108 protein-coding genes, 1 tRNA gene, 1 other RNA gene and 1 pseudogene are annotated in these 112,326 nt (G+C 64.6%); 54 read left to right on the top strand and 57 right to left on the bottom strand.

Annotated features, from left to right (window positions below):
- The first annotated feature begins 79 nt into the window (after positions 1-79).
- Positions 80-298, top strand: coding sequence for a hypothetical protein (locus tag CCR94_RS22655; RefSeq protein ID WP_104510544.1), 219 nt, complete (start codon positions 80-82; stop codon positions 296-298).
- 168 nt (positions 299-466) lie between these two features.
- Positions 467-784, top strand: coding sequence for a hypothetical protein (locus CCR94_RS22650; RefSeq protein ID WP_104510543.1), 318 nt, complete (start codon positions 467-469; stop codon positions 782-784).
- On the opposite strand, the gene CCR94_RS22645 is transcribed toward CCR94_RS22650, so the two are convergent.
- Both CCR94_RS22645 and CCR94_RS24805 read right to left on the bottom strand, forming a co-directional pair.
- On the bottom strand, positions 730-1,356 hold the full coding sequence (locus tag CCR94_RS22645; protein WP_146090160.1) for a hypothetical protein: 627 nt from the start codon (positions 1,354-1,356) through the stop codon (positions 730-732). The two genes, CCR94_RS22650 and CCR94_RS22645, sit on opposite strands and share 55 nt — an antisense overlap.
- Positions 1,353-1,631 carry a hypothetical protein gene (locus CCR94_RS24805; protein ID WP_146090159.1) on the bottom strand — a complete coding sequence of 93 codons (279 nt, stop codon included), beginning with the start codon at positions 1,629-1,631 and terminating at the stop codon, positions 1,353-1,355. The genes CCR94_RS22645 and CCR94_RS24805 overlap by 4 nt, the downstream gene beginning before the upstream one ends.
- Before the next feature lie 55 nt (positions 1,632-1,686).
- Between CCR94_RS24805 and CCR94_RS22640 the strand changes: the two genes are divergently transcribed.
- A complete protein-coding gene (locus tag CCR94_RS22640) occupies positions 1,687-2,811 on the top strand; it encodes a glycosyltransferase family 61 protein (protein ID WP_146090158.1) in 1,125 nt (374 codons plus the stop codon).
- A gap of 52 nt (positions 2,812-2,863) precedes the next feature.
- Positions 2,864-3,676 (top strand): class I SAM-dependent methyltransferase, encoded by an 813-nt coding sequence (locus tag CCR94_RS22635; protein WP_104510540.1) that lies wholly within the window; start codon positions 2,864-2,866, stop codon positions 3,674-3,676.
- Between the two features lie 238 nt (positions 3,677-3,914).
- On the opposite strand, the gene CCR94_RS22630 is transcribed toward CCR94_RS22635, so the two are convergent.
- Positions 3,915-4,439 (bottom strand): dihydrofolate reductase, encoded by a 525-nt coding sequence (locus CCR94_RS22630; RefSeq protein WP_104510539.1) that lies wholly within the window; start codon positions 4,437-4,439, stop codon positions 3,915-3,917.
- A gap of 222 nt (positions 4,440-4,661) precedes the next feature.
- Between CCR94_RS22630 and CCR94_RS24800 the strand changes: the two genes are divergently transcribed.
- Positions 4,662-5,885 carry a cyclin-dependent kinase inhibitor 3 family protein gene (locus tag CCR94_RS24800; RefSeq protein ID WP_146090157.1) on the top strand — a complete coding sequence of 408 codons (1,224 nt, stop codon included), beginning with the start codon at positions 4,662-4,664 and terminating at the stop codon, positions 5,883-5,885.
- A 46-nt stretch (positions 5,886-5,931) separates the two neighbouring features.
- Here the strand turns inward: CCR94_RS24800 and thyA are convergent, their stop codons facing one another.
- A complete protein-coding gene (gene thyA, locus CCR94_RS22620; protein ID WP_104510538.1) occupies positions 5,932-6,828 on the bottom strand; it encodes a thymidylate synthase in 897 nt (298 codons plus the stop codon).
- 33 nt (positions 6,829-6,861) lie between these two features.
- Positions 6,862-7,710 (bottom strand): 3-hydroxyacyl-CoA dehydrogenase NAD-binding domain-containing protein, encoded by an 849-nt coding sequence (locus CCR94_RS22615; protein ID WP_104510537.1) that lies wholly within the window; start codon positions 7,708-7,710, stop codon positions 6,862-6,864.
- A gap of 127 nt (positions 7,711-7,837) precedes the next feature.
- On the opposite strand from CCR94_RS22615, the gene ssrA reads away from it, so the two are divergent.
- From ssrA to CCR94_RS22595, 4 genes are all read left to right on the top strand, one after another.
- Positions 7,838-8,214, top strand: a transfer-messenger RNA (tmRNA) gene (ssrA, locus tag CCR94_RS22610).
- Positions 8,215-8,256: 42 nt separating this feature from the next.
- A complete protein-coding gene (locus tag CCR94_RS22605; protein WP_104510536.1) occupies positions 8,257-8,874 on the top strand; it encodes an SspB family protein in 618 nt (205 codons plus the stop codon).
- 13 nt (positions 8,875-8,887) lie between these two features.
- Positions 8,888-9,085: a DUF4169 family protein gene (locus CCR94_RS22600; protein ID WP_104510535.1), complete on the top strand. Its 198-nt coding sequence runs from the start codon at positions 8,888-8,890 to the stop codon at positions 9,083-9,085.
- A gap of 99 nt (positions 9,086-9,184) precedes the next feature.
- Positions 9,185-9,406 carry a ribbon-helix-helix domain-containing protein gene (locus CCR94_RS22595; protein WP_104510534.1) on the top strand — a complete coding sequence of 74 codons (222 nt, stop codon included), beginning with the start codon at positions 9,185-9,187 and terminating at the stop codon, positions 9,404-9,406.
- A 60-nt stretch (positions 9,407-9,466) separates the two neighbouring features.
- Here CCR94_RS22595 and CCR94_RS22590 read toward each other — a convergent pair whose 3' ends face one another.
- From CCR94_RS22590 to CCR94_RS22575, 4 genes are all read right to left on the bottom strand, one after another.
- Positions 9,467-10,051, bottom strand: a complete 585-nt coding sequence (locus CCR94_RS22590) for a hypothetical protein (RefSeq protein WP_104510533.1) — start codon at positions 10,049-10,051, stop codon at positions 9,467-9,469.
- Positions 10,052-10,056: 5 nt separating this feature from the next.
- Entirely contained in the window at positions 10,057-10,764 is a 708-nt protein-coding gene (locus tag CCR94_RS22585) for an orotate phosphoribosyltransferase (RefSeq protein WP_104510532.1), read from the bottom strand.
- 50 nt (positions 10,765-10,814) lie between these two features.
- Entirely contained in the window at positions 10,815-11,459 is a 645-nt protein-coding gene (locus tag CCR94_RS22580) for a ParA family protein (protein ID WP_104510531.1), read from the bottom strand.
- Positions 11,460-11,618: 159 nt separating this feature from the next.
- Entirely contained in the window at positions 11,619-12,269 is a 651-nt protein-coding gene (locus CCR94_RS22575; protein ID WP_104510530.1) for a ParA family protein, read from the bottom strand.
- Between the two features lie 160 nt (positions 12,270-12,429).
- Here CCR94_RS22575 and CCR94_RS22570 point away from each other — a divergent pair, with 160 nt between their 5' ends.
- The 4 genes from CCR94_RS22570 to CCR94_RS22555 all read left to right on the top strand — a co-directional run bounded on the left by CCR94_RS22570 (position 12,430) and on the right by CCR94_RS22555 (position 15,623).
- The gene (locus tag CCR94_RS22570) at positions 12,430-13,740 is read left to right on the top strand and encodes a replication-associated recombination protein A (RefSeq protein ID WP_104510529.1); all 1,311 of its coding nucleotides are present in this window, start codon (positions 12,430-12,432) and stop codon (positions 13,738-13,740) included.
- A gap of 105 nt (positions 13,741-13,845) precedes the next feature.
- Positions 13,846-13,986 carry a type II toxin-antitoxin system YafQ family toxin gene (locus tag CCR94_RS22565; RefSeq protein ID WP_104510528.1) on the top strand — a complete coding sequence of 47 codons (141 nt, stop codon included), beginning with the start codon at positions 13,846-13,848 and terminating at the stop codon, positions 13,984-13,986.
- A gap of 45 nt (positions 13,987-14,031) precedes the next feature.
- Positions 14,032-14,415, top strand: a complete 384-nt coding sequence (gene crcB / locus CCR94_RS22560; protein WP_104510527.1) for a fluoride efflux transporter CrcB — start codon at positions 14,032-14,034, stop codon at positions 14,413-14,415.
- Between the two features lie 182 nt (positions 14,416-14,597).
- Positions 14,598-15,623 carry an RluA family pseudouridine synthase gene (locus tag CCR94_RS22555; protein ID WP_244594190.1) on the top strand — a complete coding sequence of 342 codons (1,026 nt, stop codon included), beginning with the start codon at positions 14,598-14,600 and terminating at the stop codon, positions 15,621-15,623.
- A 105-nt stretch (positions 15,624-15,728) separates the two neighbouring features.
- Here the strand turns inward: CCR94_RS22555 and CCR94_RS22550 are convergent, their stop codons facing one another.
- From CCR94_RS22550 to ldtR, 3 genes are all read right to left on the bottom strand, one after another.
- Positions 15,729-16,175: a DMT family transporter gene (locus tag CCR94_RS22550; RefSeq protein ID WP_104510526.1), complete on the bottom strand. Its 447-nt coding sequence runs from the start codon at positions 16,173-16,175 to the stop codon at positions 15,729-15,731.
- Positions 16,176-16,380: 205 nt separating this feature from the next.
- Positions 16,381-17,634 carry a L,D-transpeptidase family protein gene (locus CCR94_RS22545; RefSeq protein ID WP_104510611.1) on the bottom strand — a complete coding sequence of 418 codons (1,254 nt, stop codon included), beginning with the start codon at positions 17,632-17,634 and terminating at the stop codon, positions 16,381-16,383.
- 270 nt (positions 17,635-17,904) lie between these two features.
- Positions 17,905-18,417 carry a transcriptional regulator LdtR gene (ldtR, locus tag CCR94_RS22540; RefSeq protein ID WP_104510525.1) on the bottom strand — a complete coding sequence of 171 codons (513 nt, stop codon included), beginning with the start codon at positions 18,415-18,417 and terminating at the stop codon, positions 17,905-17,907.
- Here ldtR and CCR94_RS26435 point away from each other — a divergent pair.
- Entirely contained in the window at positions 18,416-18,550 is a 135-nt protein-coding gene (locus CCR94_RS26435; RefSeq protein ID WP_275112835.1) for a hypothetical protein, read from the top strand. The two genes, ldtR and CCR94_RS26435, sit on opposite strands and share 2 nt — an antisense overlap.
- A gap of 45 nt (positions 18,551-18,595) precedes the next feature.
- Here CCR94_RS26435 and CCR94_RS22535 read toward each other — a convergent pair whose 3' ends face one another.
- On the bottom strand, positions 18,596-19,129 hold the full coding sequence (locus tag CCR94_RS22535; protein WP_184421554.1) for a DUF6163 family protein: 534 nt from the start codon (positions 19,127-19,129) through the stop codon (positions 18,596-18,598).
- Positions 19,130-19,268: 139 nt separating this feature from the next.
- On the opposite strand from CCR94_RS22535, the gene hemB reads away from it, so the two are divergent.
- From hemB to CCR94_RS22515, 4 genes are all read left to right on the top strand, one after another.
- Positions 19,269-20,291 (top strand): porphobilinogen synthase, encoded by a 1,023-nt coding sequence (hemB, locus tag CCR94_RS22530; protein ID WP_104510524.1) that lies wholly within the window; start codon positions 19,269-19,271, stop codon positions 20,289-20,291.
- Positions 20,292-20,394: 103 nt separating this feature from the next.
- A complete protein-coding gene (locus tag CCR94_RS22525; RefSeq protein ID WP_104510523.1) occupies positions 20,395-20,970 on the top strand; it encodes a GNAT family N-acetyltransferase in 576 nt (191 codons plus the stop codon).
- Between the two features lie 126 nt (positions 20,971-21,096).
- A complete protein-coding gene (locus CCR94_RS22520; RefSeq protein ID WP_104510610.1) occupies positions 21,097-21,549 on the top strand; it encodes an RDD family protein in 453 nt (150 codons plus the stop codon).
- Between the two features lie 13 nt (positions 21,550-21,562).
- Positions 21,563-22,354: an arginyltransferase gene (locus CCR94_RS22515; protein ID WP_104510522.1), complete on the top strand. Its 792-nt coding sequence runs from the start codon at positions 21,563-21,565 to the stop codon at positions 22,352-22,354.
- A 108-nt stretch (positions 22,355-22,462) separates the two neighbouring features.
- On the opposite strand, the gene CCR94_RS22510 is transcribed toward CCR94_RS22515, so the two are convergent.
- The 5 genes from CCR94_RS22510 to CCR94_RS22490 all read right to left on the bottom strand — a co-directional run bounded on the left by CCR94_RS22510 (position 22,463) and on the right by CCR94_RS22490 (position 29,344).
- Positions 22,463-23,593, bottom strand: coding sequence for a hybrid sensor histidine kinase/response regulator (locus CCR94_RS22510; RefSeq protein WP_104510521.1), 1,131 nt, complete (start codon positions 23,591-23,593; stop codon positions 22,463-22,465).
- Positions 23,590-24,060: a response regulator gene (locus CCR94_RS22505; protein ID WP_104510520.1), complete on the bottom strand. Its 471-nt coding sequence runs from the start codon at positions 24,058-24,060 to the stop codon at positions 23,590-23,592. The genes CCR94_RS22510 and CCR94_RS22505 overlap by 4 nt, the downstream gene beginning before the upstream one ends.
- Complete coding sequence (locus tag CCR94_RS22500; RefSeq protein ID WP_104510519.1) at positions 24,057-26,402, bottom strand: ATP-binding protein; 2,346 nt, start codon at positions 26,400-26,402, stop codon at positions 24,057-24,059. Before CCR94_RS22500 ends, CCR94_RS22505 begins: the two co-directional genes overlap by 4 nt.
- Positions 26,399-28,708, bottom strand: coding sequence for an ATP-binding protein (locus CCR94_RS22495; RefSeq protein WP_104510518.1), 2,310 nt, complete (start codon positions 28,706-28,708; stop codon positions 26,399-26,401). Before CCR94_RS22495 ends, CCR94_RS22500 begins: the two co-directional genes overlap by 4 nt.
- Before the next feature lie 429 nt (positions 28,709-29,137).
- Positions 29,138-29,344: a hypothetical protein gene (locus CCR94_RS22490; RefSeq protein WP_104510517.1), complete on the bottom strand. Its 207-nt coding sequence runs from the start codon at positions 29,342-29,344 to the stop codon at positions 29,138-29,140.
- A gap of 179 nt (positions 29,345-29,523) precedes the next feature.
- Here CCR94_RS22490 and CCR94_RS22485 point away from each other — a divergent pair, with 179 nt between their 5' ends.
- The 6 genes from CCR94_RS22485 (at position 29,524) to CCR94_RS22460 (ending at position 35,349) form a co-directional block, all read left to right on the top strand.
- Positions 29,524-29,889, top strand: coding sequence for a hypothetical protein (locus CCR94_RS22485; protein WP_104510516.1), 366 nt, complete (start codon positions 29,524-29,526; stop codon positions 29,887-29,889).
- Positions 29,886-31,256, top strand: coding sequence for an ATP-binding protein (locus CCR94_RS22480; RefSeq protein WP_104510515.1), 1,371 nt, complete (start codon positions 29,886-29,888; stop codon positions 31,254-31,256). The genes CCR94_RS22485 and CCR94_RS22480 overlap by 4 nt, the downstream gene beginning before the upstream one ends.
- A gap of 269 nt (positions 31,257-31,525) precedes the next feature.
- Entirely contained in the window at positions 31,526-33,943 is a 2,418-nt protein-coding gene (locus CCR94_RS22475) for a TonB-dependent receptor (protein ID WP_104510514.1), read from the top strand.
- 121 nt (positions 33,944-34,064) lie between these two features.
- Positions 34,065-34,142, top strand: a complete 78-nt coding sequence (gene pqqA / locus CCR94_RS26725) for a pyrroloquinoline quinone precursor peptide PqqA (protein ID WP_104469644.1) — start codon at positions 34,065-34,067, stop codon at positions 34,140-34,142.
- A gap of 98 nt (positions 34,143-34,240) precedes the next feature.
- Positions 34,241-34,804: a tetratricopeptide repeat protein gene (locus tag CCR94_RS22465; RefSeq protein ID WP_206605888.1), complete on the top strand. Its 564-nt coding sequence runs from the start codon at positions 34,241-34,243 to the stop codon at positions 34,802-34,804.
- Positions 34,805-34,812: 8 nt separating this feature from the next.
- Positions 34,813-35,349, top strand: coding sequence for a tetratricopeptide repeat protein (locus CCR94_RS22460; RefSeq protein ID WP_104510513.1), 537 nt, complete (start codon positions 34,813-34,815; stop codon positions 35,347-35,349).
- A gap of 303 nt (positions 35,350-35,652) precedes the next feature.
- Here the strand turns inward: CCR94_RS22460 and CCR94_RS22455 are convergent, their stop codons facing one another.
- Positions 35,653-41,124 carry a GH36-type glycosyl hydrolase domain-containing protein gene (locus tag CCR94_RS22455; protein ID WP_104510512.1) on the bottom strand — a complete coding sequence of 1,824 codons (5,472 nt, stop codon included), beginning with the start codon at positions 41,122-41,124 and terminating at the stop codon, positions 35,653-35,655.
- A 414-nt stretch (positions 41,125-41,538) separates the two neighbouring features.
- On the opposite strand from CCR94_RS22455, the gene CCR94_RS22450 reads away from it, so the two are divergent.
- Together CCR94_RS22450 and CCR94_RS22445 are read left to right on the top strand one after the other, a co-directional pair.
- Positions 41,539-42,288: a sulfite exporter TauE/SafE family protein gene (locus tag CCR94_RS22450; RefSeq protein WP_104510511.1), complete on the top strand. Its 750-nt coding sequence runs from the start codon at positions 41,539-41,541 to the stop codon at positions 42,286-42,288.
- 7 nt (positions 42,289-42,295) lie between these two features.
- Positions 42,296-43,312 carry an NAD(P)H-quinone oxidoreductase gene (locus CCR94_RS22445; RefSeq protein WP_244594184.1) on the top strand — a complete coding sequence of 339 codons (1,017 nt, stop codon included), beginning with the start codon at positions 42,296-42,298 and terminating at the stop codon, positions 43,310-43,312.
- A gap of 13 nt (positions 43,313-43,325) precedes the next feature.
- Here CCR94_RS22445 and CCR94_RS22440 read toward each other — a convergent pair whose 3' ends face one another.
- The 9 genes from CCR94_RS22440 to ilvD form a co-directional block, all read right to left on the bottom strand.
- Positions 43,326-43,598 (bottom strand): hypothetical protein, encoded by a 273-nt coding sequence (locus tag CCR94_RS22440; protein ID WP_104510510.1) that lies wholly within the window; start codon positions 43,596-43,598, stop codon positions 43,326-43,328.
- Positions 43,599-43,760: 162 nt separating this feature from the next.
- Positions 43,761-44,135, bottom strand: a complete 375-nt coding sequence (locus CCR94_RS22435; RefSeq protein ID WP_158254881.1) for a helix-turn-helix domain-containing protein — start codon at positions 44,133-44,135, stop codon at positions 43,761-43,763.
- A 277-nt stretch (positions 44,136-44,412) separates the two neighbouring features.
- Positions 44,413-45,165 (bottom strand): class I SAM-dependent methyltransferase, encoded by a 753-nt coding sequence (locus CCR94_RS22430; protein WP_104510508.1) that lies wholly within the window; start codon positions 45,163-45,165, stop codon positions 44,413-44,415.
- Between the two features lies 1 nt (position 45,166).
- Positions 45,167-45,937, bottom strand: coding sequence for an enoyl-CoA hydratase (locus CCR94_RS22425; protein ID WP_104510507.1), 771 nt, complete (start codon positions 45,935-45,937; stop codon positions 45,167-45,169).
- Between the two features lie 51 nt (positions 45,938-45,988).
- Positions 45,989-46,657 (bottom strand): 3'-5' exonuclease, encoded by a 669-nt coding sequence (locus CCR94_RS22420; RefSeq protein WP_104510506.1) that lies wholly within the window; start codon positions 46,655-46,657, stop codon positions 45,989-45,991.
- Positions 46,658-46,667: 10 nt separating this feature from the next.
- Positions 46,668-48,464 (bottom strand): DUF294 nucleotidyltransferase-like domain-containing protein, encoded by a 1,797-nt coding sequence (locus CCR94_RS22415; RefSeq protein WP_104510505.1) that lies wholly within the window; start codon positions 48,462-48,464, stop codon positions 46,668-46,670.
- Between the two features lie 59 nt (positions 48,465-48,523).
- Complete coding sequence (locus tag CCR94_RS22410) at positions 48,524-50,233, bottom strand: cation acetate symporter (protein WP_104510504.1); 1,710 nt, start codon at positions 50,231-50,233, stop codon at positions 48,524-48,526.
- Entirely contained in the window at positions 50,233-50,547 is a 315-nt protein-coding gene (locus CCR94_RS22405) for a DUF485 domain-containing protein (protein WP_104510503.1), read from the bottom strand. Before CCR94_RS22405 ends, CCR94_RS22410 begins: the two co-directional genes overlap by 1 nt.
- Positions 50,548-50,821: 274 nt before the next feature.
- Positions 50,822-52,663, bottom strand: coding sequence for a dihydroxy-acid dehydratase (ilvD, locus tag CCR94_RS22400; RefSeq protein ID WP_104510502.1), 1,842 nt, complete (start codon positions 52,661-52,663; stop codon positions 50,822-50,824).
- Positions 52,664-52,905: 242 nt separating this feature from the next.
- On the opposite strand from ilvD, the gene CCR94_RS22395 reads away from it, so the two are divergent.
- The 10 genes from CCR94_RS22395 (at position 52,906) to bfr (ending at position 63,335) form a co-directional block, all read left to right on the top strand.
- Positions 52,906-53,229 carry a hypothetical protein gene (locus tag CCR94_RS22395; protein WP_206605887.1) on the top strand — a complete coding sequence of 108 codons (324 nt, stop codon included), beginning with the start codon at positions 52,906-52,908 and terminating at the stop codon, positions 53,227-53,229.
- An 84-nt stretch (positions 53,230-53,313) separates the two neighbouring features.
- Positions 53,314-55,338, top strand: a complete 2,025-nt coding sequence (gene shc / locus CCR94_RS22390) for a squalene--hopene cyclase (protein WP_206605886.1) — start codon at positions 53,314-53,316, stop codon at positions 55,336-55,338.
- 146 nt (positions 55,339-55,484) lie between these two features.
- Complete coding sequence (locus CCR94_RS22385) at positions 55,485-56,291, top strand: hypothetical protein (RefSeq protein WP_146090155.1); 807 nt, start codon at positions 55,485-55,487, stop codon at positions 56,289-56,291.
- Between the two features lie 145 nt (positions 56,292-56,436).
- Positions 56,437-56,922, top strand: a complete 486-nt coding sequence (locus CCR94_RS22380) for an NAD(P)H-dependent oxidoreductase subunit E (protein ID WP_104510498.1) — start codon at positions 56,437-56,439, stop codon at positions 56,920-56,922.
- On the top strand, positions 56,919-58,478 hold the full coding sequence (locus tag CCR94_RS22375; RefSeq protein ID WP_104510497.1) for a formate dehydrogenase beta subunit: 1,560 nt from the start codon (positions 56,919-56,921) through the stop codon (positions 58,476-58,478). Before CCR94_RS22380 ends, CCR94_RS22375 begins: the two co-directional genes overlap by 4 nt.
- Positions 58,479-58,489: 11 nt before the next feature.
- The gene (gene fdhF / locus CCR94_RS22370) at positions 58,490-61,327 is read left to right on the top strand and encodes a formate dehydrogenase subunit alpha (protein WP_104510496.1); all 2,838 of its coding nucleotides are present in this window, start codon (positions 58,490-58,492) and stop codon (positions 61,325-61,327) included.
- A complete protein-coding gene (fdhD, locus tag CCR94_RS22365; protein ID WP_104510495.1) occupies positions 61,314-62,147 on the top strand; it encodes a formate dehydrogenase accessory sulfurtransferase FdhD in 834 nt (277 codons plus the stop codon). The genes fdhF and fdhD overlap by 14 nt, the downstream gene beginning before the upstream one ends.
- Entirely contained in the window at positions 62,144-62,392 is a 249-nt protein-coding gene (locus CCR94_RS22360) for a formate dehydrogenase subunit delta (RefSeq protein WP_104510494.1), read from the top strand. Before fdhD ends, CCR94_RS22360 begins: the two co-directional genes overlap by 4 nt.
- A gap of 141 nt (positions 62,393-62,533) precedes the next feature.
- Complete coding sequence (locus tag CCR94_RS22355) at positions 62,534-62,755, top strand: (2Fe-2S)-binding protein (protein ID WP_104510493.1); 222 nt, start codon at positions 62,534-62,536, stop codon at positions 62,753-62,755.
- Positions 62,756-62,858: 103 nt separating this feature from the next.
- Complete coding sequence (bfr, locus tag CCR94_RS22350) at positions 62,859-63,335, top strand: bacterioferritin (RefSeq protein WP_104510492.1); 477 nt, start codon at positions 62,859-62,861, stop codon at positions 63,333-63,335.
- A 12-nt stretch (positions 63,336-63,347) separates the two neighbouring features.
- Here bfr and CCR94_RS22345 read toward each other — a convergent pair whose 3' ends face one another.
- From CCR94_RS22345 to CCR94_RS22335, 3 genes are read right to left on the bottom strand one after another with little or no spacing between them, the layout of a single operon-like run.
- Positions 63,348-63,950 carry a YceI family protein gene (locus tag CCR94_RS22345; protein ID WP_244594183.1) on the bottom strand — a complete coding sequence of 201 codons (603 nt, stop codon included), beginning with the start codon at positions 63,948-63,950 and terminating at the stop codon, positions 63,348-63,350.
- Positions 63,947-64,522 (bottom strand): cytochrome b, encoded by a 576-nt coding sequence (locus CCR94_RS22340; RefSeq protein ID WP_104510491.1) that lies wholly within the window; start codon positions 64,520-64,522, stop codon positions 63,947-63,949. Before CCR94_RS22340 ends, CCR94_RS22345 begins: the two co-directional genes overlap by 4 nt.
- A 1-nt stretch (position 64,523) precedes the next feature.
- Entirely contained in the window at positions 64,524-65,123 is a 600-nt protein-coding gene (locus tag CCR94_RS22335) for a YceI family protein (protein ID WP_104510490.1), read from the bottom strand.
- Positions 65,124-65,304: 181 nt separating this feature from the next.
- Here CCR94_RS22335 and CCR94_RS22330 point away from each other — a divergent pair, with 181 nt between their 5' ends.
- The 3 genes from CCR94_RS22330 (at position 65,305) to CCR94_RS22320 (ending at position 68,937) form a co-directional block, all read left to right on the top strand.
- Positions 65,305-66,228 carry a LysR family transcriptional regulator gene (locus tag CCR94_RS22330; RefSeq protein ID WP_104510489.1) on the top strand — a complete coding sequence of 308 codons (924 nt, stop codon included), beginning with the start codon at positions 65,305-65,307 and terminating at the stop codon, positions 66,226-66,228.
- Positions 66,229-66,307: 79 nt separating this feature from the next.
- Positions 66,308-67,132, top strand: a complete 825-nt coding sequence (locus CCR94_RS22325) for an FTR1 family iron permease (RefSeq protein ID WP_104510606.1) — start codon at positions 66,308-66,310, stop codon at positions 67,130-67,132.
- Positions 67,133-67,233: 101 nt separating this feature from the next.
- Complete coding sequence (locus CCR94_RS22320) at positions 67,234-68,937, top strand: methyl-accepting chemotaxis protein (protein WP_146090154.1); 1,704 nt, start codon at positions 67,234-67,236, stop codon at positions 68,935-68,937.
- A gap of 4 nt (positions 68,938-68,941) precedes the next feature.
- Here the strand turns inward: CCR94_RS22320 and CCR94_RS22315 are convergent, their stop codons facing one another.
- Both CCR94_RS22315 and CCR94_RS25345 read right to left on the bottom strand, forming a co-directional pair.
- Complete coding sequence (locus CCR94_RS22315; RefSeq protein WP_104510487.1) at positions 68,942-69,349, bottom strand: CoA-binding protein; 408 nt, start codon at positions 69,347-69,349, stop codon at positions 68,942-68,944.
- A gap of 10 nt (positions 69,350-69,359) precedes the next feature.
- Entirely contained in the window at positions 69,360-69,536 is a 177-nt protein-coding gene (locus CCR94_RS25345; protein ID WP_158254880.1) for a hypothetical protein, read from the bottom strand.
- 227 nt (positions 69,537-69,763) lie between these two features.
- Here CCR94_RS25345 and CCR94_RS22305 point away from each other — a divergent pair, with 227 nt between their 5' ends.
- Complete coding sequence (locus tag CCR94_RS22305; protein WP_104510485.1) at positions 69,764-71,578, top strand: ABC transporter ATP-binding protein; 1,815 nt, start codon at positions 69,764-69,766, stop codon at positions 71,576-71,578.
- 73 nt (positions 71,579-71,651) lie between these two features.
- Here CCR94_RS22305 and CCR94_RS24795 read toward each other — a convergent pair whose 3' ends face one another.
- The gene (locus CCR94_RS24795; RefSeq protein ID WP_146090153.1) at positions 71,652-71,951 is read right to left on the bottom strand and encodes a hypothetical protein; all 300 of its coding nucleotides are present in this window, start codon (positions 71,949-71,951) and stop codon (positions 71,652-71,654) included.
- Between the two features lie 99 nt (positions 71,952-72,050).
- On the opposite strand from CCR94_RS24795, the gene CCR94_RS22300 reads away from it, so the two are divergent.
- Positions 72,051-72,124 (top strand) — tRNA-Gly (locus CCR94_RS22300).
- A gap of 233 nt (positions 72,125-72,357) precedes the next feature.
- Here the strand turns inward: CCR94_RS22300 and CCR94_RS22295 are convergent.
- The 8 genes from CCR94_RS22295 to CCR94_RS22265 all read right to left on the bottom strand — a co-directional run bounded on the left by CCR94_RS22295 (position 72,358) and on the right by CCR94_RS22265 (position 80,630).
- Positions 72,358-73,035, bottom strand: a complete 678-nt coding sequence (locus tag CCR94_RS22295) for an acyltransferase (protein ID WP_146090152.1) — start codon at positions 73,033-73,035, stop codon at positions 72,358-72,360.
- Between the two features lie 368 nt (positions 73,036-73,403).
- Positions 73,404-73,538: a hypothetical protein gene (locus CCR94_RS26430; protein WP_275112834.1), complete on the bottom strand. Its 135-nt coding sequence runs from the start codon at positions 73,536-73,538 to the stop codon at positions 73,404-73,406.
- Between the two features lie 162 nt (positions 73,539-73,700).
- Positions 73,701-74,144 (bottom strand): cupin domain-containing protein, encoded by a 444-nt coding sequence (locus CCR94_RS22290; RefSeq protein ID WP_104510483.1) that lies wholly within the window; start codon positions 74,142-74,144, stop codon positions 73,701-73,703.
- Positions 74,141-75,244 (bottom strand): RuBisCO large subunit C-terminal-like domain-containing protein, encoded by a 1,104-nt coding sequence (locus tag CCR94_RS22285; RefSeq protein ID WP_104510482.1) that lies wholly within the window; start codon positions 75,242-75,244, stop codon positions 74,141-74,143. The genes CCR94_RS22290 and CCR94_RS22285 overlap by 4 nt, the downstream gene beginning before the upstream one ends.
- Before the next feature lie 58 nt (positions 75,245-75,302).
- Positions 75,303-76,625, bottom strand: coding sequence for an O-acetylhomoserine aminocarboxypropyltransferase/cysteine synthase family protein (locus CCR94_RS22280; protein WP_104510605.1), 1,323 nt, complete (start codon positions 76,623-76,625; stop codon positions 75,303-75,305).
- Positions 76,626-76,744: 119 nt separating this feature from the next.
- Positions 76,745-78,157 (bottom strand): nitrogenase component 1, encoded by a 1,413-nt coding sequence (locus CCR94_RS22275; RefSeq protein WP_104510481.1) that lies wholly within the window; start codon positions 78,155-78,157, stop codon positions 76,745-76,747.
- Positions 78,158-78,295: 138 nt separating this feature from the next.
- Positions 78,296-79,828, bottom strand: a complete 1,533-nt coding sequence (locus tag CCR94_RS22270) for a nitrogenase component 1 (RefSeq protein WP_104510480.1) — start codon at positions 79,826-79,828, stop codon at positions 78,296-78,298.
- A gap of 253 nt (positions 79,829-80,081) precedes the next feature.
- Positions 80,082-80,630 (bottom strand): TetR/AcrR family transcriptional regulator, encoded by a 549-nt coding sequence (locus CCR94_RS22265; RefSeq protein WP_104510479.1) that lies wholly within the window; start codon positions 80,628-80,630, stop codon positions 80,082-80,084.
- A gap of 165 nt (positions 80,631-80,795) precedes the next feature.
- Between CCR94_RS22265 and CCR94_RS22260 the strand changes: the two genes are divergently transcribed.
- The 3 genes from CCR94_RS22260 (at position 80,796) to CCR94_RS25340 (ending at position 86,083) form a co-directional block, all read left to right on the top strand.
- Entirely contained in the window at positions 80,796-81,950 is a 1,155-nt protein-coding gene (locus CCR94_RS22260; protein WP_104510478.1) for an efflux RND transporter periplasmic adaptor subunit, read from the top strand.
- A 24-nt stretch (positions 81,951-81,974) separates the two neighbouring features.
- Entirely contained in the window at positions 81,975-85,115 is a 3,141-nt protein-coding gene (locus CCR94_RS22255; protein ID WP_104510477.1) for a multidrug efflux RND transporter permease subunit, read from the top strand.
- A 473-nt stretch (positions 85,116-85,588) separates the two neighbouring features.
- A complete protein-coding gene (locus CCR94_RS25340) occupies positions 85,589-86,083 on the top strand; it encodes a Fur family transcriptional regulator (RefSeq protein WP_158254879.1) in 495 nt (164 codons plus the stop codon).
- Positions 86,084-86,089: 6 nt separating this feature from the next.
- On the opposite strand, the gene CCR94_RS22245 is transcribed toward CCR94_RS25340, so the two are convergent.
- Complete coding sequence (locus CCR94_RS22245) at positions 86,090-88,195, bottom strand: TonB-dependent receptor (protein ID WP_244594182.1); 2,106 nt, start codon at positions 88,193-88,195, stop codon at positions 86,090-86,092.
- 280 nt (positions 88,196-88,475) lie between these two features.
- On the opposite strand from CCR94_RS22245, the gene CCR94_RS22240 reads away from it, so the two are divergent.
- The gene (locus CCR94_RS22240) at positions 88,476-89,708 is read left to right on the top strand and encodes a GTP-binding protein (protein WP_104510474.1); all 1,233 of its coding nucleotides are present in this window, start codon (positions 88,476-88,478) and stop codon (positions 89,706-89,708) included.
- 174 nt (positions 89,709-89,882) lie between these two features.
- Here CCR94_RS22240 and CCR94_RS22230 read toward each other — a convergent pair whose 3' ends face one another.
- Positions 89,883-90,857 carry a lytic transglycosylase domain-containing protein gene (locus tag CCR94_RS22230; RefSeq protein ID WP_104510473.1) on the bottom strand — a complete coding sequence of 325 codons (975 nt, stop codon included), beginning with the start codon at positions 90,855-90,857 and terminating at the stop codon, positions 89,883-89,885.
- 40 nt (positions 90,858-90,897) lie between these two features.
- Here CCR94_RS22230 and CCR94_RS25335 point away from each other — a divergent pair, with 40 nt between their 5' ends.
- The 5 genes from CCR94_RS25335 to CCR94_RS25330 all read left to right on the top strand — a co-directional run bounded on the left by CCR94_RS25335 (position 90,898) and on the right by CCR94_RS25330 (position 93,304).
- Entirely contained in the window at positions 90,898-91,209 is a 312-nt protein-coding gene (locus tag CCR94_RS25335) for a hypothetical protein (RefSeq protein ID WP_158254878.1), read from the top strand.
- Complete coding sequence (locus tag CCR94_RS22225) at positions 91,202-92,065, top strand: TonB family protein (RefSeq protein ID WP_158254877.1); 864 nt, start codon at positions 91,202-91,204, stop codon at positions 92,063-92,065. The genes CCR94_RS25335 and CCR94_RS22225 overlap by 8 nt, the downstream gene beginning before the upstream one ends.
- Before the next feature lie 372 nt (positions 92,066-92,437).
- Positions 92,438-92,779: an aminoacyl-tRNA hydrolase gene (pth2, locus tag CCR94_RS22215; RefSeq protein WP_158254876.1), complete on the top strand. Its 342-nt coding sequence runs from the start codon at positions 92,438-92,440 to the stop codon at positions 92,777-92,779.
- A gap of 50 nt (positions 92,780-92,829) precedes the next feature.
- On the top strand, positions 92,830-93,036 hold the full coding sequence (locus CCR94_RS22210) for a hypothetical protein (protein ID WP_104510469.1): 207 nt from the start codon (positions 92,830-92,832) through the stop codon (positions 93,034-93,036).
- A gap of 124 nt (positions 93,037-93,160) precedes the next feature.
- Positions 93,161-93,304, top strand: coding sequence for a hypothetical protein (locus tag CCR94_RS25330; RefSeq protein WP_158254875.1), 144 nt, complete (start codon positions 93,161-93,163; stop codon positions 93,302-93,304).
- A 210-nt stretch (positions 93,305-93,514) separates the two neighbouring features.
- Here the strand turns inward: CCR94_RS25330 and CCR94_RS22205 are convergent, their stop codons facing one another.
- From CCR94_RS22205 to CCR94_RS22190, 4 genes are all read right to left on the bottom strand, one after another.
- On the bottom strand, positions 93,515-93,784 hold the full coding sequence (locus tag CCR94_RS22205; protein WP_104510468.1) for a pyridoxal-phosphate dependent enzyme: 270 nt from the start codon (positions 93,782-93,784) through the stop codon (positions 93,515-93,517).
- 204 nt (positions 93,785-93,988) lie between these two features.
- Positions 93,989-94,276 carry a hypothetical protein gene (locus tag CCR94_RS22200; RefSeq protein ID WP_244594181.1) on the bottom strand — a complete coding sequence of 96 codons (288 nt, stop codon included), beginning with the start codon at positions 94,274-94,276 and terminating at the stop codon, positions 93,989-93,991.
- 124 nt (positions 94,277-94,400) lie between these two features.
- Positions 94,401-94,619, bottom strand: coding sequence for a hypothetical protein (locus tag CCR94_RS22195; RefSeq protein WP_104510467.1), 219 nt, complete (start codon positions 94,617-94,619; stop codon positions 94,401-94,403).
- A gap of 146 nt (positions 94,620-94,765) precedes the next feature.
- Complete coding sequence (locus tag CCR94_RS22190; RefSeq protein ID WP_104510466.1) at positions 94,766-95,782, bottom strand: aldo/keto reductase; 1,017 nt, start codon at positions 95,780-95,782, stop codon at positions 94,766-94,768.
- 150 nt (positions 95,783-95,932) lie between these two features.
- Here CCR94_RS22190 and CCR94_RS22185 point away from each other — a divergent pair, with 150 nt between their 5' ends.
- Positions 95,933-96,829, top strand: a complete 897-nt coding sequence (locus CCR94_RS22185; protein ID WP_104510465.1) for an AraC family transcriptional regulator — start codon at positions 95,933-95,935, stop codon at positions 96,827-96,829.
- Between the two features lie 276 nt (positions 96,830-97,105).
- Positions 97,106-97,462: a glycoside hydrolase family 15 protein gene (locus CCR94_RS22175; protein ID WP_104510463.1), complete on the top strand. Its 357-nt coding sequence runs from the start codon at positions 97,106-97,108 to the stop codon at positions 97,460-97,462.
- Between the two features lie 512 nt (positions 97,463-97,974).
- On the opposite strand, the gene CCR94_RS22165 is transcribed toward CCR94_RS22175, so the two are convergent.
- From CCR94_RS22165 to ahpC, 7 genes are all read right to left on the bottom strand, one after another.
- Positions 97,975-98,595, bottom strand: coding sequence for a histidine phosphatase family protein (locus tag CCR94_RS22165; RefSeq protein WP_104510461.1), 621 nt, complete (start codon positions 98,593-98,595; stop codon positions 97,975-97,977).
- The gene (locus CCR94_RS22160) at positions 98,592-99,617 is read right to left on the bottom strand and encodes a class I fructose-bisphosphate aldolase (RefSeq protein WP_104510460.1); all 1,026 of its coding nucleotides are present in this window, start codon (positions 99,615-99,617) and stop codon (positions 98,592-98,594) included. The genes CCR94_RS22165 and CCR94_RS22160 overlap by 4 nt, the downstream gene beginning before the upstream one ends.
- 22 nt (positions 99,618-99,639) lie before the next feature.
- Positions 99,640-102,057, bottom strand: a complete 2,418-nt coding sequence (locus CCR94_RS22155) for a phosphoketolase family protein (protein ID WP_104510459.1) — start codon at positions 102,055-102,057, stop codon at positions 99,640-99,642.
- Positions 102,058-102,169: 112 nt separating this feature from the next.
- The gene (locus tag CCR94_RS22150) at positions 102,170-103,540 is read right to left on the bottom strand and encodes an O-antigen ligase family protein (RefSeq protein ID WP_104510458.1); all 1,371 of its coding nucleotides are present in this window, start codon (positions 103,538-103,540) and stop codon (positions 102,170-102,172) included.
- A 162-nt stretch (positions 103,541-103,702) separates the two neighbouring features.
- Positions 103,703-104,542: a dimethylarginine dimethylaminohydrolase family protein gene (locus tag CCR94_RS22145; RefSeq protein WP_244594179.1), complete on the bottom strand. Its 840-nt coding sequence runs from the start codon at positions 104,540-104,542 to the stop codon at positions 103,703-103,705.
- Between the two features lie 142 nt (positions 104,543-104,684).
- Positions 104,685-106,256: an alkyl hydroperoxide reductase subunit F gene (ahpF, locus tag CCR94_RS22140; RefSeq protein WP_104510456.1), complete on the bottom strand. Its 1,572-nt coding sequence runs from the start codon at positions 106,254-106,256 to the stop codon at positions 104,685-104,687.
- A gap of 150 nt (positions 106,257-106,406) precedes the next feature.
- A complete protein-coding gene (ahpC, locus tag CCR94_RS22135; RefSeq protein ID WP_104510454.1) occupies positions 106,407-106,970 on the bottom strand; it encodes an alkyl hydroperoxide reductase subunit C in 564 nt (187 codons plus the stop codon).
- Positions 106,971-107,135: 165 nt separating this feature from the next.
- On the opposite strand from ahpC, the gene CCR94_RS22130 reads away from it, so the two are divergent.
- Positions 107,136-108,047: a hydrogen peroxide-inducible genes activator gene (locus CCR94_RS22130; RefSeq protein ID WP_104510451.1), complete on the top strand. Its 912-nt coding sequence runs from the start codon at positions 107,136-107,138 to the stop codon at positions 108,045-108,047.
- A 6-nt stretch (positions 108,048-108,053) separates the two neighbouring features.
- Here CCR94_RS22130 and CCR94_RS22125 read toward each other — a convergent pair whose 3' ends face one another.
- Positions 108,054-108,806 (bottom strand): CDP-diacylglycerol diphosphatase, encoded by a 753-nt coding sequence (locus tag CCR94_RS22125; protein ID WP_104510448.1) that lies wholly within the window; start codon positions 108,804-108,806, stop codon positions 108,054-108,056.
- A gap of 79 nt (positions 108,807-108,885) precedes the next feature.
- On the bottom strand, positions 108,886-111,456 hold the full coding sequence (gene cckA / locus CCR94_RS22120) for a cell cycle histidine kinase CckA (protein ID WP_104510445.1): 2,571 nt from the start codon (positions 111,454-111,456) through the stop codon (positions 108,886-108,888).
- 253 nt (positions 111,457-111,709) lie between these two features.
- Here cckA and CCR94_RS22115 point away from each other — a divergent pair.
- Positions 111,710-112,326, top strand: a pseudogene (locus tag CCR94_RS22115) (hypothetical protein); the annotation flags it as partial.

Genomic DNA, 112,326 nt, shown 5'->3' with positions numbered 1-112,326 from the left:
CTGTAACCTGCCGCGCCTCATGCCGCTGCGGCAGTGTGCCCTCGCCGACCGGAACCGACCCGGCCGATTGGAGGGAAAAATGGAAAAGCATCTCGAACGGGCGTTGATCGAAATCTATTACGCGATGGCCGAATTCGAGCAGGCCAAGGCCGGCGGCCGATGGCCCGAGGCGGAGACCGCCGAAACCCTGTTCGTGTCGCTGCGCCTGTCGCGCTGGGGCTTGGAAACGGCGCTGCGATCCCTACACGAAATCGACGGAGCGGCGGCGCGCCGCCAGAACGGCCACCAGAACGACTGAGGTTTTCGCGGTCGGTAAAATACCGGCGAGTTTCGCGACGCGCCGGTAACAGCCGACTCCATAGCGTAAGATAGCGGACGAAACGTTATGTGCGCGTTTCAAAAAAAAGAACGAACGCAAAAAATCAAGAAGACGATCACGTCTTTTCATGGGTGAGGAAACGCAGCGATGACTTGTGAGCGTCAGATCTCCGAACATCTTGAGCGCGCGCTGGTGGAAACCATGTTCGCGATCGCCGAATTCGACCATATGCGCGCCACCGCGCGGGCGCGCGGCGAAACGACTCCCCAGGATTCGCTTCCCCAGGATTCGCTTCCCCAGGACTCGCTTCCCCAGGACTCGCTTCCCCAGGACTCGCTTGCGGGCATCCTGCTGCTGCTGCGATCGGCGCTGGATTCGGCGCTCACGCTGACGCGAACGCTCGCGCCGGACTACGGTTTGGCGGGGCCTGCCAACGGTTTGGCGGGGCCTGACAGCAACCGGTAAAGCGCGGCGACGCCGGCGCCGGCGACCGCTTCCATGGCAAGGCCGATGTCGCTCTCGCCCAGCCCGAGGACGGCGGAGAGCCAGGCCAGGCCGAGACCGAACAGCGCGCCGAGGCCCGCGAAGGCGAGCGGCGACGCCAGCTCCAGAGCGGCGGCCAGATGCCGCGTCACCCAGAGATTGGCGCTGAAATTGGTGAAATTGACGACAATCGACCAGGCCAGGGCGAAGGGGCCGGCGGCAGAGCCGATCAGGGCGAGGAAATCCTGGCTCATCGGCGCGATGGCGGTCGGCAGGCCCGCAAGCGCCGCATTGTGCGCGCCGATCGAACTCAGGGCCGCCATGACCGCCGTCATGGCGGCGCAGGCGATCAGACCGGCGCGGCGGATCGGGCGAGGCTCGGGCGTGTTTTTCGGGGACGCGCCGGCTGAAACCCGATCCGACGCTATTTCCCGTTCGATCCCGCCAAAAAGGTAGGCGCGCTGCTCCGGCGTCAAAACCAGATCGGGCTTTGGCGCGGGATTGGCGCGGCGCGGCGTGGCGGGGCGGTTGCGGCGTCCGAAAGCTGCGGTCATGGCGCCACATTGCCCGGCATTGGTTGAGAAACCCCTGCCGCCGCGCGCCATTTTTTTTCCCCTACGGCGCCTCTTGAATCCAATGTCTTGTATTTGCTTGCCTCGCGGCGCGGCCTGAAGCAGAACGGTTTCGAACTTGGATCGTCGGCGCGCGGGCTTCTGTCCAGCCGCGCCACAATGCTGAAATTGCCTGCAAATTTGCGAGCAACGCGCGGCGTGACATTGACAATTCGCGCGACACCGCCTAGAAAATTTCGGTAATAACTAGTGTTCACGTCGCCAAGCGCTGCATATTCATGGTCTTGCCGTTTTGTTGAAGAGAAATTGTTCTTGACCGAAGTCGTCGATCACCGTCTGCCGATCAAGGCGCGCCCGGCTGGGGAATTGGGGCGACGCCTCGACGCGCGAGTGGAGATCAGTCCTTACCAAAGGCGGCGCCCTCACATCTTTGGCCCCGTGAAGGACGAAATCCTGAACCAGCGCCGCTGGTACGAGACCATGCCGGAAACCAACACGCCCGAAGGCGGCGTCTATGTTTTCGACAATGCGGTGATCTCCGGCGGGCTGGTGTTTGGCTCCGATTGGAGTCTGGTGCGCGAAAGCCTGATCAACCGTCAGCATGAAGACGCGTTTGTCGGCCTGACGCGCCGCGAAGGCGACGATTTTCTGCTCGAGCCGAGTTATTTCGAGCGCCGGGATCTGACCTTCGAGCGCTGCGCCCTGATCAGCCAGCACTGGGATCCGAACTACGGCCACTGGCTCATCGAAGGGCTGCCGCGCATGGCGCCGCTGCTGGCGGTGACCGCTCTCGACGGGCTCACCCTGCTTTTGACCAACACCTCCGCGCAGATGATGACGGTGTACCGGGATTCGCTGAAATGGTTCGGCGTCAAGCCGGAACAGCTTCGCTTTGTCGGAACCGAAATCATCGGGGCGCGACAGTTGATCTATCCGGCGCCCCTGACCATCCAGCCCTGGATCAAGTCGCCGGGGATCGTCGACACCCTGGAACAGCTCGCGCGGCGCGTCACGGCGAGCTTCGGCGCAACGGGACCGAAGAAAATCCTGATCCGCCGCGCGCCGAAGAGCCGGCGGCAATTGCTCAATCAGGACGAGGTCAGAGCCTTTTTCCTCGCGCGCGGCTATGTGGAGGTCGCGCCCGACGAACTCAGCTTCGATCAGCAGGTCGCCGTGTTCGGCAACGCCACCCATGTCGTCGGCGTGCTCGGCGCGGAATGCGCGAATATCGCGTTCTCGCCGCGCGGCGCGCGCTTCCTGGGCTTCGCGCCCGAAGCCATGCAGGACGACTTCTTCTGGGATCTGGCGTCGCACAAGGACGGCGAATATTTTTGCCTGCATGGGGCGCCCAGCGATCCGGGCGAGGGCATGAACGCCTCCTTCACCGTCGATCCCGGCCTCCTGAAGCAGGCGTTCGCGGCTTTCGAGAGCGCCTGAACCAGGCTTTGCGCGCTTTCCCCTGTTTTCGACTTCGACGAGGTCCGGTGAGATGGCCAATCTCAAGCATTTCAATCTGCTTCCCAACATCGAAGCCGTCAGCGAACGGCACGGCCCCGATACCGCGCGCTACTACGACTGCCTCCAGGGGCAGCCGGTCATCGACGCCTATCTCGATAGCCTTCGCAATGTGATCTACGGCGAGGATTACCTCGACTTTCACAAGAGACGCTGGGATGAAATCCTGCGCTATGTGCGCTATTTCGCCAGCCACAGGCCCCAGCCGAAGATTCTCGAAGTCGGCATGAGCACGCTGCTGCGGCTTTACAAGGATGTCGCGCCCGGCGCGATCGTCCATACCGTGGACCGGCCGGTGGCGCTCGGCGGCCAGAGCGCCGAATCGGCGATGGCCGTGGGCTCCGACCGGCACTTCAACCTCGATCTCAACACCGACGGTTTCGATGTCCTCGCCGGCGAGGAGCGCAAATACGACCTCATCATCATGACCGAGGTGGTCGAGCACATTCTGGCGACGCCGTCCGAGCTCATCGCCGAACTCCTGCCGCATCTGGCCGGGAGCGGCAGGGTCTACCTGACCACGCCCAACGTCCTGCGCCTCGGCAGCCTCATGAAGATGTGCGAGGAAGGCCGGACGGAGCAGAACTTCTTTTCAAAGATCGAGGGCAATAGCTGGGGCCACTGGCATTACCGCGAATACACGATGAATGAACTGGTCGAGGAGGTCCGAAAGACCGGAGCGGTCCCGGACATGATGGCCTTTTCGAACTGCTGGGACAACGATCACGAATTGTTCAGCGAATTGGTCGCCGTGCGCGGCAATCTCGTCGCCATTTTCGGCAAGTAAACGCGGCGGCAAGTAAACGCGGCGGCGGGCAAACGCGGCGGCGGGGTCAGCCGGGCGCGCGATCCTGCATGACGCCGCCATAGGTCGAGAAATCGCCGTAGCGCGAAAAGATCGCAGAAGTCGCCGGCGACGGTCTGGTGATGCGCGATCGGGGCGTCGGCCTGCGGCCCCGATTGAGCCGGGACGGTGACGGATTCACCTGAGCATGAACGCTTGGGAGGCGAAGGGCGCGGCGATGTCAGCGCCGCTCGAAATCGACATATTCGAGGTCGAATTCGTCCCGTTCGCCGCGCGGCGCCGTCTCGCGGCGCAATTCGCGCCATTGCGCCCACTCGACATCGGGAAAGAAGGCGTCGGCCGGCGGTTCGCAATCGACGCGGGTGAGGCGCAGGAAGCGGCCGAGCGGCAGAGCCTGGCGGTAGATTTCGGCGCCGCCGGCCACGATGATTTCGGCGCAGTGCATCCCGGCGGCGAGGTCATTGGCGCGCGCCACGGCGGCGGCGAAATCGCCCGCGACATGCGCGTGATCCGGCGGCTCCGCGCCGAAAAAACCGGGGTCGCGCGTGACGACCACGGTTTCGCGCCCCGGCAGGGGCTTGCCGATCGCCTGAAAAGTCTTGCGCCCCATGATCAGCGGCCGCCCCCAGGTGATGTCCTTGAAGCGCTTGAGGTCGGAGGGCGCCCGCCAGGGAATCGCGTTCCGCAACCCCAGCGCGCCGTTGCGGGCGACCGCCGCGACGATGGTGATCGGCAGGCCGGTCATCCCGCCGCCTTTGCTGTGTTCGACATGAGTTCTCCCCATTTCCCGCCAAGCTAGATCAGGAGACCCCGCGCGGCCAACCGGCGGGGGTCAGAAAAGGCGCTGATTGCACAGCTTCCTTCAGCAAGAGGTGCTTTCGCAGCGAAATGAGGGGGGCGACCCGACGACGCGTGGCGGATGGCGCGGGGTTGCGTTAGGTTCGCCGCGAAAAACCGAGAGACCGCCGTGACGAAACCGAGGACGAGCCAGACCCACCCGCTTGAGATCGCCCAGGTGCGCGCCAGCCCCGCGCATGGGCGGATCGGGATCACCTTCTGTCCCGGCAAGCACGATCGCGCCGCCTATTCCGGGGCCTGGGCGCGCGACCTCGCGACGGATCTCGATGTCATCGCCGCCTCCGGCGCGCGTCTGGTGCTGACGCTGGTCGAACCGGCCGAACTGGTCGCGCTGAAAGTCCCCGACCTCGGCATGGACGTGCTGGCGCGGGGACTGGACTGGCGCCACCTCCCCATCGCCGATTATTCCGTCCCCAATGCCGCATTCGAGCGGCAATGGCGGGCGCATGGCCGCGACATACGCGCGCTGCTGCGCCGGGGCGACGACATTGTCGTGCATTGCAAGGGCGGCCTCGGGCGCGCCGGCATGATCGCCGCGCGGTTGCTGGTGGAATTGGGCGTTGAGCCGGACGCGGCGATCAAGGAGGTCCGCCGCGCCCGCAAAGGTGCGATCGAGACGCCGTCGCAGCTTGCGCTGGTGCGCCAGACCAAGCCGCTCGACGATGTCGAGGACATTGACACGGCGCGCCTGCGAAAGGTCGGGGGCACGCTGGGCAGCAATCCCGGCGGCGTCCATGAGGACGCGGACGGCCGGCGCTTCTATGTCAAAACCCTCGAATCGGCGGCGCATGCGCGCAACGAATTCCTGGCGGCGAAACTCTACCAACTGGCCGGCGCGCCGACGCTGAGCTATTTTCGCTGCCGCGATCCCGCCGAGGTCGCGACCGAATTCGTCGCGCTCGAAAAGAAGACCATCGCCGAATTGAACGCCGACGAGATCCAACAGGCGCGGCGCTGGTTCGGCGTGCATGCCTGGACCGCCAATTGGGACGCCGCCGGCTTCCTCGGCGACAACCAGGGCGTCGCGGACGGGGTGGTGATGACGCTCGACGTCGGCGGGGCGCTGGCGTTTCGCGCCCAGGGCGACCCGAAGGGCAAGGCGTTCGGCTCCAGCGTGGGCGAACTCGACACGCTGCGCTCGGACGAGGACAATCCTCACGCGATCAAACTCTTCGCGGAGATGAGCCCGGCCGAGATCGCCGAATCCATCGCCGTGGTGACGCGCATTCCCGACACCGCGATCCGCAGGGTCGTCGCCGAGACGGGCGGGAGCGCGGCGCTGGCCGAAAAGCTGATCGCGCGCAAGGCCGACATGGCCAAGCGACTGGCTTGAAGCCGGCCAGTCATGCTGTTTCTGAACGATCCGTTCGGAAACCTTATCAGACCGCGACTTCGGCGGCGATATGCGGATGCGGGTCGTAGCCCTCGACCTCGAAATCCTCGATTCGGTAATCGTCGATGTTTTCCGCGCGACGCTTGAGGATCAGTTTCGGAAACGGTCGCGGCGCGCGGGTCAGTTGCAGCCGCGCCTGCTCCAGATGGTTGAGATAGAGATGAACGTCGCCGCCGACCCAGACGAAATCGCCGGGTTCAAGGTCACATTGCTGCGCGATCATGGTTTGCAGCGCCACGGTGGCGATCCAGTTGAACGGACAGCCCAACAGCAGGTCCACCGACCTTTGCAGCAGCATGCAGGACAACCGCCCCTTGCTGACGTGAAACTGATAGACCATGTGGCAGGGCGGCAGCGCCATCCGGTCGATGTCCGCGACATTCCAGGCGTGGAACAGGATGCGGCGGCTCGACGGATTGGTCCGCAGGGCGTCGATGACGCCGGCGATCTGGTCGTGTTCGCGGCCATCCGGCCCCTGCCAGCGCCGCCATTGCTTGCCGTAGACAGGGCCGAGATCGCCCCATTTTTGCGCAAAAGCGTCATCCTCGACCACGCGCCGCTCGAAAACCTCCTGGCTGACGTCCTCGCCGGTCTCCTTGCGGTAGCGGGCGAGCGGCCAGTCCGACCATATCCGGACATTTTGCTTCAACAGCGCCTGGATGTTGGTGTCGCCGGTCAGGAACCACAGCATTTCCTTGACGGCGGTCTTCCAGAACACCCGCTTGGTCGTCAGCAGCGGCGCGCCGGCGCCGAGATCGAACCGCGTCATCGCGCCGAAAATCGACAGCGCGCCGACGCCGGTGCGGTCGATGCGGCGGTCGCCATGCTCCAGCACCTGGTTGAGCAGGTCGAGATACTGGTATTCGGGATGGCGGTTCAGCATGGGCGACTCCGGGCGAAGCCGGGTCAATAACGCTCAATAGCTGAAAAAGCCACGCCCGGTCTTGCGGCCGAGATAGCCGGCGTCGCACATCTGTTTCAGCAGCGGGCTCGGGCGATATTTCGGATCGGCGAAGCCGGCGTGCAAGACTTCCATCACGTCGAGCACGATGTCGAGGCCGATCAGGTCGCCGAGCGCCAGCGGTCCCATCGGATGGGCGGCGCCGAGCTTCATCATCGCATCGACGTCTTCCGGCGTCGCCACGTTTTCGTAAACGCAATTGATCGCCTCGTTGATCATCGGGATCAGCACGCGATTGACGACGAAACCGTAGGAATCGCGGGCGACCTTGGCCTCCTTGCCGAGTTTGGCCACGGTTGCGACCACGGCGGCGTTGACCGCGTCGGTGGTCTGGATGGCGCGGATCACCTCGACCAGTTGCATCATCGCCACCGGATTGAAGAAATGCATGCCGATCACCCGGCCCGGATGGTTCGAGGCGGCGGCGATCCTGGTCAGCGACAGCGACGAGGTGTTGCTGGCGAAAATGGTCCGGGCCGGGCAAATGCGGTCGAGATCTCCGATGATCGCCTTTTTGACCTCGAATTTCTCCACCACCGCCTCGACGATCAGATCGCGGTCGTGAAAATCTTCGAGCGTCAGCGTCGCGGTGATGCGGCCGGCCGCGGCGTCGGCGTCGACTTGCGTCATTTTCTCCTTGGCGACTAGGCGCGACAGGCTGGTTCCGATGGTCGCCAGTCCGCGATCGAGCGCGCCCTGCGAAATGTCGCGCAGCAGCACGCGATAACCGGAGGTTGCGAAGGCCTGGGCGATTCCCGCCCCCATCACGCCGGCGCCGATCACGCCGATCTTTTCGATTTTCATCGCTCGTCCACCCCCGGTTTCCGCCCTGTTTCGGGTGCGGACCCTAGGCATGACGCCGGCTGAATTCAAGACGAATGCACGGGCTCAAGCCCCGCCGACTGCGCAACAGGCGAGGCGCCGCGTTTTTCCCCTTTCGCGGCGCAACCGCCTTCACTATATTCATCTGGCCGTCCTCGGACGGCTATGGCGATAAATGGTCATCGGAATAAGCCTATCGGACCCGGGGGCGGTACCCGGCGCCTCCACCACAATCCATCCCTGCGGGTGGGTCTCCCTTCCAGGGGTTGGATTGTGGCGGGGGCGAAATAGGATAGACGAGGGTGTAAAGGGTGTTCTTTTGCTCGGCATGATACCGCCGTTATCGGGTCAAACCTATAGTTGCCAACGACAACTATGCTCCGGTGGCCGTTGCCGCGTAATGCGGTAATAGTACCGAAATTGAAGTCCTGAAGCTTAGCCGTTTCAGGCGGGGTCCGGAGGCGCCTGGCAACAGAAGCCTCCACTTATTTCTCGGGCGCGACAGGTCCAAGGTCGAACGAAACATCAATGTCCAAAGATTTGATACGCTACGATCTCCAGGTTCAGGACGCGCTGCGCGGCGTGGTGCGAAAAGTGCTGGCCGACGCGGCGCGCGACGGCCTGCCCGGCGAGCATCATTTCTACATCACCTTCCGCACCCATGACCCCGGCGTAAAACTGTCGCAGCGCCTGCGCGAACAATATCCCGAGGAGATGACCATCATCCTCCAGTATCAGTTCTGGGATCTGAAGGTCGATGACCTCGGCTTCGAGGTCGGCCTGCACTTCAAGAACGTGCCGGAGCGCCTGTCGGTGCCCTACGACGCCATCGCCGGCTTCTACGACCCCTCCGTGCAATTCGGCCTGAAGTTCGAGGCGCAGGAGGAAGGCGAAGACGGCGAGGACGGCGAGATCGAGGCGGGGGACGACGAACCGATGATCGATCTCGGTCCGGTCGCCAATCCGCCCCGCCCCAACGTCCGCGAAGCCGAGAAAAAGCCGCGCGGCGCCGGTTCGGAGCCAAAACTCGCCCCAGCCGCGGAAAAATCGACAGCGAAGTCCGACAAGCCGGAGGGATCTGGCGAAACCGGCGGCTCCGAGGGCGCGAAAGTGGTCTCGATCGACGCCTTCCGCAAGAAGCCATGAGCCGCAAAAGGCCATGAGCGAGATCGTCAACCTGCGTCAGGCGCGCAAGCGCCGCGACCGCGCCGAGCGGGACGCGCAGGCCGAGGCGAATCGCTTGCAACACGGGCGGACCAAGGAGGAGAAGACCCTCACCGCCGCCCGACGCGCGCAGGACGCGCGCAAGCTTGAGGCGCACAGGCTGGAGCCGAGTCCGCCCGAACAAGACGATTAAGCGCCTGATGAGTCATTTCAGCCTCGACCAGCTCCCTCGCCCCGCGTCAGCGGGGAGAGGGCGGATGGCGGCGCGCTTCATTGCGGTCGAGGCGAAAGCATGAGCGACGACAAACTGCGCAAGCGCTCGCTGGTCATCGCCGGGCACCGCACCTCGATTTCGCTTGAAGATGATTTCTGGGACGCCCTGCGCGAGATCGCGGGCGCGCGCGGCCTGTCCCTGCCCGCTCTGGTCGCGGAAGTCGATTCAGGCCGCGGCGCCGCCAATCTCTCGTCGGCTCTGCGCGTGGCGATCCTGCGCCACTATCGCGCGTGCGCCTAGAGTCTTTGTTCTTACGCATTTTCTTCACGCGAACCGGCATCCAGTTCGCTTGAAAACGCTCTAGCCGCGCGACACAGAGGCCTTGGCGTAAATCCCGTTGAAATCGCCGCCGCACTGGCCGTTGTCGCGCACCAGCAGCACGTCGCCGCCGCGCGCCATGCGGACACGGCAGCCGGGCGTCGCCGGGTCTTCGGGATCGACGCCCTCGCCAAAGAACAGGCCGATGCCGTCGCGCATGTCCATGTCGCCAGAAAAGGAACCGGCGCCGCGAGCCTCGATCGTCAGGCGACCGTCGTCCCGCCAGTTTATGCCGAGCGACGCCGCGCCGCGCCGCCAGCCGCCGACGAACGAGCCGGTGTCGTTGACGCGCGCGATCTTGTCGAGCGAATCGTTCGGCAACCACCCGGCGCGGCCGCCCTTGAGCGTTTCGGCGCAGACTTGCGCATCGGCGAGCGCGCCGAGCGCCAAAAGCTCGCCGCGCGCGACTGTGGATCTGGACTTGCCGCCGACGAAGGCGACGGCGGAGGCGGCTTTGCCGAAGCGAACGAAAGCCATGTCGGCGAAGGTGACGCCGGCGCAGCCGGCGGCGCGCGCCGGCGTGGCCAAGGATAATGCGACGCCGAGGGGAAAAAGCAGACGCCGCATCGCGCTTACGCCTTCTGGCCGAATTCGGAGACCCCGCCATGCGCGGCCGACCATTGCGCCGGCGCGTGCAGGAATTTCTCGACCTCGTCGAGCGTCGCGTCGGGCAGATAGTGCGTGTCGCGCGCGACCTTCAGCACGTCCCACCAGGTGGTGAGCTGGTGCAGACTGATGCCTTCCTTGGCCAGTTCCGCCCGCGCCTGCGGGAAAATATCGTAGAAGAAGAACACGAAAGTGTGGGCGCAGCTCTGGCCGGCCTCGCGAATCGCATTGCAGAAATTCACCTTTGACGCGCCGTCGGTGGCGAGATCCTCGACGAGAAGGGTGCGGGCGCCGTCCTTCAGTTCGCCCTCGATGCGCGCATTGCGGCCAAAACCTTTCGGCTTCTTGCGCACATATTGCATCGGCAGGCTGAGGCGGTCGGAAATCCAGGCGGCGAAGGGTATGCCCGCCGTCTCGCCGCCGGCGATGATGTCGAGGCTCTCATAGCCGATCTCGCGCTGGATCGTGGTCACTGCGAAATCCAGCAACCGGCTGCGCAGGCGGGGAAAGGCGATCAGCTTGCGCATGTCGGTATAAACCGGGCTCGCCCAGCCCGAGGTGAAAATGAACGGCTTTTCCGCGTTGAACAGCACGGCGCCGACTTCCAGCAGCATTTTGGCGGCTTCTTCGGCGATCATCTGTTTTTCGAGCGCGGCGGGCGACAGGTCGGACATGAGGGGTTCCCTTTTTCCGACCATTAAAACGCAGTTTGCCGGTCCGTCAATCAGGCGGCCAGTTTCCGGGCCTTTCTCCCCAGCCGCTTGCGCACGGACGCCCACAGCGCGCGGATCTCCTCCGCCGCCGCGCCATTGGGATTGACCTCGGTCACGCCCAGGCCGCGCCGCGCCGCCTCCTGGTAATCGACGCGCGAGGCGATCAGCGGCGTCATCAGCACGCCCAGCGCCTCCAGCGTCGCCACGCCCTCCTCGACCCGGGCGTTCTGGCGCGAGGTCGGGCATTGATTGAGCACGAAAGCATAGTCGCGCTGAAGCTGCTTGAGCTTCTTCAGCGTCCTCTCGCCGGCGGCGAGGTCGAAGGCGTTGGGCCGCGCCGGGATGAGGCAGAACTGCGCCGCCTTGATCGCCGCGTCGAACGCGGCGCCGTCGCCGCCGGGCGAATCGATGACCACCAGGGTGACGCCCCGCGCGGCCAGTTCGTCCAGCACCTTTTCCAGTTTCGAGGCGGGCGTCGCCACCACGGGAATATCGTTGGTCTCCCGCGTCCGCGCCCAGCCGCTCAGCGACTGCAACGGGTCGAGATCGATGAGAAACACCCGCTCGCCGGCCTCCCTGGCCGCGACGGCGAGGCAGACCGCCAAAGTGCTCTTTCCAGAACCGCCCTTTTGCGTGACAAACGCGACGCGCCGCATCGTTACCCCCTTGTTTTTTCACGACGCCGACTCGCCGCAACTGCATTTGAATCAGAAACTCCGATTCAAGACCAGTTGCGGAGAGCCAACAATTACAAAAAAACGCAAGAGAGGCGGCTTCTACGCCATTTTATACATGACGTAACGTGAACTTAACTTTCACGCGGCATCGATCTGCTCCAACTCGACACCGTCGAGCCGCGCGCGCGTCGAGCGCCACAATTCGCGCATTTCCGCCGCCGCCGCGCCCGAAGATGCGAATTCGGTGACGCCGAGCGCCCTGCGCGCCGCTTCCTGGTAATCGGCGCGGGCGGCGACCAGCGGCGTCATCAGCACGCCCATCGCCGCCAAGGCGTCAATGCCCTGCTGGATGCGCGGCGACTGGCGCTGCGGCGGACACTGGTTGAGCACGAAGGCGTAGTCGCGTTCGCGGGCTTTGAGCTTTTGCAGCGTGCCGCCGCTGGCGGCGACGTCGAAAATGTTGGGGCGCGCGGGAAGGAGGCACAAATCCGCCACATCCATGGCCTCTTCCGCGACCATTGTGTCGCCGGCCGGGGTGTCCATGACGACGAGGGTGACGCCGAGCGTTTCCAATTCGCCCATGACCGTGTTCAATTCGCCCTGCGCCGCCGCCATCACGAGAATGTCTTGAGACTTGCGCCGATCGCCCCAATTGGAGAGCGATCCCATCGGATCGAGATCGACCAGACAGACGTTTTCCCCGGCCTCGCGCGCCGCGACGGCCAGACAAACGGCGAGCGTGCTTTTACCCGCGCCGCCCTTTTGCGTTACAATGGCGATCTTCCGCATTGAATTCCTCCATCATGAATATTCTATAACGTGGACAAATGCCCAAAACGGAAATTAGCAGACAAAAAGACATTGACATCAGTTTTAGTAAGTTATGCACAAAAACTAAACGACATGACGTAAGTAACGCTACGCAGGTAAACTTAGAGATTTCACGCCCATGAGTGACTTATTCGCCGTAGCTGGATTGGAACAGGACGCCCCCCGCCCGCTCGCGGAACGGCTGCGTCCCCGGCGTTTGAGCGAGGTCGCCGGGCAGGACCATCTGCTGGGCCAGAACGGCGCGCTCACCCGGATGATCGACTCTGGCTCGCTGGGCAGCCTGATTTTCTGGGGGCCGCCGGGTACAGGCAAGACCACCGTGGCGCGATTACTGGCGCATGAGACCAAGTTGCATTTCATGCAGGCGTCCGCGATCTTTTCCGGCGTCGCCGATCTCAAGAAGATCTTTGACGAGGCGCGGGCGCGCCGCAAGATCGGCCAGGGCACGCTGCTGTTCATCGACGAAATCCACCGCTTCAACCGGGCGCAGCAGGATTCCTTCCTGCCGGTGATGGAGGAAGGGACCGTCACCCTGATCGGCGCCACCACGGAAAACCCGTCGTTCGAACTCAACGCCGCGCTGCTGTCGCGCGCCCGCGTGATGACGTTTCGCAGCCTCGATGATTCGGCGATTGAAAAACTGCTCGCCCGCGCCGAGCAGATCGAGGAAAAACCCCTGCCGCTCGATGCTCAGGCGCGCGGCGCGTTGATTCGCATGGCCGACGGCGACGGCCGCGCCGCGCTCACGCTGGCCGAGGAAATCTGGCGCGCGGCGCGCGAAAACGAGGTTTTCGACCCCGAAAAACTTTCCGAAGTGGCGCAGCGCCGCGCGCCGATCTACGACAAGGGCCAGGAAGGTCATTACAATCTGATTTCCGCCCTGCACAAATGCGTGCGCGGCTCCGATCCCGACGCGGCGCTGTATTATCTCGCCCGCATGTTCGACGCTGGCGAAGACCCGCTGTTTCTGGCCCGCCGCGTGGTGCGCATGGCCGTCGAGGACATCGGGCTGGCCGATCCGCAAGCCCTGGTGATCGCCAACGCCGCCAAGGACGCCTACGATTTTCTCGGCAGCCCCGAGGGCGAACTGGCGATCGCGCAGGCCGTGATCTATTGCGCCACCGCACCCAAGAGCAACGCGGCCTATCTCGCCTACAAGGGCGCGATGCGGCTGGCGAAGGCGCACGGTTCGCTGACGCCGCCCAAGGTGATTTTGAACGCGCCGACCAAGCTGATGAAATCGGAGGGCTACGGAACCGGCTACGCCTATGACCACGACGAACCCGACGCCTTTTCGGGCCAGAACTACTGGCCGGAGGTTTTGGGGCGGCAAAAGCTTTACGAGCCGGTGGAGCGCGGTTTTGAACGCGAGATCGGCAAGAGGCTGGATTATTGGGAGAAGCTGCGGCGGGAGCGGGGGGAGAACTGAGCCGATCGCAGCCCAGGGCATCCAGATCGTGAAAACGAGGCGCGGTCGCGTCGCCAAACCTGAAAATCCTTCCGCCGACCTTGAAAGAGCCGGAAACGTCACCCGCTGAAGGGCCAATGGCGGAATTATCGGGAACGCCATGTCCGCGGCGACTTCCTGTTGATTTACGCGATTGACGAAAGCGCCAAGCCGCCGCTCGTCGTCTTTGTTCGCGCAGGGACTCCCGCCGACCTGTTTGACGAATGAACGTCCAAGGGTGACGCCACCGCCCATCCGCGCTAAGGAGAGCGGATGCAGGCCTATCTCATCGTTTTCTTCGGCGCCGGTTTTGGCGGTTGCCTTCGCCATTTCGTCAACCTCGTCGCGGCGCGCACGCTGGGGACGGCGTTTCCATGGGGCACGTTCCTCATTAACATCAGCGGCTCGCTGGTGATGGGTCTCATTGCCGGCTTCCTGACCTTTCGCTCGGGCATGCAAGGCTCGCAGCATCTGCGGCTGTTCCTGCTGACCGGCATTTTGGGCGGCTACACCACCTTCTCAGCCTTTTCGCTCGATTCCGCCCTGCTCTACGAGCGCGGCGACTTGCTCGGCATGGCGCTGTATGTCGGCGGCTCGGTGGCGCTGGCGCTGGTCGGCGTGTTTTCCGGCCTTGCGGTCATGAGGGCCTTGTTATGAAGACGTCTCGTCCCAAATTCTCCGGCCCTTCCGCGCGCAAGCCCAAGCCCATGGACAAGCCGCTGCTGGCGAAAAAACCCAAACCCGCCACAAAACCGGAGCCAGAGAAAAAGCCGGCTCCCGAACCGGTCAAGCTGGCGACGGGGGTGCAAAACCTCGCCGTCACCGAGGATGAGGACGGCATGCGCCTCGACCGCTGGTTCAAGCGGCGCTTTCCGACCTTGGCCCTGTCGCATCTGGCGAAGATCTGCCGCAAGGGCGAGGTGCGGCTCGACGGCAAGCGTGTCGAGACCTCCTCGCGCATCGCCACCGGCCAAACTCTTCGCGTGCCGCCGCTTTCCGTCGATGCGCCCAAGTCGCCGGCGGTGATCAGGCCGGCGCAATCGCAGGCCGACCAGCGCGCCATCAAGGACATGATCCTGCTCGACGACCGCGACCTGATGGTGCTGAACAAACCATTCGGGCTGGCGGTGCAGGGCGGGTCCGGCACCAAGATTCATCTCGACGGCATGCTGGCCTCGCTCGCCAACGAGCGCGGCGACCGCCCGGTGCTGGTGCATCGACTCGACCGCGACACCTCCGGCGTGATCCTGATCGCCAAGACGCGCAAAATGGCCGCCGATCTCGGCGAGATTTTCCGCTCGCGCGCGGCCAAGAAGATTTACTGGGCGCTGGTCGAAGGCGTGCCGCGCCCGGCGCAGGGGCGCATTTCGCTTTATCTCGCCAAAGGCGAAGCGATGGGGGATAATCGTGCGCCAAAGGGCCGGCACGGCATGGAGGAGCGGCGCGACATCGAGAAGATGCGCGTGGCCAAGCATGGCGACGAGGACGCGCAACATTCGCTGACCTATTACGCCATCGTGGACAAGCTGGCGCCGCGCTGCGCCTGGCTGTCGATGAAACCGCTCACCGGGCGCACCCATCAATTGCGCGCCCATGCGGAAAGCATCGGCTGCCCGATCGTCGGCGATCCCAAATATGGCCACAGCGACGAGGACCGCCGCCGCCGCGCCGATCCCAACCGCAACGTTCCCGACGGGGTCGATCAAAAGCTGCATCTGCTGGCGCGGCGGCTGGTGCTGCCGCATCCGCGCGGCGGCGTGCTCGACGTCACCGCGCCGCTGCCGCCGCACATGAAGCGCTCGTGGGAAATGTTCGGGTTCGACGCCGGGCAGTACGATCCGATTCTGGATGCGCCGGAGGAATGACCTTTAGAGCATTTTCAAGCGATGCGGACACCGGTTCGCGTAAAGAAAATGCGTTAAAACAAGAATCTAGAGTATTTTCATGTTTCCACGAAACGTGAAAATACTCTAGCGGCGGATCAGGATCACGCCGCCAAGGACAAGGGCGATTCCGAGCGCCCGCGACACGTCCAGCGGGCGCTGCGTAAGCCCGAGCACGCCGAAATGATCGAACAGCACTGCGGCGATCATCTGGCCGGCGATCAGCAGCGTGATGAATGTGGCGGCGCCGATGCGCGGGACCAGAACGATCGCCAGACCGACATAGATCGCGCCCAACAGGCCGCCGGTCCATCCCCACCACGGCACGCGCGCGGCGAAGCCCGCTTGCGGGATGGGCGCGCGCAGAACAGCCGCCGTCAGGGCGATCGCGACGATACCGACGAGAAAGTTGGCAAAATTCGCCCAGACGGCCGAGTTCAGCCCGGCGCGCAATTGCGCGTTGATCACCTGTTGAAGCGCCGCGCTCACGCCCGCCAGCGCCGCAAGAAGGGAAAAGAGCAGGCTGTTCAACATGGCGGGTTCGTCGGATTTTTCGCCGCGCGACCGGACTTCATCGACGGCGCGGCCGAGATGGACGGTGTTGCAGAGGATGATGACGCGATCTCACCCAACGTTATGCCCGGCGCAAGGCCGGGCATAAAGTCCGCATGTTGGATCCCGGCGACACAACCCGTCCCCGTTTACCGGGAGAGGGAGTGGCGCCGTCAGATGGCCGAAGTCACCGATCGTCCGGCGCGGCGTCGAAGCGGTCGGCCTGCGCCTTGACCGCCGGCGAGGGCTGGAACGAGGCCGCGCGCGCGTCGTTGGGCGAAAAACCGTCGCGCTGGTAAATGTCCTCGCGGAACTGGACCGTGCCCTCCGGCGTGCCCCAGGCCGTGATATAGACCCAGTAAACGTTGACCGGCGGCTCGATCTTCACGTCCACGCGCTCGCCCGAGGCGATGGTGGCGTCGATGCGATCGCGATCCCAGCCCGGCTGGGCCTTCAGCAGCCAGGCGACATAGTCGCGCACGTTCTGCATGCGCATGCAGCCCGAGGAGACGAAGCGGAAATCATCGCCGAACACGCCCTTGGCCGGGGTGTCGTGCATATACACGCCATAGGGATTGTTGATGTTGATGCGCACCACGCCCAGCGAGTTTTCCGTGCTCGGCTCCTCGCGGAAGCGGTAGTTGGTGGCGTCGAGCGAGTGCCAGTTGATCGATTCCGGCGGCACTTCCTGATTGTTCTTGTCGAACACGTGGATCTTGCTGTCGCGCAGGTAATTGGGATCCTGCTGCATCTTCGGGATCAGATCCTTGCGGATGATCGAGGCCGGCACGGTCCAGTAGGGGTTGAAGTCCACGTCGAGCGCGCGGGTCTGCATCACCGGGGACTGGCGGTCGATCTTGCCGACGCCGGCGATGTGGCGGGTGGCCACCGTATCGTTCTCGACCGTCTCGATCAGGGCGGCGGGAATGTTGGCGGTGACGAAGCGGTCGCCGAGATTGGCGGAAAAGCTGCGCAGGCGCACGATATTGGTTTCGAGCTGGCGCAGGCGGTAATCGGCCGGCACGTTCATGGCGTCGAGCGTCGCCTGGTTGACCACGCCGGTCTCGATCAGGCCGTGGCGGGCCTGGAACCGGCGCACGCCGGCCTCGACATAAGAGTCGTAAACGCCCGAATTGGAGGCCGACGCGTCGAGATCGCCGGTGACGATCAGGCGCTTGCGCAACGCCGCCACCGCCGGGCCGCTGGCCCCGAGTTTGAGCCCGGCGCCGCCGGGAACCCGGCCCCAGCCGCCATTGCCGACGATGCGGCGGTAATCCTCGATCGCCTGCTCGCTCGCGGCGAGCGTGCGCGGCGACAGCAACGGCGTGGTGGAGCGCGTCACCGTGAGCCGCGTGTCCGAGTCATAATGCTGCGCCCATTCGGCCTGGCCGTCGGAAGCCCAGGCCAGCCCCGACATCGGCCCGGCCAGAACCAGGGCCATGGCCAATCCCGCGCCGGCGACGCTTTTGCCGGGGGCGCGCGCGAAAAGGAAATTTTGTGGGATCGCGAACAATATCCTAACTCCCTGGCGGGGCCGCGCGGGCCGCCGCTGCTGAATCTGGTGAAACACTCTTCGATTGCCGTTAACAGAGCGCAAATAGCGCGGCGTTTTTAAGGCGACACGGCCCCGCCGGACAAAAAAAGCCGGGCTTGAAAGGCCCGGCCGAGTTCGGAAGTTTCTCGCGACGATATTTTCGAACTTGCCCCGGGTTCAGAGGCGATACTTGATCTGGTCGGTCCAGAAGCGCTCCAGACGGATCAGGGCGTTGTTGATGGTGCGGAACTCGTCGACCGAGACGCCGCCGATCTGCTCCACCGTCACCACATGCTTCTCGTAGAGACTGGCGACGATGTCGCGGATGTCCTTGCCTTCCTTGGTCAGGCTGATGCGCACGGAGCGGCGGTCGACGCGGGAGCGGGCGTGGTGGAGGTAGCCCATCTCGACCAGCTTCTTGACGTTGTAGGAGACGTTCGAGCCGAGGTAATAGCCGCGGGTGCGCAGCTCGCCGGCGGTCAGTTCGGAATCGCCGATGTTGTAGAGCAGCAGCGCCTGGACGGCGTTGATGTCGGAGCGGCCGCGACGGTCGAATTCGTCCTTGATGACGTCGAGCAGGCGGCGGTGCAGGCGCTCGATCAGGGTCAACGACTCCAGATAGATCGGACGAACTTCGGCGCCGCGCTCGGCGCGAACGGCGGAGATTTCCGTCTTGAAAGCGTTGTTCATGAGTGCGGTCCCTTGGTTCGTCGCGCGCCTTGTCGCTAAAGCGCCAGTTGATGAATGCAACATAGCCATGGCCGATGAAAACGAGTTTAAACAACAAACTGAATCGAAAATGAACGCCGATTGCGGCAATTGAAGTGAATCTTTGCTGAATCCGGATTCTGTTTACCTTGAGTATTTCTTAAGCGACTGGGGGCCGTCTTTTGACCTTCCCGAACAGCCAGGCCAGCGCCCGATCGATCAACCGGTCCGGCGCGCCGGTTTCGCCCTCGACCCGGTTGGCGCGCCAAGACAGGAACAGGTAGAGCGCCAGCAGCGCGGCGTCGACGCCCTTGACCAGCCCGCCCCCGCCCGGAAAGAAACCGGGCTTGATCGCGGACACATAAATCTGCGCCATCAGGGTGAGCAGCCAGACCACCCCGCCCCAGGGCGCGACCATCCACAGCCCGACAGCGGCGACGAGGTCGAACACGGCGAAAAAGATCACCGCCGCCGCCATCGCCCCGCTCACATCGAGAAAGGGGTCGGTGGACGACAGCACGCGCCGCCACTGGTCGAGACCCTCGACGATCCACAAGAGCGCCACCACCCGGAAGAACAGGGTGAGCAGAAAGGTCCATCGCGCCTGATCGACGTCCGCGCCAGGCTTGGCGCCCACCTGGATGGCGGCGGCATATTCAAGTTCGTTCGAAGTATTGGGCGCGTAAGTCTTCATACTGCTTTCCCCGCGCGCGTTTTCGTCATGACCTTGGCATCGTTAGTCCATTTGCGCCGGCGCCGCAAAAATTTTCTGAAGCGCCGCCGGAATGTGCTAATTCGTGAGCCGGAAAAGGAACCCGAAAAAGGAATCCGCAATGAACCAGTCGCCCCCTCCCTCCGGTTTCGATCTGTCCCTCAATCTCGTGCGCCGGCCCCGCCGCAATCGCAAGTCCGACTGGGTGCGGCGTCTCGTGCGGGAGAACATCCTGACCGCCGACGACCTGATCTGGCCGATCTTCGTCATCGAGGGCGAGAACCTGCGCACGCCCGTCGCCAGCATGCCCGGCGTCGAGCGTCTGTCGGTGGACCAGACCGTGGTCGCCGCGCGCAAGGCCGTCGAACTCGGCATCCCCGCCATCACGCTGTTTCCCTTCACCGATCCCGACCTCAAGGATCCCAACGGCTCCGAGGCGCTCAACGAGAACAACCTCGTCTGCCGCGCCGTGCGCGCGATGAAGCAGGCGGTTCCCCAACTCGGCGTCATCACCGACGCCGCGCTCGATCCCTACACCAGCCACGGCCACGACGGCCTGATGGAGGGCGAGAAGATCCTCAATGACGAGACCGTCGCCGTGCTGGTCGAGCAGGCGCTCAACCAGGCCCGCGCCGGCGCCGACGTCATCGCGCCCTCCGACATGATGGATGGCCGCGTCGGCGCCATTCGCATGGCGCTCGACCGCGAAGGCTTCCTCGACGTGCAGATCATGGCCTATGCGGCCAAATACGCCTCGGCCTTCTATGGCCCGTTCCGCGACGCCATCGGCACCAAGGCGGCGCTCATCGGCGACAAGCGCACCTACCAGATGGACCCCGCCAATTCCGACGAGGCCCTGCGCGAGGTGGAGATGGACCTTGAGGAGGGCGCCGACATGGTGATGGTCAAGCCCGGCATGCCCTATCTCGACATCATCCGCCGTGTGAAAGAAACTTTTGGCGCCCCTACGTTCGCCTATCAAGTTTCCGGCGAATATGCGATGATAACCGCTGCTGCGCAAAATGGGTGGCTCGACGGCGACAAGGCCATGATGGAAAGCCTGCTGGCTTTCAAGAGGGCGGGCGCCAGCGGCATACTCACCTATTTCGCGCCGCGGGTGGCGGAAATGCTCAAGAAGGGGTGACATAAACCCAAGGGGCGAGACGCAAATAGCGGGCGCGCCCGGCCTTTTCGCCTCCAGGCGGGATTTTGAACTCCCGCCGGAATTTGGAGGAGGAGGAGGGGTCATGAGCGCGCCCAAAGACGCCGGCGCCGGTCGTTCGGATTTCCGGTCAAAATTGTTTCCCAACGGGTACAGCCGCAGCGCGCGGCTGCTGCTGGAGCCTTTGCAGGCGTCCGACGCCTATGGGCTGATCATTCTTACCAATGACCCCCTGGTCGCCCACGGCGCCTCGACGCTGCCGCAACCTTTCACCATGGACGACGCCCGCGAGTTGATCGCCCTGCCCCACCACGACGGCGGCTGTTTCGCCGCGCTGCGCCTTCACGAGGGCGGCGAGATGATCGGCTGCGCCGGCATCGTCGCCCGCGAACCCGAAAAGGGCGACGTTGGCGATCTCGAACTCGGCTTCTGGCTCGGCGCGCCCTATCATGGCCACCGCTATGGCGCCGAGGCCGCGCAAACCATGCTCGAACTGGCGCAAAGGGCGTTTCCGCAGGCGCGGATCGTGGTCGAATGCCCGCGCGTGAACGGCGCCTCCTGGCGCCTGCTGCAACGGCTGGGCTTTGCGCCCGGCGCCGGCCGGGGCAACAGGATGAACGCCGAACTGCTGGCCTGGCGCGCGTCAGCCGAGGTGGATTAGCCGGAAAAGTCTCGCGGTTTGAGACAGCAATGTGAACAGCCCCCCTCCGCCTCTTGCGCGACGGAAGGCGGGGGGCCAGATTAGGCGTATCCAGAGTTGGATTTTGGGGTGATCTGGAATGCCGCCATGACGAACGCGAACGCTCCGACCGCCGTTTACCCGCTTGCCCCGCTGCCGGCCAGCGCGCTCGAAGGCGTGCGCCGCCGCCGCATCGCGGCCTTGGGCCTCGACCTGATCTTCGTGACCGTGCTGTCGGTAGGACTGTGGCTGCTGCTGGGCGTGCTGTCGTTCGGCCTGCTGTGGTTCATCCTGCCGCCGCTGTTTCCCTTCGTCGCCTTTTTCTACAATGGCCTGACCATTTCGAGCTGGCGGCTGGCGACGCCGGGCATGAGGGCGATGGATCTGGAAATGCGGCTGGTCAATGGCGAGCGCGTTCCGTTCCTCTACGCCGCCGTTCACGCCGTGCTGTTCTACCTGTGCTGGACTTTTCCGCCGATCTTCCTGTTTTCGCTGCTTTCCGCCGACAAGCGCTGCCTGCACGACATGCTGGCGGGCGTGATCGTGCTGCGTCGAGTCTGAACGGAGGGCGGACTTGACGAGCGAACCGCGCGATCCCCCGCAATTCTACCTCACCTCGCCGGCGCCCTGCCCCTATCTTCCGGGCAAGGAGGAGCGCAAGGTGTTCACCCATCTCGTCGGGCGCCGCGCCGGGGCGCTCAACGACGCCCTGACCCATTCCGGCTTCCGCCGCTCCCAGACCATCGCCTATCGTCCCGCCTGCGAAAACTGCAAGGCCTGCGTGTCCGTGCGCATCCTCTGCGCGGAATTCTCGCCCAACCGCACCCAGAGGAAGCTGATGGCGCGCAACGCCGACCTCTCCGGCGACATCGGCCCGGCGCGGGCCGATGTCGAGCAGTTCCGGCTGTTTCGCACCTATCTCGATTCCCGTCATTCCGACGGCGGCATGGCCGACATGGCCATGCTCGACTATGGCATGATGGTCGAGGACAGCCATGTCGAAAGCCGCATCGCGCTCTATCGCCTGCCGCCGACAACGAACGGGCTCGACGCGGACCTTGAAACGCCGCCCGACGCGAAGTCTGGATCGCCGCTCGGCGCGGGGCTGGGCCAGCTCGCGGCGTGCTGCCTGACCGACGTGCTGGAGGACGGCCTGTCCATGGTCTATTCCTTCTACGACCCCGCCCTGCCGCGCCGTTCGCTCGGCGCCTACATGATCCTCGACCATATCGAAAAGGCCCGGGCGCTCGGCCTGCCGCACCTCTATCTCGGCTATTGGGTCGAGGGGTCGAGGAAGATGGACTACAAGGCGCAATACCTGCCGCAGGAAAGACTGGGGCCGGGCGGGTGGACGCGGGTGGGGTGAGATTTATCCCTGGCCAGAATCCGCCAAGCCTGTCGGCCAAGCCTGTCTGCCAAGTCTGTCCGCCAAGTCTGTCCGGTCAACGCGGCCCACAGCAAAAGCCCAAGCGCTTCAAAGCGGCACGCGCAAAAACACCGTGGCGCCTTGGCCGCGCGCGGATTCGATCTCAAGCGTGCCATGAACGAGCGCGAGGCGCTCCCTCATCCCGAGCAATCCGAGACGTTTCGCCTTGGCGTGAGACAGTTTCGATGGATCGTTCGCAAGGCCTTGGCCGTCGTCCTCGATGATGCAGATCACTTCGTTGTTCCTGACTTCCAGGATGATCCCGACTTGCCTTGCCCTGGAGTGACGCACGACATTCGTGACGGCTTCCTGCGCAACGCGATAGATTGCGCTCTCGACATCGGGCGGCAAGCGGCGGGCGCCCAGAGCCAGGTGCAGATTGAAGGTCAGCCCGCAATGCTTGCCCCATTCCGCGGCGAGCTGGCCAATCGCGGACTCAAGCCCCAGGTCATCCAGCTCAGCCGGACGGATTTCCCGCGCCAGCCGGTGCAATTCAACGCTCATGTTCCTGGTGACGTCCAACAGCGCGGCCGCGTTCCTGGCCAACGCGCATCCGGCGACCGGGCAGCTCTTGAGCGATCCGAGACCAAGTTGAAGCAAGGTCAGCGATTGGCCGATATTGTCGTGCAATTCGCGGGTGATGCGCCGGCGCTCGGCCTCCTGCTCGGAAACGATGGAGCCCAGGACATTCGACAGTTCGGCTTCGGCGAGGGCGCGCCGCTCGGTTTCAAGCTCGAGTTTGGCGATTAAAGCTCGGGTCTCGGCCAGTCGGCGCTCCATCTCGATGATGTTGCGCGCGTGGCGCGTGGCATAGCGCACCGCGCGATCGAGAATGACCGCATCGAATTCGCCTTTCACCAGATAGTCGTTGGCGCCGATTTCGGTCGCGGCGGCGTCAACCGCGGCGTTGCCATAAGCCGTCAGCAGAATGATGGGCTTCGTCACGCCCTGTTCGCGCGCGGTGCGGATAAGATCAAGTCCGCTGTCTGGACCGAGCTTGAAGTCGATCAGGTAGACATCGTGCTGGTCAAGCTGGAACGCGACGCGCCCTTCCGCCGCACTCGAAGCCCAGTCGAGATGGTAGAGCGGCGTTGATAGTTTCCGCAGCATGCGTTGAAGCGAGTGAAACTCGATCTCCGCGTCGTCGACGAGGAGCGCCTTGATCGTTCCCGCGCTCATGGCGGCAAGCTCTCCACCACCGGCAATGACGCCGTCACCATCCAGAAATGCCACAGCGACGTTATTTTTGCGACGTAGTCCGGGATGTTGGCCGGCTTGACCAGATAGGCGTTGATCCCGATCGAATAGGCCTCCGTGATGTGCTTCCGGCTCTCGGACGTCGACAAGGCGATGACCGGCAGATGACGCAGATTTTCGTCGGCGCGCATGATGCGGATGACCTTGCGTCCATCCAGGCGCGGCATGTTGAGATCGAGCAGAATCAAGGCGGGCGTCGGCGCGGACCCCTCGTCCGCATAGCGTCCGCGACGATTGAGATAGTCGAGCATCTGCTCGCCATCGCTCACGAAACGCAGATCGGCTTCGATTCCGGCGCGCGAAAACACCTCCTCGAGGATCATCTTGTCGAAGTTGTGGTCCTCGGCGACCAGCACGATGGGCGCGGCGTGCTCACGGTACAGGCTCATATCTGGCGATCCCGTCGGTCCGGACTGGGCAACGACAGGGTGAAAGCAAAGGCGGACCCCACGCCGGGCTGGCTTTGCGCCGTGAGGCTTCCCCCGTGTCGCTGCACGATCTTGCGGCAGATCGCCAGTCCCACGCCGGTGCCTTCGTATTCGTCCGGCCCGTGCAGCCGCTGGAACGGCTCGAAGATCTGTTCACGGTATTTTTCATCGAAGCCAATGCCATTGTCCTGAACGACGATCCGCACGCGGGGATGCTGTTCAGCGTTGGCGGGCAAGGACTCGAGCCCCGATTCGGCTTCGAGGCTTGCGCTGATGGCGATCCGCGGAGTTCGTGCGGCGTGGCGGTATTTCACCGCATTGGAAATCAGGTTCTGCAACAACTGGCGGACTTGACCGCCGTCGCACAGCACGACGGGCAGCGGCGCCGCCGTGATGATGGCGCGCGTGTCATCCAACACCGGCTTGAGATCGGCGAGCACGTCGGCCAGCGCCTCGTCCATGGACACCGGCGCAAACGGCCGCGTATCGCGGCCAACGCGCGAATATTCGGCGAGATCGTTGATCAAGGCCCGCAAGCGCCGCGACGACGCCTCGATTCCATCGACCATGGCGCTCAACCGGGCCCTTGCCTCCGGCGACAGCGAATCCTTGAGCAAGCCGGCGAAGGCTTCGATGTGGCGCAAGGGCTCCTTGAGATCGTGGGCCGCGACATAGGCGAAGGATTCCAACTCGTCGTTGCTGCGCGACAACTCGCGGTTGGCCCGCTCGAGCGCATCGGCGTTGCCGAGAATGACGTCAACGACCAGATCGCGGATTTCGACCGCCGCCGCGACCTCGTGGCTCCGCCACGGCTTGGAGCGGCCGCGGACGTCTTCGCGCCAGGCGTCGAACGAAGCCCGCGTCTGAAGCCGTCCGCCATGGGGACCGACCCGGACCGGCTTGTGCGGATCGCCGCCCCAGGTCACGGTCTGGGCCTGCTCCGGACGGAACCACAGCATCAGGGTCGAGGACACCCGGCCGAGCGGAACGGCGAGAACGCCGCTTGCGATATCGGTGTAGCGGGCCGCCTCGGCATAGCGGGTCGAGAAGCTGTCGGTCTCGAACACGTCGCGCGATTCGTTGCGCGCCAGCCACGCCACCAGGTCGAGGATTTGCTTGTCCGACGGCGTCGCGCCGAAGGTCGTGACGCCGTCGAAACCGCAAAGCGCAAACCCCGAAGCGCTCATCAGCGCGAGCATGTCGGCGCCGCTTCGGACCAGCCATTGCTTGAGATCGCGCTCATCGCCGAGTTCATGCAGCATCCGGTTCTGCATGGCGCGAACCTGGACGCTGTGGCGCACGATCTCGGCCTCGTCGGCGACGGTGATCTGCCAGGTCAGGATCTGCGCGATCAATTCGCAGGCCTGCCGGACCTCGAAAGGAACGAAACGCGGCAGGGTGTTGTGGCAGGAGATCATGCCCCACAATTGGCCGTCGCGAACGATGGAAACCGACATCGCGCCGTAAACCGCCATGTTGACCATATATTCCACATGAACAGGCGAGACGCTGCGCAGCACCGCGAAACTCAGGTCGATCGGTCCGCCGGTGACAGGGTTGAAGTCGGGCGCGAGCGGCGTCGGACGATAGCCGATATCGGGAATGATGCGGATCACGTTGCGCGTATAAAGCGCGCGCGACTGCGCCGGTATGTCGGACGCCGGGAAGCAGAAGTCGTACAGCGACGGAATGGTGTCGACACGGTCCTCGGCGATGACCTGGCCGCTCCAGTCCTTGGCGAAGCGGTAGATCTTGACCCGGTCGAAGCCGGTGAGGCGGCGCACCTCGCGGGCCGCGATCTCGCAGACCGTGGCGAGGTCGGTCGCTTTCTGCAAGCGACGGATCGCGGCGCGAATGCCGCGGAAGAACTCGGCGGACTCCTGTTCGCCGCCTTGCCGGGGTTCGAGCTCAAGCAGGGTCAAGCCGTCGTGGCGGTGGATGATGCCGTTGAAGGGTTGCGCGCCGGCGGTCGTGAGGACGTCGAGGCGGAGGGGATTGAACGCGGCAAGGTCGGCGCTGGCCAGGACCGCGGTCAAATCGGCGAAACTCCGGGGCGTCATGCGCGCCGACAGCGGCTCGCGGATGACCGCCTCGGGCGCGAGGCCCGTGAGCGCTTCAATATTGGCGCTGACCGAAACCGGTCGCAATTCGGGTTCGACAAACGCCAGCAGGAAGCCGTGCGGCTGAATGCTGCCGGGAATGTGGATCGGCTCGCGGTCGCAGTCGGTCAGATCGAGCGCGGCGCGATCTCCATAAGCGTCCGTCGGATTTGGCGGCGTGGGCGGTTGTTGTGAATGGGTCATGATTTCGGTCGATCCGGCGCGGGCGCCTTGGTCTCGGGCGGCGCCGCGAGCGTGAACCAGAATGTGGAGCCGAGGCCGGGCGACGTCTCCGCGCCCACCGATCCGCCGTGGCGCTGCACGATCTTGCGACAGATCGCCAGCCCGATTCCACTGCCTTCATAGGCGTCGGGGCCGTGCAGGCGTTGGAACGGCTCAAAAATCTGCTCGGCATATTTCGGATCGAAGCCGATGCCGTTGTCGCTGACGCAAATGCGGGTCGTCACGGCCCCCGTTCCATCGCCGCGGCGCTCGTCCTCGCGCCAGGCCGTTGCGAAGATGCGGATATGACAGGGACGGCCGGGATGGCGATATTTGACCGCGTTTGACAACAGATTTTGCAGCACCTGCCGCATCTGGTTGTGATCGCAATCGGCGACCGGCAGCGCATCGATCTCCACCGTCGCCCCCGCTTCGTCGATGCGCTGGTGCAGGTCGGCGACCACTTCCTGGGCTATTTCCTGCAACGAGGCCGGGGCCAGGGGCTTCGCCCGCCGCCCGACCTGGGAGAATTCGGCCAGATCGTTGATCAGGTTGCGCAGCCGCCGCGAAGAACTTTCGATCCCGCCGACCAGATTGCGCAGCCGCCCGTCGCCGATCGGACGGATGGATTCGCCGAGCATCCCGGCGAAAGCCTCGATATGACGCAGCGGCTCCTTGATATCGTGCGAGGCGACATGGGCGAAGGCCTCCAGTTCCTCGTTGCTGCGCGCGAGCTGGGCGTTGACGCGCTCGAGTTTTTCGGTGTTGCGCAAGATCACGCCGGTCACGAGATCGCGAATCTCGACCGCCGCCGCGATCTCGTGGCTCCGCCACGGGATCGCCCGGCCTCGGGTTTCCTCGGTCCATGCGGCGAAGGATTTGCGGGGACCCAGATGCAATTCGCCCTCGACATTGGTGACCGGCTTGTCGGGATCGCCGGCCCACCGCACCGTCTGCCCCACCTCGGGACGAAACCACAGCATCACCCGCCTTGGCGGCGAGCGCGACAGCGGCACGGCGAGCACGCCGCTGGCGACGTCGGCATAGCCGGCGGCTTCCGGAAAGATCGCGGACAGCCGGTCGGTTTGAAACAGTTCGGCGCCGCCGGTCCGCCCCAGAAAGCTCACCAGGTTTTCGATCGCGGCTTCGGGCGGCGTCGCGCCGAGCGTGGTGACGCCTTCGCGGCTGTGGAGGCAGAGACCCGAAGCGCCCATCAGCTCCAGCAGGGCCTCGCTGTTGCGCGCCAGCCCGGCGCGATGATCGTGCAATTGCTCGATGTCGCTGATCAGGCTGCGCTGGATCGCCTTGCCCTTCAGGGTCTGGCGCGAGACCGCCTCCTCCTCCATCACGCCGATTTGCCAGGCGAGGACCTGGGCGATCATTTCCGAGGCTTGACGGCCGTCGGGGCCAACGTGTCGCGGTTGGCGGTTGTGGCAGGCGATCAGCCCCCACAGGCGCTCGCCGCGCATGATCGAGATCGACATGGTTCCGTACATGCCTATATTGCGCATGTATTCGAGATGAAGCGGCGACACGCTGCGCAACACCGACAGGCTGAGATCGATCGGCTGTGCGGTCAGGGGATTGACGTCGGGAACGATGGGCGCCGGGCGGTAGGAGATGTCGGGAATGATGCGCAACGGATTGAGCGCATAAAGTTTGCGCGCCTGAACCGGAATGTCGGAGGGGGGAAAGTGCAGCCCCAAAAAGGAGGCGACCCCCTCGTCGCGATCCTCGGCGATCACCTGGCCGCTGAAATCGGAGGCGAACCGGTAGATCTTGACGCGGTCGAAGCCGGTGATCCCGCGCACTTCGCGCGCCGCCGCCGCGCAGGCGCTTTCCAGCGTCCTTGCCGCTTGCAGCCGTTTGATCGCGCCGCTGGTGCGGGCGAAAAAGGCGTGCGCGTCGGCGAGATCGCGCTCCGGGGGTTCGAGTTCGACGAAGGTCAGACCGTCGTGGCGATGGATGGAGCCGACAAATTCAGCCCCGCCGCCGCGCGCCAACCGGATCGGGACCAGCCACCCCACGGTGGCGCCCGACTCGCCCAGCGCCGCGCGCAGGGATGCGTCGCTGGCGGGGTCGAACACGTCGGCCAAGGACCCGCCGAGCACGTCATCGGGTCGAAACGGGGTAAATTGCGCAAGATTGGAACTGACATTGACGATCCGGAAGTTCTCTTCCGTGAAGGCGAACAGCAGCCCGTGCGGTTGAATGGCGCCGGGAATATGGATGGGTTCGCGGTCGCAATTCGTCAGGTCCACCGTATCCGGAGTCGGCCGGTCGTTCATCTCATTCTCGCGGTTGGAGGACGCGCTGGCTTTTACTCTGAACCTGACTGTGTTGTCCCCCTCGATTTCACTCGAAACAAGTCTTTGAACGCGCAAGTTTACAGCTCCGCGCAGGAGATTCAACGTTCTCGCCATGGTTGGTGATTTGAACCCGTCGCGCGGAAATTGTCGTCGCGGGAGGTCGTTCCGCTTGAGGTTCGCGTCGATGCAGCAAAACGCCGTGACGCATCGAGCGCGACCGCGAGAACCTGAAAAGCGAACGCGGCCTGTCGCCTCTTGTCGGGCGGGGCTGGCGCGGGTTTCATCGTCACGCCACACTGTGCATCGCGGTTTGCGCGGCGAGCAGGGTTGACGTCGTGTTTTCGAATGAATGATTTTTGGCTTGGTGAACGTAACGATCGCGCGGGACTGAAGTCGCAGCGTCGCGGGTCAGTCCGAGATTTTTTCCGGCGACGGCTGGCTCCCGTCCGGCGCGCGCGTCCTGAGTCCGGATTCCAGCTCCCGGATCGCCAATCTGACGTGCTCGACGGCCGCCGACGTCGCATCCGCGCCTTGCGCGCCCATCTTCAGTTCGGCGGCGGCATAGTGCAAATCGATGAAGGCGCGCTCAATCGCCGCGCGTAGCTTTTCTGACATGGTCGATCCGTCGTACAGACGCGACGCGCGCCGTGACACCAACCTTCGGGTTGTACCGGGCCGTTTGGTAAAAATTCGGTTTGCGGCGCGCCGGTCGGGCGTGAGCGGCGCCAAATCTCTTTTTGAACCGCTTTTCAAATTCTGTAGTCTCGTGGTCCAACGATGATCGGGAGGACAAAATGCATCTCAAGCTCGCGGGCGCCATTCTGGTCGGATTTGGCGCTCTGTGCGGCGCCAGCGGCGCCAGCGCCGAGACCGCCTCTGGAAAGCCGATCCGGATCTGGAACCTGACAGCCAGCGTTGTCACCGATTTTCGCCTGGCGAAAGCCGGCGGCAAGGATTTCGGACGGAATCTGACGCTCGAAGACGACGACAAGACCATCGAGGTCGACGAACGCCTGAAACTGCCGAAACTCGAACCCGGTGTTTACGACGCCAGGCTGACGTTGAAAGACGGTCGATCCTGCCGGTTGGAAGCCCTGAAGATCGACGCGGGCGCCATCGTCGGCATCGAGGAAAAGGATTTGCGCGACTGCGCCAAATGACATCCGGAGGCGCCAAGGGTTTCCAGATGTCGCTCAAGCTGCGGATCGACATTCTCATCGCGGTTCTACTTTTCCTCGGTCTCGCCGCCGATGTCGGCAGGATGGTGGTCGGCGCGGGGTCGCGCGCGGGCGCCGAAAGCGAGAGCATGACGCGCATCACCAGGGCGTTCATCACCTCCAGCCTCGCCAATCTGCCCGATGACGCCTCGGCCGCAGAGAAGCTGCGACAACTCGCGGCGAGCCTGACGCAGTTGCGCCATGTCCGGGTGAGCTTCTCGACCGACGCCGACGCGGTCGCGGCGGCGCAAGTGACGCCGGACGAGAGCCGGTTCGCCGCCCCCGCATGGTTTTATGCGCTGGTCGGCGCCCGCCCCGGCCTCGTCATTGTCCCGGCGATGCGCGACGGCCGGCGCCTGGGCGATTTCGTGATCGCGGCCGATCCCGCCGACGAGGTCAACGAGGTCTGGCAGGATGTGAAAAGCCTGGGCGCGACAGGCGGACTGATCGTGCTCGCCATGGTGTTCGGCGCCAGCCGGATCGTCGCGCGCACGCTGAGCCCGCTGCGAAACTACAGCCGCGCGCTGGGCCGGTTGAAGGATGGCGATTATTCCGTGCGCGCGCAAGCGCGCGGCTCGCCCGAATTCGTCGATCTCTGCGCCAAGCTCAATGCGCTGGCCGAGGAGCTCGGCCGCCTGTCGCAGGACAATCGCGACCTCTTCCATCGCCTCATGACGGCCCAGGAGGAGGAGCGCAAGACCATGGCGCATGAGTTGCACGATGAAATCGGCCCGCATCTGTTCGCCCTGCGCGCCAATGCGGCCGTCGCGCGCGCCGCATTGGCGGCGGCCGGATCGCCCGAGGCCGCCGAACGCGCCGCCGCGATCTGCGGCCAGATCGAGGCGTTGCAGGACACCAACCGGAGGATTTTGCGCCGCTTGCGCCCGCCGGCGCTCGACGATCTCGGCATCGGACCGGCGCTGCATAGTCTGATCGAGGGCTGGCGCGAGACCCAGCCGAATGTGCGGCTGGAGTTGCATCTGCCGGAGGGCTTCGAGATCGGGGACGCGGCCCAGCGGCTGACGGTCTATCGCCTGGTCCAGGAGGCGCTCACCAATGTGTTCCGCCATTCGGGCGCAGGCCGCGCCGAAATCGCGCTCGCGCGCGACGCGACGGAAAATGTTTCCGTGCGGGTCGAGGACGACGGCGCCGGTCTCGCCCCGGACAGCGCCGCCGGCCTGGGCCTCGCGGGGATGCGGGAGCGCGTGCGCGGTCTGGGCGGCCGGGTCGAAATCGGGCGCGGCGCGCTGGGCGGCTGTCGCGTGGAAGCCGTGATTCCCCAACGAATCCTCACGAACACCGCGCCCTGAGCTCTCGCGCCAAGCTTGTTCACGCCGTTTACAATAGAGCTACAGTATCTCCTTCAGGATTTTTTCCCGAACACACCGGGAGCCCGTCCCGAAGCGCGCTTCTTCTGTCGCCATTTTACAATAGTTGTCTGAAAAACTTTGAAAAACCCTCTCACAACGCTTTTGGACAATTGCCAGCCGCTGGCGAAGACGCTTAAGTCCGTGGTGTGGGATCAACGATCAGTTGGCGCGCGCGGGCGAGACAAACTCGCCCCGAAGGGGGAGTGGGAATGAAGCGTATCAGCCTGTCAGTCGCAAGCGTGCTCATCGTTTTGGGCGTTCCCGGCGTCCAAGCGGAACCCGTCGTGGCGCTGCCCGACATCAACGTCACCAGCGATACGCCCATCGCGCCGCGCCGCGCGCAAGTCGCCGCGCCCACATCTGTTGCCGCGCCGGGGCCTGTCGCCGTCCAGCCGGTCGATGCGGTCATCGACAGCCGTCCCGCCAACACCACCCACATCGACGCGGCGGCGATCCAGCGCGCGGGCTCGTCGCAGATCGGCGACGCGCTCAACCGCGTCGCGCCGAGCGTCACGCTACAGTCTTCTTCGGGCAGCCCGCTCTCGCCCGACATCGAGTATCGCGGCTTCGTCGCCTCGCCCACTTCGGGAACGCCGCAGGGTCTCGCCGTCTATCAGAATGGCGTGCGCGTCAACGAGGCCTTCGGCGACGAGATGAACTGGGAGCTGATCCCGACCCTCGCCATCGCCTCGATGGATCTCGTGCCGAACAATCCGGCCTTCGGCCTCAACGCGCTCGGCGGCGCGCTCAACGTCAGGATGAAGGACGGGTTTTCCTACCAGGGCGGCAAGTTCGACATTTCCGGCGGCTCCTACGGGCGGGTGCAGGCGGGGTTCGACTATGGCCAGCAGTTCGGTCAGTTCGCGCTCTATGGCGCGCTGGAATATTTCCACGACGATTTCTATCGCGCGCACGGCGACACCAACGCGCGCCGTTTTTACGGCGATCTCGGCTATCGCAACGATGGCAATGAGATCCACCTCAACATCGCGCTTGCCAATTCAGGCCTCGGCGTCGCCGGCTCCTCGCCGATCGAGATGGTCCAGCAGGATTGGTCGCGGACCTACACCACGCCGCAGACCACGGCCAACCAGATGGGCATGGCCAATCTCACCGGCCAGTTCACCCTGTCGCCGACCTGGACTCTGAGCGCCAACGCCTATGTCCGCCGCTTCGTGCAAAACCACGTGGACGGCAATCCCAGCGACGCCGCCGCTTGCGCCGCCGGCGGCGACCTGATCTGCTTTGGCGACAACGCGACCCCCGCCAACGGCTTGAACGGCCAGCAAATCCAGAACGCCGCGCTTTACAGCGCAGGGGGCGACGGTCTCATCGGCGAGATCGACCGCACCAGCGTGGCGACCACCAGCCTCGGAACCGCGTTCCAGCTCAACAATTCCGACCGTCTGTTCGGCTTCGGCAACCATTTCAGCTTCGGCGCCTCGTTCGACTATGGCATGACCTCGTTCGCCGGTTCGGCGGAGCTGGGCGTCGTCAATCCGGACTATACGGTGACCGGCGCCGGGATTGATCTCGGCCCGTCGGGTGTCTCCGCCGGCCCGAGCAGCGTCCACACCATCAACCGCTATCTCGGCGTCAACGCGCTCGACGCCTTCGACGTCAACGACAGGCTGACGATCACCGCCGGCGCGCGGCTCAATCTCGCGGCGCTTTCGCTGTTCGACCAACTGGGCGGCTCGGCCTCCGGCGAGCATCAATATAACCGCGTCAATCCGCTGGTCGGCTTCACCTACAAACTCACGCCCGAGCTTCAGGCCTACGGCTCCTACGCCGAATCCAACCGCGCCCCGACGCCGCTGGAGCTGGCCTGCGCCGACCCGCTGCATCCTTGCGTCCTCGCCAGCTTCCTCGTCTCCGACCCCGCCCTGAAACAGGTGACGGCGCGCACTTTCGAGGCGGGCCTGCGCGGACAGCACGATTTCGGCCCCTATGGCGCGATGTCCTGGAAGCTCGGCGCCTTCCACACGCGCAGCGACAACGACATCTACAATGTCGTCGATACCGCGATGACGGGCTTCGGCTACTTCACCAATGTCGGCGCGACGCTGCGCCAGGGCGTCGAGACGCAACTGAATTACAAATACAAGGATGTGACGCTGCGCGCGTCCTACACCTATATGTACGCGACGTTCCAAAGCGCCTTCCAGCTCAATTCCTTGGCGCCGTCCTATGTCGCGGCGGGCGGCGTCGAGAACGTCACACCCGGCAATGAAATGCCGATGATTCCGCGCCATCGCATCAAGGTTGGCGCCGATTGGGACATCACCCCGAAGGCGACGATCGGAACCGATCTGCTGTTTGTGGGCGCGCGGCGCTATGTCGGCGACGAGGCCAACCAGAACGCCAAACTGCCGCCCTATTTCACCCTCGGGCTGCACGCCTCCTACAAGGTTCTCGACAATGTCGAGGTTTACGCGCGGGGGGAAAACGTGCTGGACCGCCGCTACGCCCTGTACGGGACCTATTTCGACACCAATGCGCTGTATGGAAGCTTCTCCGATCCGCGCAGCGTGACGCCGGCGCAACCCTTGTCGGTCTATGGCGGCGTGAGGGTCGCCTTCGACGCGCCGACGGCCGCGCCGGCCGCCGTCCTGGCGAAATATTGAGACGCGGCCTGACAGAAATCTTACAAATTTCTACCGGCCGCGTGACGCTTTCGCAACGGATGGAGCTTACAAGGAGACAGGGTGCGACAGAACGCCGCAGCCGAAACCTTGGGAGTCGAAGATGACGTGGACGGTTCCGGAAGCTTGCGAAGTGTGCGTCGGGATGGAAGTCACCAGCTACATGTCGGCTGAAATCTGATTTTTAGCCATTCCTCCAGTGGCCAGCCCGGGCGTCCGAGAGGATGGTCCGGGCGTTTGTCTTATTGCGGGATGATAGAAAAGCATTTGGGAGGGGGCATGTCGATCAGATGGGTTTTGGCCGCCGCGCTTTGCCTGCTGGCCGCGCCGCTGGCCGCCGCGTCGGTGGGCGAGACGGTCGCGGATGAACTGGGCACGCTCAATCCCGAGGAGCTGACCGTGCAATACTGGGCGGCGCGGTCGGAGGAAGGCCGGTTCGATCCGGGCATGTGCATGTACGGCTATCCCATCGCCAAAATGGGCTGGCATGAGCCGGCGCGAAAAATTTTCGAGCGCTGCGCCGAACACGGCAATCCCTACGCCATGCCCTGGGCGGCCTGGACCGAGGAGAACGGCTATGACCGGCCGTCCAACCCCGTCGCCGCCGCCGAATGGGACAAAAAACTTGCGGAAACCGGCTCCGCGCTGGGGCAGTTGAATTACGGCCTCGACGCGCTGCGCGGTCATGGCGTGGCGCGCGACCGCGCTCTGGGCAAGGCGCTGGTGGACCGCGCGGCGGCCGCGGGCGAACCGACGGCAAAAGCGCTGGTCGCGGCCGATTACGATCCGGAAGCGGTGACGCCGACCGCCGATCTCGCCCATTATCGTCAACCGCAGTTTTGAGGTTTCCCATGCGCGTCGCCTGTGTTGTTCTGCTCCTGCTGTCCGGCGCGGCGCACGCCGAAGATAATGAGATCGGCGAACTCAACCCCAACCAGTTGAGCGTGGATTATTACGTCGGCAAGGCCGGCGCGGAAAAACTCGATCCGCATCTGTGCGGCTATGGCGTTTTCATGGACAAGACCGGCCAGCACGAGGAAGCGCGCAAGATTTTCGAGCGCTGCGCCAATGAGGGCAACGACCTCGCCATGCCCTGGATGTCCTATATGGAGGAGAATGGGTTCGAGCGGCCCGCCAATCCGCTCGCGGCGGCGGAATGGGACCGGCGGCTGGCGGAAAAAGGCTCCTCGCTCGGCGCGTTCAACTATGGGCTGGACCTGTTGCGTGGGCATGGCATCGCGCGCGACGAACAGCAGGGCCGCGCCATGATCGACCGCGCGGCGGCGGGCGGCGATGTCACGGCCAAGGAATTGATCGCCCACGGCTACGATCCCGAGGCGGTGACGCCCGGCGCCGACCGCGCCCGCTACCGCGCGCCGCAGTTCTGAGGGCGTTTCCTCTTCCCGCGTAGGGACGTCCCGTCTTTCGACGGGCTGCGCGGGGAGAGGGCGCCCGCCCATATGCGCTCGGTTAAGCGCTGGCAGGCTGCGGCAACAGCCGTGGACCGCCCTCGTGCTTCGAGACGGCTCCTTCGGAGCCTCCTCAGCATGAGGGCTACTCGATTGATTCCATTGGGCCCCTCATGCTGAGGAGGCGAGCAAAGCTCGCCGTCTCGAAGCACGAGGAGACCAACCCACGAAGTTCTCAGCAGTCACCAAGCTTAACCTAGCGCCCATGGGGCGCCCGCCCCGTCAGGACGCGGGCGCGTCCTCCCGCTGTTCCTGCGCGCCGGCGACCCGCACGAAAATCCTGCCCTTGAAGGTCACGCTTTCGAGCTTCAATCCCGCCTTGTCGTCGCTGGCGTCGGAGCGCAGTTTCAGCACGCCGTTCTCGACGCTGACGCCGAGCGCCGCATAGGCCGCCGACATCATCCGCGACGCCGCGCCTGAATACCACGCCCAGCCGCCCCGGCCCTCGTAGCCCGGCCCGTCATAGACATCCGCCGGCTGCTGGTGTGGCGGCAGGCCGTAAATGTCGATCTTTTCCGGCGCGGTTTTGGTGAGCGGCGACAGCGACAGCCAGACTTCCATGGCGCGGGAGAAATATTGCGCCGCCTGCGCGGACTCGCCCTCGGCGGATGCGCGCTCGCCGAGCCGCGCCAGCGCGTCCACGAACCAGGACGAGCCGTGGCTGTATTGCCCGCCGTTCTCGCGCACGCCGGGCGGATAATCCGCGCTGCGGCCCGGGAACGGTTTGGAGGTCTCGTCATAGGGGGGAGTCACCAGCAGCACGCGGTCGCCCTTGTCGAGTTCGGCCAGCGCATGCTCCAGCGCCTTGCGGCCGCGCTCGCCCTGCGCCGCGCCGGACAAAGCCGGCCAGGCGGCGGACATGGCGCCGAGGCTCAAGAATTCCGCGCCGTCGTCGGCGAAGGCGCGGACATAGCGGTCGCCGCGCCAGCAGGCGTCGAGCGCGAAATGCAGCACGTCGGCGCGGGCGGAATAGGACTCGGCCAGCTTGTCCTGCTTTTCCGCCCGCAGCAGGGCGGAAAACCGGATCAGGGTGTCATAGAGGAAGAAGCCCATCCAGGCGCTCTCGCCCTTGCCGCGGAAGCCGACCAGATTCATGCCGTCGTCCCAGTCGCCCGCGCCCATCAGCGGCAGGCCGTGGCCGCCGAAATGCGCCAGCGTGCGCTCGATGGCGCGGCGGCAATGTTCGAGCAGAGTCGCCGTTTCCGGCGAGGGCGTCGGCGCGATCACATGGCCTTCCACGCCATCCGGCACCGGCGCGCCTTCGACGAAGCCGACCTTTTCGTGCAGGATCGCGGTATCGCCGGTGGCCGCGACATAACGCAGCGTGACATAGGGCAGCCAGAGATGCGGATCGGAGGCGTGGGTGCGCTCGCCCATGCCGACGCCGCCGTCGGGGGCGTTGTGCCACCATTTCAGCACATCGCCCTGCACGAATTGCTGGCTGGCGTGCAGCAGGATCTGGCGGCGCGCGATTTCTGGCGCGCGGGCGACGAAGGGCAGCACGTCCTGCAACTGGTCGCGATAGCCAAACGCCCCCGACCGCTGCGACGGGCCGGTGCGGCCCCACAGCCTTGCGGTGAGCGCCTGATAGGGCAGCCAGTCGTTGACGAGACGGTCGAAGTCCGGGCTGTTGGTTTTCACCCGCAAGGTCGAGAGCAGGTTGTTCCAGAACGTGTCGAGTTGCGCGCGCTTTTCGTCGGCATAGCCGAGCGTCGCCGCGCGGCGGGCCAGAGCCTGCGCGGTCTCGAACTCCCGCGCCGCGCCCAGCGCCACAACGATACGAACCGAGGCGCCCGGCGCGATCGCGACATCGCCCGCGAAACCGGCGGCGCGGCGGCCGTCATCGATCGCGCCGCCATCGGCGTGGCCATGTTCGGCGAGGAAGGGCACGCGGGGATTTCTGGTCTTGCGCCCCAGGATTTTCGCGCGCGACATTTCGAAGCTCTCGACGTCGAGCGAAACGGCGGCGAACACCCAATCCTGCACGAACGGGTTCTGGCCATTGTGGAAATACAGCGCCTGTCCGTTGTCTTCGGCCTGCGTCTCCAGCGCGCCGACCGAGTCGGGCGGGGTTTCCGCCAGCACGATTTCCGCCACCGACGCGACGCGATAGATTTGGCGGCGGTCGGTGTTGTTGGTCAGCGTCAGAACCTGAAGCTGCACGGCGTCATCAGGCGCGACGAACACCTCCTGGATCAGATCGAGCCTCGGGCTTTTGGCGGTGAAACGCGCGGCGCCCAGGGTGAATTCGGCGTCATAGTCGGTGTCGGCGCGCCGCCACGGCAGCAGGGTCGCGCCAAAAACATCTCCGGTCTCGCGCTCGACCACATGGATCGCCTGCGCCGGCGGGGCGTTGCGGCCCTCGCCGATGCGGAACGGGGTGACGCTGTTGGCGCGGGCGTTGCGGAAAAACGAGAAGATTTCGCCGTCATGGGTGACGACCGCGCCGAAACCGGCGGGATTGGCCAGCACATGCGAATAGGGACGCGGCGCGCCCGGTCTTGTCTGCAGCGTGCGGCCGTCCTCGGAAAAGGCGAAGCGTTCGCCCGCCGGCGTGATCGCCGGGGCGAGCTTGCGGCGCCGTGCGAAAATGGCGTCGAAATTTTCCGGAATGTCGGTGGCGAACGCCCGCGCCAGCGCGCGCGCCGCCGCATGTTCGTCCTCGGCCCAGCCGTCGGCGAACAGGATTTCGACAAAACCGTCGCCGGGAAGATCCACTTCGATCAGCAGAGCCGCGCAGGGATCGAAACCGTGCAGCAGGCCTTCGTCGGCGGGATCGCGCAGGTTGAGGTTTTGCAGCAGCGCATCGGGGTCGCGGCGCTGGCCCAGGCCGAAAAAGCGGGCGCGGACATCCTCGTAGCCAACCAGACGCACGCCCTCCCGCTCGTGGACGCCATGGAAGGCGGTCTCGCGCGACAGACGCTTGGAGGCGAAATCGCCGGTCTGGTTCTTGAGCAGGCGGTTGCGGAAAAGAATAGCCCCGAGTCCGCGCGTAAAAGTCGTGCCGACATGCAGCGCATTATAGGCGGCGTCGCGGCGCTCCACCCCGCCCTCGTTCATCACGAGGTCGCGATAGCTGCAAATGCGCAATTTGCGCGGCAGCGCGCCGGTGTTGGTGATTTTGAGCCGCGTCAGCGCCATGGCCTCGGCCTCGACCATTTCAATGCGCGTCTCGCATTTCAGGCCGTCCCTTTCGCCGCGCGCCTGCGCCAGCATCGGCGACAGCGCCTCCAGCGGGCCGAACCCCTGCCCGGTCGGCTCTTGCGTGAGCGACCAGATTTTGCGCGCTTCCTCCGTCTGTTCGAGGAAGTAGAAAAACGCGCCGCGTGGAAAAGTGGGATCGTCCGGCGCGCGCGTCATGTCGATCGGCGACCCGCGCCGCGCCGCGCTCTCGACGCGATAATGGCCCTCGCCGCCCGCCCAGAATTCCAGCGTCAGCAAGCCGTTGCCGATGCTTTCGCGGGTCGTGGCGGGTTTCGCCCTTGGCCGCGTCAGCAGAAACACGCCAAGGGCGGCGGCGACGCCGAGCGCGGCGAACGCATAGCCGAGCACGAGGCCGACCAGCGGCGGGGTCGGGGCCTTGGCCGCGATTTCCGCCGCGCTCCAGGCCTTGTCCCAGGCCGGGCCGCGCGGGATGTAGAAGGGAATCAGCAGCGGCGCCCAGGTGCCGAAGCGCCTGATCGCCTCGGGAATGGCGCGGGAATGGCCGCGCGCGCCGAGAAAGCGGGCGGAGGCCTCGTCGGCCATGTCGCCGCCGACGAAGGAGAGATTGACCAAAGTGGCCACGCGCAGGCCCATGTGGTCGAACCAGATCAGCACGCGCAGCCAGTCATAGGTGAGCAGCGCGGTGAAGATCGACAGGCTCCAGTCGGCGAACGAGTCCGGCGACTGGGTAGCGCTCATGGCGGTGGCGACCACCGTGCGCACCAGGCCGTCCTGATTGTACCATTGCGGATCCGGCGCGACTTTCAGGAAGGCGTAGATGATCGGCGCCATCCACAGGCCCCAGCGCAGCACCACGATGGCGTTGTCGGCCAGCCCGCTCATGCCCTCGGCGCTGAAAAGCTTCTTGATCGGCGCCGTGCTGCGCGTCAGCAGCGCGGTGAGGACGAACAGGTTGATGCTGAACAGCGGCGCGGCGAAAATCCACTGGATCACGCCGGAGAGCGATTCGAGATAGAACAGCTTTACGCCGCCGGCGACCACGCCGAGGTCGGTCGCGCCCCATTTGGAGAAGAACGGCGTGATGACATAGTGGCTTTCCGGACGGCCGGCGGCGAGGTAATTCACCGCCACATGCTCGCGGAAATGGGCGAGCACCACATCGAGTTGGCTCTGGTCGAAATACCAGGAGATCGCGCCGCCGAGAATGCCGCCGAGCAGGACGCCCAGCGCATAGGGCCGCCACGGACGCGGGCGGCCGCGCAAGCCGGCGGCGATGTCGGCGATATCGGCGTAGAGCAGCGCCGCCACGTAGGAGGCGGCGCCGATGGCGAAGCCGAGACCGAAGCGTTCGAGGGCGTCGGCGGCGGGCAGCGCGTGCGCGAAGCCATAGAACATGCCCGCGCCGGCGACCGCGCCGGCGGCGTAATTGGGCGTGGCGCGATAGGCCGCCAGCAGGCGCCGGGGAAACGGCGGCGTGGCGTCGGTCGATTCCAGAATGGCGCGCCCCATCGGGAACAGCAGCGCGCCGAGCAGGGCGGCGCCGACCCCCGACGCCGCCTGCCCGACGCCATCGGCGCCAAGTCCGAGCGTCGCGGCCAGGGCTTGCGGGGCATGCGCCAGCGCGGCGGCGGCCAGCAGCAGCGCCATGAACACGCCGCCAAACATGGCGCCCTTTTCGGCGCCGGAGCGCCAGGTCGCCGTGAGGCGCGAGGCCACCGGCGGCGCCCCGTGCAAAATATCGCCGAGCACGGAGGTGACGAGATAGACCTCCGCCCACAGGCCGGCCTGCGCCAGCGCGGCGGCCAGCGCGGCCAGCAGGATGTCGAGCGGCGCGACGAGATGCGCGATGAAGGCGGTCGAGCCGAGTTCGGCGACGATCGGCGTCGCCGCCGCGATGAGGGCCGCGACCAGCAGCAGCGCGTGGAGGCGAGAGTCGTGAGAAGCGCGCCGGCCCATGGCCAGACCGGCGCCGAGCACGAAGGCCTCGTTGACGACGAACAGGGCCAGGCCGCGCAGGATGGCGAGCGCGAACGACGCGGGCAGCGGCTCGAACGCCCGCGCCGCCGCATCGAACAGGGGCGAGCCCAGCGCCAGCAGCAGGTTGAACACGAACGGCAGCGCCAGCAGCGCGAGCCCGACGGCATAGGGCGCGCGCCGGCCCTCGCGCGAGAGGCCCCGCAGGGCGACGGCGAAATACAGGGTGATGGAGATGCCGGCGCCGACGGGCGTCATGCGGAACAGATCGAGCAGTTCGACCGGCGCCGCCCAGAGTTTGAGCTGCGGCGCGCAGGCGAGGCCGAAAGCGAGCAGCGCGCCGGCGTCGAGCGCCAGAAAGCCCAGGCGCTCGCGCTTGCCGGTGACGGCGATGGCGAAGCCCTGCAACGCCAGCGCGCCCAGCGCGGCGGCGAGCGCGGCGTTCTCGACGCCGCCCTCCACGGACCGGCTCAAGGCCAGCGCCAGCGCAAAGGCGCTGAACAGCCGCAGGGCGCCGCTCAAAGCGGGAAGAGGAAGTGTGGAAACGCTCGCCATATCGCCGCCCGAGTCGAATCGCCGGAAGACGCGCCCGGCCGGAAAGGAGGCAGATGATTAAACAGGGTCGGTCAAACATTCAACCGGCGCCTTCTGGCGGGAGAGGGAGAAGGCCTTGCGCGCTGGGTTAAGCGCTGGCAGGCTGCGGCAATAGCCGTGGACCGCCCTCGTGCTTCGAGACGGCTCCTCCGGAGCCTCCTCAGCATGAGGGCTACTCGATTGATTCCATTGATCCCCTCATGCTGAGGAGGCGAGCGAAGCTCGCCGTCTCGAAGCACGAGGGGATCAACCCACGAAGTTCTCGGCAGCCACCAAGCTTAACCTGGCGCATATTGGGAGACAGCCTTGCGCGCGAGGCGTTTCGCAGCCTAAAAACGGCCGTGGCGCCCTTTGCGTCCAGAAACCGGGCGCGCGATGTCTCTGCTGCTGATCTTTCTCGCCGGCCTCGCCGCCGGATTCATCAACGCGCTGGCGGGCGGCGGGTCTTTTCTCACCTTTCCCGCGCTGATCGCCGCCGGACTCTCCCCCATCGCCGCCAACGCCACCAGCACCATCGCGCTGTTCCCGGCCCAGGTCGCCACCACCTTCGCCTATCGCGCGACGCTGCGGCAGTCGCTCGACGATCCCCGCATCGACGGCCACAAGCTCGCCGTGATTTCGCTGGTGGGCGGTTTTTTTGGCGCCGTGCTGCTGCTTTCGACCTCGGAACAGGTTTTCGCCAGGCTGGTCCCCTTCCTGCTGCTCGGCGCCACACTCGTCTTCGCCTTTGGCATGGGGATGCCCAAGCAGACCGAAAAACCGCTGCTCGGCGCCGCCGGCGTGCTGACTGCGCAGGCGTTCGTGGCGGTTTATGGCGGCTATTTCGGCGGCGGCATCGGCATTCTCATGCTGGCGGCGCTGACGCTCTATGGCCTGCGCGACATCGTGCTGATGAACAGCCTGAAAATGGCGCTGGCCACGCTGATGAACCTGACCGCCACCGGCGTCTTCCTGTTTTCCGGCAAGATTTTTTGGGCGGAGGCGGCGGTGATGGCGGTCGGCTCCATCGCCGGCGGGTTTCTGGGCGCTCATGCGGGATCGCGGATCAAGCCGCTTTATGTCAGGATTTTCGTCATCTGCGTCGGGCTGGCGCTCAGCCTGTATTTCTATCTGAAAACCATGTGAGGTCGCCATGTCCCTTGCCACAGCCTCCCTGCCCGCCCTGATGCGTGAAGTTTTTTTCGACGGCGCCGGCGGCCCGGAGGTGATCGGGTTGCATGAGGCGCCGCCGCCCTCGCCCGGGCCGGGGCAAGTGCTGGTGGAAGTGGTGGCGGCGGGGGTCAATCGGCCGGATTGCATCCAGCGCGCCGGACTTTATCCGCCGCCGCCCGGCGAGAGCCAGATTCCCGGACTGGAGATCGCGGGCCGAATCGTGGCCTTGGGCGAAGGCGTGGCGCTGAAACTCGGCGACGAGGTCTGCGCGCTGGTCGGTTCGGGCGGCTATGCCGAATATTGCGTGGCGGAGGCGGCGCTTTGCCTGAAAAAGCCCGCGCCGCTGTCGCTGGTCGAGGCGGCCGGCGTTCCCGAAACCTATTTTACCGTTTACGACAATGTGTTTACGCGAGGCGCCTTGCAGCCGGGCGAAACCTTTCTCGTTCACGGCGGCTCCAGCGGCATTGGCTCGACCGCCATCCAGCTCGCGAAAAAATTCGGGGCGACAGTGTTCGCCACGGCGGGTTCGCGGGAAAAATGCGATTTCTGCCTCGAATTGGGCGCCGATGTCGCCATCGACTACCGCGAGCAGGATTTCGTCGCGGTCTTGAAGGAAAAAACGGGGAAGAAAGGGGCGAATGTCATTCTCGACATGGTCGGCGGCCCCTATCTGCAACGCAACGTCCAGGCGCTGGCGCCGGACGGGCGGCTGGTGCAGATCGCCTTTCTGCAAGGCTCAAAGGTCAAGGACTTCGACTTCATGAGCGTGATGCTGAAGCGCCTGACGATCACCGGCGCCACGCTGCGCGCACGACCGCTCGCGGCCAAGGCGGCGATTGCGGCGGCGCTGCGGGAAAAGGTCTGGCCGCTGCTTGAGTCCGGCGCCGTCTCGCCCAGGCTGCATAAGACCTTTCCGCTGGAACAGGCGCGGGAGGCGCACGAGCTGATGGAAAGCTCGGCGCATCTGGGCAAGATCGTGCTTTTGACGGGGCGCTGAAGCGAAAGGCCGGTCAGTTCACCGGGCTGCGCAGGGCGTCTTGGTAACGGACGTCTTGGTAACGGGCGTCTTGTTGGTGAGCATCCTCGACGAGGCGTTCGAGGGCGCATTGGAAGTCTTCTCCGCGCGCGCGGGCGATCTTGCCGCGGGCGCGCAGGGCCTTGAGCCGCACGCTTTCGAAGCGGAACACGCCGTCCCACGGGCCGGTGTAGGCGACATCGACTCCGGCCTCGGCCTTGGTCAAGGCGAGATCGAGATTGCTGGTCTGAAACATCGATTGCGCCATGATCCGCCCCACACTTTGTTGTTGGCGACAGCGTGACTCTTAGCGACCAACGCAAGCTTCAGAAACTCAATAAAATTTGATCGAGCAGCCGGGTACTTGCGATCACGCTTTCGTGATCGCCGGCCCGCCCCGCCGCGCGGGCGCTGCGCGCGGCGTCGGGTCTCACTGGACTGTCTCTTGAGCGAAAGCGGTGGCGAGCGTCATCAGCATGCGGCGCTTCTTGGGATCGGCGATGCGGCGGAAATCCGACAGCAGCAAGCGGCCCTCGTCCTCGATCGAGAGATCGCCGCCGACCGGCCCGGAACTGGCGCCGTCGCTGAGGCCGCGAAAGAAATCCGAAGGCGTGGCGCCGAGCAGCACGCACAGGCGGCGCATGTCATCGACATTGAGGCGCTCGCGGCCTTCCTCGAGGCGCTCGAGGCGGTCGATGCTCAGGCCGCCGGCGCGCACAAGTTCCTCCGCCGCCAAGCCGCGCGCCTCGCGCAAGGCCCGCAGACGGCCGCCTACATGTTTATCGATGGGATTGACGTCAGTCATTATGGTTACTCTCAACTCGCTGTCGAAAGCAGGTCTAAAGTCAGGGAGTAAACAATAATTCCCATGAACACCCGCGAATTTTCCGCGCTTGTCGACAGAGACCTCGGCTCTTCGTGTTTCTTTGAAAGCATTGCTTCCATGAGCCAACCATATTCGAAACATTGTTTGCCGCAACTTAATCGTATTTTAATCGTGAATATCAATACAATCTGACGTAGGAAATGTACTTTACTTTGGTAATACGATTTACCAACGGAATCTATTTACGCACGTCATATCACGACTCGATCAGGACTGCATCGAGCCAGAACCCGCCATCCTGCGCCACGCCGAAAGCGGCGCGCGTGGCCGCATCCGCTTTTTCCTGAAGCAGAAGAATGGCTTGCGCGAAAAGAGCCGGCGTCGCCATACGCCCGGTCCACTCCGTGAACGCCATGCGCAGCCGCCACGTCCGGCAGGCGCGCGGCGCGAATCCCGCCCGCGCCAGGGCGTCAAACCATTCCGCCTGGGAATAGTCGCGCACATGCGAGGGATCGCGCAAAAGCTCGAACGCCTGGAGATGCGTGTCGAGCGCGGCGACGCCGGGCGAGACGATGTCGATGAAGAAAGCCGGCGCGCCCGCGCGCAGCACGCGCCGCGCCTCGCGCAGACCCGCGCCGAGGTCGCGCCAGTGATGCGCGGAAAAACGGCTGACGAGGAAATCGAAGGTTTGGTCCTCGAACGGCAGGCGTTCCGCCGCCGCCTCGACCGTTTCGACATTGGCGAGGCCCCGCCGCGCCGCCTCCTCGCGCGCCGCCGCGAGCATGGCGGCGGACAGATCGACCGCGACGACATTTCCTACATGCGGCGCCAGGGCATAGGCGACATGGCCGCCACCGCAGCCGAGATCGAGCGCGCGCGCCGGCCGGATTTGCGCCGCGCGCTCCGCCACGAGGGCGAGATCGGCGCCGGAGGCGTGGACCGCGCTGGCGACATAGGCGCCGGCGCGGGGGCCGAATTGTTCGACGACCAGACGCGCGCGATCGGTCATGTCATTCGCCGCGCCAGATCGGCGGGCGCTTGGCGAGGAACGCCTCCATGCCCTCCTGGAAATCCTTGCTGCGGTAGCACATCACCACCAGATCCTCGCCGGTCTCCATTGGCGGGCGCAGGCGCAGCAGCGCCTGCTTAGTGGCGGCGAGCGTCAGCGGCGCATGGCCCGCCACCGTTTTCGCCAATTCTTCGGCGCGGGTCATCAGGGCGTCCGGCGCGACGATCTCGCCGACGAAGCCGAAGATTTTCGCTTCCTCCGCGTCGATCAGCCGCGCGGTAAAAATCAGGTCTTTTACGCGCGCCGCGCCGATGAGATGGACGAGGCGGCCGTAATTGGCCACCGACAGGCAATTGCCGAGCGTGCGCGCGATGGGAAAGCCGAATTTGGCGTCGGAGCCGGCGAGGCGCAGGTCGCAGCAGGCGGCGATGGCCGCGCCGCCCCCCGTGCAGGCCCCGGCTATGGCGGCCAGCGTGGGCACGCGGCAGCGCTCCAGCGCGGAAAGGATGCGCTCGATCTTGATTTCGTAATCGATGCAGTCCTGATCCGAGTTCAGCGCGCGGAATTCGGCGATGTCGGTGCCCGCCGCGAACGCCTTGCCGCCGGCGCCGGAAATGACGAGCGCCTTGACGGCTTTGTCTTCGTTGACCCTGAGCGTCGCCTCATAGAGATGCTCGTACATTTCGAAGGTGAGGGCGTTGCGCGCCTGCGGCCGGTTGAAGACGAAATGGGCGATGTCGCCGCGCTTTTCGAACAGGGTGATGGCGGTCAAGGGGGGCTCCCATGGTTAACGAAGCCCTTGTAAAGCATAATAACGCCGGCTTCACCCCCCGGAATAATCCTGAATCGGCTTGTAACGCGGGCGGGGAATTTTTACGCCGCGCGCCTTCATGTCCCTGAGCGCCACATAGATCATCGCCGTCATCAGCGCGTCGGAATGGGCGTCGTGCTGGTTGAACAGCGGAAGCTTCAAGTCGCGCAAAATGCTGGCGAATTTCAGATCGACCTGCGTGCCCGGCGGGGCGTCGCCATATTTCAGGTCGTAGTAAATGCCGGAGACTTCCACCGTCTTGTTGGGCAGTTCGATGCCGATCAGTTCGGCCACATGCTTGTTGAGCATGTCCAGATCGAAATCGATGTAATAGCCGACCAGCGGGCGCCCGCCGATGAAGCGCAGCAAGTCCGGCAGCACTTCGTTCATGGTCGGGGCCTGCGCCACATCCTGTTCGCGCAAGCCGTGGATCTTGATCGCCTCGGGGTCGATGGCGCAGCGCGGGCGGGTGATGGCGCGAAAACTCTCGCTGGCGAGAATCTGGTTGCCCCGGATGCGAATGGCCGCGACCGAAATGATCTCGTCGCGGCCGCGGTCGAGGCCGGTGGTTTCGCAATCGATGGAAATATATTCGTCGTCCGGCCCCGGCTCGAACAGAAACATGTAGGAGCGGTCCGACAGCGCCACCCTGTCCATCTGCCGCATCAGCCAGCGCAGCATCGGACGGCCCTCAAAACATGTTCAGGTTGAAGCGGCGGCGCACCAGATCGCGCAATTGCTTCACCTGCTGGAAGGAATCGCGCAGCAGGTCGCGGTCCATGCTGGTCAGGGCGCCCGGCTTGAACAGGCTGGCGGCGTCGGAGGCCGCGAGTTGCGCGTCGAGCCGCAGCGTCAGCAGATAGTCAAGCGCCTGGGCGAGACCGCGCGCGAAATCTTCCTTCAACAGGCTTTTTTCGGCAAGTTTGGCGAGGCGATCGAAGGTGTTGGTCTCGTTAAGCCCCTGTTCGATGGCAAGCGCGCGCACGCCATGGACGATGGGGAAAATACCGCCCTTCTTGACGTCGAGCGCGCCGCCCTCGGCGTCCGACAATTTCAGATTGTTGAACAGACCGATCGGCAGTTCGAACGCCAGCACGGCGGCGGCGAAACGGGCGAGAAAGACCCTTTCGCTGCCGATCTTTTCGAGCAGGGCTTGCTTGGTCCGCTCCAGCAGATGCGCGTCGCCCGCCACCGCCGTCGCGTCATAAAAGATGGCGACGTTCATGGCGGATTCGTTGTCGGGCGTGGTGATCCAGCGGGAAAAATCCGAGACATATTGATCGACGGTGCGCACCCAGAACGGATTGCTCACCATCACATGGCCCGGACAGGGCGGAAAGCCGAAGCTTTTGAGCGCGGCCGAGAAATCGGCGCGGAAGCGGTCGAGCAGGACCGGATCGACCGGTTCGGCCAGGATCAGGCCATTGTCCTGGTCGGTGCGCACGGTCTGCTCGCCGCGGCCCTCGCTGCCCATCACGATCAGGCACAGTTTTGGCGCGATTTCCGCCGGACAGGTGAGGTCGAACAGTTTTGCGAACAGGCGCCGGTTGAGGTCGGAGACGATTTCCGCCACCACCTCGACTTTGACGCCCTGGCGGCGCAGCGGCTTGATCTGGTCGGCGATCTGGCGCGCGGCCGCGCCGAGTTCGTCGAGATTGGCGGCGCGGTCGATGCGACTGGAGACGAGCTGGGAATTGCCAGCGAAATGGCCGAGCAGGTCGATGTCCTCGATGATGCCGAGGAAGTCGTCGCCCTGCCTGACAACCACCCGGCGCTTGTTGTGCTTGGTCATCAGCAGCAGCACATGGGAGACGAAATCGTCCGGCGTCACCGCGACCAGATCGAAATGGGCGATGCTTCCCACCGGCTCGTCGATGGTCATGTCCTTGAGCAGGACCGCCTTGGCCAGGTTCATGCCGGTGACGATGCCCACGCGCTCGCCATCGCGCACCAGCAGCGCGTTGCACTCGATCGTCTGCATCTTGCGGCCGGCCGCCTTGATGCTCTCGGTCGCGTCGATGGGCACCGCCGGCATCATTTCGAGGTCGCGCACCCGCGCATGCATCAGCGAGCTGAACTGGCTCGATTCGCTCTCGCCGGCGAGCGCGTCGAGTTTTCGGGTGATGTCGAGATAGAAGAAGGCGCCGAAGCGCGGATTGGCGTTGATGAGACGCACCAGTTCCGCGCGCGGCGCGATGGCGCACAGGGTTTCCTCGGCGGCGATGAAGGCGCTGACGCTAGCGCCCTGCACCACGGCGCGCGCGTCGAAAAAATCCTTGGGGCCGAGCATGCCGACGGGTTCGGTCTGCTGGCGCTCCTCGACGCAGCCCTTGACGACGAGATAGAGCCCTTCAGGCTTGGCGCCTTCGGCGAGAATGGTTTCGCCGGGCCGGTAGTAATGAATGTCCAGGGCGGATTGCAATTCCTCGGCTTCGTCCGGCGTCAGCCGGTCGAACGGGGCCGCCGCCGTGTCGAGAAGCACGCTCATGACGCCTCTCCGTTGAGGGGATTCCCTCTCCCCGTTTACGGGGAGAGGGAATTATATGGTCAGTGGGCCGAGGCCCCGGAGGCGCCGATGCCGGTCTGCGAGCGCACATATTGCGCGTCGAAGCCCGCCATGTCCGCCTTGGCGCGCGCGCTGCGGTCGAGCTTGGAGAACAGCCAGATGCCGAAGAAGGCGATGGTCATGGAGAACAAGGCCGGATTGGAGATCTGGAACGCCGCCGACCCCTTGGCGTGGCCCAGCGTGACTTCCCACACCGCCGGCGAGAAGATCACGCCGACCAGCGCCGAGGTCAGGCCGAAGAAGCCGCCATAGACCGCGCCGCGCGTGGTCATGCCGCGCCACATCATCGACATGAGGAGCACCGGGAAGTTGCACGAGGCCGCGATCGAGAAGGCGAGGCCGACCATGAAGGCGACGTTCTGCTTCTCGAACACGATGCCGAGCACCACGGCGACAACGCCGAGCACGATGGTGGCGATCTTCGAGACGCGGATTTCGTCCTGCTCGTTGGCCTTGCCGTTCTTGAACACGGTGGCGTAGAGGTCGTGCGAAATCGCCGAGGCGCCCGCCAGCGTCAGGCCCGACACCACCGCGAGGATGGTGGCGAAGGCCACAGCCGAGATGAAGCCGAGGAAGATGTCGCCGCCGACTGCGCCGGCGAGGTCGATCGCCGCCATGTTGGAGGTGCCCCGGATCGCTTCGATGGCGGTCTTGCCCTTGGCGAGCAGGCCGGCGTCGAGATAGGCCGGGTCGGTGGAGACCAGCACGATCGCGCCGAAGCCGATGATGAAGGTCAGGATGTAGAAGTAGCCGATGAAGCCGGTGGCGTAGAACACCGACTTGCGCGCCGCCTTGGCGTCGGACACGGTGAAGAAGCGCATCAGAATGTGCGGCAGGCCGGCGGTGCCGAACATCAGCGCCAGCCCCAGCGAAATCGCCGAGAGCGGGCTTGAGATCAGCGATCCCGGCTGCATGATCGCCAGCTTTTTCGGGTGGACTTCGGTCGCCTTGGCGAACAGGGCCTCCGGCGAGAAGCCGAACTTGGCCAGCACCATGAAGGCCATGAAGGTCGCGCCGGCGAGCAGCAGGCAGGCCTTGATGATCTGTACCCAGGTGGTCGCCACCATGCCGCCGAAGGTGACATAGACGATCATCAGCACGCCGACGATGATCACCGCATAGGTGTAGTCGAGGCCAAACAGCAGCTTGATCAGGCTGCCCGCGCCGACCATTTGCGCGATCAGGTAGAAGGCGACCGTGACCAGCGTGCCGCAGGCGGCCATGACGCGGATCGGCGTCTGCTGGAAGCGGAACGAGGCGACGTCGGCGAAGGTGAACTTGCCGAGGTTGCGCAGCGGCTCCGCGATCAGGAAGGTGACGATCGGCCAGCCGACCAGCCAGCCCACCGAATAGATCAGGCCGTCGAAGCCCGACGTATAGACGAGGCCGGAAATACCCAGGAAGGACGCCGCCGACATGTAGTCGCCGGCGATGGCGAGGCCGTTCTGGAAGCCGGTGATGCCGCCGCCCGCCGTATAGAACTGCGCGGCGGAACGGGTGCGCTTGGCCGCCCAATAGGTGATGCCCAGCGTGAAGACGATGAACACCGCGAACATGCCGATGGCGGTCCAGTTGGTCGCCTGCTTTTCACCGCCGCCGGCGATGGCGTCGGCGAAGGCGGGCGAGGCCAGCGCGACCAGCGCGGCGCCCGTCACAGAGGCGCCGGAAAAGAGAGACTTGATGCGGCTCATCACTTGCTCTCCTCGACGATCTGGCGGGTCAGTTCGTCATAGCGGGCGTTGGCCCTGAGGACGTAGATGCCGGTGAGAACGAAGGCCGAGACGATGACGAACAGGCCGACGACGATGCCGACCGTGGTGACGGAGCCCGCCGCGAGCGGTATGCCCAGCAGGTTGCCCAAATCCTTGTTGAAGGCGACAAGCAGGATGAAGCCGAAGTAGATCGCCAGCATGGCCGCCGAGAGAGTCCAGCCTAGCGTCTTGCGCGTGGCCACCAACTCCTGAAACTTCGGATTTTTTTCAATATCTAACGCAGTTGCGGCCATGAAGGCTCCTCCCTGTATTCCAAGACGAGCGCGGGTGAACCTTTTTGGATTGCGCGCAGGCGCAACGCCCGCGGTTCTTCCCTCGCTAGTCTCGTTCCTGTCTAACCCAGCCGGCGCCGCCGCGTGAGTTAGCACTTCGTTGAAGATGCGGCCTGGAAACGAAAAACCCGCCGCTGGAAGAGCGGCGGGCGGGGATTTCGACGTTTGGGCGCTGGGGAGCGACCCCGTATTCCCCTTTGGGGGAGAAGGGGGCCAATGCCGGGCGCCCAGGCTGTTACTCCGGCACGACGCGCACCGCGCCCTTGGCGGCGCTGGTGGTCATGGCGGCGTAGGCGCGCAACGCCGCCGAGACCTTGCGGTCGCGGTTGGCCGGCCTCCAGGCCGCCTTGCCCTTGGCTTCCATCTTTTCGCGGCGGCGCTGAAGTTCGGCGTCGGCGACATCGAGTTTCAGCACGCGATTGGGGATGTCGATCACGATGGAATCGCCCGATTCGACCAGACCGATCACGCCGCCCTCCTGCGCCTCCGGCGAGACATGGCCGATGCACAGGCCCGAGGTGCCGCCGGAAAAGCGGCCGTCGGTGATGAGACCGCAGACTTTGCCCAGCCCCATGCTTTTCAGATAGCTGGTGGGATAGAGCATTTCCTGCATGCCCGGTCCGCCGCGCGGGCCTTCGTAGCGGATGATGACCACATCGCCCGCCTTGACCGCGCCCGACAGAATCCCCTGCACGGCGTCGTCCTGGCTTTCGTAAACCACGGCGGGGCCGGTGAATTTCAGCACGCTGGCGTCGACGCCCGCCGTCTTCACGATGGCGCCGTCCTCAGCTAGATTGCCGAACAGCACGGCGAGGCCGCCGTCCTTGGAGAAGGCGTGGTCGGCCGAGCGGATCACGCCGGTTGCGCGGTCGGTATCCACCGATTCGTAGCGGGCATTCTGGCTGAACGCCTCTTGCGTGGGCACGCCGCCCGGCGCCGCGCGGTGGAAAATATCGAGGCCGGGGCAGTCGCTGCGCTTGATGTCCCACTGCTCCAGCGCCGAGTCCAGGCTGCCGGCATGGACCGAATGGACATCGCGGTTGAGCAGGCCGGCGCGGTCGAGTTCGCCAAGGATGGCGTGGATGCCGCCGGCGCGATGCACGTCCTCGACATGGACGTTGGCCACGGAGGGCGCCACCTTGCACAAAACCGGCACGCGGCGCGACAGGCGGTCGATGTCGGCCATGGTGAAATCGACGCCGGCCTCATAGGCCGCCGCCAGCAGATGCAGCACGGTGTTGGTCGAACCGCCCATGGCGATGTCCAGCATCATGGCGTTTTCAAAGGCCTTGAACGTGGCGATGCTGCGCGGCAGCACGCGTTCGTCATTATGCTCATAATAGCGCTTGGCCAGATCGACGATGGTCCGGCCGGCTTGCAGGAACAGCTCCTTGCGGTCGGCGTGGGTGGCGAGGAGCGTGCCATTGCCAGGCAGCGACAGGCCGAGCGCTTCGGTCAGGCAGTTCATGCTGTTGGCGGTGAACATGCCCGAGCAGGAGCCGCAGGTCGGGCAGGCCGAACGCTCCATCGCGGCGACATCCTCGTCGCTGTTGTTGGGATCGGCGGCGGAGATCATGGCGTCGATCAGATCGACCTTCCTCGTTCCGGTGGACAGCACGACCTTGCCGGCCTCCATCGGCCCGCCGGAGACGAAAATGGCGGGGATGTTGAGCCGCAGCGCCGCCATCAACATGCCCGGCGTGATCTTGTCGCAATTGGAGATGCACACCAGCGCGTCGGCGCAATGGGCGTTGGCCATATATTCCACGCTGTCGGCGATGACTTCGCGCGACGGCAGGCTGTAGAGCATGCCGGAATGGCCCATGGCTATGCCGTCATCCACCGCTATGGTGTTGAATTCCTTGGCGACGCCGCCGGCCGCCTCGATTTCCCGCGCCACCAGTTGGCCGAGGTCCTTGAGATGGACGTGGCCGGGCACGAATTGCGTAAAACTGTTGACCACCGCGATGATCGGCTTGCCGAAATCGCCGTCCTTCATGCCGGTGGCGCGCCAGAGGCCACGCGCGCCGGCCATGTTGCGGCCGTGGGTCGAAGTGCGGGAACGATAGGCTGGCATGGGCTTGCCTTGGTCTTGAAAGTGTGACGTTCGGCGTGTCCTACATCTTTGCGGCGGGCGCGTCCACGCCGGCGCGGTCGTGGTTAAGCAAGTCTTGACGATTGCATTGACCTCGCGTCCCATTTTGAGAAAATACCGCGCAGGGCCTTGATTGGAGAAGTCCCGCCCTCGCGGCGACCGGCGGTTCGGCCCAGGCCCAATGCGCCAATTGCAGCTATGAAACCTATTATCGCCCGGTGACGGTGCGCCATTGCGAACAACTGGTTCCCCATCAGGTGGTTCGCCCGGTGATCTCCACGCAACTCGCGCCGGTGGTGAGCTACCAGCCGGTGCGGCGCGCCTATTATGTGCGGCAGACCTATTACACCCGCCAGGTCAGCACGGAGCCGGTTGAGGGCGGCTCCGCGGGCAATGACGGTTATGACAGGTCCGCCGGCTATGGCGGCGGAGGATATGGCTACGCCCGCTTTGGCGGCAATGGTCATTATGGCCGCTACGGGCGTTTCGCCCGTTATGGCCATCACGGCTTCCATCCGCATCAACCCATCCTTTACGAGCGGCGTTAACCCCGCAAAGGTTGGCATTCGGCGGCTCGGCGTTTAAGGGTTGGGTCAACCTCCAGCTCCAACGACCGCATCGAAGGAACAGCCTTGAACTCCGCCGACATCCCCGCCTCAAATGACAATTTCGCCGTCGCGCTGCGCTCGGGCGTGAGCGCGGCGGTTGACTGGCTGGTCACCCGCCAGAAGCCGGACGGTCATTGGGTCGGCCGCGCCGAATCCAACAGTTGCATGGAGGCGCAATGGCGCCTCGCCCTCTGGGTTCTTGGCCTCGACGACCACCCCTTGATCCCGCGCCTCGCCCAATCCCTGCTCGACAAGCAGCGCGCCGACGGCGCCTGGGAAATCTATTACGGCGCCCCCAACGGCGACATCAACACCACCGTCGAAGCCTACGCCGCCCTGCGCTGTTCCGGCTTTGCCGCCGACGCCCCCGCCCTGCTGAAGGCGCAGGCCTGGATCGAAGCCAAGGGCGGTTTAAAAAACATCCGCGTCTTCACCCGCTACTGGCTCGCCCTGATCGGCGAATGGCCCTGGGAGAAGACGCCGAACCTGCCGCCGGAAGTGATCTGGCTGCCGCTGTGGTTTCCCCTCAACATCTATCATTTCGCGCAATGGGCGCGCGCGACGCTGATGCCCATCGCCGTGCTGTCCGCGCGCCGCCCCTCGCGGCCGCTGCCGCCGCAAAACCGGCTCGACGCGCTGTTTCCTGGGGGACGCGAGGCTTTCGATTACGAATTGCCGGCCAAGCCCAATCCCGACCGCTGGGACCGGTTTTTCCGCAAGACCGACAAGATTTTGCACGCCTTGCAGGATCTGGGGCGTCTCGCCGGCGTCGGCGGCCTGCGCAACGCCGCCGTCCGCCATGTGCTGGAATGGATCATCAAGCATCAGGACGCCGACGGCGCCTGGGGCGGCATCCAGCCGCCGTGGATCTACAGCCTGATGGCGCTGCATACCGAGGGCTATTCCGTGACCCATTCGGTGCTGGCCAAGGGCCTCGCCGCGCTCGACGATCCCGGCTGGCGCGTGGATGTGGGCGACGCCACCTTCATCCAGGCCACCAACAGCCCGGTGTGGGACACGATGCTGACCTTGCTGGCCTTCGACGACGCCGGCGCGCTGGACAACGAAGCCGCGGAAAAGGCCGCCGACTGGCTGCTGAAGCGGCAGGTTCTCGTCCCCGGCGACTGGTCGATCAAGCTGCCCAAGATCCGGCCCGGCGGCTGGAATTTCGAATATTGCAACAATTTCTACCCCGACACCGACGACACCGCCGTCGCGCTGATCGCGCTGGCCCCGTTCCGCGCCCAGGAGAAATTTTTGGCGCGCGGCATTGAAGAGGCGATCTCGCGCGGCGTCGACTGGCTGGTCGCCATGCAGAGCAAGAGCGGCGGCTGGGGCGCGTTCGACAAGGACAACACCAACACGCTGCTGACCAAAATTCCGTTCTGCGATTTCGGCGAGGCGCTGGACCCGCCTTCAGTCGATGTCACCGCCCATGTCGTCGAGGCCTTTGGCAAGCTCGGGATTTCGCGCGAGCATCCGGCCATGGCGCGGGCGCTGAGCTACATCCGCGAGCAGCAGGAGGCGGACGGGCCGTGGTTCGGGCGCTGGGGCGTGAATTACATTTACGGGACCAGCGCGGTTCTGCCGGCGCTCGCGGCGATCGGCGAGGACATGAGCCAGCCCTATATCGCCCGCGCCTGCGACTGGCTGCTCTCGCGCCAGCAAGAGGATGGCGGCTGGGGCGAAAGTTGCGCCTCCTACATGCGGGCCGACAGCGCCGGACGCGGCGCGACCACCGCCTCGCAAACCGCCTGGGCGCTGATGGCGCTGCTCGCGGCGGGGCGCGACGCGGATCGCGAGGCGATCGAGCGCGGCTGCCAGTTCCTGCTGGAAAGCCAGCGCGAGGGAACCTGGCCGGAGCCGCATTATACCGGCACGGGTTTTCCGGGCTATGGCGTCGGGCAGACCATCAGGCTGAACGACCCGCTGCTGGCGGAAAGGCTGAAACAGGGGCCGGAACTGTCGCGCGCCTTCATGCTGCGCTACGGGCTCTACTGCCATTATTTCCCGCTGATGGCGCTGGCGCGCGCCACAAGACGGAGCTGAACCCGGCTCCGTCCGCGCGGGCTGACGCAATTGAAGCCGGACGCAGCGTCACGATGACGTGAACGCCGCGACGGCGAGAGCCGCTTGACTTGCGTCTCGACTTGCGCAGACTTGATACCAAATCATTACCATTGAGAGGCCATCTCATGGGTGAAAAGTCGCATCTCGAAGGCAAGGCCTCCGACCCCAATACAAGCGAAGGCCGGTCAGTGTCACTGAGCCTGGCGGCATTCATTTCAATCACATCGTTCCTTATTTCCATTTTTACTTTCTACGCGACGTCGATCAGGCGCGTGGACGCGTTATACGTCTCTCAAGACGGCCTTGGAAAATACAGTTCAAAAAAGCCAAGCGGAATTAAGATATCTACGCATAACTTCTCTCATCTCAGCTTTGCGAATGTGGGCAATAGAAACTTGCTCTTGGAACACGCCACATTGGTCGTGTTTCAGCCAGGATCGACGGAATATGACGATTATTTTCTGAGGGAATATACACAGGCGTCCGGGGATTCCTCGACAAACCGCTTCGACAATAGCCACTGTGTTGGCGACATGTCGGCGATCAGCCTTAATGTCGCATCGTCTGAAGTCAAGTCGGGCGACATTGCCGTCCGGGATCTCGACTTCAGTTTCGGAACTGATGTTGGAACAAGCAGAATTCCACAGGTCGCGCCGTCGAACGAAGGCGAAGACGGCAAACGGCACGCCATCGCCACAATATTCCTCACGGACGAGAACAAATCGCAACCGACGCAGCGGTTCGTCTATTGCATATCCGTCGTGTTGCGCAACGCCGACGGCAAGCGTTTCTCGGTGTCTCGGCCCTTGTGGTCCGCTGAGCTTGTTCCGAAGGCGGGAAACGCCGACGACCTTACGGACGGTCCCTTCAAATGGCTCGACGGTCTCGACGAGAAGGTGTTCGACCAGAAGGGTTGGAGATTGTTGGATTGATCGAAAGGCGATATTCCAGCGCCTCAAATCGCCCCTGATAGACGGCGTCTATCATTCGTTAAGAAGAATTCATTTGCGCTGAGCGAACCTTCCCGCTTCAATCCTGTTCAATCTGCAAAACAAACAAAAATGCAGGAAAACAGGGATGGAACAACCGATAGCTTGGGAGGAATCCCTCGCGCGCGACCTTATTTCGGACAAGGCTGAGCTCGAAGGACCGCTGCTGCCGATCCTGCACGCCTTGCAGGAGCGGTTTGGCTATGTCGATCCGCGCGCGGTCGGCCTTATCGCCAGCGCGCTGAACGTTTCGCGGGCCGAAGTTTTTGGAACCTTGAGTTTCTACAAGGATTTCAAGAAGCAGAAGCCGCTGGGGCGCACCATAAAGCTCTGCCTTGCCGAGGCCTGCCAGGCGCGGGGCGCGAACGCGCTGGCGGCGCGGTTCGAACAGGCCTCCGGGTGCCGCATCGACGGCGGTTTTTCCGGCGGCGTCGAGATCGAAACCGTCTATTGCCTCGGCAATTGCGCGCTGGGTCCGAACGCCCTCTATGACGGCGAGATTTTCGGCGCGCTCACCGACGAAGCCCTCGCCGCGCTGCACGCCCGCGCCGCCCGCGACGGAGTCGCGCGATGACGGCGCTGACGGTCTATATTCCCATCGACGCCGCCGCGCTGTCGCTCGGGGCGGAGCGCGTCGTCGCGGCGTTCCGGCGCGAGGCCGAAGCCCGCGGCGTCACGCTCGACATCAGGCGCAACGGCTCGCATGGCATGTTCTGGCTGGAGCCGCTGGTCGAGGTCGAGACGCTGCAAGGCCGCATCGGTTTCGGGCCGGTCAGGCCGGAGGACGTCGCCTCGCTGTTCGACAGCGGCGCGCTCGCCAGCGGCGACCATCCGTTAAAACGCGGCCACGTCGCCGATATGATCTGGATGCGGCGCCAGCAGCGGCTGTCGTTCGCCCGCGTCGGCGTGCTGGACCCGCTTTCGCTCGAGGATTACGTCGCCAATGGCGGGCTCAAGGGCCTGCAAAACGCGCTGGCGATGTCGCCGGCGGACGTGGTCGAGCAAGTGCGCGCCTCCGGCCTGCGCGGGCGCGGCGGCGCCGGTTTTCCCACCGGCGTCAAATGGAAGACGGTTCACGATGCGCAAGCCGACCGCAAATATGTGATCTGCAACGCCGACGAGGGCGACAGCGGCACTTTTGCGGATCGTATGATTTTCGAGGGCGACCCGTTCATGCTGATCGAGGGCATGGCGATCGGCGCCTATGCCGTCGGCGCGGAAAAAGGTTTTATCTATCTGCGCTCGGAATATCCCCATGCCGCCCAAACCATGGCGCGCGCGCTTGAACTGGCGGAACGGGCCGGCTGGATCGGCGCCAACGCCTTCGGTCCCGGCAAACATTTTCATCTCGAACAGCGCATCGGCGCCGGCGCCTATATCTGCGGCGAGGAAACCGCGCTGATCGAAAGTCTGGAGGGCAAGCGGGCGCTGGTGCGGGCCAAGCCGCCCATTCCCGCGCTGCACGGCCTGTTCGGCCGTCCCACGCTGGTCAATAATGTGCTGTCCTTCGCCGCCGTCCCCTTCATCCTCGCCGAGGGCGGGCAGGCCTATGCCGATTTCGGTTCCGGCAAGTCGCGCGGCACCCTGCCCGTGCAGCTTGGCGGCAATGTTTTACGCGGTGGGCTCATTGAACTCGCCTTTGGCATCAGCTTGCGCGAGATCGTCGAGGGATTTGGCGGCGGCACGGCGTCGGGACGGCCGATCCGCGCGGTGCAGATCGGCGGGCCGCTTGGCGCCTATATCACCGAAAAGCAGCTCGATCTCGAAATGGATTACGAAGTGCTGGCGGCCAATGGCGCCATGCTCGGCCATGGCGGCATCGTCGTGTTCGACGATACCGTGGACATGGCGAAAATGGCCAAATTCGCCATGCGGTTCGGCGCCGAGGAAAGCTGCGGCAAGTGCACGCCCTGCCGCATCGGCGCGACGCGCGGCGAGGAAGTGGTCGAAAAAATCATCAAGGGCGAGCGCGTCGAGCAGAACATCGCGTTGCTGCGCGACCTCTGCGACGTGATGGCGGCGGGCTCGCTATGCGCCCATGGCGGTCTGGTTCCCAGTCCGGTGCTGTCGGCGCTCAATCGTTTCCCCGAGGATTTCGTTCCGGCCGCGCGGAAAACCGCCGCCGAATAGGAGCGCGAAAAATGTCGCTGATCGAGGAACTGGATACCGGCACGCCGATCCGTTTTTCCCCCGAGACCGTCACCCTCACCATTGACGGCGAAAGGGTCGCCGCGCCCAAGGGAACGTCGGTGATGGCGGCGGCCGCGCTGCGGGGCGTGAAGATTCCAAAGCTGTGCGCCACGGATTCGCTCGAAGCGTTTGGCTCCTGCCGCATGTGCCTCGTCGAGATCGACGGCATGCGCGGGACGCCGGCCTCCTGCACCACGCCCGCCGCCGACGGCATGGTGGTGCGCACCCAGACGGAAAGACTGGCGAAACTGCGACGCGGGGTGATGGAGCTTTACATCTCCGACCATCCGCTCGACTGCCTGACTTGCGCGGCCAATGGAAACTGCGAGCTTCAGGATGCGGCGGGCGAGGTCGGGTTGCGCGAAATGCGTTATGGCGACGGCGCCAACCATTTGAAAGACAACAAGGACGAGTCCAACCCCTATTTCACTTACGATCCGTCAAAGTGCATCGTGTGCAGCCGCTGCGTGCGGGCGTGCGAGGAGGTGCAGGGCACGTTCGCGCTGACCGTTTCCGGGCGCGGTTTCGACTCGCGCATCGCCTCCGGCCCCACAGATTTTCTTTCCAGCGAATGCGTCTCCTGCGGGGCCTGCGTGCAGGCCTGCCCGACCGCGACGCTGATCGAAAAGAGCGTGATCGCGCAAGGGCAGCCGGAGCATTCCAAGGTGACGACCTGCGCCTATTGCGGCGTCGGCTGCTCGTTCAAGGCGGAGATGCGCGGCGACAAACTGATCCGCATGGTTCCCTTCAAGCAGGGTCAGGCCAACGAGGGCCATAGCTGCGTCAAGGGCCGGTTCGCTTACGGCTATGCGACCCATAGAGACCGCATGACCAAGCCGATGATCCGCGAAAAGATCACCGACCCCTGGCGCGAAGTGTCCTGGGACGAGGCGATTGCTTACACGGCCTCAGAGTTCAAGCGCATCCAGGCCAAATATGGCCGCGAGTCCGTCGGCGCCATTTCGTCGTCGCGCTGCACCAACGAGGAAGTGTTCGTTCTGCAAAAGATGGTGCGCGCGGGTTTGCGCAACAACAACATCGACACCTGCGCCCGCGTCTGCCACTCGCCGACCGGCTACGGCCTGTCGGTCACGCTGGGCGCGTCGGCGGGCACGCAGGATTTCAAGTCGGTTGACGCCGCCGATGTGGTGCTGGTGATCGGCGCCAATCCCACCGACGGCCATCCCGTATTCGGCTCGCGGTTGAAGAAGCGGCTGCGGCAGGGGGCGAAACTGATCGTGGTCGATCCCCGCGCCATCGACCTCGTGCGCTCGCCCCATGTGCAGGCCGCGCATCACCTGCAGATGATGCCGGGAACCAATGTCGCCGTCATCAACGCGCTGGCCCATGTCATCGTCACCGAGGGCTTGCTCAAGGAAGACTACATCGCCGCGCGCTGCGACCGCGAGGCGTTTGAAAGCTGGGCGCGTTTCATCGCGCTGGAGCGGAATTCGCCGGAGGCGATGGAGCGGTTTACCGGCGTGCCCGCGTCCGAGGTTCGGGCGGCGGCGCGGCTTTACGCCGGCGTCAAAAACGCCGCGATCTATTATGGCCTGGGCGTCACCGAGCACAGCCAGGGTTCGACCACGGTGATGGCGCTGGCCAATCTGGCGATGGCGACCGGCAATATCGGCCATGTCGGCGCCGGCGTGAATCCGCTGCGCGGCCAGAACAATGTGCAGGGCTCCTGCGACATGGGCTCGTTCCCGCACGAATTCCCCGGCTATCGCCATGTCTCCGGCGATTCTGTTCGCGGCGCGTTTGAAGCGCGTTGGGGTTTGAAGCTTGACGATGAGCCGGGCCTGCGCATTCCCAACATGTTCGACGAGGCGCTAAGCGGCCATTTCAAGGGCCTGTTCGTCCATGGCGAGGACATCGCCCAGTCCGACCCCAACACCAACCATGTTTCCGCCGCCTTGCGCGCCATCGAATGCGTTGTCGTGCAGGATTTGTTTCTGAACGAGACCGCCAAATTCGCCCATGTGTTCCTGCCGGGCGCGTCGTTCTTGGAAAAGGACGGCACGTTTACCAATGCCGAGCGCAGAATTAATCGCGTGCGAAAAGTTATGGCGCCGCTGTCGGGCAAGGACGAATGGGCGGCGATCTGCGAACTGTCCACCGCGCTCGGCTATCCCATGCGCTACGGCCATCCGGCGGAGATCATGGACGAGATCGCGGCGCTGACGCCCAGTTTTGCCGGCGTGAGCTATCAAAAACTGGAAGAAATGGGTTCGGTGCAATGGCCCTGCAACGAGGCCACGCCAAATGGCACGCCGATGATGCATGTCGAGCGTTTCGTCAATGGCGCGGGCAAATTCATGCTGACCGAATATGTGCCGACCACGGAACGCAGCGGGCCGCGCTTCCCGCTGATCCTGACCACCGGGCGGATACTTTCGCAATATAACGTGGGCGCGCAGACAAGGCGCACCGAAAACACCGCCTGGCATAGCGAGGACGTGCTGGAAATCCATCCGTTCGACGCCGAGCAGCGCGGCATTGTCGATGGCGATCTGGTGTCGGTGGCGTCGCGCGCCGGCGATGTCGCTTTGCGCGCAAAAATCAGCGAGCGGATGCAGCCGGGCGTGGTTTACACCACCTTCCACCATCCCGGCTCCGGCGCCAATGTCGTGACCACCGACAACAGCGATTGGGCGACCAATTGCCCGGAATACAAGGTGACGGCGGTGGAGGCGCGGCGCGCCAACGCGGTGTCGGACTGGCAGCAGCGCAATGCCGAGGAGGATGTTTCGCTGCGGCGGCTGGAGGTGGTGAATGCCGCGCAATGACCTCCCCGCCGCGCGAAACATCACGGCGAAAGTTTTTGAAGCCGGCGGGCTGACTCACGCGGGCGAGCGGGCGGTGGCCGAGGAAATTCCGGTCAGCTTTCTGTTTGGCGGCGTGCCCTATGCGGTGATGATGGCGAGCCCCGGCGACGCCGAGGATTTCGCTTACGGCTTTGCGCTGACCGAGGGGCTGATCGCACGCGCGGACGACATTCGCGGACTCGACGCGCGTGCGCTGGGCCAGGGTGTGGCGCTGGACATTCGCCTCGCGCCGGAGAAGATGCGGGGGTCTCTCGCCCGGCGCCGCGCCATCGAGGGGCGCAGCTCCTGCGGCCTGTGCGGGGTCGAAAGCGCCGACATGCTGCCGCAAGCGCGGCGCGTGGCGGAAGTCGCGCCGGTCGAGGCGCGGGCCGTGTTCGCCGCGCTGCGCCATCTCTGCGCCAGTCAACCGCTCAACGCCGCCACCCGCGCCGTTCACGCCGCCGCCTTTTGCGCGCGCGACGGCGCCATTCTGCTCGCCCGCGAGGATGTCGGCCGCCACAATGCGCTGGACAAGTGCATCGGCGCGGCGCTGCGCGAAAAACGCGACCCGCGCGACGGGTTTATGCTCGTCACCAGCCGCGCCTCGTTTGAAATGGTGGAAAAGACCGCCTTTTTCGGAGCGCCCCTGCTCGCCGCCATTTCCGCGCCGACCAGCCTCGCCATCGAGCGGGCGGAGGCGTTGGGGCTGACGCTGGCGGCCATCGCCCGCGCCGACAGTTTGACGGTTTTCGCGGGCGAACTCGCCGACGCCACCCCGCAGGCGCAAAGGACTCTTTCATGAGCGAAATCGCGCATGACGCGCAAGCCAAGCTTTTGCGCATGGCCGGCCAGATCGCCGACAATTACAACAGTTGCGGCGACAAGGCGCCGGAGGCCATCGCCAGCCATATCAACAAGTTCTGGACCCCGAACATGCGCGAGGGATTTTTGGCGGCGGCGAGCGGATGCACGCTGGAGCCGGCGGCGCTGGAGGCGGCGCGGGCCTTGGTGAAGAGGAGGAAGGCGGATGCGGCGATCTTCCCGTGATTTCCGGCCCGAAGGCGAACCCTCCGGGTTCTTTTTTAGAATTCTTCCAAACAACGCTTTTGGTGTTTGCGGCAAGCGCAATCGCTGGCATTATCATCCGGCCTGGACTTAAACGCTTGACGCTGACGAGGGGCGCGGCCCATGATCTTGTGTTCCTGCAATGTCATTTCCGACCGAGATGTGCATGTGGCGGCAAAACCCTGCGGCGCGCGGGCCAAGCGGCCCAGCGAGGTGTTTTGCAGCCTTGGCCGCGCGCCGAAATGCGGCAAGTGCGTTCGCGCCATTCGCGCCGCGCTCGAGGCCCATTGCGGCGGCGAGGCGAGCCATGCCCGCGAGACCGCCGATCTCCGCGCCTGCGCCTGAGCCATTCTCGCACTTTTTGACGCAACGGCGCCTCTTTTGTCGCCTTGCCCCGATCCCGCCGCCCGATAAGATCGAACCTCCAGACCATTTCAGGAGATCACGCATGCGCGGCGACACCAAAGTCATCGACTATCTGAACAAGGCCCTGCGCAGCGAACTGACGGCGATCAGCCAGTACTGGCTGCACTATCGCATTCTCGACAATTGGGGCTACAAGGATCTCGCCAAGAAATGGCGCAAGGAATCGATCGAGGAAATGGAGCACGCCGACAAGGTGACGGCGCGCATTCTGTTCCTCGAAGGCTTTCCCAACATGCAGGAGCTGAATCCGCTGCGCATCGGCGAGACCATCGAGGAAGTTTTGCGCGCTGACCTTGCGGCGGAACACGATGCCCGCGCGCTCTATCTCGAAGCCGCCGCCTATTGCCTGTCGGTCAACGATCGCGTGACGCAAAACCTGTTCGAACAGCTCACCCATGACGAGGAAGAGCACATCGACTTCCTCGAAACGCAACAGGAGCTGATCAAGCAGGTCGGCGCTCAGCTTTACGCGCAGAAGCATATCGGGGACTTGTCGTAAGGCGCGGGCGGATCAGTCCGCCCGTTCCGCCACCAGATCGATATCGACGCCAACCTGAAACGCCACCCAGGTGTCGATGGCATAATCGCCCTGCCCCACTCCGAAATCGTTTCGCAGCAAATCGGCGTGGCCTTTCGCCCGCGCCGTCTTGCCGGCGAGGTCGAGAGTGAACGGCAGCGCGATCTTTTTCGTCACGCCGCGCAGGGTGAGGTCGCCGGTCGCCACAAACCCTTTTTCCGCGCGCTTGACCTCGGTGGCGGTGAACGTGGCTTGCGGCGTTTTCGCCACGTCGAACCAGTCCTTTTCCGGAAGCGCGCCGTCACGCTGGCGGTCGCCGGTGGCGGCGCTGGCGAGATCGACCGTGACCAGGATTTTCGCGGTCTCGGGATGGTCCGGGTCAAGGGTGATTTGCGCGTCGAAGCGCTGGAAGCGGCCGGTGAATTTTTCTCCCATCTGCGTCCCCGTGAAGGCGAGCGAACTCTTGTCGGCTGTGAGCTTCCATTCGGCGGCGTGCGCGACGCCGGCGAAAACAAACAGCGACAGGACAGCCGCGAGGCCCCTTCTCCCGCAAGGGGAGAAGGGAGAGGCGGCGACGTTCGTGAAAATCGATTTCAAGGCTTGTTTCTCCAAAACGCAATTCCCATCCGCGACAGCGGGACGTCGCCCTTGATCGCGTGGCGCAGCGCCGCCACGACATGGCCGGCGATGACCGCAATGAACACGAAGGCGGCTGTGTCGTGCAGCGCCTTGAGCAGCGGCTCCACCGCCTTCTTGTCTTCAAGCGTCGAAAACCACGGCAGATGCGGCCAGGGAATCGCGCCATAGAGCACGGTGGGGATGTTGAGCGGCGAGGCCGAGACCACGATCCAGCCGGTGAGCGGGACCGCGATCATCAGCACATAAAGAGCCACATGGCCGGCATGGGCCGCCCTTTGCTCCCAGGGTCCGAGCGTGTCGGGCAGCGGCGGCGGGCGATGCAGCGCCCGCCAGACCAGACGCAGGACCAGCAGCGCCAGCACGGTCACGCCGATGCTCTTGTGCAGCTGGAACAGATGGAACATGCGCATCGGCGCCAGCGGCGCGTTCTTCATGTACAAGCCGACGCCCAGCGCCGCAACGACGCCGAGGGCCATCAGCCAATGCAGGGCGATCGCGCCCCCGGAATAGCGTTGCGGCGCGGGATTCATGTCAGTTCGCGGCCTCGAACGCGGCGTGAATGGTGAGGGTCACGTCATCGCCGATGTAAGGCGCATATTTGGAGACGCCGAACTCGGTGCGCTTGATCACGCCGGTCGCGTCGAAACCGACCGTGTAGATCTTCTTCATCGGATTGAGGCCGGCTCCGACGAATTTCGCGTGCAGGGTCAAGGGCTTGGTCACGCCGTGCAGGGTCAGTTCGCCGGCGATGTCGGCGGTGTCGGCGCCGGTCTGCGTCACCTTTTTGGAGGCGAAGGTCGCCTTGGGGAATTTGGCGGAATCGAGCCATTCGGGATCGCGCAATTCGCCGGTCAGCTTGTCCACCGGGGTGAGAACGGTCTGGGTCGCCACCGCCACCTCAAGCTGCGTGTCGGCGAGCTTGGCCGGGTTGAGCTTCAGCGTTCCTTCCGCGCCGGCGATGACGCCGGAAAAGTTCGACAGGCCGAAATGCGACACGCCGAACAGGATTTCGGTGTGGGGCGAGTCGATCTTGTAGGCGCCCGCCGTGACGGTTTTGGGATCGGCCGCCTGGGCCAGGACTGGCGTGCTGGCGAGCAGGGCGGCGGTGAAAAGCGCGTGAGAAAGTTTCATGTCGTTTCCCTTGTGTGGCGCGGCGCTTGGCGGCCCGCCTTGTGAAATACTTTGACTTCCATGCTGCCCGGCCAAGGCCGAGCCAAACCAGCTTGGCTTGTCGGATGGAAATCTGCCCCCTTGCCGCCCCTCTGTCCAGCCGTTAGTTCTAGATAAGTTCCATCTGGATTTTAGATAGATCATGCACGACGGCTTCTCCCTCGATCAGATCCGCACCTTTATCGCCGCGGCGGAGGAAGGCTCGTTTTCCGCCGCCGCCAGGAAACTCGGCCGCGCGCAATCGGCGGTGAGCGATCTGATCAAGCGGCTGGAGGCGCAAACCGGCGTCACCCTGTTCGACCGCTCCACCCGTTCGCCGACGCTGACGCCGGAAGGCAAACTGCTGCTCGCCGACGCCCACATCCTCGGCGCCGCCGCCAACAAGCTGAATTTTCGCGCCCATGGCATGAAAAAGGGGGTGGAGCCCGAGCTTTGCGCGGTGATGGACGTCTATTATCCCGTTCAGGCCATGGCCGAGGCCGCCGGGGATTTCCGCGAAAAGTTTCCGGTGACGCCGCTGCGGCTCTATGTCGAGGTTTTGGGCGGGGCGTTGCAGCCGGTGCTCGACGGCCGCGCCAGTTTCGCCGTGGTCGGCGGCCCCACGCCGATTCCGTGCGACTGCGCCGGCGAGCCGCTGCAAAGCGTCGAGATTGTCATGGTGGCGGCGGCCAGCCACCCGCTCGCCCGCATTGAAGGACCGATTTCGCGCGAAAACCTCGCCGACCATGTCCAGCTTGTGCTCACCGAACGCGCCTCCACGCTGGGGCGCGACTCTTCCGGGCGCGAATATGGCGTGCTGTCGCCCGCCACCTGGCGGCTCGCCGACCTCTACGCCAAGCACGCCTTCCTGCTGAGCGGGCTCGGCTGGGGCTCGATGCCGCGCCATGCCGTCCAACGCGAAATCGACGAGGGGCGCCTGAAAGTCCTGACCCTCCGCGATGCGCCGGTCACCGGCTACAGCGTGGCCATGACGGCGGCCTATCGCGCCGCCTCGCCGCCCGGCCCGGCCGGACGCTGGCTGATCGAGCGGCTGCGCGCCGATCTGCCGCGCGTCCGCTCGTTTTGAAAAATTCTAAACTGCGCGCATTCGTTTGCGGCGCCGCAACAGCGCTGACATGGTTGGCCGGTTGTCACAGGAATCGAACATGCTCGGCGCGCTCATCATCGTCTTTCGCGAAGTCATCGAGGCCGGACTCATCGTCGGCATTGTGCTGGCAGTCACCCGAGATGTGCCGCGCCGGGGCTATTATGTCGCCGGAGGAGTCGCCGCCGGCGTGCTCGGCGCCTGCCTGCTGGCGGTTTTCGCCGGCGAACTTTCCAACGCGCTGGAGGGCGTGGGCCAGGAGGCGTTCAACGCCTCCGTGCTGATCGTCGCCGCCTGCATGCTGGCCTGGCACAACATCTGGATGGCCAGCCACGGTCGGGCAATGGCGTCGGACCTGCGCGGCGTCGGTCTTGAGGTGGCGGAAGGGGCCAAGGATTTGACCGCGCTGGCCATTGTCGTGGCCGTGGCCGTGCTGCGCGAGGGCTCGGAAGTGGTGCTGTTCCTCTATGGCGTCGCCGCCTCCGGCAAGGAGACGGTTGTCTCCATGCTGGCGGGCGGCGCCGGCGGCCTGGCGCTGGGCGCGGCGCTTTCGGCGTTGATGTTCCACGGGCTGGTGAAGATTCCCGCGAAAACCCTGTTCGGCGTCACCACGGGGCTGATCACCTTTCTGGCCGCCGGCATGGCCGCGCAGAGCGTGGTCTATCTGCAACAGGCCGGCCTGGTGAATGTTTGGGCGCGCACGGTCTGGAACACGGCGTGGCTGCTGCCCGACGACAGCATTTTCGGGCGCGTGCTGCACGTGCTGTTCGGCTATGTCGACCAGCCCTCGGGCATGCAGCTCGCGGTCTATCTGGTCGCGCTGTCGGGCATATTCCTGGCCACCCGCGCCGCCGCGCCAAAAACGCCGCAGGCCCGGACGGTTTGAAACAGCGCCGCGGCGCCGGGACAATAGCACGCAAGGCCAGCGCAACCTTCCCCGCCTAGGCTGCGCCGTTCGTTCGGAAATCGGCTGGTTCGGAGGCGGAATTGATCTTTACATTCTGGCGCAACATGAGCGCGCGCGTCAAAATCATCGCCGCCTTTTCCGGCCTGCTGGCGGTTGTCGCCGCCCTCGGCGTCGTGTCGCTGATCCAGATATCGCAAATGGAGGCGACCTCCGCCATCACCCGCGACATTCGACTGCCCTCGGTGTACCGCGTGTCCATGCTGCGCGGCTCGATCAACGCCTATCGCCTGGCCGAGGCCAATGGCCTGCTGGCCATCTCCGCCAATTTCGGGGCCGAAAACGTCGATGACATCATGGCCGAGGCCGCCGCCAAGGTGGACAAGGCGTTCGAAGCGTACAAGCCGCTGATCGAACAGGGGACCGAGGACGAGAGGCTGATGGGCGAATTCATCAAGGCCTGGCCGGCCTTTCGCCAATCGGCGCTGGACACCCAGGACATCGCCCGCAGCGGCAACATGACCGGCGCCATGAACGCCTTCAACAATGGCGACGCCACCGAGCGCGACAAACTGGTCAAGATCATCGCCAAGGATCTCGATTACAACATTGCGGCGGCGGCGCGGGAAGGCGCCGCCGAGCTGGAGATCGCAAGCTTCAGCAAGAAGATCGTGGCCGCCGGCATGGCGGTCAGCGTGGCCTTGTCCATGGCCGTGGGCGCCGCCCTGCTGTTTGGTCTGCTCGCGCCCCTGCGCGGCGCGGTCGGCGCGCTGGAACGCCTCGCCGATGGCGACGCCAGCGTCGAAGTGGGCGGCGCCGAGCGGGGCGACGAAATCGGCGCGCTGGCGCGAACTCTACAGATTTTCAGAGCCAATCTGCTGCGCGGCAAGGAGCTGGAGCGGGAGGCGGCGGCATCGCAGGCCAATCAGGAGGCGCAACGCCGCGCCCTTTCCGCGCAACTCGCGCAAAAATTCGAGGCGTCGATCAGCGGCATTGTCGGCGGCGTGTCGCGCGCGGCCGACGAATTCCAGAACACCGCCCGACTCATGAGCGCTTCCGCCGCCGAAGCGGAGACGCAGGCCGCCGCCGTCGTCGCGGCCTCGGAAGCCTCGTCGGGCAATATCGGCTCGGTCGCCTCGGCCACCGAGCAATTGTCCTATTCCGTCAAGGAGATCGACGAACAGGTGCGCCAATCCCAGGACATCGCGCGGGAGTCCGCCGAGCAGGCCGAACGCACGGACGTGCGGATGCGCGAACTCAGCGCCGCAGCAGACAAGATCGGCGGCATCGTCAGCCTGATTTCCGAAATAGCCGGGCAAACCAACATGCTGGCGCTCAACGCCACCATCGAGGCCGCGCGCGCCGGAGAAGCCGGACGCGGCTTCGCCGTGGTGGCGCAGGAGGTGAAGGGCCTCGCCGAGCAGACGGCGCGCTCCACCGCCGAGATCGGGGCGCAGATCACCGACATCCAGGCCACCAGCGCGCGCGCGGCCGAAAACCTCTCGGCGGTGGTGCGCGCCACCGAAAAGGCCTCGGCGATCGCCCAGTCCATCGCCGTCTCCGTCAGCCAGCAGGGCGAGGCGACGCGGGAAATCTCCGCCAATGTGCAGGAAGCCTCGACCGGCGCTCGGCAGGTGGCCGACAATATCGGCGGCGTGTTGCAGGCGACGCGGGAGTCCTCCAGCGCCTCGAACCAGATCCTCACCTCCGCCGCCGAACTGGCGCGCCAGGCCGGATTTATGCGCGCGGAGGTCGACGCGTTCCTGCAATCGATCCGGGCGGCGTAACGGCTCACACGTCGCGCCGCATCAATTCGATCTTCGGGCAGCGGTCCATCACCACGACCATCCCGGCCGCGCGCGCCCGCGCCGCCGCCGCCTCGTCGATCACGCCCAATTGCAGCCAGAGCGCGCGCGCGCCAAGCGCGATGGCCTCCTCGGCGATGACCGCGACCGCTTCCGGGCGGCGGAACACATCGACCATGTCGATTCTTTCTCCGTCCAGCTCGCTCAGGCTGGCGCGGACGCGCTCGCCCAGCAGGATTTGCCCGGCCAGACCGGGATTGACGGGAATCACGCGGTAGCCGCGATGCTGCAAGAAAGCCATCACGTCATGGCTCGGCCGCTCCGGCCGCGCGCTGGCGCCAACCAGGGCGATGGTCTTGGTCTCGCGTAAAAGCGCGCCGATTTCGTCGATCATGGCCCCGCCCTCATCGGGAGAACCAGAAGAAGCTCTGGATCAGCGCGATGACGATCGCAGCCGTCAGCAGCACGGCGCCGACGCGCGGCAGCACAGCGCCCGCCCGTCCCCCAATCACGCGCGGCAGCAGATACATCACCAGCGCGAGCAGAGCCAGCGCCTGCATGGTCAGATCGAGATCCGGCATGGATATTCCATTCAATTTCGCCTCCATTATCGCGCGAAACCGCGCGGGCGCAATCCCAGGGGGGCGCGGATCACGTTCCCGAATTCCTCCCACGGGCCTTGCATCAAACTCCAGACCCAATGCGTGGCGGCTCTGGGAACGCGTCAATCCGCCGCCCGCGATAAAAAATTCGCTTCCGTTGTCCGCCTTGCTTAAAAGGGGCTATCCTCCCCTCCTCTGAAAAAACCATGCCGTTCGATCCGATCAAACTCGAAGGCGCGCCCAAGGGACCGCCGCCTGCGAAACTCTGGCCCTTCGTCTGGCACTTCGTGCGCCAGATCAAGGGTTTGCTGCTTGTCCTGCTGGTGCTGGAGGCTTGCGTCGCCGCCGGACAGGCGAGCATTCCCGTGATGATCGGCTGGCTGATCAACGACATCAACGCCTCCGCCGCGACCCGCGACGTGCTGTCCCACCCCTGGCTGTGGAGCGTCGCCGCGCCGATCCTGGTCGGCTGGGGCGGCTGCATGATCGCGATGTGGTTCATCTACGACCATTATTACACGCCGCGCTTCAACAACCTGATTCGCTACCAGCTCGCCCGCTATACGCTCGGCCATTCCATGGCCTATTTCGCCCATGAGTTCGCCGGCCGCATCGCCAACAAGGTGATCGAGGGCGGCGGCGCATTGCGCGACCCCCTGCGCAGCGTGATGAGCGCGCTGTGGTATTGCGGCTTCTTCTCCGTCGCGACCGTCGGGACCATGATCCATTTCGACCTGTGGCTGGCGGCGCCGGTGGTGGTCTGGCTCACGCTCTACATCGGCTCCCTGTTTTATTTCCTGCCGCGCGCGCGAAAACTGCAACTGGCGCATAATCGCGATCACACGCGGCTGGTCGGCCATGTCAACGACGTCTACGCCAACATCGGCATTGTCAAACTGTTCGCCCGCGAGACCGAGGAGACGGCCGCCAATCTGGCCGAACTGGAGGCGCATGGCGCGAGTTATCGGCGGGCGCTGGACGTGATCTGGCGCATGGGCGCCTGCCACACGGTGATGAATGTCGCCCTGCTGCTCGCCACGCCGGCGCTGGCGCTGGCGCACTGGCAGGAGGGGCGCATTTCCTCCGGCGTGGCGGTGATGGTGATCCCCATGGTCTGGCAACTGGTCAACATGTCCGGCTGGATTCGCCATGAATCGACCGCCGTGTTCGATACGCTGGCGCGGGTCGAGGAGTGCATGGAGACCATCGCCCGGCCCTGGTCGGTAGTGGATCGCCCGGACGCCAGGGATTTGACGGTGAAGCCGGGCGGCGGAGCGGTGGAGTTCCGCGACATCGCCTTCGATTACGGCGGCGCGCGGGTGGTCGAGCATCTGAATCTGGTCATCCCCGCCGGACAAAGAGTCGGGCTGATCGGCCGCAGCGGCGCGGGCAAGAGCACGCTGGTCAACCTGCTGCTGCGCTTCTACGATCTCAAGGGCGGCGAAATCCTGATCGACGGCCAGGATATCGCCGGCGTGACGCAACGGAGTCTGCGCCGCCACATCGCCGTGGTGACGCAGGACAACAGCCTGCTCCACCGCACCATCGCCGAGAACATCGGCTACGGCCGCCCCGACGCCTCGCGCGATGAGCTGCGCGAGGCGGCGCGACGCGCCCATGCCGAAGCTTTCATCGAGACGCTGTCGGATCAGAACGGCGCGCGCGGGTTTTCGGCGCAGGTGGGCGAGCGCGGGGTCAAGCTTTCGGGCGGGCAGCGCCAGCGCGTCGCCATCGCGCGGGTGATTCTGGAGGACGCGCCGATCCTGGTGCTGGACGAGGCCACCAGCGCGCTGGACAGCGAGGTCGAAGCGGCCATCCAGCAGGAGATGATGGAACTGATGCGCGGTCGCACCACACTGGCCATCGCGCACCGGCTCTCGACCATCGCGCATCTCGACCGCCTTGTCGTGCTGGACAAGGGCCGGATCGTGGAGGACGGCGCCCACGCCGACCTGCTGGCGCGCGACGGGCTTTACGCGCAATTATGGAAGCGCCAGAGCGGCGGGTTTTTGGGCGATTGATCCTCAACTCTTCGGCCAGGGTCGGACCATGGCCTTCTTGCGAGAGCGAGAAGGGAGAGCCGGTCCTTCGTGATCATGACTCCGGCCTCGCGCCAGGAGCGGTGCGACGCCGGTCGCGATCAAGCAGCCGACAGGTCGAAACCACATGAACGATCGCACCCCATTCAGTAGGGCAAACCGCCTGCGTCACAGCCGCGGCGGAACCGTCTCCATGAACTCCCAATAATTTCGCGCCGCCGGCGGGAAGAACGAGCGTATTATCAAAAGTGGACGTTTCAAACATTTTGCGGGCGATCCCGCGGCGAATCAGCTCGAAAAATTGTTGCGCGAAATGCCAAGCGCTGAAAATGGCGCCTCCGCAGGTGCTTGCCATGCAAGCGCGCGCAAGGTATCAGGATGGAACGATATCGAATGCGCCGGAGACAAAAGAGAGCCAAATTAGTCTCTGAAATGCCTCTGACCGCTTGATATTGCGGGTGTAGCTCAATGGTAGAGCAGCAGCCTTCCAAGCTGAATACGAGGGTTCGATTCCCTTCACCCGCTCCATTTCGCCTTAATGTCCCAAAAACCGAACCAGATCTGCGCGACCGATATCACGTATATATCGCCGGCATTCGTCCCTTGACCGACGCACGCCGAACGAAGCCTGCTTCGAACCGACGTGCTGTCTGGCGGTGGCCTGAGTTTTCCGCCGCCGTGGCGCCCGCGACGAACGAAACCCGGCAGAAAACCACCTGTCTTTCGCGGGAAGCTGTTCCGACAACCGGGGCCAGCTCTGGCTACAGTTTTTCCGGATCGTTTTGTTGATCTGGACGATTTACCGAATGGCCGAGCACCCACTGCTCTTTAACCACATCATATTGCTTCACGACCCGGCCAGGGTTGCCTATGAAAACCGAGAATGGAGGTATGCTCTTGCTGATGACGGCATTGGCGCCAATCACGGAATTGCGCCCGATCACGATATCGCTTTCACTTGCGACAATAGCCGCTCCGAACCCGATCCAGCATCCGTCCTCAATCCGTATCGAACCGCCCCGCGTCATGCCCTGGAAGGCTATGGGGACGTGAACGTTCTCATATGCATGGTTGTGATCCATCAATAAAACCGACGCGCCGAACATGACATCACGCCCGACATACACGTGATTTCTGGCCGAGATCATGCATCGGCGATTCAGCCTGCACCCATCGGCCAAAACAATCACGGGCGCCCCATCGCGCGGAATCTCTGGAATGTTTAACCAAACATCTTTTTCAATTTTTACGTTGTTTCCTATGCTCACGTACCTTGCCGTTTCGGGCGCCAACTCGCATGACCTATGTATGAAAACGTCTTTTCCTATTGATGCGAAAGGATAGCCGCGAAATTTAAGCGTTCTGAAGATTTTATTCGCAAGTCGCGTTCCCAGGTGCAATGGATCCAGATAGCTCCCTCTGAAAGTGCTGACGATCACGTTTCCCTCCGCATCATTGAATCCTGAAGTACGCGGCCGCCCCACTTTCGAACCCGACCGACCAGACTTTTGAAGGGAATCCGGGCCCGGCGAAGGGCAAATATTTAATATATATTTAATTTTAGCAGACGAGTTAATAAAGTCAAAATCAAAATTACACCTAGCGCGTGTGCGGGGCTGATTCAGGGCCGTTCAGTCCGCTAGACTTTGAGTGTCCGTCCGAAAAGAAGTTGAATCTGCTGCATCGTTTGTGATTCAAAGGTTGCTGCCTGATTCTGGAGGAGCCGCCGGATGCGGACCACCGGGAACTGAGGCGGCCCCGCTTGGCTGGACAGGTCTGCGGCTAAATAAGCTATGCCCGCGATTGGTTATGCCGCCAGTTTGACATCCGCCGCCGTCTCGGGCGCGAGCCTTGGAGACAGCGGCGGCGTGATTTGATGATACGCCTCGCCGGGCGTTGTCCCGCCAGCGATGTCGGCGGTGTCGGCGCCGGTCTGCGTCACTTCCCCAGGCCCTTCGGCTGTATGCCGTTTGCGTGAAAGCTTGCCCATTTTGTCCCGTCATTCTCAGATCGGGAATAGCTGATCAACCTGTCCGAATTTCCGGGGCCACCTCAGATTTGCGGCAAAGGATCGCGGCGCAATCGCCGTAATGAAATTCCCGGCTCAGACGCGAATGAACGCCTTGACCGCCGGATCGGCCGACAGCGCCTCAATATCCTGGGCATCAGGCAGTTGCGGCCGGTCGCGCTCGCGCGCGACGACGCAGAAGAAGCCGAGCGGCTCCGTCCCCGTCGCGCGGAACTGATGCCAGGTCTGCGAGGGAATGATGACGGCGTCGAGCGCCGTGACGGCGGACACCACATCGCCGACCAGGCAATGGCCGCCGCCGCGCCCGATCAGCACGAGATGGACGTGGTCATGCCGCTCCAGCGTCGAATGGCCGCCGGGCGCGACCTCGAAATACCGCAATTCGGCGAAGAGATCGGGCGAAGCCTCGGAGAGGACCTGCCGCGTCACCTGCTTGAAATGGGTTCCCTCTTCCTTGTAGGCGAGCCGCCGCACGCCCTCCCACTCGTAAAGCCCGGTATGGCGAACAACCCCGGTCATGACGCAAGCGCCTTCGACACGCTGGCGACCTCGGCGACGAAATCTTTTGTTCGCTGAATCACTTCGCCCGATTCCAGCAGGCTGCCGCCGACCAGCAGCATGGTGTCGCCGCCATAGAATGACAACACCTCGCGCACCCGGCTCGTCTTGACGCCGCCGGCCGGAACGGGAAACGCAGGCTTGAGCCCGTGCGCGGAAGAATTGAGCCGCGCCGCGAGGGACAGGCAGGTGTCCCGGCTGTAGCTGAAACGCCCGCCCAGATGCGGATAGATCGACGCATCCGCCCCGAACCATTTGAAGATGTCGCCGAACAGGACTTCGGGCGCGATCCATTCGGACCCGCCAAACGCGGGATGGGCGATGATCGGCAGCGCCGCCGCGCTGGCGAGTTCGTGCAAAAGAGCGGGGCCGACCAGCATCGGCGCCAACAACACGGCGCCGACGCCGGCCTCGCGCGCGAAGGCGAATTGCCTTTGGATGCTGGCGGGCGACCCGATCAGGTTCGGCGCGTAGATCGTCCGGCCGCCGGTCTCGGCGTTGGCTTTTTCCACCGCGCGCTGGCAAAGTTCGACGCGCTGTGCGAACGGGCAAAAATCGTGGTCGGCGAGGCCGTGATCGTCCTTGATGACATCGATGCCTGCGACAGCGAAAGAATAGGCGAGCGCCGCGAGTTTTTCCGGCGGCAAGCCCATGGGTTTCAGCGCGGTGGCGGTCAGGGCGCGTCCAAAAGCGCCGAGTTTTTCGCGCAAGGCGTTCGCGCCGAAACGCGGTCCTCTAAACGTCTTGAAGAATTCATCAGGCGGCTCGACGCCGACGAGCTTCACATCGGGCTGCAACGACGAATTGCCGAAGGCGACGTTGAGAAATTGGGCGGGATCAAGAGCCGTCGTGCGGAGGGGCTGCGCGATTGTCACCGCAAACCCTCCGCTCTCGCGCGGTTTGATCGAGAGGACCTCGCCGACGATGTTTTCGCGCACCCATGCGTCGGAGGCGGCAGCGCGCGAAAGCTCCACCGTCTGTTCCAGCAGCAGCGACTCCGAGCGGGCGGCGATGTCGCTGGAATCGCCCGCGACATGGTAGTGAAAAACGATATGGCTCATCCCGCTCTCATCTTCGCATCAGCGTGCGTGACCGAACGCCTGTCCAACAGCCTGAGCCTTATCCCGCGCCTTTCGAGGCATCGCCTCCTTCGAGGGCCTGCGCAATGTCGGCGATGATGTCGTTGGGGTCTTCGAGCCCGATGGAGAGGCGCACGAAGGCGGGCGTGATGCCGGCGGCGGCAAGCTGTTGCGCATCGAGTTGCGCATGCGTGGTCGAGGCCGGATGAATCGCAAGGCTGCGCGCATCGCCGATATTGGCGAGATGATAGAAAAGCTTGAGGCGATCGATGAAGGCGAAAGCCGCCGCCTCGCCGCCGACCGGTTCGAAGCCTACGAGGCCGCCGTAACCGTATTTCAGATAGGCGTCGGCGCGCGCGCGGTCGAGGCCGGTTTGCAGGCCGGGGTAAACCACCCTGGCGACCTTCGGATGGTGGGCGAGATAATCGGCGACTTTGGCGGCGTTGTCGAAATGGCGCTGGAGCCGCAACGGCAGGGTTTCCAGTCCTTGCAGGAGCAGGAACGCATTCTGCGGCGCGAGAGATGGCCCGAGGTCGCGCAGCAGCGCCGCGCGGGCGCGGGTCAGATAGGCGACGGGGCCGAACGAGGCCGACAGCTCCAGATAGGTGCGATTGCCGTAGCCTGGGTCAGGCCGGAGCAGCAACGGCTGGCGTTCGGGAAAATCCGCCCACGGAAACGTGCCGGAATCCACGATGGCGCCGCCGATCGTCGTGCCGTGCCCGCCGATATATTTGGTCGCGGAATAGACCGTGATGGCCGCGCCGTGATCGAACGGCGCGATGGCGAGCGGCGCCGCCGTGTTGTCGATGATGAGGGGAATGCCGAGCGGCCGGCCGAGCGCGGCGACCTCCGCGATGGGAAACACAGAGAGTTTCGGGTTGGGCAGCGATTCGCCGAAATAGAGCCGGGTGCGCGCATCCGTGGCGCGGCGGAAATTTTCCGGGTCCGCCGGATCGACAAAGCGCGCCTCGATGCCGAACTGTTTTAGACGCTCGCGGAAGAAATGGACCGTGCCGCCATAGAGATCGGGCGAAGAGACGATGTTGTCGCCGGCTTCGACCAGGGTCAACACGGCGATCGCCACCGCCGCCTGGCCGGAGGCGAGGCCGAGCGCCGCCGCGCCGCCTTCGAGCGCCGCCAGTCGCTCCTCGAACGCATTGACGGTCGGGTTGACGACGCGCGAATAGGTGTAGGCGAGTTGCTCGAAATTGACGATCTTGATCGCGGTCGCGGTGTCCGGGAAATCGAACGACGTCGTCTGATAGATCGGCACGGTCGTCGCCGATGTCGCGGGATCGTGACGAAAATTGCCGCCATGCAGGACGATCGTGTCAGAAGAGAGCGAGGGGGACGTCGCGGACATTTGCGGTTCCTTCTCCAAAGGCGGCTCGCAAGCGGCGAGCGCCAAAGACGTTTGGGAAACAGGCTCGTTCATGTGTTTTCGCGCTCAAGTGGCGACGCGCGCGACGTCGTTGCGCTCGCTCATGACGCCGAGGGCTCCGGGTTTTCCTCCGTCGATTGACGCACGACGGCGGTGTAGGCGTGTTCGAGCAATTGCAAGGCGCCGCGGTAGCCGACGTAAGAGCGCGCAAGCACGACTTCATCGGTGGCGGGGTAGCTGATCTCAACCAGCGGCGCGCCGATCTCACCGGCGGTCGAGCCTTCCCAGGTCGAGCCGAACAGGATCGGATATTCGCCGATGCGCGGACGCCGGGCGATCCAGTCGTGGGCGCGATGACCGTCCGGCTCGAAGATCGGTTCGCCGTCAACGCCCGGCGCGAGATCGCGGAAGGCGGCGCGGATCGCCGCCTGTTCGCTGTCGGGCGGATTTTCGGTGAGGACGAACACGCCGGGATTGAGGCCGAGATCGCCGACGAAGAATTTCGCGATCGCCAGCGCATAGGCGCTCTCGCTGACAATGTTGATCTCGGACGGCAGCTTGTATTGGCTGGCGCAGCCGGAGTAGAACCCCGCGAAGTCGCGCAGGTAATGATAATATTCGCGCTCTTCGCGCGCGATAAAACGCTCCACGCGCGCCGGATCGGCCTCGACCGCCTCGGCGACCTGGCGCAAGAAAGCGCCGGTCGCCCGCGCGCCGATCGGGATCGCCGGGACATGCAGGAAGGGTTGGCCGTAGACGCTTTCAAGGCGCCGGGCGAGCGAGAGCCCGAGCCAGGGCGTCAGCACAAGATTGAGTTCGGCCGCGGGAATCGCCCGCCATTCCTCAAGCCCGAGCGACGCCGGCCCGAACAGAATGTTCACCTCAAGCCCTATGCCTTCGAGGATGCGGCGGATCTCGGCGAGATCGCCGCGCCAGAACGGATTCTGATAGGGCAACAGCGACCAGACATTGACGAGGCCCTTGCGGGTTTGAGGCGCGGAACCCGCCTGCTGGGCGACATATTGGTCGAGAATTGCGCGAACGACCGTCTCATGACCGGTGAAATTGTTGCCGCGATAGCCGAGCGTCTCGGCGAACACGATCGGAACGCCGCGACGTTGATAAGCGTTGACGACATTGGCCACATCGTCGCCGACGAGACCGGGGATGCAGCCGCTCTGGACGACATAAAGCTCCGCCTCCATCACCTTCAGCGTCGAGGAAATCAGCTCGTCGAGCCGGTCGGCGCCGCCGAAAATCACTTCCCTGTTGCCGATATTGGTGGAAGGCGCGTGGAATTCGCCGCCCTGATAGCCGGAGACGCCGGAGAGCGCGCGGAACTGTTTGCTCGCGCAGCCCGGCCCGCAATGGGTGATCGAAATGGCGCCCTCGATGGCGATGACGGAGGCGAGCGCGCCAAGCGCGCAAGCGTAACGCACTTGTTCGATCGGGCCGCTCGGGGCTTTGAAGCGGCCGCTGTCGGCGTCGTCGTCGAGACGTGACTGGATGTTCATGAGGCTTTCTCGCTCCTGGAGCGTTTTCCAGCGAAGTGGATGCCGGTTCGCGTCAAGACCCGAAGGGCCGCGTTAGCGAATACGCGTAAAAACAAAAAACGAGAGCCCCGATCCGATTCAATCGGATCGGAAAAGGCTCTAGGCTTCGGAAAGTCCTGCCTGGGCGTCGGTTTCGGCGGCAAGCGCGTAGGGATTGGTTTCTTCCAGCCACCATTGCTGGTAGGGGAAGCGAGAATGGGCGGCGACGTCCTGATAGAACCGGCGGCGCGGCAGCACGCGCAGGATGGCGCGGCCGATGGTGAGCAGTCCTTCGTAGCCGAGCCCGTCGTTGGAATAGAAAATCGGCAAGACCGGAATGCCCATCCGGCCGGCGAGGACCGCTATCGAGCCGCTATGCCGGCAGATGACGAAATCGGGGTTGGCGCGCTTTAGCGCCGCATGCGCCTGGAAATGCTGATCCGGGCTCACGGTGAAATGCTCGACGTCGCCGGTTGTCTGGACGAGATGGCCGAGCGAGTCCTGGCGCGGATCCTTGCTGTCGGTCATGGGATCGTGATGGAACGAGAAGGCGTCGTCCACCGTGACGCCAAGTTCGCGCAGATCCGCAATCAATCCGTGCGCGAAAGCGGCGCCGGCGGCGACGAAACCCTTCTTGCCCTTGAGCGCCTCGCGCAGCCGCTCGAGTTCCGGCGCGATGCGGGCGCGTTCGGAGGCGATCACCGCCTCGACCAGATGCTCGCGCCTGGTGACGCGGGCGATTTCGCGCAGCCAATTGTCGGTGGCGTCCAGGCCATAGGGCAGCGGCGCGCGGATTTCCGGCACGCCATATTCCTGCTCAAGGCCGGTCGCGAGATAGGAGAGCACGAAACACATCGTGACGGTCGCCGCGGCGGTCGAGAGATCGGCAAGACGTTCGAGCGAATTGCCGCCCATCACCAGATTGACTTGCAATCCCAGCGGGTTGAGGAGCGGCGAAAAGACGTCGGGGCCGCCGAGGTGAATGACGTTGAGAAGATCGTCGCGTTTTTCGTGCGGACGGTTGGGCGCGAGCCGCCGCAGAATCGCGTGTTCGATCACGTCCCAGCCGGAAGACCAATGGCGCGATTTGAAGCCTTCGCAATGAAGCGGCACGACGGGAATGCCGATCTCGTCTTCGAGCTGGCGGGTGGTTTCGTCGATGTCGTCGCCAATAATGCCCGTCGCGCAGGAGGTCGCGACGAAGATCACGCGCGGATGGTGGCGCTCGTAGGCTTGCCGGATGGTGTCGGCGAGCCGGTCGACGCCGCCGAACACCATGTCCTGCTCGCCCAGGTTGGTGCAAATCGACTTGGGATCCTCGGGCTTCCAGCCACGGCGCGCGGCGAGATCGCGCGAATAGCGCGAGGTGAAGGACTGGCTCGAGGCGCAGCCGATCGGCGAATGCTGGATGACCACCGTATCCTTGATGATGGTGGCGTTGGTGACAGCGATCTGTTCGGCGCACATCGAGGCTTGCGAATAGGGACTCGATTGCTCGCAAAGCCGCCGTCCGCCCGGGCCGCAATCGCGCCCGCAGCCGTAAGTGAAGGCGGAGTCGCGCGCAAGTTCCCGCGCGCCGCCCTCCCACTGGGTGATCGTGCCCAACCGCTGTTCGCGGGTCTCGGCCTGTGACGTACGAAGGTTGATAGCCATTGAATGGACTCCTCGTCCGACGCGACGCGTCCCTCTTGGTTCGACGCGACGCTTCCCACTTGTTTCGACGCGACGCGTCCCTCCCGGGGCGGCGCGCAAGGCAGTCAATTATCGACTAAGTCGATAGACTATATTAGCTGTATGAATCCGCGCGTCAATCCCGCTCGCCCATATCCACGGTTTTTCGGATCGAGCCGCAGGCATTATCCTCGGCGCAGGCAAAGGCGGCGGGCGCCGCGGCCGGGCGCCTTCCCTATTCTTGTTTGGGCGGGAGCGCTTTGAGGATATCCTCGAACACATCGTCCCAGCCCGCCTGGTCCATTTCGACGAGCGCCAGACTGCGGAGCAGGAATGCGCCCTCGGCGGCGATGAGAGCTGTCCTGGTCCGGCGCTCCACTTCAGAGCCTGGATCAAGTTGTGTGATCCACTCGGCATAGAATTCGCGGATTTTCTGTTTTTGCTCGGGCGACTGGAGCAATAACAGGATTACGCTGACAAATCTGGCTTGAGACGGCTCGTCGATGCTCTTGGACGCTCGAATGTAACCCCGCGCCCGATCCAGACTGTCCGCGTCCGGCGGCGTGTTTCGCGCGAGTTCGGCTTCAAAAACTTTTGCGCCACGATCTACGATGGCGGCGATCAGATCGTCCTTGCTGCCGAAACAATATTGCAACCCGCCCTTGGTGATGCCGGCGGCCTTGGCGACCGCGTCAAAGGTGAGCGCCGTGGCGCCGTCGCGAAACACGATCTGTTCGGCGACGTCCAGAACCATGTCGCGATCGATCGTTCGATTTCGGCCCATTTCACCTCTTTCCAATACATACGTATGGATTTAGAACACCACCACGAGCTTCGCAAGTCCCCGCGCCGCCAGACACAGCGCGACCGGCTTGTCGAACGCCGCCGCGAAGACCGCCTGATCCCGCTGAACCCCTGCGGCGCAAGGCCAAACGAACAGGAGCGCCCCATGAGCCCGCGCAAAAGCTGGCGTTCTTCCGTGATCCCGACGGTCACATCATGCCTGATCCTGGCGCTCTGCGGCTGCAAACCCTCCGCGAAAGATCCGGTCGCCGAGACGCCTTCCGCAGAGGTTTCCATCGTCGCCGCCAAGGCGGTCGCCGCGTCGCGAACCGTCGATCTCCCGGGCCGCCTTGCCTCCACGCGCGTCGCTGAAGTCCGCGCCCAAGTTTCCGGTATTATTCAAGAGCGCGCGTTCAAGGAAGGCGCCCAGGTCGCGGAAGGCGACGTCCTGTTCCGCATCGACCCGTCGATTTATCAGGCGGAGGTCGACGCCAAGGCGGCGGCGGTCGCCCGCGCCGAAGCCAACCGGATTCAGGCGGTCAAACAGGCTGAACGCGCCGACGCCTTGCTGGAAAAGCGGGCGGCCAGCACCGCCCAGCATGACATCGCCACCGCCATGCTCCAACAGGCCGAGGCCGATGTCGCCAGCGCGAAAGCGCAGCTCGCCCGCGCCAGAATCGACCTCGATCACGCCACTGTCCGCGCGCCGATCGCAGGGCGCATCGGCCGCGCGCTGGTGACCGAGGGCGCGCTGGCCCAAGGAGATGCGACCAGGCTGGCCGTCATCCAGCAGATCGACCCCATCTACGCCGATTTCAGCGCTGACGCGTCGGAGATCGGCCTGCTCATGGATCGCGCCGCCACCAACGAACCCATCGAAGTCCGTCTGGTTCGCGATGACGGCGCGCCGCGCCCCGGCGCCGGAGAACTGCTGTTTTCGGATGTGAGCGTGGACGCCGGCACCGGACAGGTCAGTCTGCGCGCGGCCTTCGCCAACCCCAATGGCGCGCTGCTGCCGGGCGCCTATGTTCGCGTCCGCGTCCCCTTCGGCGTGGCCGCGGGCGCCGTCATCGTGCCGGCGCAAGCCATTCAGCGCAGCAGCGCCGGCGAGGCGCAGGCCTATGTCGTCGGCGAGAACAAGACCCTCGCGCTGCGCCCGCTGCGCACGGGCGCGCTGACGGACGCGGGCTGGATCGTGGAAGACGGTCTGAAGCCCGGCGAAACGGTGGTGGTCGAGGGCTTTCAAAGAATCCAGCCCGGCATGCCCGTCACATCAAAACCCTGGCGCGACGCCCCCGCGGCGGTTTCCGCAAAACCCTGACCGATTTTCCAAAGGCGCGCCAACGTGACCGACTTCTTCATCGACCGCCCGATCTTCGCCTGGGTCATTTCGATCTTCATCGCGCTCGCCGGCCTGATCGCGCTGGTCTTTCTGCCGGTGTCGCAATATCCGGATGTCGCCCCGGTCACCGTTCAGGTGACGGCGACCTATCCCGGCGCGCCGCCGGAGCGGCTCTATGATGGCGTCACCCGCATCATCGAGGAGGAGCTGAACGGCATTCCCGGCCTGATGTATTACGAATCGACCAGCGACACATCCGGGCAGGCCCAGATCATGATCTCGTTCGCCCCGGGCGCCAACGCTGCGGACGCGACAGTCGCCGTGCAGAACCGGATCAAGCGCATCGAGGCGCGCTTGCCGCGCGTCGTGATCCAGCAGGGCGTCACGGTCGAGGAGGCCAGCACCAGCTTCCTCCAGGTGGTGACGCTGTCTTCGCGCGACGGCGCCCTGAGCGAAGCCGATCTCGGCGATCTCGCGGCGCGGCGCGTCCTGGGCGAGTTGCGACGCGTGCCCGGCGTGGGCCGCGCCATCCTGTTCTCGACGGAAAAGGCGATGCGCGTCTGGATCGACCCGGCCAAACTGGTGGGTCTGAATTTTTCGCCCGGCGACGTCACCGCCGCGATCGCCGCGCAGAACGCGCTGGTCGCCTCGGGATCGATCGGCGCGCTGCCGGCCAGCCCCGGCCAGCGCATCGTCGCCAATGTGCTGGTGAAGGGGCAGCTCACCACGGTCGAGGAGTTCGAGGACATCGTCTTGCGCGCCAATCCCGACGGCTCGCTGGCGCGCCTGCGCGATGTCGCGACCGTCGAGCGCGCCGGCCAGTCCTACGCCAACCAGACCCGCCTCGACGGGCGCCCCGCCGCCGGCATCGGCATCCAGCTCGCCCCCGGCGGCAACGCGCTTTCGACCGCTGCGGCCTTGAAGGCGAAACTGGCGCAGTTGCAAAAGACTCTGCCCGCCAATGTCAGCGTGGCCACGCCCTATGACACCACGCCCTTTGTCGAGGTTTCGATCCACCAGGTGCTCAAGACGCTGGTCGAGGCGATGATCCTCGTCTTCGCGGTTATGTTCCTGTTCCTGCAAAACCTTCGCTACACGCTGATTCCGGCCATTGTCGTGCCGATCGCCCTGCTCGGCGCTTGCGGCGCGCTGCTGATCGCCGGCTTTTCGGTGAATGTGCTGACCATGTTCGGCATGGTGCTGGCCATCGGCATTCTGGTGGACGACGCCATTGTCGTGGTGGAAAATGTCGAGCGCACCATGGCGGAGGAAAAACTTTCGCCGCGCGAGGCCACCCGCAAGGCGATGGGGCAGATCAGAGCCGCCATTATCGGCATCACCTCGGTTCTGGTCGCCGTCTTCGTCCCCATGGCCGCATTTCCCGGCTCCGTCGGGGTGATCTATCGTCAGTTCGCAGTCAGCATGGCGACCTCCATTGCCCTGTCCGCCTTCCTCGCTCTGTCGCTGACGCCCGCGCTATGCGCGACCCTGCTCAAGCCGATCGCGCACGGGCATGAGTCGCAGGGCTTTTTCAAAATCTTCAACCGCGCGTTCACAGCCGGCAAGCGGACCTATCTGTCGGGCGTCGCAAGCCTTCTGCGTCGTCCGATGCGCGCGCTCGCCGTTTATGCGGCGCTCCTGGCCGCGCTCGGCTGGGGTTACGCGCGCCTGCCGTCGAGTTTTCTGCCCACGGAAGATCAGGGCTATGTCATCGTTGATGCGCAGACCCCGCCGGAAGCTTCCGCCGAGCGGACGCTCGATGTGGCGAAGCGGATCGAGGATCATTTTGCCGCGGAAAAGGCGGTCGCGGGGCATGTGCAAATTCTCGGCTTCGGCTTTTCCGGTCAGGGTCAGAACACCACGCTGGCCTTCGTGAACCTGAAAGACTGGAGCGAGCGCGGCCCGGAGGACAGCGCCGACGCCATCAGCGCCCGCGCCAACGCCGCGCTCGGCGCGCTTCCCGACGCGGTCGCGATGGCGCTGGCGCCTCCGGCGATCGACTCGCTGGGCAATTCCAGCGGGTTCAACTTCCGTTTGCAGGACAAGGCCCAGCAAGGCTACGCCGCCCTCGCGGCGGCGCGCGACCAGCTCCTGAAGGCGGCGAGTCAAAGCCCGATTCTGCGGGGCGTCTATGTCGAGGGGCTGCCGACGGCGCCGCAGATCGAACTCATGATCGACCGACAGAAGGCGAATGCGCTCGGCGTCACCTTTGCGAGCGTCAACGAGGCGCTCTCGACCAGCCTCGGCTCGGTCTATGTCAATGATTTTCCCAGCCGGGGCCGAATGCAGCAGGTCATCGTGCAGGCGGACGCCGCCCGGCGCATGAAGCCGGACGACCTGCTGAACATCTATGTCCGCAACGCGCAGGGGCAGATGACGCCGCTGCAATCCTTCGCCCGGATCGGCTGGGCGATGGGTCCCGCGCAGGTGGTCGGCTACAATGGTTATCCCAGCATCAAATTTTCGGGCAGCGCGGCGCCGGGCTACGCCAGCGGCGACGCCATGGCGGAGATGGAGCGGCTCGCCGCCCAATTGCCGCAAGGGTTCGAGTTCGCCTGGACCGGGCAATCGCTTCAGGAAAAGCTGTCGGGCAGCCAAGCCGTTTACCTGTTCGCCCTGTCGCTGCTGAGCGTCTTCCTGTGCCTCGCCGCGCTTTATGAAAGCTGGTCGATCCCGCTGGTGGTGCTGCTGGCGGTGCCGACCGGCGCTTTGGGCGCGGTTTTCGCCGTGCTGCTGCGCGACTTGCCCGACGACATCTATTTCAAGGTCGGCCTCGTCACCGTGGTCGGATTGACGGCCAAGAACGCCATTCTGATCGTCGAAATGGCAAGGGAATTTCTGGCGCAGGGACGCTCATTGCGCGAGGCGGCGCTTGAGGCCTGCGAATTGCGGTTCCGGCCGATCGTGATGACGTCCTTCGCTTTCATCCTCGGCGTGACGCCGCTGGCGCTGGCGACCGGCGCCGGCATGAACAGTCAGCGCGCCATCGGCACGGGCGTGCTCGGCGGCATGATCGCCGCGACGGCGCTGGCGGTGTTCGTGACACCGCTGCTTTATGTGCTGATCGTCAATATCTCGCAAAAAAGGAAGAGCGAGCGGATGACACCGGGCGAAGATCTCGCGAAGACCTCTCAAACAGCCTGAAGGTTGGCCGCCGAAAGGATCGGCCACGAAGGGCGTCGTTCGATCCCGGCGTCTCAACCAACGTTGCGCCCCAATCCATGGCGCTGAACGCGGCGCGCTTGGGGTTGCCGACGTGGATCATGACAGCCAGCAAGGACGCGCCCGGTTCGGCCGCCGGTTCTGGCGGGGACGCCGACCCGCGCCCGCGCCCTGCGACGAGATTACGACGGCGATATCTTCCACCGCGCCGCCCCCTGGGGGTCGATGGCTTTCCAATATGTTATGTTATAACATACCAGACCCTCAAGCCTTGCGCGCGCCACCGACGCCGCGCGACATTCCTGCGGGTCCACCGGAGAACGGGCCGCACAAGCGCGAGATCAGCCTTTGTGCGCCTCGGCGCAGCATCCGGGGGCCTTGATCTCATCGCCCGTGGCGACGGGCGCCGTATAAGTGTACGTTGTGCAGAATGGAACTCGAACAGGAGCAGCGCCGTGACGAGGACCGCGAAGACCTCGGGCGATCATCGAGACTGGGTCAAGAAGGTGGAAGACATTTGCGAGGCCAACGCCTTGCAACTCACGCCGCTGCGACGGCAGGTGCTTGAGTTGATCTCGCGCGCCAAGGCGCCGCTCGGCGCCTATGCGGTGATCGATCAGTTGTCTCAATCGCGTGCGAAAAGCGTCGCGCCGCCAACCGCCTATCGCGCGCTGGATTTTCTGGTCGATCATGGCTTTGTCGTCAAGATCGCCAGCACCAACGCCTACGCGCCCTGCGATCATCTCGGCCACCATCATCATGGCATGCTGCTGATTTGTAACCGCTGCGGTCGCGCTGACGAGATCGAGAACCCGAAGCTCGACGCCGTTCTGGCGGAGACCGCCGCGAGAATCGGTTTCCGTCCGCAACGGCAAGTGGTCGAGATCGAAGGTTTGTGCGGCGCGTGCGGCGAAGCCGTCGCCGCGCCGCAGGCCTTGCCGAACGGCTGAAACTCTTCAGAACTGCAGGGTCATGGCGGCCTTGATCCCGCGTCCCTGCATCATGACCTCGTCCTTCTTGAACGAGGTGGAATCGCGGATCACGGAGTTCAGCAGGTTGTTGCCGACCAGACTGACGGTCAGCGCCTTGGCGCCGCTGTCCTCGGAGAAGCGATGGGTATAGCTCAATTCGGCCTTCAGCAGGTTGTAGCCGGGCGTCGCGGTCTCAAGCGGAGCGGTCTGCGTGTGGGCAAAAGCATGCAATAAACTCGCGCGGGCGAAAAGGTCGCCGTCGCGCCAGAAAAGGCCGCCGCCGAGGCGATGGGGTGGAATGCGCGGCGCATTTGAGCCGTCGTCGAAGCGGGCGTGGACGAAATCGTAGCGGCCGTCGACGCCGAAAACGCCAGTTCCGATCTCCATGACATCATATTGCGTCGCGAGGTCGAGGCCGTGAAAATTGGCGCCGGTCTGCGAATAGACCGTTTGCCGGAACTCCCCACCCGGCGTCCCGCAGGAGGCGAAATCGTCGCCGCAGGTGACGCCGGTCAGGCGGCGATAGATGAAACCGTTGTAGCGCGTGGCGTAGACCGAACCGTCGAAGCGCAGCGCGCCCTCCTTGCGGCGCAGGGCGAACTCGATCGTTTGGGCGACCTCCTTCTTGAGATCGGCGTCGCCGATTTCGAACGTGCCGCTGGCGTCATGGGCGCCATGGGCGAACAGTTCGACCCCTGTCGGCGCGCGCTCGACATATTGCCCGGTCAGGCTGGCGACCACGTCCTGCGGCAGGGTTTGCAGCAGACCGAAGCTGAAACTGTGCGGCGTGAAATTTTTCCGCGCGCCGCTTTCGACCGGATCCGTTCCGTTCCAGAGGTCATCGGAGGGAAAGGCGGCGGACTGACCGCTCCAATAGACCTTGTCGATGCGCGCCGCAGCCTGCGCGCGCAGCGTCTTGCTCAGCTCCAGCTCCTCGAAGACGAAGGCCGCCGCCGAGCGGTTGAGCGCCGGGCCGAGCAGGCCGCCGGCGTCGCCGCTCGTGCCGATCGAGCGCAACCCGGCTTGAACGCCGACTGCGCCGCGCAGCGCGCCCCAATCGGTCGCGACCGGCGCGTGCTGGGCTTCGATCCGCGTTTCCAGCTCCTGGTTCTTGAACGTGGCTTGGATGGCGTCGGCGCCGGCAGCGTCGAGTCCGCGTTCGTCATGGCGGTAATCCGTGGCGCCGAACCACAGGCGGAAGGCTTCGAACGGTCCGCTCTGCGGGCGATATTCGCCCTTGGCCTGAAGCTTGTCCTGGCGCATGACGATATGGGTCTTTTCGTCCGCCGACTGGCCGCCGGGAATTTGGTAATCGGCGTCGAAATGGGTGTAGGACACCCCGAAAAAGCCCTGGTCGAACAGGTAGGACGAGCCGACCGAGCCGCCTTGCGAGAAAAAGGCGCTGTTGGCCTGGACGCCGGCTGGCGTGCCGTAGTTGTCCGAGCGGCGCACGAAACCGTCGGCGTGCAGGGCGATGGGGCCGACGCCTGTGTTGAGCGCGGCGGCGAGGTCGCGCGCCTTGTCGATGTTGGCGAGGCTGCCGGTGATATTGCCCGAATAGCCGCTCACCGGAATGAAGGTGGGGATGCGGTTGTTTGAAACATTGACCACGCCGCCAATGGCCTGCGCGCCATAGCGAAGGGTCGCGGGGCCGCGCACGACCTCGATCTGGTCGGCCGCCATCGGGTCGATGGCGACGCCGTGATCGTCGCCCAGCTCGGACACGTCATGCGCGCCAATGCCGTTTTCCTGAACGCGCACGCGCACGCTGTCGAGGCCGCGAATGACGGGACGGCTGGCCCCCGGCGCGAAGCTCGAAGCGGAGATGCCGGGCTTGTCGGCCAGAGCCTCGCCGAGCGTCTTGGGCGTGTTGCGCTCGATCTCGACTTTCGGCGCAACGGTGATGGGCGCGAAACTCTGGGTGATGATCGGCGCCAAGCCGGGGGGCGCGGACCTGAGCGGCGCCAGGTTGACGCCCGGACCCTGCGTCGCGGGCGGGCGCGTGAAAATCGGCGACGAGGTGACCTCGATGTCAGGCAGCGCGATCACCGTCTCGGCTTCGGCCGCGGCGGCCATGGCTGTCGCGCTCATGGATAGAACGACCCGAAGACATGACTTGCGCAAATCGGACATCCGACCAACCCTCCCTCTGACTGTCGTTATGTTATGATATGATATAATATAACATAACGGTCAACCGACCAGAGGAGCCGGATGGCCTGACCGCATCAAGCCGCGCTCGCGCTTGCCGCTGAACTGAATTTTGAGTCCTGCGGCTTGGGCCTCACCATCCAGATCGCCTCCTTGACGACGCGCGGAATGCTAGATTATACAATATTGATACGTTATAATATAACATTCGTGAGGCGTCATGACCAAGCCCCAAGCGCAGGATGCGCGCCTGCCCGTCACCGTCCTGTCCGGATTTCTCGGCGCCGGAAAGACGACCCTTCTCAATCACATTCTCAACAATCGCGAAGGCCGCAAGGTCGCCGTCATCGTCAACGACATGAGCGAGGTCAATATCGACGCCGATCTCGTGCGCGAGGCGACTGCGTTGAGCCGTTCCGAGGAAAAGCTCGTCGAGCTGACCAACGGCTGCATCTGCTGCACCCTGCGCGACGATCTGCTCAAGGAGGTGCGCCGACTGGCGGACGAAGGCAGGTTCGATTGCCTCCTTATCGAGAGCACCGGCGTTTCGGAACCGCTGCCCGTGGCGACGACGTTCGAGTTCCGCGACGAGGGGGGACAAAGCCTGTCCGACATCGCCCGCCTCGACGCCATGGTCACGGTGGTGGACGCCGTCCATCTGCTCAAGGATTATTCATCGGCCGATTTTCTCGCCGATCGCGGCGAGACGGCGGGAGAGGGCGACGAGCGGACGCTTGTTGGCCTGCTTGTCGCGCAGATCGAATTCGCTGATATCGTGGTGATCAACAAGGTTTCGGATGCGACGCCGGCGCAACGCGACGCGGCCCGCGCCATCATCCGCGCGCTCAACCCGGATGCGCGCGTGATCGAGTCGGATTTCGGGCGGGTGGCGGCGCAGGACCTGTTCGACACCGGGCTGTTCGATTTCGACCGCGCGCATGAGCATCCGCTCTGGTTCAAGGAGCTTTACGGACACGCCGAGCATGTTCCCGAGGATTCCGCTTATGGCGTGACCAGTTTCGTCTGGCGCGCGCGCCGTCCTCTTGAGCCCGAACGCTTCGCCGAATTCGTCGATACGCCGCTGCCGGGCGTCATCCGCGCCAAAGGGCATTTCTGGTTGGCGACCCGACCGAACTGGGTGGGCGAATTCAGCGTGGCGGGCGCCGCGGCGAACGTGAGTCCGCTCGGCCGCTGGTGGTCCTCGATCCCTGTCGAAGACTGGGGCGTCGACGAGGCGACGCGTGCGAAAGCGCTCGCGAAGTTCGATCCCGTCTATGGCGACCGCCGTCAGGAGATCGTCTTCATCGGCATGCTCGGAACCATGAACCGCGCCAAGATCACCGCCATGCTGGACCGCTGCCTCGCGCCGGAGGACCAGGGCCGGAATTTCGACCCCTCCGCCTTCCGCCATTTGCCCGATCCCTTTCCCTCCTGGGAAAGACAGGCGTCGTGACCTTCCCCGCCATCGACGCGAGAACGACGACGGATCTGCTCGACCTGACCGCCCTCTGGCGCGACGAAGGACGCACGGTGGTCGCGGTTTTGCACGATCATGCGCAGGTCCGCCGCGCCCTTTTCCGAAACCTTGTTGCGCGCGCGCGATGGAAGCAGAGAATGCTCAATCGATTTAATTCCGGATGATCAGGCACTGACCGCCGGCCGATTTCAGGCGTTCGCACAGCGTTGTCGCGCTTTGACGGGAAACCTCGGACACCCTGACCTGATACCAGTAGGTCGGCGCGCGGCCGCCGATTCGCCTCGGCACGACCTCGGGCTCATGAGGTCCAAGGATGGTCGGAAATTGCCGCCTCATCTCGACAAATTGCAGGAGAGCGGTTGATCTTGACCGATCCCCAGTCAGTTGCAGCGACCAGGGCCGAGACGATCGTTTCGGCATGGCGGCGACTTGTGATTTTGCTGAAGCAACAGGCGCCTCCTTGTTCGGAGCGGCGCTTAAGGCCGCGATCGCGCCCTGCGGCGGACATTCAGCCTTCCGCGTTTTGTTTGGCTCGTCCTCCGCATCGCGCATGCCCACCCAATCGTCAGCGTCGCGGCCCGTGATGTTTCGTACATAGTTCCGGGTTTCCTGAGGTAAGGCGCGCACCCCCGCCAGCCAATCCTGAACGCGCGCGGGTCCGGCGTTGTACGCGGCGGCAGCCAGGCCGAGATTGCCGAACTTCTGACGCAATTCTCCCAACCAGCGCCCTGAATGTTGGATCGATAACGACCAGTTGAAAGGATCGTCCAGTCCTCGCCATTGTGCGGTTCCTGGCATGAACTGCGCAATGCCGATAGCGCCGGCCGAACTCACAGCCCTCGGGTTGAAGCGGCTCTCCCGCCAAAGCAGTTGGACGAGGAAGTTTTCGGGAAGTCCGAAGGTTTTCGCCGCTACGGCGATCTCGCCACACGCATCATTTCGGGGTTCGGCGCGGCGCATGGAAATCGGTCTGGCCGGCCCTGCGGGCTGCCCGGCGGCGGACTGCGTGGCCGCTGGTTTCGCCTTGTCCTGGTCGTCTGTGATCGGCGCGGCCTGAACGATGGAAGCGCAGGTGAGCGCCAGTCCGACGCAAAGTCCGCCCATTCGGTTATTCGCATAAACCATCTGTCAGACCTATTCGACGCCTGAGAGAAATTAGCTTCAAATGCCAAATAAAAAGTTCGCCAACGTCAATGAAAACCGAACTGATTTGGCCAAGGCCGCCCTCGATACATTTCGCGACCGAACCGGAACCGACTCTGGCGACGCGATCGGCGACCTCAGCGGCCGGAACGTCACGAATTTTAATTCAAAACCCTTCCTGGATGGAAGTCTCCAGAGATTTCAGATCGAGGAAAGCGACGGGAGGCGGCGCTGCGTCGCACTGGGCGCCGGATTAGGAATATTTGCCTCTCCGTGGATACGTGCAAAAATTGGCCATGACTTTTGCCGCGCCTCCCGACGAACGTATGTTTGAGCGACCACAGCCCCCGCAACTGGCCGACAGGGGCCGTTTCGCCTTCATTCTCGCGATCTGCTTTCTTTTGCACGCGGTCCCGATCTGGCTTTTCATCAATTTCGAGAGAGCGCAGGAGTTGGCGCCGGGAGAACAGGAAATCCCTGTCGAGATCGTCGTCGAGCCGCCGCCGCCCGACGAGCCGGAGCCGCCTCCGCCCCAGAAAGAAAAACCGCTCGACGAGAAAATCGCCACCGACGCGCCACGCCCGGCCAATGAAGAAAAGGTCGAGAGGGACGCTCACGACGCAGTCTCGCATTCGCCAAAGACGACGCCGAACGCCGAACCGGCCGCGCGCCCGCCAGCCGCTGCAAAGGCCTCGAAGCCGGACTCATCGGCGGCGGCGCAGCCCATGGACCTTGATCCCAATGGGGATCCGGTAACAGCGGCGCCAGCGCTGGAGCCGCAGGAGCAACCGAAGCCTCCTCAGCCCGCGCCCCAACCTGAGGCGCAACAGCCGCCGGCGCAAGAGCCGATGTCGGCCTTCGCCGCCTTGCCCGACTACAGTTTCGCGCCCGTATCCAGAAAGACGCCCGTCGCGACGGGCAAGGCGGCTTCGACTTATCTTTCCATCGTCTATGGCATGGTGATGTCGCGCATTCGTTACCCCGAAGGGGCGGCCGGTCACGGGCGGACCACGGGAGATATCGTCTTCGGCGTCGATGGCGCCGGCCGTCTTGTCGGGCAGCGCATCGTCAGATCGAGCGGATCGCCCGAACTGGACCTGGCCGCCATGGCCGCCATCCGCGCGGCCGCGCCGTTTCCGCCGCCGCCAACGGGAGCCGGGATCAGCCTGAACCTTCGTTACCAAAGGTAGATGCTGCGTCCGCCTTTGCCGGTCAGGTCACGCGTCCGCGCGACCTGACGGAACAGACGAGGATCCAGACGATCGGCGCACGCGCCGACGACGCGATCGAGGCGATGTTGCACGAATTGGCGGTAGAGCTTGGAGCCCTGTTCGGACGAGAGCGCATCGACGTGGCGTTCGCGCAACGGACATGGATATTGGACGCGGGCGAAGATTCGTGACGCGGGGCGCAGGAAGGCGCCATAATCCTTGCGCCTTCGGCCCGCAGGCGCCATGCGTCTTGAGGTCGGAAGGCGTTGCGCTGGCGGGTCAGTCGCCGGCAAGAGCGGTCGAACCGGAATCGCTCTTCGGCGGCTTGAAAACCAAGGTTATATTGCGCGCATGAAACAGGTCTTGCTGGTCAACAGCGCTCTTGCGCTGCCGCCCGGAAAAATGGCGGCGCAGGTGGCTCATGCTTCCATTGCGGCCTTCCTGGTCGCCACCAACGCAAACAGGCAGAAATGGCTCGACGTTGGCATGCCGAAGATTGTCCTCGATGGTCAAAACGAGGCGCAACTCGACATGATGCTTCGGCGGGCGCGCGAAGCGGACATCCCCGCGTATCTCGTCAGGGACGCCGGGAGGACCGTTGTCGCCGCGGGGACCGTGACCTGCCTTGGACTCGGTCCAGCCCCCATCCGGGAGATTGATGCGTTGACCGGCGCGCTGGTTTTGCTGAAGTAGCTGGTGGCGTGCGATGACTGCGCGGTTGAACTGTTTGGAGGAGAAACACCTTGAGCAATGCGGATGAGAAGCGCGTCCAGAAGCTGGCTGAGCGCAAGGGTTTTCACTTGGAAAAAGCAGGGCATGGCAACAGCCATGGCCGTTTCTACATCATGAATGTGGCGGAGGGCGCCAGGATGCGCTCCGGTGCCGCCGATCACGAATATTCTTTTTCGTTGGAGGAGGCCGAGGCCTGGCTATCCGCCTACTCGAAATGACTCGCCGCCGCCGGGCCGTCGCGCCAGCGCTACCCGTTCACGACCTGTAATTCGGTCGTTCTCATGCGCTGGTTCGTGGTCTATCGAAGCGATGAACTGGGAGACGCCCTCGCCTCCATGTCCGATGGAAAGGAGCGCGCTGACCCATGCTCGCGCGCTCGACCGGGATTGCGCCGAAGTCGTCCGCATCGAGGGACCTGAAGGCGAGGTCATGCCTGCGAGAAAACTCGACAAGTGGCTCGACAGCGGTCCGGACATGGTCGAATGAGGGACACAATGCGCAGCATCCTCTCCAATGGCGACGACGGGAAATGACCGCGTCGGCAGCCCTTGCGTCTTCGACGCCCCGCCCTGCGCCGACGAAATGGCCACGAGGATGGCGCCGTCAGTCTATGGTAACCGTCGGAGGTGGCGCGGCCGCATCCCACCAGCAGCGCCCCGTCGAAGACGAAAACCACCGCATAGCTTCGCTCGAAAATCATGCGCTGGCGGCCTCTTTCGACCCGTCCGCGCCACGTGCGAAGATCCCCGCCGAGAGGTAACGCTCGCCGGAATCGGGGAGAATAACAACTGCGGTGGCGCCCAGGTTTTCCGGGCGCGACAACACCTTCATGGCGCTCCACAGCGCCGCTCCCGAAGACGGGCCGACGGAACTCCCTTCTGTGCTGGCGAGTTCGCGGGCGAGGCGATAGGCGTCGACGTCATCCACCGCGACGATTTCGTCGTATCGGTGAAGCGTCGCCGCCACGCGCTCAAGACGCGGCGCATCCCGACCAGAAGCCCAACGTAAACACCGAGCCTCCCAGAAAATTCAAGCCCACCGGCGCAAAAGGCGCAAGGGACGCGCGCGCTTTCACGCTGTCGGGCTGTCGTGGGCGGCCAAAGCTTCGATATTGCTTCTCGCCGTTTGAGACATGCGGGCGAGGCAAATGCCGGAGACGCCGAAAATCTTCTATTTCCAGACCGCCACGGGCGCCCTCGCAAAAATCAGGACGTTCGAACGGCGGCCAGCCTCGCTTGCCGCGTATTTCACGGCGGCTTCTCGACTGACGAATAATCCGCCGCCGCCTCCGTTGGACTCCATGGCCACCCAATGGCCTTCTTCATCCTGACCGACGACAAATTGCAAATCCGCGACCGCGCGCTGAATATTTCGCGCTTGGACGGCATTCGAGGGAAAGCGCATGTTTTTGCCCAGAGCTGAGCGATCCGGGTTGTAGACCGCGGCGGCGATGTACACCGGGTCAGCGTAAGCATTCGATACAGAAAAAGACCCGACAGCATAAAAGCGTATTTCGAGATTAACGACGGGTTTGGCTTGGCGCGCCCCGGCTCGGTCTAGAGCGCATTCGGTGAACACACGTTCACCGAATGCGCTCTAGCTTTTTGTTTTTACGCATTTTCTTCACGCGAACCGGCATCCACTTCGCTTGAAGATGCTCTAGCAACTCAAGCCCGAACGGACAGGCCAAAGCGGACCAGATCACCTCCGCTTGTCTGCGCAAGTCACGCAACGAATATATTGATATGAAATAATATTTTTGGATGAACGTCGGTGCGGTCTTCCATTTCGACACACCCATTCTCGCCGTCCAGGTTTGCGCTTCGTCACTGGCGCAAGGCTACGTCTTTGCCAACGACGGGCGCCGACGCATTGTAAGGAAATCATAATGATCAGGCGTCCTTCGTAATGGCGTGAGTCACTTGAACTGCGGGTATAGCTTCCGCGTCAGGCTCGGTAGGCGCCCTGCCGCTCGAGCATCCAACCTGGATACTCGGCCGGCAGTTTGGTGACGGCATCGAGGGCGGCGAGATCGGCCTGGTCGAGCGTCACCTGCGTCGCGCTGATATTATCCCGGAGTTGCTCGACGCGCTTTGCGCCGATGATCACGCTGGTGACGACATCCTGGCTCAAAAGCCACGCAAGCGCGATCTGAGCGACGCTCACGCCTTTCGCCTCGGCGATGGCGCGCATCGCCTCTATCGCCGCGAAACCCCGATCGCGGTCCACCGGCGGGAAGTCGAAACGCGCGCGCCGACCATCGACGCCCTTGCCGTCGCGGTCATATTTGCCTGAGAGGAAGCCGCCGGCGAGCGGGCTCCAGACCATCAGCCCGATTTTCTCGGACCTCAACATCGGCAAGATTTCGCGTTCCAGATCGCGGCCCGCCAGCGTGTAATAGGCTTGCAGCGACAGGATCGGCGCGAGCTGCCGCGCCTGTGTTATCCCGACCGCCTTCATCACCTGCCACGCCGCCCAGTTGGAAAGGCCGATGTAGCGGACATGTCCCTGGCGCACGAGCGTATCGAGCGCCTCCAGCGTTTCCACAATCGGCGTCGCCGGATCGAAACCATGAATTTGATAGAGGTCGATATGATCGAGTCCGAGGCGCAGCAGGCTCGCCTTGCATTGGCTGAGAATATGGCCGCGCGAGGCGCCACGCGCGTTCGGTCCCGCGCCCATCGGTCCGAGCACTTTGGTCGCGATCACCACCTCATCGCGCGAGATGCCGAGGTTTTTCAGAGATTGGCCCAGGATGCGCTCGCTGTCTCCGCCAGCATAGATGTTGGCGGTATCGATGAAATTGATGCCGGCCTCGATCGCGGTCTTGATCAGGGCATCGGCCTCATCTTGCCGCAACTGCCCGATTTGACTCCATATGCCTTCGGCGCCGCCGAAGGTCATCGTCCCCAGGCAAAATTCGGAAACGAACAGGCCGCTCTGGCCAAGCTGACGCATACGCATAAGAAGACTCCTTGGTTGGGCTGGAATAGATATCTGATACCGCCCTCCATCCCGTTGGCGCGACGCCGATCCTCTCAGAGTCTTGCACGATCCTATCAACTCGTGCGTATGGCCGGTGCGTCGGCGTGAAGGATCGATTAGGATCAAGACATGACAACGCCCCTCGACGCCCTTATCCCGATCGTCGATCGCCAATATCGGCGCTTTGGACGCGAGGCGCCCTTGGACGGTCTGCTGCTCACCCGCGCCGAGACGCCGAGCGGCCTGATCCGCGCGGTCTATCGCCCGTCGTTCTGTGTTGTCCTGCAAGGCGCTAAGGTCAGTATGCTTGGCGAGCAATCGTTCCGCTATCGCGCGGGTCAGGGCCTGCTCGCCTCGATCGACGTGCCCGTCACCTCACGAATCTCCGAAGCGTCGCCGGACAGGCCTTACCTGGCTTTCAGCCTCGCCATCGATCCGACAATGGTCACGGAGCTTCTGGTCGAACAGTCGACGGCGCTCGCCGACACCTCAACCGTCTCGGTGCTGACGACGACCGATCTTGACGCCGATCTGCACGATCCTCTCATGCGATTGTTCGCCCTGCTCGACACGCCGCGCGATCTCGCCGTCCTCGCGCCGTTGATCCGACGTGAGATTGTCTGGCGATTGCTCTGTGGACGATTGGGCGTGACTTTGCGTCAGATCGGCCTTGCGGAAAGCCATGCCGCGCGCATCGGTCGCGTCACCGCCTGGATCCGCAATCACTTCATGGAGGCATTGCGGGTCGCCGATCTCGCGGCGCTTGCTCATATGAGCATTCCGAGCTTCCACCGCCACTTCAAGGCGGTGACGATGCTTACGCCGGTGCAGTTCCAAAAGCAGATCCGTTTGCAGGAGGCGCGTCGGTTGCTGCTTACGGAAGGCGGCGTGGCTTCGGTCGGCTACGCGATCGGATATGAAAGCCCGTCGCAGTTCACCCGCGATTATCGCCGTCTGTTCGGCGTATCCCCGGGTCGCGACGGCGCGGCGATGCGGGCGAGCCTTACACCCGAACCAGTGCTTTAATCGAGCGACAGCGATCCGACGACGGTATCGCCGCTTGGCGGGCATTTTGAGGCCTTCGCGGATTTTGGCGACGCCGATGGATCGGGCGGCGGCTTGAAAATCTCCGCTTGCGCCTGCGGGACGAAGCGACACAGGTTCCTGACGGGCTGGACGGAGACGACCGACTGACGCCGGTCAACGTTGTGGGATCGCAAGGCGCCGATCCATTGTTCGGGCGTATCATCGGTTCGGCCCGCAACCTTCGGGGCGCGACGCCGATGCGAAAAGAGGCTTCCCATGAACAAACCGGATCTCGAACCCTTGAGCGTGGGATTGAACGACTGGCTCACCCGCCAATACGGCCGCTGCGCCGAACTCATGCCGCTCGCCATCTCGGCGACGCATGTGGTCAGGCATCGCCGCAATTACGGCCAGACCGTCCGGCCGGCGCGCGGCTCGATCGTCGCCTCGACCGATGGCGCTGAAAATCCGGACTATTGCTTCCACTGGCTGCGCGATTCCTCCATCGTCATCGATGGGTTGCGCTATCTCATCGAGGACGGAACCCTTCGCGACGAGGGCTTGAGGCTGTTCGGCGAATTCGTCGAATTCAGCCAGGGCTTGAGCCGGCTCGACGGGCGCGCGACATCCTGAAGCAGTCGCATCGCGTCGGCGGGCGTCCAGCGCAGGGGATGGAAAATCTCGCCGGACTCCACAATCTCCTTCAGCCCGTCGCAGGCTTCGCTGGCGCGGCTGACCGGCTCCAACAGTTTGAGCACATCGACCTTGGCGCTCGCGTCGGCATATTCGCGCAGGGCCGCGCCGAGCGGCGCATGCCGCAGGCTCCCCCGCCCGCACAGCGGGCTGCGGTGAAACGCAGGGCGAAACTGCGCCAGAACGCGAGGTCGGCCGGCAGGCGCCCGCCCGCTTCGGCAAGGCCGCGTTGCGCGAGCCCATGACCGGCGCCGCGCGCGAACGCCGCTTGGATCCGCGCTGCTGCTTCGGCGTTTTCGATCGTCGCCTCGCCATCCACGCTTTCGAGACGCAGCGCTCCATGGGGCGTGATGACGGCGGCGAGGGCGCGAGGGGGCGCGCAAGGAGTCGGGGGCATCCCGTTTACCTGTCACAAGCGGTCAAGGCTCCGAACCGGGGCGCGGAGGCGCCCGTTATGGCGCCGGCGTCGGGGTGGCGTTCCACAACGCGATCACGGCAACCTCAAGATGGTCGGGATCGAAACTCAGAACGCTCATCGACGCCGGGTCGAGCGAAAAATGCCGCGCTTCGGCCAGCGCCAGCCCGATCCATCGCGCGCCGAGCACGGCGCCGAACTGGCCATGCGAAAACAGCGCGATATCGCCGCTCATCGTCCTGAGCCGCGCGATCAGCCGATCCGCGCGAACGCCGACGTCGGCGGGCGTTTCTCCGTTTGGACAGCCGTCGAGAAACAGGTTCCATCCCGGCCGGCTCCCGACGATATCGACCGTGCGGCGGCCATCATAGGCGCCGTAATCCCATTCCATCAGGTCCGGGTCGATTTCAGCCTGGCTGCTGGCGCCGCAGAGTTGGCAGGTCGCGATGGCGCGAGCGCGCGGGCTCGCCAGCACGTGGGAAAAAGCCGTCGCGGCGATCCAGGGACGCAGCGCGCGCGCCTGTTGCTCGCCATGGGCGGTCAGAGGTACGTCGGTTTTGCCCGTGTGCCGGCCCGCCAGCGACCATTCCGTTTCCCCGTGCCGAAACAAGAAGATGCGCTGACGTTTCGCGATGACGTCGCCCGTCGTCAATGTCATGAAACTTCCATCGACGGGGCATATTGCCCGCGCCGCGCCGCGCTGTTGCATTTGGCGCGGTGGAGCAGCGCGCGTTGCGCGGCCTCCGTGTTGGCGTCCTTGCCGGCCCAGATCCCGAGCGCCGGGTGCTGGAGCGCGCGCGAGAACGAAAACGTCAGGGGCCACGGCGCCGCCGCGCTCGGCGCCTTGAATTTCGCATTCATCGCGTTCAGGCGGACGGAAGCGAGTTCGCCGCTCTGCCCGCCGGACAGAAACGCGATACCCGCGGTCGCCGCCGGAACGACGCGGCGAAAGGCCTGGATCGTCGCATCCGCGACCTTGTCCGCGCTCGGTTGCACGTGACAGCTCAGTCCCGGCAGGACCATGTTGGGCTTGAGAATGATCGCGTCGAGCGCGACGTTTTGAACGTAAAGCTGTTCGAAAACGGCGCGCAAAACCTGCTCGGTCGCCCGCTGGCAGCGGGCCAGCGAATGATCGCCCTCCATCAGCACTTCCGGCTCGACAATGGCCACGAGGCCCGCGTCCTGACACAAAGCGGCGTAGCGCGCCAGCGCGTGGGCGTTGGCGTCGATGCAGGCGTTTGTGGGGAGGCTGTCGCCCAAGGCGATCACCGCGCGCCATTTGGCGAATCTTGCGCCCATTGCAAAATAATCGCGAAGGCGCTCGCGCAAGCCGTCGAGACCTTCGGTGATCTTCTCTCCGGTATGGCCGGCGAGATCCTTGGCGCCGGTATCGACCTTGACGCCCGCTATGATCCCCGCGTCGGAGATGAGCTTGACGAAGGGCGTTCCATCCGCCCGCGACTGGCGGATGGTTTCGTCATGGAGGATGACGCCGCTCACGTAATCCGCGAGGCCGGGGGTGGTGAGGATCAACTCCCGATAGCGGCGCCGCGACTCCTCGGTCTGTTCGATTCCCGCCTGCGCAAACCTCTTGTTGCAAGTGCCGGGGCTCTCGTCCATCGCCAGCAGGCCCTTGGGATCGGCGAGCATCAGCCGGGCGGTCTCCACCAGATTGTTCATGTCCAACTGTCCTTGCTCGACTTTACGCGCCCCACATCCAGTTGCGGATCTCCGGCATATCCTCGCCGTGCGCGTCGATGTAGTGCTTGTGTTCGATGAGCTTGTCGCGCATCGCCTGTTTCAGATAGGCGCCCTTGCTGCCCGGATTGGGCAATTTGTCGACCACGTCCTGCACCAGATGGAAGCGATCGATGTCGTTTTGCACGCGCATGTCGAAGGCCGTGGTGATCGTGCCCTCTTCCTTGTACCCGCGCACATGCAGGTTGCGGTTGGCGCGGCGGTAGGTCAATCCGTGGACCAGCGACGCATAGCCGTGGAATGCGAACACGATCGGCTTGTCCGTCGTGAACAGCGAGTCATAGGCGATTTCGCTGAGGCCGTGCGGATGTTCCGCGCTCGGCTGGAGCCGCATCAGATCGACCACATTGATCACGCGGATTCTCAGCTCCGGCAGATGCTGGCGCAGGATGGTGACGGCCGCCAAGACTTCGAGCATGGGGGTGTCGCCGCAGCCGGCCATGACGACATCGGGTTCGCCGTCCTGGTCGTTGGACGCCCATTGCCAGATGCCGACGCCCTCGGTGCAATGGACAATGGCCTGCTCCATGGTCAGCCATTGCGGCATGGCGTGCTTGCCCGCGACGACCACGTTGACGTAGTGCCGGGTGCGCAGGCAATGGTCGAACACCGACAGCAGGCAATTGGCGTCCGGGGGCAGATAGACCCGGACGATGTCGGCCTTCTTGTTGATGACATGATCGAGGAAGCCGGGATCCTGATGGGTGAAGCCATTGTGGTCCTGCTGCCAGACGTGGGAGGCGAGCAGGTAGTTCAGCGAGGCGATCTTGCGCCGCCACGGCAGTTCCAGCGTGACCTTCAGCCATTTGGCATGCTGGCTGAACATGGAATCGACGATGCGGATGAAGGCTTCGTAGGAGTTGAACAGACCGTGGCGCCCGGTCAGCAGATAACCTTCGAGCCAGCCCTGGCATTGATGCTCGCTGAGCATGGAATCCAGCACGCGACCCTGCGGCGCCAGAAACTCGTCGTCGGCGTTTTCGCGCGCCTCCCATTGGCGGTTGGTGACCTCGAACACCTCGCCAAGAAGGTTGGAAATCGTCTCGTCGGGACCGAAGATGCGAAAGTTGCGCTGGCCCTCGTTCAGGCGCGTGACATCGCGCAGAAATTTGGCGAGCGCCATTGTGTCCTGCGCGGTCACGGCGCCTGGGGCGGGGACGGCGACCGCATGGTCGCGAAAGTCGGGCATTTGCAGGTCGCGCAGAAGAACGCCGCCATTGGCGTGCGGATTGGCGCCCATACGGCGGTCGCCCTTCGGCGCCAGAGCCGCGATCTCCGCCATCAGGGTTCCGTTCTCGTCGAACAGCTGTTCAGGCCCGTAGCTCCGCAGCCACGCTTCGAGCAACCTGACATGGTCGGCATGCGCGGCGTCAACCAGCAGGGGAACCTGATGGGCGCGAAACGAGCCTTCGATTTTCAGGCCATCGACCTGTTTCGGCCCGGTCCAGCCTTTGGGGGAGCGCAGCACGATCATCGGCCAGCGCGGCCGCGCGGGGTCGTTGTTGTCGCGGGCGTTCTGTTGAATCGCTTGGATGCGCGCGATCGCCGTTTCTACGGCCTCGGCCATCAGGACGTGCATGGTCTGGGGTTCGTCGCCCTCGACGAACAGCGGATCCCAGCCGCAACCTCGGAAGAATTGCTCAAGCTCTTCAGGCTCGATGCGCGCCAGCAGCGTCGGATTGCTGATCTTGAAACCGTTGAGGTGCAGGATCGGCAGAACCGCGCCGTCGGTTGCGGGATCGAGAAACTTGTTGGACTGCCAGGAGGTCGCCAGGGGGCCGGTTTCGGCCTCGCCGTCGCCGATGACGCAGGCGACGATCAGGCCGGGATTGTCGAAGGCGGCGCCGAAGGCGTGACTCAACGAATAGCCGAGTTCGCCGCCCTCGTGGATGGAGCCGGGCGTGGTCGGGGCGACATGGCTCGAAACGCCGCCGGGAAAGGAGAACTGCTTGAACAGCTTCTTCATCCCGGCTTCGTCTTGGCCGACATTGGGATAGATTTCGCTGTAGCTGCCCTCAAGATAGGTGTTGGCGACCAGCGCCGGACCGCCGTGGCCGGGACCGGCGATGTAGATCATGTCGAGATCGTGCAGCCGGATCGTCCGGTTCAAATGGACGTAGATGAAATTCTGGCCCGGCGTCGTGCCCCAATGGCCGACCACCAAGGGTTTGACATGGGCAAGGGTGAGCTTTTCGCGCAGCAGCGCATTGTCATAGAGATAGATTTGGCCGACCGAGAGATAATTGGCGGCGCGCCAGTAGGCGTCGAGCAGGCGCAACTCCCCCGAATCCAAGGCGGCGGCGCCTTTCGCCCGCCCGTCCCTGTCATCGATGAGATCCTGCGCTGAAACGGGAACGTTCATGTGCCGTGCCTCTCGCTGCGATCCGGTTCGACCCCCGCGCGGATGTCGTCAAACCTGCCTCAGGAGTTGATTTGCCGCCGTTGTTCGCCAGGGCGACAGACTCGGAATGTACTCAGGCCCGCGGCTCGCCCGTCCCGTTGGCGGCAGGGCGCGGCGCTCGGGCCTGTCGGCGCGGCGCGGCGCGGAAGCCCGCCATCATGAACAGGATGGCGATGCCGGCGAACGGACCGGCGCGCATGAACAGCGTCGCTTCCGTGAAATTGTGCAGCAGGTGATTGAACAGAACCAGCGCCATCATCGCCAGCGCCGGGGCCTCGGCGCGGCTGGCGCTTTTCAGCGCCGCGCCGGTGAGGGCCGAGATCGAGGACAGCGCCTGCCAGACGGCCAGCAGCATGGCGGGCAGGCCGATCACGAGCCAGAGTTCGAGATAGCCGTTATGCGCCTCGTTGATCACGCCGACATCGACATCGCCGATCCAGGTGCCGGGTTCGAGCTTGGCCAGCGGATCGTTGACGGCGCCGACATCCCAGAACGCGCCATAGCCATGGCCGAGCCACATCCGCTTGATCGATTCGCGCAAGGCGAACGCCCATAATTCGTCGCGTCCGGTGAAGGTTGGATCGGAGACGAAGGTCGTGAGAATGTCGATCCAGACGAAATCGTTGACGAGCGCGACGGCGAACAGGCCGCCCAGCGCCAAGGCGAGGGCGCCGAAGGCGAGCAGCGCGACGCGCGGGCCGAAGCGGCGCGTCAGCAGGAAGACGCCGCCCACGCCCAGGGTGAAAACCAGCAGGCCGATCGAGGTCTTGCTCTGGGTGAGGACGAGGAAAAACGCTGAAACCAGCGCGGCGCCGGCGCCGGCGATTCGGCTGGCGGCGCGGTCGCATCCCAGCGTCCAGGTGAGCGCGACGATGACGGCGATCATGCCGACCATGCCGGCGACGTTCTTTTGCGTGTAAAGCCCCCTCACGCCGATGTCGGAGACGCCGATCGCGGGGAAGGCCGCCGTGATCAGCAGGTTGAGAACGACGACGGCGGTGAGGGCGCCGACAAGCTTGGTGTGAAAGGCGCGCAGATCGTCGATGCTGACGGCGATGGCCACGGCGATCACCGCCACCAGGGCGAACATCGGCGCGCGGCGGGCCGTGAGGTCGGGATAGTCCGACCAGACGACGCTGCTCAGGCAGATGGCGAGCACGGCGAAAAAGCGCCAGTTCGCGCCGATGCAGCGTCCGGCCGCGCCCCGCCGCGCCGCCAGCAGCGGCAGCGCCAGCGCGAACAGCGCGAGCAGGACGACGCGCACCAGCGGGCTGCCCTCGACCCGCTCCGCCACCGAGGATTCGGCCAGCGGCGTCAAGCCGACGAAGGTGTATTCCACGAAGGCGAACAGCAGGATGTTGTGCAGGACGCCCACCCAGGCGGCGTCCGCGCGGAACAGCGCCGCCGCCAGCGGCGCGGCGCGAGGGAACTGGGAGGGCGTCATGGCTTGGTTCCGGCGGGCGAATCGGCCTTCAGTTTATCACGGCCGCGCCGACCGCCTCAGGGCGGCTCAAATCCGCAGCTGGCGGCCCCCCCATCCGTCTCGCCGCCTGACGGCGGCGATCCACCTTCTCCCGCAAGGGGAGAAGGAGTCCCCGCCTAACCGCTATATGCGTTCACCCGATTGCCCTGAAATCCGCAGCGTCAGGCATTTGGCCGCGCCGCCGGCCTTCATGAACTGGCCGAGCGGCAGCGCGACCGGCGTCAGGCCACGGGCGCGCAAGGTTTCGCTCAAAGCCGGGCTGGCGTCGTTCAGCAGCAGCGCGTCGCCAAGCGCCACGGCGTTGCAGCAGAATTTTACGGCGTCGGCTTCGTCCACGGCGATTCGGTGTTCCGGCGCGACACGGCTTTCGATCTCGGCCCGCGCCGCCGCGTCGAACGCGGCCGGGAAGTAAAGCAGCGCGCCGCCGGGCAGCGGACACAGGCAGGTGTCGAGGTGATAGAAGCGCGGATCGACCAGACGCAGCGGCGCCGTTGTGCGGCCGAACAGTTTCTCGACGAAAGGCGCCACCGCCGCGTCGGAGCGAAACCCGTGGCCGAGCCAGATCAGGTCGCGCGCCTCGTCGATCAGCGCGTCGCCCGCGCCCTCGAAAAACGGACCGGGCGGCGGCGTGATCACATCGAAACCGGCTTTCTCGAACCAGGCGCGGAAAATCTCTTCCTCGCCGCGCCGCTGCGGCCAGCGGAACCGGCTGAGCAGGACGCGCTTGCCAAGGACGAGCCCGGCATTGGCGGTGAAGACCAGATCCGGCAGGTTTTCGTGCGGCGCGATCAGGCAGACCTCGGCCACGCGCGCGACCGCCTCTTTCAGCGCGGTCCATTGCGCGCGCGCCGCCGCCGCGTCGGTGTGGCCGGTCTCGCCCTGCATCCAGGGATTGATGACATAGGACACGCCGAAAAAATCCGGCGGACACATCAGGACGCGCGGGCGGATGGAGGTGGTCACAGGCGACCCCGTAAGCTTGCGTGAGGATGTGCGGGAACGGCGCCGCCGGTTGCTGACGCCGAGCCTTAAATGGGGAACGCGCCCGAAAGCACAAGAGCCCGCGAACACGGGGTTCGCGGGCTCTCGGTCGAGGCGGGTCGGCTCAGGCCGCCTCGGCCTGTGGCGCCAATCGGATCAAGTGGTCGAAGGCGGACAGCGCGGCTTTGGCCCCGTCGCCCATGGCGATGATGATTTGCTTGTAGGGCGAGGTGGTGCAATCGCCGGCGGCGAACACGCCGGGCAGCGAGGTCGCGCCGCGCGCGTCCACTTCGATCTCGCCGCGCGGGCTTAAGCTCACCGTCCCCTTCAGCCATTCGGTGTTGGGAACCAGACCGATCTGCACGAAAATGCCTTCGAGGTCGAGGCGATGCTGCGCGCCGTCCTTGCGGTTTTTCCACGACAGCGCCGACACTTTCTCGCCGTCGCCATGCACTTCGGTGGTCTGCGCCGACACGAGAACATCGACATTCTTCAGCGAGCGCAGCCTGGTTTGCAGCACCGCGTCGGCGCGCAATTGCGCGTCGAACTCGATCAGGGTGACATGGGCGACGATGCCGGCCAGATCTATGGCCGCCTCCACGCCGGAATTGCCGCCGCCGATCACCGCCACGCGCTTGCCCTTGAACAGCGGGCCGTCGCAATGCGGGCAATAGGCCACGCCCTTGTTGCGGTAGTCCTGCTCGCCCGGCACGTTCATCGAGCGCCAGCGCGCGCCGGTGGAGAGGATCACGGTTTTGGCCGACAAGATGGCGCCGTTTTCCAGACGCACGCCGACGAGGCCGTCGGACCCGGCCGGGACCAGTTGCGCCGCCTTTTGCAGGTTCATCACGTCAACCGCGTAATCCTTGACGTGGCTCTCCAGCGCCGCCACGAGTTTGGGGCCTTCGGTGTGCGAGACGGAAATGAAATTCTCGATCGCCATGGTGTCGAGCACCTGCCCGCCGAAGCGCTCGGCCACGACGCCGGTGGCGATGCCTTTGCGCGCGGCATAGATCGCCGAGGCCGCGCCGGCCGGGCCGCCGCCGATCACCAGCACGTCGAACGGTTTCTTGTCGTTGAGCTTTTCGGCGGCCTTTTCGCTGGCGTTGACGTCGAGCCTAGCCAGAATCTCCTCAAAACTCATGCGGCCCTGGTGGAACGGCTGGCCGTTGAGGAAAATCGCCGGCACCGCCATGATTTTGCGCGCCTCGACCTCGCTTTGGAACAAGGCGCCGTCGATGGCTGTATGTTTTACCCGCGGATTCAACGCGGAGAGAAGGTTCAGCGCCTGCACCACATCCGGGCAGTTCTGGCAAGACAGCGAGAAGAAGGTCTCGAACACGAAATCGCCGTCCAGAGCCTTGGCCTGCGCGATCGCCTCCGGCGATTCCTTGGCGGCATAGCCGCCGACATGCAGCACGGCGAGGATCAGCGAGTTGAATTCATGACCCATCGGCAGGCCGGCGAAGGTTACGAGCGGCGCCTCGCCCGTTCGGGCGACGCCAAAGCTTGGGGTTCGCGCGTCCTTGCCGTCTGTTTTCAGCGAAATCTTGTCGGACTGCGCCGCGACATCCTCAAGCAGGGCCAGCATCTCCCGCGATTTGTCGTCATCGCCGAGGGTGGCGAGGAGTTCGATCGGCGACACGATCCGTTCGAAATAGCCGCGCAATTGAGTCTTGATGGCGTCGTCCAGCATTTTCAGCTCCTGAAGTTCACGGCGCAAAAGGCTTGGCGCGTTCTACAGCGTTATTTGTTGAGGGCGTTTGAAAAAGGCCCCGGACCGGAGTCCGGGGCCAGCCGCGGCAGAGGGGGGACCGCGGGTGAAAAGGTCAGATCTTGCGTGGCCTTAGATCTTGCCGACCAGGTCGAGCGAGGGGGCGAGCGTCTTTTCGCCTTCCTTCCACTTGGCCGGGCAGACTTCGCCGGGATGGCTGGCGACATATTGCAGCGCCTTGATCTTGCGCAGCAGCTCCTTGGCGTCGCGGCCGACGCCGCCGGCCGAGATTTCGAGGATCTGGATCTTGCCGTCGGGACCGATCACGAAGGTGCCGCGATCGGCGAGGCCGGCGTCCTCGATCAGCACGCCGAAATCGCGCGAGATGGCGTGGGTCGGGTCGGCGAGCATGACATAGTTGATCTTCTTGATCGCCGGCGACACGTCATGCCAGGCCTTGTGGCTGAAATGGGTGTCGGTCGAGACCGAGTAGATTTCCACGCCGAGCTTCTGGAAGTCGGCATAGGCGTCGGCGAGGTCTTCGAGTTCGGTCGGGCAGACGAAGGTGAAATCGGCCGGGTAGAAGAAGAACACCGACCATTTTCCCTTGAGATCGGCTTCGGTGACGGTGATGAATTTGCCCTGCTTGAACGCCTGCGCGCTGAAGGGCTTAACGTCGGTGTTGAGAAGAGACATTTGCGGCTCCGAGAAACGTTCTTTCCCGCCGTTTGGCTGGGGTCGGCCTTGCGCCGGCAAACGCAACCTAGTTGGGAGACTTCATCGAGTAAAATGCAAAAAATAACTTTTAGTGATCGGAAAAAGCGATTATAAAACGCCCGATCCGGCAAGAGTTTATTCCCCATGCGTAATCTCCCCACCCTGCGCCAGTTGCGCTTTCTCGTCGCCGTGGTCGAGCGCCGGCATTTTTCCGCCGCCGCCGGGGATTGTCTCGTCAGCCAGTCCACCCTGAGCGCGGCGATTCAGGAACTGGAGGATCTCTTGGGCGTGCGCCTGCTGGAGCGCAGCAAGCGCAAGGTGATCCCGACCGCCATCGGTCTCGCCCTCGCCGAACGCGCCAAAAACCTGCTTCGTGGCGCGGAGGAACTGGTCGAGGCGGCCGAGGCCGCGCGCGATCCCTTGTCGGGCGCGCTGCAACTCGGCGTCATCCCGACCATCGGGCCGTTTCTGGCGCCGCGCATCATGCCGATTTTGCGCGAAAAATTCCCCGAGCTGAAAATTTTCCTGCGCGAGGAGCAGAGCGCGCCGCTGCTGGCGCGGCTGAAAAGCGGCCAGATCGACGCGGCGATCTTCGCCCTGCCCTACCCCTGCGACGAGATGGAGACGGCGGAATTCGCCAGCGACCGCTTCCATGTCGTCTGCCCGCCGGGGCACAGGCTGGCGGGCCTCGCCAAGGTGCCGCCGCAGGAAATGGCCGGCGAGGACCTGCTTCTGCTGGAGGACGGCCATTGCCTGCGCGAGCATGCGCTGGCCGCCTGTGCGCTGGAGGGAGCGCGCCGCAACGCCGGTTTTCGCGGCACCAGCCTGCATACGCTGGTGCAGATGGCGGCCAATGGGCTGGGCGTGACGCTGGTTCCGGAAATGGCTTTGGCTTCGGGCATTTTGCGCGGGCTGGATCTGGCTTCGATTCCGCTGGCGGAGGAGGCCTCCGCGCGAAAAATCGCGCTGGTGTGGCGGCCGTCCTCGGGCCGGAAGGTGCTGTTCCGCCAACTCGCCGGCGTCCTCAAGGCGGATTTCGCCGCCGCTGCCGCATAATCCTGCTTAGCAGCGGTGGTCGAGCAATTCCTCGGCGTGGCCGTAGCCGCCGGTGTCCAGCAGCACGTATTCGCGCGCCTGGGCCTCGCCATAGCCGACCACGGCCAGCGAATGCGCGCCCATGTTGGCGCGCGCGCCCGGCGCCTCCTCGGCGACGATCTTGAACGGGTCGCGCTTCAGTTCGGCCTCGTCGATGCGCTTGATCCGGTAAAGGTCGCCCCACGGCGCGAGATCGAGGGTGGTCCATTTGTCGCGCGGCGGCGGCCGGCGCGCCAGGATGCGCTTGAGGCGCGAATCGATGCAGGAGACGTGGATGTGCATCTGGTCCTGGGTGCGCGACCGGCGCGAATTGATCGCCAGACCGTAATCGTCCCATGCCAGCGCGCGCCCGGCGCCGCTGGCGACATAATCGCGCTGGCTCCAGGCGTAGGTCCAGGGGTTGGGCGCGTCGGCCCGCAGCAGCAGCGGGCTTTCGACGCCGGGAATCTTGCGGATCGGCACGACCAGCACGCGGGCGTGGTCCATCGGCGCGCGCAGCACGATGAAGCCGGCGTCGCGATCGACTTTCAGGCAGGGCAGCGGCAGGCCGGTCAGCCGGTCCATGGCGGCGCAGAGATTGTGCGCCACCAGCCAGAGATCGCCCCGGTCGCTGGCGCGCGCGTCCTCCGCCCGCGTGACGCGATAGAAGGCGAGGCCGCCGAGCGCGACCGATGCGAGAAAAGCCAATGTGAGGCCGAAGCGAAGAAGGCGCGCGATCATGCGGCGGGCGGAGTCCTGATTGCGACGGGCTTAGCCTGAACGGCGAAGCCGGCGAAAATTTGATACTTCGACGCCGCCACTACCGCATGTTGGCCTTAACGGTTTCGATCAGCTGCTTGAGCGTGAACGGTTTTGGCATGAAGCCGAAATCCTCGCCCTCCGGCAGGTTCTTCGAAAAGGCGTCCTCGGCATAGCCGGACACGAAGATCACCTTGGCCTTGACGCCGCGCTTGCGCAATTCGCCGAACATGGTCGGCCCGTCCATTTCCGGCATCACCACGTCTGAGACCACCAGATCGATCCGGCCGGGATTGCCATCGACCACGCGCAGGGCGTCCACACCGCTTTCCGCCTCCAACACGGTATAGCCGCGCGAGCTGAGCGCGCGAGCGCCGAAGGCGCGCACCGCCTCCTCGTCCTCGACCAGCAGGATGACGCCGGCGCCGGTATAGTCGGCGGAGGCCTTCTTCTCCTCGACTTTCGGCTTTTCCTCCTCGACCGCGGTTTCCGCGACGGGAATGTGGCGGGTGAGGAAGATGCGGAAGGTCGCCCCCCGGCCGACGGTCGAATCGACGTAGATGAAGCCGCCGGTCTGCTTGACGATGCCATAGACCATGGACAGGCCAAGTCCCGTGCCCTTGCCGACATCCTTGGTGGTGAAGAACGGATCGAAAATCTTGTCGCGGATCTCGACGGGAATGCCGGCGCCGTTGTCCTCGACCTCGACCACGACATAATCGGCCTCGGGCAATTGCTTGTAGGCGTAGGCGGCGCATTCGGCCGCCGCGACGTTCTTGACGCGCAGCAGAATCTTGCCGCCGCCGGGCATGGCGTCGCGGGCGTTGACGACCAGGTTCATGATGACCTGTTCGAACTGGTTGAGGTCGGCCTTGACCAGCCAGAGGTCGCGGGACTGCTTGAGGTTGACCTCGATCTTCTCGCCGACCAGCCGGCGCGTGAGCATTTGCAGGTCCGACAGCACGTCGCCCAGTTGCAGCACTTGCGGGCGAAGCGTCTGGCGGCGCGAGAAGGCCAGCAGCTGCCGCACCAGGCCGGCGGCGCGGTTGGCGTTCTGCTTGATCTGCATGATGTCCTGGAACGACGGATCGGTCGGCCGGTGATTGGCCAGCAGCAGTTCGGAATAGCCCAGGATCGCCGTCAGCACATTGTTGAAGTCGTGGGCGACGCCGCCGGCGAGCTGGCCCACCGCCTGCATCTTCTGCGACTGGTGCAGCTGTTCCTCGCGGTTGCGCTCCTCGGTGGTGTCGAGCACGAACACCGAGGCGCCGCGCTGGTCGGCGTCCTCGTTGGGCGTGACGAACAGCCGCGCCGATTTTCCGGTTTCGGTCAGGGCGGCGTCGATCGGCGCATTGTCCTCGCTGCCGCTGGCGGCGTCCTGCACCGCCCGGAGCAGGCCGGAGCGATGCGCCTGGGCCACGCCGGCGAGAATGCTGCGGGCGCCGTCCGGGCCGGTGAGCGCGCCGGGCAGCAATTTGCCGAAAGCCGCGTTGGAGCGCAGGATGCTGCCGGCCCGGTCCACCGTGGCGATGGCCATGGGCGTCGAATTGAAGAAGCGCGCGAAGCGCACTTCCGCCGCGCGGGCCTCCTCGGCCGGCTCGCCGCCGGGGGAGCGATTGAGGGCCAGCGTGCGCGAGGCGCCGGGCGAGCCGTCGGCGCCGAAGGCGACGCGGTGCAGCAGCCGCGTCGGCAGGCGCAGGCCGTCGCGGCGGCGCAGGTCGAGATCGATCTGTTCGGTGCGCACGGTGTTGGGGCTGCCTGAGCTGAACTCCAGCAGGGAAGCGGAATCGTCGGCGACGATGTCGCGCAGCGCGAGGCCGCCGGTTCCGACCTGGGCGAGATCGAAATCGAGCCATTCCGCCAAAGTGGCGTTCATGTAGGAAATATTGCCGTGCGCATCGGTCGAGAAGAAGCCGGCGGGCGCGTGGTCAAGAAAATCGATGGCGTGCTGGAGTTCCTGAAACACGTTCTCGTGACGCGCGCGTTCGCGGGTGACGTCGGAAATGGTCCACAGCGCCATCGTCCTGGCGGAGGACTTCGCGCCGTGTCCGGATGCTTGTCCGGATGCTTGTCTGTATCCTGGGCGCTCCAGCGGACGCACGGAGATGCGATACCAGGCCACCTCCGCGTCGCCGACCAGGGCGGGCGTGACGCGCAATTCCTCGGCGCAGCGCTTGCCCTCGCGCGCGGCCAGGGCCAGCCGGTAGAGCGGCTCCGCCACTTCCGGCGCGCCGGCGAACAAGCGGTCGATCGTGCGCACGCCGGCGACGTCCTCGCCTTCGGCGGCGCCGGCCAGCGCGAGATAGGCGTCGTTGGCGTAGACGATCCGGGATTCGCCCTCGGTGACGAGCAATCCGTCGGGACTGGTGTCCCCCAGCAGCCGCGCGACGTCGTCGCCGGCGCGCGTGGCGCTGGTGCGCAGGAAACCGGCGGCGAACGCGATCAAACCGAGCGCGCCGACGAAGGCGAGGCTCAGCAACAGAAAAAGCAGAAACATCGGGGTCTGTTCATTGGGAAAATAGGAAAAGCCCGCCATAATCGCGAGCGAAAGGGCGGCGAGCGCCACGACCAGCAGGGGCCGGTCCGCGCGGGAACTCTGTTCGACGGCGATGTGCGGGGACTCTGGGCGCATGCCGGGCCTGTCATGAACGGGTCGGGCGAAACCGCCGCCGACCGAAAAAGCGCTGGACTCCCCAACGCGACGGCGAGAGTTTATAAGGATTCGTCACAAATAACAGCCGAAGCCGGCCGTTGGAGGCAGGGAAATTCGGCGGGAAAAACGCTGGCCACAGGGAAAATTAACCAAATTTTAACCTTTGGCGCGCGCGGGCGCCGACCGTGCGTTATAGTTTAAGGTAAATATCGTAAAGGAGCGTGCGCCGCCGATGGACGAGTTCTTGCGTAGCCATCCCTGGCTGGCCTGGGTTGGGGCCGGCCTGGCCTTTGTCATCTTTGTCATATTGCTGATGCATATGATAAAAATTTTCTTTGAGCTGCGCCGCAAGCTGCCGAATGGCGAGCGCTCGCGACAGCTGCGCCTCGGATTCGTCGAGAATTTCGACCTCGACGGCGAGCGGCAGTTGCTGCTGGTGCGCCGCGACAATGTCGAGCATCTGCTGCTGATCGGCGGTCCCAACGACGTGCTGGTGGAATCGGGCATCGTCCGCGCCGAAGTCCGCGCGCCGCGCGGGGCCTTCGAACAGGCGTCGGTCGCGCCGCCGCCGTCGCCGTCCGGGCTGGTTCTACCGCCCACGATGGCCGGCGGCCAGGATCACCTCCCGCCGCCAGCTCGGCAGGAACCGGTCGAGCGGCCGGACACGTCGCCATCGGTTCGTCCCGACTTCAGGTACGAGCCCAAACCCAATTCCAAGACCGCGTCAGCGTCCGAGCCGAAGGCGGAGCCGCTGCCGGAGATCGACCTTGAGGAGGAATTGAAGGCGGCCCTGGAGGCTTCGCCCTTCATGCCGACGCCCGAGCCGCCGACGCCCGAGCCGCCGACGCC

Source organism: Rhodoblastus sphagnicola (genome assembly GCF_002937075.1).
Classification (GTDB): domain Bacteria; phylum Pseudomonadota; class Alphaproteobacteria; order Rhizobiales; family Beijerinckiaceae; genus Rhodoblastus; species Rhodoblastus sphagnicola.
This window is presented reverse-complemented; position numbering and strand designations above follow the sequence as displayed.

Excerpts from the sequence above, each read along its gene's own strand:
- CCR94_RS22655 (WP_104510544.1), top strand. The coding sequence starts at position 80 with ATGGAAAAGCATCTCGAACGGGCGTTGATCGAAATCTATTACGCGATG.
- CCR94_RS22650 (WP_104510543.1), top strand. The coding sequence starts at position 467 with ATGACTTGTGAGCGTCAGATCTCCGAACATCTTGAGCGCGCGCTGGTG.
- CCR94_RS22645 (WP_146090160.1), bottom strand. The coding sequence starts at position 1,356 with ATGACCGCAGCTTTCGGACGCCGCAACCGCCCCGCCACGCCGCGCCGC.
- CCR94_RS22635 (WP_104510540.1), top strand. The coding sequence starts at position 2,864 with ATGGCCAATCTCAAGCATTTCAATCTGCTTCCCAACATCGAAGCCGTC.
- CCR94_RS22630 (WP_104510539.1), bottom strand. The coding sequence starts at position 4,439 with ATGACCGGCCTGCCGATCACCATCGTCGCGGCGGTCGCCCGCAACGGC.
- thyA (WP_104510538.1), bottom strand. The coding sequence starts at position 6,828 with ATGCTGAACCGCCATCCCGAATACCAGTATCTCGACCTGCTCAACCAG.
- CCR94_RS22615 (WP_104510537.1), bottom strand. The coding sequence starts at position 7,710 with ATGAAAATCGAAAAGATCGGCGTGATCGGCGCCGGCGTGATGGGGGCG.
- CCR94_RS22605 (WP_104510536.1), top strand. The coding sequence starts at position 8,257 with ATGTCCAAAGATTTGATACGCTACGATCTCCAGGTTCAGGACGCGCTG.
- CCR94_RS22600 (WP_104510535.1), top strand. The coding sequence starts at position 8,888 with ATGAGCGAGATCGTCAACCTGCGTCAGGCGCGCAAGCGCCGCGACCGC.
- CCR94_RS22595 (WP_104510534.1), top strand. The coding sequence starts at position 9,185 with ATGAGCGACGACAAACTGCGCAAGCGCTCGCTGGTCATCGCCGGGCAC.
- CCR94_RS22590 (WP_104510533.1), bottom strand. The coding sequence starts at position 10,051 with ATGCGGCGTCTGCTTTTTCCCCTCGGCGTCGCATTATCCTTGGCCACG.
- CCR94_RS22585 (WP_104510532.1), bottom strand. The coding sequence starts at position 10,764 with ATGTCCGACCTGTCGCCCGCCGCGCTCGAAAAACAGATGATCGCCGAA.
- CCR94_RS22580 (WP_104510531.1), bottom strand. The coding sequence starts at position 11,459 with ATGCGGCGCGTCGCGTTTGTCACGCAAAAGGGCGGTTCTGGAAAGAGC.
- CCR94_RS22575 (WP_104510530.1), bottom strand. The coding sequence starts at position 12,269 with ATGCGGAAGATCGCCATTGTAACGCAAAAGGGCGGCGCGGGTAAAAGC.
- CCR94_RS22570 (WP_104510529.1), top strand. The coding sequence starts at position 12,430 with ATGAGTGACTTATTCGCCGTAGCTGGATTGGAACAGGACGCCCCCCGC.
- crcB (WP_104510527.1), top strand. The coding sequence starts at position 14,032 with ATGCAGGCCTATCTCATCGTTTTCTTCGGCGCCGGTTTTGGCGGTTGC.
- CCR94_RS22555 (WP_244594190.1), top strand. The coding sequence starts at position 14,598 with ATGCGCCTCGACCGCTGGTTCAAGCGGCGCTTTCCGACCTTGGCCCTG.
- CCR94_RS22550 (WP_104510526.1), bottom strand. The coding sequence starts at position 16,175 with ATGTTGAACAGCCTGCTCTTTTCCCTTCTTGCGGCGCTGGCGGGCGTG.
- CCR94_RS22545 (WP_104510611.1), bottom strand. The coding sequence starts at position 17,634 with ATGGCCCTGGTTCTGGCCGGGCCGATGTCGGGGCTGGCCTGGGCTTCC.
- CCR94_RS26435 (WP_275112835.1), top strand. The coding sequence starts at position 18,416 with ATGAGTGCGGTCCCTTGGTTCGTCGCGCGCCTTGTCGCTAAAGCGCCA.
- ldtR (WP_104510525.1), bottom strand. The coding sequence starts at position 18,417 with ATGAACAACGCTTTCAAGACGGAAATCTCCGCCGTTCGCGCCGAGCGC.
- CCR94_RS22535 (WP_184421554.1), bottom strand. The coding sequence starts at position 19,129 with ATGAAGACTTACGCGCCCAATACTTCGAACGAACTTGAATATGCCGCC.
- hemB (WP_104510524.1), top strand. The coding sequence starts at position 19,269 with ATGAACCAGTCGCCCCCTCCCTCCGGTTTCGATCTGTCCCTCAATCTC.
- CCR94_RS22525 (WP_104510523.1), top strand. The coding sequence starts at position 20,395 with ATGAGCGCGCCCAAAGACGCCGGCGCCGGTCGTTCGGATTTCCGGTCA.
- CCR94_RS22520 (WP_104510610.1), top strand. The coding sequence starts at position 21,097 with ATGACGAACGCGAACGCTCCGACCGCCGTTTACCCGCTTGCCCCGCTG.
- CCR94_RS22510 (WP_104510521.1), bottom strand. The coding sequence starts at position 23,593 with ATGAGCGCGGGAACGATCAAGGCGCTCCTCGTCGACGACGCGGAGATC.
- CCR94_RS22505 (WP_104510520.1), bottom strand. The coding sequence starts at position 24,060 with ATGAGCCTGTACCGTGAGCACGCCGCGCCCATCGTGCTGGTCGCCGAG.
- CCR94_RS22500 (WP_104510519.1), bottom strand. The coding sequence starts at position 26,402 with ATGACCCATTCACAACAACCGCCCACGCCGCCAAATCCGACGGACGCT.
- CCR94_RS22495 (WP_104510518.1), bottom strand. The coding sequence starts at position 28,708 with ATGAACGACCGGCCGACTCCGGATACGGTGGACCTGACGAATTGCGAC.
- CCR94_RS22490 (WP_104510517.1), bottom strand. The coding sequence starts at position 29,344 with ATGTCAGAAAAGCTACGCGCGGCGATTGAGCGCGCCTTCATCGATTTG.
- CCR94_RS22485 (WP_104510516.1), top strand. The coding sequence starts at position 29,524 with ATGCATCTCAAGCTCGCGGGCGCCATTCTGGTCGGATTTGGCGCTCTG.
- CCR94_RS22480 (WP_104510515.1), top strand. The coding sequence starts at position 29,886 with ATGACATCCGGAGGCGCCAAGGGTTTCCAGATGTCGCTCAAGCTGCGG.
- CCR94_RS22475 (WP_104510514.1), top strand. The coding sequence starts at position 31,526 with ATGAAGCGTATCAGCCTGTCAGTCGCAAGCGTGCTCATCGTTTTGGGC.
- pqqA (WP_104469644.1), top strand. The coding sequence starts at position 34,065 with ATGACGTGGACGGTTCCGGAAGCTTGCGAAGTGTGCGTCGGGATGGAA.
- CCR94_RS22465 (WP_206605888.1), top strand. The coding sequence starts at position 34,241 with ATGTCGATCAGATGGGTTTTGGCCGCCGCGCTTTGCCTGCTGGCCGCG.
- CCR94_RS22460 (WP_104510513.1), top strand. The coding sequence starts at position 34,813 with ATGCGCGTCGCCTGTGTTGTTCTGCTCCTGCTGTCCGGCGCGGCGCAC.
- CCR94_RS22455 (WP_104510512.1), bottom strand. The coding sequence starts at position 41,124 with ATGGCGAGCGTTTCCACACTTCCTCTTCCCGCTTTGAGCGGCGCCCTG.
- CCR94_RS22450 (WP_104510511.1), top strand. The coding sequence starts at position 41,539 with ATGTCTCTGCTGCTGATCTTTCTCGCCGGCCTCGCCGCCGGATTCATC.
- CCR94_RS22445 (WP_244594184.1), top strand. The coding sequence starts at position 42,296 with ATGTCCCTTGCCACAGCCTCCCTGCCCGCCCTGATGCGTGAAGTTTTT.
- CCR94_RS22440 (WP_104510510.1), bottom strand. The coding sequence starts at position 43,598 with ATGGCGCAATCGATGTTTCAGACCAGCAATCTCGATCTCGCCTTGACC.
- CCR94_RS22435 (WP_158254881.1), bottom strand. The coding sequence starts at position 44,135 with ATGACTGACGTCAATCCCATCGATAAACATGTAGGCGGCCGTCTGCGG.
- CCR94_RS22430 (WP_104510508.1), bottom strand. The coding sequence starts at position 45,165 with ATGACCGATCGCGCGCGTCTGGTCGTCGAACAATTCGGCCCCCGCGCC.
- CCR94_RS22420 (WP_104510506.1), bottom strand. The coding sequence starts at position 46,657 with ATGCTGCGCTGGCTGATGCGGCAGATGGACAGGGTGGCGCTGTCGGAC.
- CCR94_RS22415 (WP_104510505.1), bottom strand. The coding sequence starts at position 48,464 with ATGAGCGTGCTTCTCGACACGGCGGCGGCCCCGTTCGACCGGCTGACG.
- CCR94_RS22410 (WP_104510504.1), bottom strand. The coding sequence starts at position 50,233 with ATGAGCCGCATCAAGTCTCTCTTTTCCGGCGCCTCTGTGACGGGCGCC.
- CCR94_RS22405 (WP_104510503.1), bottom strand. The coding sequence starts at position 50,547 with ATGGCCGCAACTGCGTTAGATATTGAAAAAAATCCGAAGTTTCAGGAG.
- ilvD (WP_104510502.1), bottom strand. The coding sequence starts at position 52,663 with ATGCCAGCCTATCGTTCCCGCACTTCGACCCACGGCCGCAACATGGCC.
- CCR94_RS22385 (WP_146090155.1), top strand. The coding sequence starts at position 55,485 with ATGGGTGAAAAGTCGCATCTCGAAGGCAAGGCCTCCGACCCCAATACA.
- CCR94_RS22380 (WP_104510498.1), top strand. The coding sequence starts at position 56,437 with ATGGAACAACCGATAGCTTGGGAGGAATCCCTCGCGCGCGACCTTATT.
- CCR94_RS22375 (WP_104510497.1), top strand. The coding sequence starts at position 56,919 with ATGACGGCGCTGACGGTCTATATTCCCATCGACGCCGCCGCGCTGTCG.
- fdhF (WP_104510496.1), top strand. The coding sequence starts at position 58,490 with ATGTCGCTGATCGAGGAACTGGATACCGGCACGCCGATCCGTTTTTCC.
- fdhD (WP_104510495.1), top strand. The coding sequence starts at position 61,314 with ATGCCGCGCAATGACCTCCCCGCCGCGCGAAACATCACGGCGAAAGTT.
- CCR94_RS22360 (WP_104510494.1), top strand. The coding sequence starts at position 62,144 with ATGAGCGAAATCGCGCATGACGCGCAAGCCAAGCTTTTGCGCATGGCC.
- CCR94_RS22355 (WP_104510493.1), top strand. The coding sequence starts at position 62,534 with ATGATCTTGTGTTCCTGCAATGTCATTTCCGACCGAGATGTGCATGTG.
- bfr (WP_104510492.1), top strand. The coding sequence starts at position 62,859 with ATGCGCGGCGACACCAAAGTCATCGACTATCTGAACAAGGCCCTGCGC.
- CCR94_RS22340 (WP_104510491.1), bottom strand. The coding sequence starts at position 64,522 with ATGAATCCCGCGCCGCAACGCTATTCCGGGGGCGCGATCGCCCTGCAT.
- CCR94_RS22335 (WP_104510490.1), bottom strand. The coding sequence starts at position 65,123 with ATGAAACTTTCTCACGCGCTTTTCACCGCCGCCCTGCTCGCCAGCACG.
- CCR94_RS22330 (WP_104510489.1), top strand. The coding sequence starts at position 65,305 with ATGCACGACGGCTTCTCCCTCGATCAGATCCGCACCTTTATCGCCGCG.
- CCR94_RS22325 (WP_104510606.1), top strand. The coding sequence starts at position 66,308 with ATGCTCGGCGCGCTCATCATCGTCTTTCGCGAAGTCATCGAGGCCGGA.
- CCR94_RS22315 (WP_104510487.1), bottom strand. The coding sequence starts at position 69,349 with ATGATCGACGAAATCGGCGCGCTTTTACGCGAGACCAAGACCATCGCC.
- CCR94_RS25345 (WP_158254880.1), bottom strand. The coding sequence starts at position 69,536 with ATGCCGGATCTCGATCTGACCATGCAGGCGCTGGCTCTGCTCGCGCTG.
- CCR94_RS22305 (WP_104510485.1), top strand. The coding sequence starts at position 69,764 with ATGCCGTTCGATCCGATCAAACTCGAAGGCGCGCCCAAGGGACCGCCG.
- CCR94_RS24795 (WP_146090153.1), bottom strand. The coding sequence starts at position 71,951 with ATGGCAAGCACCTGCGGAGGCGCCATTTTCAGCGCTTGGCATTTCGCG.
- CCR94_RS22290 (WP_104510483.1), bottom strand. The coding sequence starts at position 74,144 with ATGACCGGGGTTGTTCGCCATACCGGGCTTTACGAGTGGGAGGGCGTG.
- CCR94_RS22285 (WP_104510482.1), bottom strand. The coding sequence starts at position 75,244 with ATGAGCCATATCGTTTTTCACTACCATGTCGCGGGCGATTCCAGCGAC.
- CCR94_RS22280 (WP_104510605.1), bottom strand. The coding sequence starts at position 76,625 with ATGTCCGCGACGTCCCCCTCGCTCTCTTCTGACACGATCGTCCTGCAT.
- CCR94_RS22275 (WP_104510481.1), bottom strand. The coding sequence starts at position 78,157 with ATGAACATCCAGTCACGTCTCGACGACGACGCCGACAGCGGCCGCTTC.
- CCR94_RS22270 (WP_104510480.1), bottom strand. The coding sequence starts at position 79,828 with ATGGCTATCAACCTTCGTACGTCACAGGCCGAGACCCGCGAACAGCGG.
- CCR94_RS22265 (WP_104510479.1), bottom strand. The coding sequence starts at position 80,630 with ATGGGCCGAAATCGAACGATCGATCGCGACATGGTTCTGGACGTCGCC.
- CCR94_RS22260 (WP_104510478.1), top strand. The coding sequence starts at position 80,796 with ATGAGCCCGCGCAAAAGCTGGCGTTCTTCCGTGATCCCGACGGTCACA.
- CCR94_RS22245 (WP_244594182.1), bottom strand. The coding sequence starts at position 88,195 with ATGAGCGCGACAGCCATGGCCGCCGCGGCCGAAGCCGAGACGGTGATC.
- CCR94_RS22240 (WP_104510474.1), top strand. The coding sequence starts at position 88,476 with ATGACCAAGCCCCAAGCGCAGGATGCGCGCCTGCCCGTCACCGTCCTG.
- CCR94_RS22230 (WP_104510473.1), bottom strand. The coding sequence starts at position 90,857 with ATGGTTTATGCGAATAACCGAATGGGCGGACTTTGCGTCGGACTGGCG.
- CCR94_RS25335 (WP_158254878.1), top strand. The coding sequence starts at position 90,898 with ATGCCAAATAAAAAGTTCGCCAACGTCAATGAAAACCGAACTGATTTG.
- CCR94_RS22225 (WP_158254877.1), top strand. The coding sequence starts at position 91,202 with ATGTTTGAGCGACCACAGCCCCCGCAACTGGCCGACAGGGGCCGTTTC.
- pth2 (WP_158254876.1), top strand. The coding sequence starts at position 92,438 with ATGAAACAGGTCTTGCTGGTCAACAGCGCTCTTGCGCTGCCGCCCGGA.
- CCR94_RS25330 (WP_158254875.1), top strand. The coding sequence starts at position 93,161 with ATGGAAAGGAGCGCGCTGACCCATGCTCGCGCGCTCGACCGGGATTGC.
- CCR94_RS22195 (WP_104510467.1), bottom strand. The coding sequence starts at position 94,619 with ATGGGTGTGTCGAAATGGAAGACCGCACCGACGTTCATCCAAAAATAT.
- CCR94_RS22190 (WP_104510466.1), bottom strand. The coding sequence starts at position 95,782 with ATGCGTATGCGTCAGCTTGGCCAGAGCGGCCTGTTCGTTTCCGAATTT.
- CCR94_RS22185 (WP_104510465.1), top strand. The coding sequence starts at position 95,933 with ATGACAACGCCCCTCGACGCCCTTATCCCGATCGTCGATCGCCAATAT.
- CCR94_RS22175 (WP_104510463.1), top strand. The coding sequence starts at position 97,106 with ATGAACAAACCGGATCTCGAACCCTTGAGCGTGGGATTGAACGACTGG.
- CCR94_RS22165 (WP_104510461.1), bottom strand. The coding sequence starts at position 98,595 with ATGACATTGACGACGGGCGACGTCATCGCGAAACGTCAGCGCATCTTC.
- CCR94_RS22160 (WP_104510460.1), bottom strand. The coding sequence starts at position 99,617 with ATGAACAATCTGGTGGAGACCGCCCGGCTGATGCTCGCCGATCCCAAG.
- CCR94_RS22155 (WP_104510459.1), bottom strand. The coding sequence starts at position 102,057 with ATGAACGTTCCCGTTTCAGCGCAGGATCTCATCGATGACAGGGACGGG.
- CCR94_RS22150 (WP_104510458.1), bottom strand. The coding sequence starts at position 103,540 with ATGACGCCCTCCCAGTTCCCTCGCGCCGCGCCGCTGGCGGCGGCGCTG.
- ahpF (WP_104510456.1), bottom strand. The coding sequence starts at position 106,256 with ATGCTGGACGACGCCATCAAGACTCAATTGCGCGGCTATTTCGAACGG.
- ahpC (WP_104510454.1), bottom strand. The coding sequence starts at position 106,970 with ATGTCTCTTCTCAACACCGACGTTAAGCCCTTCAGCGCGCAGGCGTTC.
- CCR94_RS22130 (WP_104510451.1), top strand. The coding sequence starts at position 107,136 with ATGCGTAATCTCCCCACCCTGCGCCAGTTGCGCTTTCTCGTCGCCGTG.
- CCR94_RS22125 (WP_104510448.1), bottom strand. The coding sequence starts at position 108,806 with ATGATCGCGCGCCTTCTTCGCTTCGGCCTCACATTGGCTTTTCTCGCA.
- cckA (WP_104510445.1), bottom strand. The coding sequence starts at position 111,456 with ATGCGCCCAGAGTCCCCGCACATCGCCGTCGAACAGAGTTCCCGCGCG.